The 114549-nt window shown below is 69.1% G+C and carries 103 protein-coding genes, 1 tRNA gene and 1 pseudogene (2 of these 105 only partly in view); 46 read left to right on the top strand and 59 right to left on the bottom strand.

The window, feature by feature from the left end:
• From gnd to QU603_RS05505, 3 genes are all read left to right on the top strand, one after another.
• Positions 1-1315: the 3' portion of an NADP-dependent phosphogluconate dehydrogenase gene (gene gnd, locus QU603_RS05515; RefSeq protein WP_370655333.1), read on the top strand. It extends 167 nt beyond the left edge of the window; 1315 of the gene's 1482 nt are visible here — the last part of the coding sequence; its start codon lies off the left edge, out of view; the stop codon is at positions 1313-1315.
• 155 nt (positions 1316-1470) lie between these two features.
• Positions 1471-2199, top strand: a complete 729-nt coding sequence (locus QU603_RS05510; protein WP_308493952.1) for a response regulator transcription factor — start codon at positions 1471-1473, stop codon at positions 2197-2199.
• 56 nt (positions 2200-2255) lie between these two features.
• Positions 2256-3686, top strand: a complete 1431-nt coding sequence (locus QU603_RS05505; protein WP_308493489.1) for a sensor histidine kinase — start codon at positions 2256-2258, stop codon at positions 3684-3686.
• A gap of 27 nt (positions 3687-3713) precedes the next feature.
• On the opposite strand, the gene QU603_RS05500 is transcribed toward QU603_RS05505, so the two are convergent.
• The 4 genes from QU603_RS05500 to QU603_RS05485 all read right to left on the bottom strand — a co-directional run bounded on the left by QU603_RS05500 (position 3714) and on the right by QU603_RS05485 (position 7852).
• The gene (locus QU603_RS05500) at positions 3714-5279 is read right to left on the bottom strand and encodes an FAD-dependent oxidoreductase (RefSeq protein WP_370655332.1); all 1566 of its coding nucleotides are present in this window, start codon (positions 5277-5279) and stop codon (positions 3714-3716) included.
• Between the two features lie 21 nt (positions 5280-5300).
• Positions 5301-6335, bottom strand: a complete 1035-nt coding sequence (locus QU603_RS05495) for a ribose-phosphate diphosphokinase (RefSeq protein ID WP_308493488.1) — start codon at positions 6333-6335, stop codon at positions 5301-5303.
• Positions 6310-7779: a bifunctional UDP-N-acetylglucosamine diphosphorylase/glucosamine-1-phosphate N-acetyltransferase GlmU gene (glmU, locus tag QU603_RS05490; protein WP_308493487.1), complete on the bottom strand. Its 1470-nt coding sequence runs from the start codon at positions 7777-7779 to the stop codon at positions 6310-6312. Before glmU ends, QU603_RS05495 begins: the two co-directional genes overlap by 26 nt.
• Before the next feature lies 1 nt (position 7780).
• Positions 7781-7852 (bottom strand) — tRNA-Gln (locus tag QU603_RS05485).
• A gap of 71 nt (positions 7853-7923) precedes the next feature.
• On the opposite strand from QU603_RS05485, the gene QU603_RS05480 reads away from it, so the two are divergent.
• Entirely contained in the window at positions 7924-8424 is a 501-nt protein-coding gene (locus QU603_RS05480) for a MarR family winged helix-turn-helix transcriptional regulator (RefSeq protein ID WP_308493486.1), read from the top strand.
• A 63-nt stretch (positions 8425-8487) separates the two neighbouring features.
• Here the strand turns inward: QU603_RS05480 and QU603_RS05475 are convergent, their stop codons facing one another.
• Positions 8488-9123, bottom strand: coding sequence for a flavin reductase family protein (locus QU603_RS05475; RefSeq protein WP_308493485.1), 636 nt, complete (start codon positions 9121-9123; stop codon positions 8488-8490).
• A 61-nt stretch (positions 9124-9184) separates the two neighbouring features.
• Here QU603_RS05475 and QU603_RS05470 point away from each other — a divergent pair, with 61 nt between their 5' ends.
• The 4 genes from QU603_RS05470 to QU603_RS05455 all read left to right on the top strand — a co-directional run bounded on the left by QU603_RS05470 (position 9185) and on the right by QU603_RS05455 (position 12479).
• Positions 9185-9403 carry a hypothetical protein gene (locus QU603_RS05470; protein WP_308493484.1) on the top strand — a complete coding sequence of 73 codons (219 nt, stop codon included), beginning with the start codon at positions 9185-9187 and terminating at the stop codon, positions 9401-9403.
• Between the two features lie 197 nt (positions 9404-9600).
• Entirely contained in the window at positions 9601-9900 is a 300-nt protein-coding gene (locus QU603_RS05465; RefSeq protein ID WP_308493483.1) for a DUF1905 domain-containing protein, read from the top strand.
• Positions 9901-9973: 73 nt separating this feature from the next.
• A complete protein-coding gene (locus QU603_RS05460) occupies positions 9974-11791 on the top strand; it encodes an ABC-F family ATP-binding cassette domain-containing protein (protein ID WP_308493482.1) in 1818 nt (605 codons plus the stop codon).
• 106 nt (positions 11792-11897) lie between these two features.
• A complete protein-coding gene (locus tag QU603_RS05455; protein WP_308493481.1) occupies positions 11898-12479 on the top strand; it encodes a hypothetical protein in 582 nt (193 codons plus the stop codon).
• 73 nt (positions 12480-12552) lie between these two features.
• Here QU603_RS05455 and QU603_RS05450 read toward each other — a convergent pair whose 3' ends face one another.
• From QU603_RS05450 to rsmA, 9 genes are all read right to left on the bottom strand, one after another.
• Positions 12553-13461 carry an ABC transporter substrate-binding protein gene (locus QU603_RS05450; RefSeq protein ID WP_308493480.1) on the bottom strand — a complete coding sequence of 303 codons (909 nt, stop codon included), beginning with the start codon at positions 13459-13461 and terminating at the stop codon, positions 12553-12555.
• Between the two features lie 42 nt (positions 13462-13503).
• Positions 13504-14232, bottom strand: a complete 729-nt coding sequence (locus QU603_RS05445; RefSeq protein WP_308493479.1) for an ABC transporter permease — start codon at positions 14230-14232, stop codon at positions 13504-13506.
• Positions 14229-14906, bottom strand: coding sequence for an ABC transporter permease (locus QU603_RS05440; protein ID WP_308493478.1), 678 nt, complete (start codon positions 14904-14906; stop codon positions 14229-14231). Before QU603_RS05440 ends, QU603_RS05445 begins: the two co-directional genes overlap by 4 nt.
• Entirely contained in the window at positions 14903-15760 is an 858-nt protein-coding gene (locus tag QU603_RS05435; protein ID WP_308493950.1) for an ABC transporter ATP-binding protein, read from the bottom strand. The genes QU603_RS05440 and QU603_RS05435 overlap by 4 nt, the downstream gene beginning before the upstream one ends.
• Complete coding sequence (locus QU603_RS05430) at positions 15757-16059, bottom strand: DUF427 domain-containing protein (RefSeq protein ID WP_308493477.1); 303 nt, start codon at positions 16057-16059, stop codon at positions 15757-15759. The genes QU603_RS05435 and QU603_RS05430 overlap by 4 nt, the downstream gene beginning before the upstream one ends.
• Before the next feature lie 125 nt (positions 16060-16184).
• Complete coding sequence (locus QU603_RS05425; protein ID WP_308493476.1) at positions 16185-17504, bottom strand: GNAT family N-acetyltransferase; 1320 nt, start codon at positions 17502-17504, stop codon at positions 16185-16187.
• Between the two features lie 26 nt (positions 17505-17530).
• On the bottom strand, positions 17531-18460 hold the full coding sequence (locus QU603_RS05420) for a 4-(cytidine 5'-diphospho)-2-C-methyl-D-erythritol kinase (protein WP_308493475.1): 930 nt from the start codon (positions 18458-18460) through the stop codon (positions 17531-17533).
• Between the two features lie 2 nt (positions 18461-18462).
• Entirely contained in the window at positions 18463-19530 is a 1068-nt protein-coding gene (locus QU603_RS05415) for an aldo/keto reductase (protein ID WP_308493474.1), read from the bottom strand.
• Between the two features lie 47 nt (positions 19531-19577).
• Positions 19578-20426, bottom strand: a complete 849-nt coding sequence (rsmA, locus tag QU603_RS05410; RefSeq protein WP_308493473.1) for a 16S rRNA (adenine(1518)-N(6)/adenine(1519)-N(6))-dimethyltransferase RsmA — start codon at positions 20424-20426, stop codon at positions 19578-19580.
• Positions 20427-20529: 103 nt separating this feature from the next.
• Here rsmA and QU603_RS05405 point away from each other — a divergent pair, with 103 nt between their 5' ends.
• Complete coding sequence (locus tag QU603_RS05405) at positions 20530-21990, top strand: sugar porter family MFS transporter (RefSeq protein WP_308493472.1); 1461 nt, start codon at positions 20530-20532, stop codon at positions 21988-21990.
• 314 nt (positions 21991-22304) lie between these two features.
• Here the strand turns inward: QU603_RS05405 and QU603_RS05400 are convergent, their stop codons facing one another.
• Positions 22305-23192 (bottom strand): TatD family hydrolase, encoded by an 888-nt coding sequence (locus QU603_RS05400; RefSeq protein ID WP_308493471.1) that lies wholly within the window; start codon positions 23190-23192, stop codon positions 22305-22307.
• Entirely contained in the window at positions 23192-24766 is a 1575-nt protein-coding gene (gene metG, locus QU603_RS05395; RefSeq protein WP_308493470.1) for a methionine--tRNA ligase, read from the bottom strand. Before metG ends, QU603_RS05400 begins: the two co-directional genes overlap by 1 nt.
• A gap of 120 nt (positions 24767-24886) precedes the next feature.
• Between metG and QU603_RS05390 the strand changes: the two genes are divergently transcribed.
• Both QU603_RS05390 and QU603_RS05385 read left to right on the top strand, forming a co-directional pair.
• Entirely contained in the window at positions 24887-25582 is a 696-nt protein-coding gene (locus tag QU603_RS05390; RefSeq protein ID WP_308493469.1) for a FadR/GntR family transcriptional regulator, read from the top strand.
• On the top strand, positions 25579-25914 hold the full coding sequence (locus QU603_RS05385) for an L-rhamnose mutarotase (RefSeq protein WP_308493468.1): 336 nt from the start codon (positions 25579-25581) through the stop codon (positions 25912-25914). The genes QU603_RS05390 and QU603_RS05385 overlap by 4 nt, the downstream gene beginning before the upstream one ends.
• On the opposite strand, the gene QU603_RS05380 is transcribed toward QU603_RS05385, so the two are convergent.
• The 11 genes from QU603_RS05380 to QU603_RS05330 form a co-directional block, all read right to left on the bottom strand.
• Positions 25902-27002: a Gfo/Idh/MocA family protein gene (locus tag QU603_RS05380; protein WP_308493467.1), complete on the bottom strand. Its 1101-nt coding sequence runs from the start codon at positions 27000-27002 to the stop codon at positions 25902-25904. The two genes, QU603_RS05385 and QU603_RS05380, sit on opposite strands and share 13 nt — an antisense overlap.
• A gap of 5 nt (positions 27003-27007) precedes the next feature.
• Positions 27008-27952, bottom strand: a complete 945-nt coding sequence (locus tag QU603_RS05375; protein WP_308493466.1) for a carbohydrate ABC transporter permease — start codon at positions 27950-27952, stop codon at positions 27008-27010.
• Complete coding sequence (locus tag QU603_RS05370) at positions 27952-28938, bottom strand: carbohydrate ABC transporter permease (protein ID WP_308493465.1); 987 nt, start codon at positions 28936-28938, stop codon at positions 27952-27954. Before QU603_RS05370 ends, QU603_RS05375 begins: the two co-directional genes overlap by 1 nt.
• A 90-nt stretch (positions 28939-29028) precedes the next feature.
• Positions 29029-30381: an ABC transporter substrate-binding protein gene (locus QU603_RS05365; RefSeq protein ID WP_308493464.1), complete on the bottom strand. Its 1353-nt coding sequence runs from the start codon at positions 30379-30381 to the stop codon at positions 29029-29031.
• A gap of 191 nt (positions 30382-30572) precedes the next feature.
• Positions 30573-31445 (bottom strand): amidohydrolase family protein, encoded by an 873-nt coding sequence (locus tag QU603_RS05360; RefSeq protein ID WP_308493463.1) that lies wholly within the window; start codon positions 31443-31445, stop codon positions 30573-30575.
• Between the two features lie 27 nt (positions 31446-31472).
• A complete protein-coding gene (locus tag QU603_RS05355; RefSeq protein WP_308493462.1) occupies positions 31473-32774 on the bottom strand; it encodes an L-fuconate dehydratase in 1302 nt (433 codons plus the stop codon).
• Positions 32771-33763: an aldo/keto reductase gene (locus tag QU603_RS05350; protein WP_308493461.1), complete on the bottom strand. Its 993-nt coding sequence runs from the start codon at positions 33761-33763 to the stop codon at positions 32771-32773. Before QU603_RS05350 ends, QU603_RS05355 begins: the two co-directional genes overlap by 4 nt.
• A 126-nt stretch (positions 33764-33889) precedes the next feature.
• Entirely contained in the window at positions 33890-34894 is a 1005-nt protein-coding gene (locus tag QU603_RS05345) for a LacI family DNA-binding transcriptional regulator (protein WP_308493460.1), read from the bottom strand.
• Between the two features lie 10 nt (positions 34895-34904).
• Positions 34905-35369: a MaoC family dehydratase gene (locus tag QU603_RS05340; RefSeq protein WP_308493459.1), complete on the bottom strand. Its 465-nt coding sequence runs from the start codon at positions 35367-35369 to the stop codon at positions 34905-34907.
• Between the two features lie 35 nt (positions 35370-35404).
• Positions 35405-36535: a type 2 periplasmic-binding domain-containing protein gene (locus QU603_RS05335; RefSeq protein ID WP_308493458.1), complete on the bottom strand. Its 1131-nt coding sequence runs from the start codon at positions 36533-36535 to the stop codon at positions 35405-35407.
• The gene (locus tag QU603_RS05330; RefSeq protein ID WP_308493457.1) at positions 36532-37710 is read right to left on the bottom strand and encodes a CaiB/BaiF CoA transferase family protein; all 1179 of its coding nucleotides are present in this window, start codon (positions 37708-37710) and stop codon (positions 36532-36534) included. The genes QU603_RS05335 and QU603_RS05330 overlap by 4 nt, the downstream gene beginning before the upstream one ends.
• 209 nt (positions 37711-37919) lie before the next feature.
• Between QU603_RS05330 and QU603_RS05325 the strand changes: the two genes are divergently transcribed.
• Together QU603_RS05325 and QU603_RS05320 are read left to right on the top strand one after the other, a co-directional pair.
• Positions 37920-38783 carry a fumarylacetoacetate hydrolase family protein gene (locus QU603_RS05325; protein ID WP_308493456.1) on the top strand — a complete coding sequence of 288 codons (864 nt, stop codon included), beginning with the start codon at positions 37920-37922 and terminating at the stop codon, positions 38781-38783.
• A gap of 1 nt (position 38784) precedes the next feature.
• The gene (locus QU603_RS05320) at positions 38785-39543 is read left to right on the top strand and encodes an SDR family NAD(P)-dependent oxidoreductase (RefSeq protein ID WP_308493455.1); all 759 of its coding nucleotides are present in this window, start codon (positions 38785-38787) and stop codon (positions 39541-39543) included.
• On the opposite strand, the gene rsmI is transcribed toward QU603_RS05320, so the two are convergent.
• Positions 39540-40361 (bottom strand): 16S rRNA (cytidine(1402)-2'-O)-methyltransferase, encoded by an 822-nt coding sequence (rsmI, locus tag QU603_RS05315; RefSeq protein WP_308493454.1) that lies wholly within the window; start codon positions 40359-40361, stop codon positions 39540-39542. The two genes, QU603_RS05320 and rsmI, sit on opposite strands and share 4 nt — an antisense overlap.
• Positions 40362-40383: 22 nt before the next feature.
• Between rsmI and QU603_RS05310 the strand changes: the two genes are divergently transcribed.
• From QU603_RS05310 to QU603_RS05300, 3 genes are read left to right on the top strand one after another with little or no spacing between them, the layout of a single operon-like run.
• The gene (locus QU603_RS05310; protein WP_308493453.1) at positions 40384-41958 is read left to right on the top strand and encodes a dolichyl-phosphate-mannose--protein mannosyltransferase; all 1575 of its coding nucleotides are present in this window, start codon (positions 40384-40386) and stop codon (positions 41956-41958) included.
• An 18-nt stretch (positions 41959-41976) separates the two neighbouring features.
• The gene (locus QU603_RS05305) at positions 41977-42471 is read left to right on the top strand and encodes a cation:proton antiporter regulatory subunit (RefSeq protein WP_308493452.1); all 495 of its coding nucleotides are present in this window, start codon (positions 41977-41979) and stop codon (positions 42469-42471) included.
• A 16-nt stretch (positions 42472-42487) separates the two neighbouring features.
• A complete protein-coding gene (locus QU603_RS05300) occupies positions 42488-43687 on the top strand; it encodes a cation:proton antiporter (RefSeq protein WP_308493451.1) in 1200 nt (399 codons plus the stop codon).
• Here QU603_RS05300 and QU603_RS05295 read toward each other — a convergent pair.
• From QU603_RS05295 to QU603_RS05285, 3 genes are read right to left on the bottom strand one after another with little or no spacing between them, the layout of a single operon-like run.
• Complete coding sequence (locus QU603_RS05295; protein WP_308493450.1) at positions 43662-45512, bottom strand: thioredoxin domain-containing protein; 1851 nt, start codon at positions 45510-45512, stop codon at positions 43662-43664. The two genes, QU603_RS05300 and QU603_RS05295, sit on opposite strands and share 26 nt — an antisense overlap.
• Positions 45513-45515: 3 nt before the next feature.
• Entirely contained in the window at positions 45516-46352 is an 837-nt protein-coding gene (locus tag QU603_RS05290; protein WP_308493449.1) for an aldo/keto reductase, read from the bottom strand.
• A 9-nt stretch (positions 46353-46361) separates the two neighbouring features.
• Entirely contained in the window at positions 46362-46958 is a 597-nt protein-coding gene (locus QU603_RS05285) for an ArsR/SmtB family transcription factor (protein WP_308493448.1), read from the bottom strand.
• A 570-nt stretch (positions 46959-47528) separates the two neighbouring features.
• On the opposite strand from QU603_RS05285, the gene hrpA reads away from it, so the two are divergent.
• The 4 genes from hrpA to QU603_RS05265 all read left to right on the top strand — a co-directional run bounded on the left by hrpA (position 47529) and on the right by QU603_RS05265 (position 54647).
• A complete protein-coding gene (hrpA, locus tag QU603_RS05280) occupies positions 47529-51530 on the top strand; it encodes an ATP-dependent RNA helicase HrpA (protein ID WP_370655331.1) in 4002 nt (1333 codons plus the stop codon).
• Positions 51531-51681: 151 nt separating this feature from the next.
• Positions 51682-51951, top strand: coding sequence for a DUF3311 domain-containing protein (locus QU603_RS05275; protein ID WP_308493446.1), 270 nt, complete (start codon positions 51682-51684; stop codon positions 51949-51951).
• Positions 51951-53675, top strand: a complete 1725-nt coding sequence (gene mctP / locus QU603_RS05270; RefSeq protein WP_308493445.1) for a monocarboxylate uptake permease MctP — start codon at positions 51951-51953, stop codon at positions 53673-53675. The genes QU603_RS05275 and mctP overlap by 1 nt, the downstream gene beginning before the upstream one ends.
• Positions 53676-53702: 27 nt before the next feature.
• The gene (locus QU603_RS05265) at positions 53703-54647 is read left to right on the top strand and encodes a quinone oxidoreductase family protein (RefSeq protein ID WP_308493444.1); all 945 of its coding nucleotides are present in this window, start codon (positions 53703-53705) and stop codon (positions 54645-54647) included.
• 150 nt (positions 54648-54797) lie between these two features.
• Here the strand turns inward: QU603_RS05265 and QU603_RS05260 are convergent, their stop codons facing one another.
• Positions 54798-55640: a sulfurtransferase gene (locus QU603_RS05260; protein ID WP_308493443.1), complete on the bottom strand. Its 843-nt coding sequence runs from the start codon at positions 55638-55640 to the stop codon at positions 54798-54800.
• Positions 55641-55710: 70 nt separating this feature from the next.
• Between QU603_RS05260 and QU603_RS05255 the strand changes: the two genes are divergently transcribed.
• On the top strand, positions 55711-57030 hold the full coding sequence (locus QU603_RS05255; RefSeq protein WP_308493442.1) for an O-acetylhomoserine aminocarboxypropyltransferase/cysteine synthase family protein: 1320 nt from the start codon (positions 55711-55713) through the stop codon (positions 57028-57030).
• Between the two features lie 35 nt (positions 57031-57065).
• The gene (locus QU603_RS05250; protein ID WP_308493441.1) at positions 57066-58073 is read left to right on the top strand and encodes a Gfo/Idh/MocA family protein; all 1008 of its coding nucleotides are present in this window, start codon (positions 57066-57068) and stop codon (positions 58071-58073) included.
• Here QU603_RS05250 and QU603_RS05245 read toward each other — a convergent pair.
• Positions 58043-58444 carry a PLDc N-terminal domain-containing protein gene (locus QU603_RS05245; RefSeq protein ID WP_308493440.1) on the bottom strand — a complete coding sequence of 134 codons (402 nt, stop codon included), beginning with the start codon at positions 58442-58444 and terminating at the stop codon, positions 58043-58045. The genes QU603_RS05250 and QU603_RS05245 overlap by 31 nt on opposite strands.
• A gap of 37 nt (positions 58445-58481) precedes the next feature.
• Between QU603_RS05245 and QU603_RS05240 the strand changes: the two genes are divergently transcribed.
• From QU603_RS05240 to QU603_RS05230, 3 genes are all read left to right on the top strand, one after another.
• Entirely contained in the window at positions 58482-59357 is an 876-nt protein-coding gene (locus tag QU603_RS05240) for an NYN domain-containing protein (RefSeq protein ID WP_308493439.1), read from the top strand.
• 81 nt (positions 59358-59438) lie between these two features.
• Positions 59439-60716 (top strand): DUF4921 family protein, encoded by a 1278-nt coding sequence (locus tag QU603_RS05235; protein WP_308493438.1) that lies wholly within the window; start codon positions 59439-59441, stop codon positions 60714-60716.
• Between the two features lie 35 nt (positions 60717-60751).
• Positions 60752-62149, top strand: a complete 1398-nt coding sequence (locus QU603_RS05230) for an MDR family MFS transporter (RefSeq protein ID WP_308493437.1) — start codon at positions 60752-60754, stop codon at positions 62147-62149.
• 159 nt (positions 62150-62308) lie between these two features.
• On the opposite strand, the gene QU603_RS05225 is transcribed toward QU603_RS05230, so the two are convergent.
• On the bottom strand, positions 62309-63076 hold the full coding sequence (locus QU603_RS05225; RefSeq protein WP_308493436.1) for an LLM class flavin-dependent oxidoreductase: 768 nt from the start codon (positions 63074-63076) through the stop codon (positions 62309-62311).
• 195 nt (positions 63077-63271) lie between these two features.
• Between QU603_RS05225 and QU603_RS16420 the strand changes: the two are divergent.
• Positions 63272-63442, top strand: a pseudogene (locus QU603_RS16420) (SLC13 family permease); the annotation flags it as partial.
• 19 nt (positions 63443-63461) lie between these two features.
• Here QU603_RS16420 and QU603_RS05215 read toward each other — a convergent pair.
• Complete coding sequence (locus QU603_RS05215; RefSeq protein WP_308493434.1) at positions 63462-66056, bottom strand: ATP-dependent Clp protease ATP-binding subunit; 2595 nt, start codon at positions 66054-66056, stop codon at positions 63462-63464.
• A 157-nt stretch (positions 66057-66213) separates the two neighbouring features.
• On the opposite strand from QU603_RS05215, the gene QU603_RS05210 reads away from it, so the two are divergent.
• A complete protein-coding gene (locus QU603_RS05210) occupies positions 66214-66582 on the top strand; it encodes a VOC family protein (protein ID WP_308493433.1) in 369 nt (122 codons plus the stop codon).
• Here the strand turns inward: QU603_RS05210 and QU603_RS05205 are convergent, their stop codons facing one another.
• Positions 66583-67479 (bottom strand): hypothetical protein, encoded by an 897-nt coding sequence (locus QU603_RS05205; RefSeq protein ID WP_308493432.1) that lies wholly within the window; start codon positions 67477-67479, stop codon positions 66583-66585.
• Positions 67480-67531: 52 nt separating this feature from the next.
• Here QU603_RS05205 and QU603_RS05200 point away from each other — a divergent pair, with 52 nt between their 5' ends.
• Positions 67532-68626: a tellurite resistance/C4-dicarboxylate transporter family protein gene (locus QU603_RS05200; RefSeq protein WP_308493431.1), complete on the top strand. Its 1095-nt coding sequence runs from the start codon at positions 67532-67534 to the stop codon at positions 68624-68626.
• Between the two features lie 42 nt (positions 68627-68668).
• Here the strand turns inward: QU603_RS05200 and QU603_RS05195 are convergent, their stop codons facing one another.
• Positions 68669-69097 carry a MarR family winged helix-turn-helix transcriptional regulator gene (locus QU603_RS05195; protein WP_308493430.1) on the bottom strand — a complete coding sequence of 143 codons (429 nt, stop codon included), beginning with the start codon at positions 69095-69097 and terminating at the stop codon, positions 68669-68671.
• 77 nt (positions 69098-69174) lie between these two features.
• On the opposite strand from QU603_RS05195, the gene QU603_RS05190 reads away from it, so the two are divergent.
• From QU603_RS05190 to QU603_RS05180, 3 genes are all read left to right on the top strand, one after another.
• Positions 69175-70359 (top strand): acyl-CoA dehydrogenase family protein, encoded by a 1185-nt coding sequence (locus QU603_RS05190; protein ID WP_308493429.1) that lies wholly within the window; start codon positions 69175-69177, stop codon positions 70357-70359.
• 95 nt (positions 70360-70454) lie between these two features.
• Positions 70455-71396, top strand: coding sequence for a heme o synthase (gene cyoE / locus QU603_RS05185; RefSeq protein WP_308493428.1), 942 nt, complete (start codon positions 70455-70457; stop codon positions 71394-71396).
• A 115-nt stretch (positions 71397-71511) separates the two neighbouring features.
• On the top strand, positions 71512-71694 hold the full coding sequence (locus QU603_RS05180; protein WP_308493427.1) for a hypothetical protein: 183 nt from the start codon (positions 71512-71514) through the stop codon (positions 71692-71694).
• 14 nt (positions 71695-71708) lie between these two features.
• Here the strand turns inward: QU603_RS05180 and QU603_RS05175 are convergent, their stop codons facing one another.
• From QU603_RS05175 to nrdH, 6 genes are all read right to left on the bottom strand, one after another.
• Positions 71709-72944 (bottom strand): NAD(P)/FAD-dependent oxidoreductase, encoded by a 1236-nt coding sequence (locus tag QU603_RS05175; protein WP_308493426.1) that lies wholly within the window; start codon positions 72942-72944, stop codon positions 71709-71711.
• Complete coding sequence (locus QU603_RS05170) at positions 72937-74796, bottom strand: transketolase (protein WP_308493425.1); 1860 nt, start codon at positions 74794-74796, stop codon at positions 72937-72939. The genes QU603_RS05175 and QU603_RS05170 overlap by 8 nt, the downstream gene beginning before the upstream one ends.
• Positions 74797-75092: 296 nt before the next feature.
• Positions 75093-76070: a class 1b ribonucleoside-diphosphate reductase subunit beta gene (gene nrdF / locus QU603_RS05165; RefSeq protein WP_308493424.1), complete on the bottom strand. Its 978-nt coding sequence runs from the start codon at positions 76068-76070 to the stop codon at positions 75093-75095.
• Between the two features lie 70 nt (positions 76071-76140).
• On the bottom strand, positions 76141-78312 hold the full coding sequence (gene nrdE, locus QU603_RS05160) for a class 1b ribonucleoside-diphosphate reductase subunit alpha (RefSeq protein ID WP_370655330.1): 2172 nt from the start codon (positions 78310-78312) through the stop codon (positions 76141-76143).
• Complete coding sequence (gene nrdI / locus QU603_RS05155) at positions 78294-78737, bottom strand: class Ib ribonucleoside-diphosphate reductase assembly flavoprotein NrdI (protein ID WP_308493423.1); 444 nt, start codon at positions 78735-78737, stop codon at positions 78294-78296. Before nrdI ends, nrdE begins: the two co-directional genes overlap by 19 nt.
• Position 78738: 1 nt before the next feature.
• Positions 78739-78972: a glutaredoxin-like protein NrdH gene (nrdH, locus tag QU603_RS05150; protein WP_308493422.1), complete on the bottom strand. Its 234-nt coding sequence runs from the start codon at positions 78970-78972 to the stop codon at positions 78739-78741.
• A 362-nt stretch (positions 78973-79334) separates the two neighbouring features.
• On the opposite strand from nrdH, the gene QU603_RS05145 reads away from it, so the two are divergent.
• Positions 79335-80546 carry an MFS transporter gene (locus QU603_RS05145; protein ID WP_308493421.1) on the top strand — a complete coding sequence of 404 codons (1212 nt, stop codon included), beginning with the start codon at positions 79335-79337 and terminating at the stop codon, positions 80544-80546.
• A gap of 22 nt (positions 80547-80568) precedes the next feature.
• On the opposite strand, the gene QU603_RS05140 is transcribed toward QU603_RS05145, so the two are convergent.
• Both QU603_RS05140 and QU603_RS05135 read right to left on the bottom strand, forming a co-directional pair.
• On the bottom strand, positions 80569-80976 hold the full coding sequence (locus QU603_RS05140) for a pilus assembly protein CpaE (RefSeq protein ID WP_308493420.1): 408 nt from the start codon (positions 80974-80976) through the stop codon (positions 80569-80571).
• Between the two features lie 22 nt (positions 80977-80998).
• The gene (locus QU603_RS05135) at positions 80999-81910 is read right to left on the bottom strand and encodes a LysR family transcriptional regulator (protein WP_308493419.1); all 912 of its coding nucleotides are present in this window, start codon (positions 81908-81910) and stop codon (positions 80999-81001) included.
• 96 nt (positions 81911-82006) lie between these two features.
• On the opposite strand from QU603_RS05135, the gene QU603_RS05130 reads away from it, so the two are divergent.
• Positions 82007-83029, top strand: coding sequence for an MBL fold metallo-hydrolase (locus QU603_RS05130; protein WP_308493418.1), 1023 nt, complete (start codon positions 82007-82009; stop codon positions 83027-83029).
• Between the two features lie 69 nt (positions 83030-83098).
• Positions 83099-84442 (top strand): MFS transporter, encoded by a 1344-nt coding sequence (locus QU603_RS05125; protein WP_308493417.1) that lies wholly within the window; start codon positions 83099-83101, stop codon positions 84440-84442.
• Between the two features lie 57 nt (positions 84443-84499).
• Here QU603_RS05125 and QU603_RS05120 read toward each other — a convergent pair whose 3' ends face one another.
• Positions 84500-84772: a metal-sensitive transcriptional regulator gene (locus tag QU603_RS05120; RefSeq protein WP_308493416.1), complete on the bottom strand. Its 273-nt coding sequence runs from the start codon at positions 84770-84772 to the stop codon at positions 84500-84502.
• Between the two features lie 58 nt (positions 84773-84830).
• Here QU603_RS05120 and QU603_RS05115 point away from each other — a divergent pair, with 58 nt between their 5' ends.
• The 3 genes from QU603_RS05115 to QU603_RS05105 are packed head-to-tail and all read left to right on the top strand — an operon-like array spanning position 84831 to position 87298.
• A complete protein-coding gene (locus tag QU603_RS05115; protein ID WP_308493415.1) occupies positions 84831-86132 on the top strand; it encodes a DUF445 domain-containing protein in 1302 nt (433 codons plus the stop codon).
• Positions 86133-86165: 33 nt separating this feature from the next.
• On the top strand, positions 86166-86636 hold the full coding sequence (locus QU603_RS05110; RefSeq protein ID WP_308493414.1) for a SixA phosphatase family protein: 471 nt from the start codon (positions 86166-86168) through the stop codon (positions 86634-86636).
• Positions 86633-87298, top strand: coding sequence for a hypothetical protein (locus QU603_RS05105; RefSeq protein WP_308493413.1), 666 nt, complete (start codon positions 86633-86635; stop codon positions 87296-87298). Before QU603_RS05110 ends, QU603_RS05105 begins: the two co-directional genes overlap by 4 nt.
• 35 nt (positions 87299-87333) lie before the next feature.
• Here QU603_RS05105 and QU603_RS05100 read toward each other — a convergent pair whose 3' ends face one another.
• From QU603_RS05100 to QU603_RS05055, 10 genes are all read right to left on the bottom strand, one after another.
• Positions 87334-88863, bottom strand: a complete 1530-nt coding sequence (locus tag QU603_RS05100; protein WP_308493412.1) for a hypothetical protein — start codon at positions 88861-88863, stop codon at positions 87334-87336.
• A complete protein-coding gene (locus QU603_RS05095) occupies positions 88860-89546 on the bottom strand; it encodes an ABC transporter ATP-binding protein (protein ID WP_308493411.1) in 687 nt (228 codons plus the stop codon). Before QU603_RS05095 ends, QU603_RS05100 begins: the two co-directional genes overlap by 4 nt.
• Before the next feature lie 92 nt (positions 89547-89638).
• Entirely contained in the window at positions 89639-91123 is a 1485-nt protein-coding gene (locus tag QU603_RS05090) for an HNH endonuclease signature motif containing protein (RefSeq protein ID WP_308493410.1), read from the bottom strand.
• A 209-nt stretch (positions 91124-91332) separates the two neighbouring features.
• A complete protein-coding gene (gene hutI, locus QU603_RS05085; RefSeq protein ID WP_308493409.1) occupies positions 91333-92505 on the bottom strand; it encodes an imidazolonepropionase in 1173 nt (390 codons plus the stop codon).
• Positions 92502-93848, bottom strand: coding sequence for a formimidoylglutamate deiminase (locus QU603_RS05080; RefSeq protein WP_308493408.1), 1347 nt, complete (start codon positions 93846-93848; stop codon positions 92502-92504). Before QU603_RS05080 ends, hutI begins: the two co-directional genes overlap by 4 nt.
• Complete coding sequence (locus QU603_RS05075) at positions 93845-95077, bottom strand: allantoate amidohydrolase (protein WP_308493407.1); 1233 nt, start codon at positions 95075-95077, stop codon at positions 93845-93847. The genes QU603_RS05080 and QU603_RS05075 overlap by 4 nt, the downstream gene beginning before the upstream one ends.
• Before the next feature lies 1 nt (position 95078).
• The gene (hutU, locus tag QU603_RS05070; protein WP_308493406.1) at positions 95079-96737 is read right to left on the bottom strand and encodes a urocanate hydratase; all 1659 of its coding nucleotides are present in this window, start codon (positions 96735-96737) and stop codon (positions 95079-95081) included.
• A 44-nt stretch (positions 96738-96781) separates the two neighbouring features.
• On the bottom strand, positions 96782-98323 hold the full coding sequence (gene hutH, locus QU603_RS05065; RefSeq protein ID WP_308493405.1) for a histidine ammonia-lyase: 1542 nt from the start codon (positions 98321-98323) through the stop codon (positions 96782-96784).
• A 75-nt stretch (positions 98324-98398) separates the two neighbouring features.
• A complete protein-coding gene (locus tag QU603_RS05060; RefSeq protein ID WP_308493404.1) occupies positions 98399-98758 on the bottom strand; it encodes a hypothetical protein in 360 nt (119 codons plus the stop codon).
• A 37-nt stretch (positions 98759-98795) separates the two neighbouring features.
• Positions 98796-99272 (bottom strand): YbaK/EbsC family protein, encoded by a 477-nt coding sequence (locus tag QU603_RS05055; protein WP_308493403.1) that lies wholly within the window; start codon positions 99270-99272, stop codon positions 98796-98798.
• 72 nt (positions 99273-99344) lie between these two features.
• Between QU603_RS05055 and QU603_RS05050 the strand changes: the two genes are divergently transcribed.
• The 3 genes from QU603_RS05050 to QU603_RS05040 all read left to right on the top strand — a co-directional run bounded on the left by QU603_RS05050 (position 99345) and on the right by QU603_RS05040 (position 104138).
• Positions 99345-101249 (top strand): heavy metal translocating P-type ATPase, encoded by a 1905-nt coding sequence (locus QU603_RS05050; RefSeq protein ID WP_308493402.1) that lies wholly within the window; start codon positions 99345-99347, stop codon positions 101247-101249.
• Between the two features lie 94 nt (positions 101250-101343).
• The gene (locus QU603_RS05045; RefSeq protein WP_308493401.1) at positions 101344-102411 is read left to right on the top strand and encodes a Glu/Leu/Phe/Val dehydrogenase family protein; all 1068 of its coding nucleotides are present in this window, start codon (positions 101344-101346) and stop codon (positions 102409-102411) included.
• A gap of 131 nt (positions 102412-102542) precedes the next feature.
• Entirely contained in the window at positions 102543-104138 is a 1596-nt protein-coding gene (locus tag QU603_RS05040; protein ID WP_308493400.1) for an AMP-binding protein, read from the top strand.
• Positions 104139-104171: 33 nt separating this feature from the next.
• Here QU603_RS05040 and QU603_RS05035 read toward each other — a convergent pair whose 3' ends face one another.
• Complete coding sequence (locus QU603_RS05035; RefSeq protein ID WP_308493399.1) at positions 104172-105119, bottom strand: virulence RhuM family protein/type II toxin-antitoxin system death-on-curing family toxin; 948 nt, start codon at positions 105117-105119, stop codon at positions 104172-104174.
• Between the two features lie 262 nt (positions 105120-105381).
• Between QU603_RS05035 and QU603_RS05030 the strand changes: the two genes are divergently transcribed.
• The 4 genes from QU603_RS05030 to QU603_RS05015 all read left to right on the top strand — a co-directional run bounded on the left by QU603_RS05030 (position 105382) and on the right by QU603_RS05015 (position 108791).
• Positions 105382-105897: an FHA domain-containing protein gene (locus QU603_RS05030; protein WP_308493398.1), complete on the top strand. Its 516-nt coding sequence runs from the start codon at positions 105382-105384 to the stop codon at positions 105895-105897.
• Between the two features lie 153 nt (positions 105898-106050).
• Positions 106051-107094 (top strand): L-threonine 3-dehydrogenase, encoded by a 1044-nt coding sequence (gene tdh / locus QU603_RS05025; protein WP_308493397.1) that lies wholly within the window; start codon positions 106051-106053, stop codon positions 107092-107094.
• Positions 107091-108281, top strand: coding sequence for a glycine C-acetyltransferase (locus QU603_RS05020; protein WP_308493396.1), 1191 nt, complete (start codon positions 107091-107093; stop codon positions 108279-108281). The genes tdh and QU603_RS05020 overlap by 4 nt, the downstream gene beginning before the upstream one ends.
• 21 nt (positions 108282-108302) lie before the next feature.
• Positions 108303-108791 carry a carboxymuconolactone decarboxylase family protein gene (locus tag QU603_RS05015; protein WP_308493395.1) on the top strand — a complete coding sequence of 163 codons (489 nt, stop codon included), beginning with the start codon at positions 108303-108305 and terminating at the stop codon, positions 108789-108791.
• A gap of 19 nt (positions 108792-108810) precedes the next feature.
• On the opposite strand, the gene QU603_RS05010 is transcribed toward QU603_RS05015, so the two are convergent.
• A complete protein-coding gene (locus tag QU603_RS05010; protein WP_308493394.1) occupies positions 108811-111336 on the bottom strand; it encodes an excinuclease ABC subunit UvrA in 2526 nt (841 codons plus the stop codon).
• A 21-nt stretch (positions 111337-111357) separates the two neighbouring features.
• Complete coding sequence (locus QU603_RS05005) at positions 111358-112458, bottom strand: alkene reductase (RefSeq protein WP_308493393.1); 1101 nt, start codon at positions 112456-112458, stop codon at positions 111358-111360.
• A gap of 102 nt (positions 112459-112560) precedes the next feature.
• Between QU603_RS05005 and QU603_RS05000 the strand changes: the two genes are divergently transcribed.
• Together QU603_RS05000 and QU603_RS04995 are read left to right on the top strand one after the other, a co-directional pair.
• The gene (locus QU603_RS05000) at positions 112561-113619 is read left to right on the top strand and encodes a MarR family winged helix-turn-helix transcriptional regulator (protein WP_308493392.1); all 1059 of its coding nucleotides are present in this window, start codon (positions 112561-112563) and stop codon (positions 113617-113619) included.
• A gap of 135 nt (positions 113620-113754) precedes the next feature.
• Positions 113755-114549 carry the 5' portion of an NADP-dependent oxidoreductase gene (locus tag QU603_RS04995; protein WP_308493391.1) on the top strand. Its footprint extends 144 nt past the window's final position, so the window shows 795 of its 939 coding nt (coding positions 1-795); its start codon is at positions 113755-113757; its stop codon lies beyond the right edge, outside the window.

Below are 114549 nucleotides of genomic sequence, written 5' to 3'. Positions count from 1 at the left end.
GGTGGCCGCACACCCCGAGGCCGGATTCATCCCGGCGTTCTCATATGCCGAGTTCGCCGCATCGCTGTCCAAGCCGCGCACCGCCATCATCCTGGTGAAGGCCGGTGCCCCCACCGATGCCGTGATCGACGACCTCGTGGCGGTCTTCGAACCGGGCGACATCATCGTCGACGGCGGAAATGCGCTGTTCACCGACACCATCCGCCGCGAGAAGGCCGTGCGCTCCACCGGCATCAACTTCGTCGGCATGGGAGTGTCCGGCGGCGAAGAGGGAGCGCTCCTGGGCCCGTCTCTCATGCCCGGCGGATCAGACGAGTCGTGGGTGACCCTCGGCCCGATCCTGCGCTCCATCGCCGCGGTCGCCGAGGACGAGCCGTGCGTCACGCACGTCGGCCACGACGGCGCCGGACACTTCGTCAAGATGGTGCACAACGGCATCGAATACGCCGACATGCAGCTGATCGCCGAGGCGTACGACCTGATCCGCCGCGGCACCGGCAAGAGCCCGGCCGAGATCGCTGACGTGTTCGCGCAGTGGAACGAGGGCGAGCTGAACTCGTATCTCATCGAGATCACCGCCGAAGTGCTGCGCCAGCAGGATGCCGCGACCCAGGCCCCGCTGGTCGATGTGATCCTCGATCAGGCCGGCGCCAAGGGCACCGGCGGGTGGACGGTGCAAACGGCGATCGACCTGGGCGTGCCGGTCTCGGGCATCGCCGAGGCCGTGTTCGCCCGCTCGCTGTCGAGCCACCCCGAGCAGCGCGCCGTCGCGGCGGGTCTGCCCGGACCGACCGCGCCGCCGCAGGCCGATGACGCCGAGGCCTTCATCGAGGACGTACGTCTGGCGCTGTTCGCCTCGAAGATCGTCGCCTACTCTCAGGGGTTCGATGAGATCCGCGCCGGCGCCGCCCAGTTCGACTGGACCATCGACCTGGGCGCCGTGGCCAAGATCTGGCGAGGCGGCTGCATCATCCGCGCGCAGTTCCTCAACCGGATCTCGGACGCGTATGCGCAGACTCCGGATTTGACGGTGCTGCTGACGGCGCCGTACTTCGTGGACGCACTCGAACGCGCACAGGACGCGTGGCGGCGGATCGTGCAGACCGCGGCAGGCTCCGGCATCCCGGCACCGGCCTTCTCGTCCTCTTTGGCCTACTACGACGGACTGCGCGCCGACCGGCTGCCGGCCGCCCTGATCCAGGGGCAGCGCGACTTCTTCGGAGCCCACACGTACCGCCGCACGGATCGTGAAGGCACGTTCCACACCCTGTGGTCGGGCGACCGCAGCGAAGTCGACGCGCAGGACACGCACTGACGGCGACCCGCCTGTCTGCGACGATGCGCGTGCGCCGCACGGCCGCGTGCACCTGAGTCGGGCCCACAGGCGCCTCCGCTGTCGGGATTCACAGGATCGCCATAGCCTTTGCCATAGATGATTCACAGTCCGCTGAGGAGAATCGAGGCATGACCATGACTGCACCCGGCACCACACTGCACCGCGCCGACGGCGCTGCCCCTCGCATCCTCGTCGTCGACGACGAGCAGATGCTCACCGATCTGCTGTCGATGGCGCTGCGGATGGAAGGATGGGACGTCCACTCGGCCGCCTCCGGCTTCGAGGCGCTGCAGGCCGCGCGGGATTTCGCCCCCGACGCCATGGTGCTCGACATCATGATGCCCGATCTGGACGGCATGAGCGTGCTGCAGCGGCTGCGTCACAGCGGCAACAACGTGCCGGTGCTGTTCCTGACAGCGAAGGACTCGGTCAGCGACCGGGTCGCGGGTCTGACCGCCGGTGGCGACGACTATGTCACCAAGCCGTTCAGCCTCGAAGAGGTCGTCGCGCGCCTGCGCGGACTCATGCGCCGCGCAGGCACCGCACAAGCGGCCGAGTCCGAGCCCATCCTGCGCGTGGGCGACCTGTCGCTGAACGAAGACAGTCACGAGGTCGAGCGCGCCGGGCGCGAGATCGAGTTGACGGCGACCGAGTTCGAGCTGCTGCGCTATCTGATGCGCAATCAGCGCCGCGTGGTCTCGAAGGCGCAGATCCTCGACCGCGTGTGGAACTACGACTTCGGCGGGCGCTCGAGCGTCGTCGAGCTGTACATCTCGTACCTGCGCAAGAAGATCGACCAGGGTGCCGAGGCGCTCATCCACACGGTGCGCGGCGTCGGATACATGATCAAAGCCCCGCAGTGACCGCACCGGACCACCCCGGCCGCTCCCGGCGGCGCCTGACGTTGCAGACCCGTCTGATGGCCACGGTGATCGGCATCGTCGCGCTGATCCTGGCCGCGGTGGCTCTGGGCACCAGTGCGATCATCGGCGGCATCCTGCAGCAGAACCTCGACACGAAGGTGCGCGAGACCACGACACTGGTCCTGCAGAGCGCATCCATCGATCCCCCCTCACTGATCCAGTCGGGCAACCAGGCCTACGACATCCTGCAGGGACTGGGCCCGCGACGCCTGCCCGGCTATCTGCTGATCGTGAGTGCGCGCGGCAGTGCCGCCGACGGCGCGTACGTGACCGACGACGGCGACGTGCAGCAGATGTCGGCGCACCAGGTCGAGCAAGTGGTGCTGAGTCTGGCGCACACCAACAGCTCGACGGTCGCCATCGACTCGCTCGGGGCCTACCGCATGCGGCTGGGCAGCCTCGGCTCCACGGTGCAGGTCGCAGGCGGGCTGCCGCTGAGCGAGGTCAATGAGACGATCGCGCAGATCCTGACCACCGTGCTGCTGGTGACCCTGGGCGGCCTTCTCCTCTTGGCCGGCGCCATCGCCGTCGTGATCCGCCGCGGACTGCAGCCCCTGCGCGCCGTGGCAGAGACGGCGACCCGTGTGGCCAGCCTGCCGATGTCGGAGGGCGACGTCTCGATCTCGGCACGGGTGCCGGGCGATCAGGTCGATGACCACACCGAGATCGGCCGCGTCGGCACGGCACTGAACACACTTTTGGACCACGTCGGCTCGTCGCTGCAGGCGCGCCAGGCGAACGAGGAGCGCATGCGCAGCTTCGTGGCCGACGCCAGCCACGAGCTGCGCACCCCGCTGGCGTCCATCCGCGGATATTCGGAGCTGTCTCTGCGTGACCGCACCCTCAGCGACACCAGCGCCCAGGCGCTGGAGCGCATCCACGCCCAGTCCCTGCGCATGACCGCGCTCGTCGAGGACCTGCTGCTGCTGGCGCGCCTGGACGAGGGTCAGGAACTCGTATTCGGCACGGTCGATCTGTCGCAGCTCGCCGTCGAGGCCACCGGCGACGCGCAGGCGGCAGGGCGCGACCACAGCTGGCTGGTCGATGTGGACGAAGAACCCGTCATCGTCGCCGGCGACACCGCGCGTCTGCACCAGGTGCTGGCCAACCTCCTCGCCAATGCGCGCACGCACACACCGGCGGGCACCGAAGTGACCACGAGCGTGACCCGCCACGACGGCGACGCGGTGATCCGCGTGCACGACGACGGCCCGGGGATCGACCCCTCGGTGTCGGCCGAGCTGTTCGAGCGGTTCGCGCGCGCCGACCGCTCCCGTGCGCGAAACACCGGCGGGACGGGTCTGGGCCTGTCGATCGCGCGCGCTATCGTGCGAGCGCACCACGGCACCATCAGCGTGCGCTCCCGGCCCGGCGACACCACGTTCGAGGTGCGGCTGCCCGCCCGGCCGCACGACCCGGACACGTGAACAGGATCGGCCCGGAGACGAGGCGGCTCAGTACCCGCTGAACGCGTCGGTGGTGATCGAGCGGGCCTTCTCCAGCGCCGGCGCGAGGTCGGCGATCAGCCCCGCCGGGCCCGACACGTACGCATGCCGCCGCGCGATGTCGGGAACCGTGCGCGCCAGGCCTGCGGCATCCAATCGCACACCCTTGGCCCACTCCCAATGCGGTGCGAGATCCTTCGGCTCGTCGCGCGTGAAGACGACCACCCGCACGCCCGACGCTTCGAGGTCCTCACGGAAAGCGAGCTCGGCGGCCTCGCCGGCCACGTACACCACGACGATGTCACGACTGCGGCCTGTGAGCATGAGCTGGCGCAGCTGTGACACGAACGGCGTGACCCCGATGCCGGCGGCCACCATCAGCAGCGGGCTGTCCGACTGTCGCGGCAGCACGAAGTCGCCCCACACGCCGGTCACCGCCAGCGCCGTGCCCGGCTGCACCGCCGCAAGCGCCTTCTTGTAGGTGGACTGCGATCCGCGGCGGAACGCGATGCGGACGGTGGGAAGGTCCGCCGGAGCCGAGGCGATGCTGAACTCGCGCCGCGTGCCCCGTGCATCGGGCCGACGGTGCGGCACGTCAAGCTCGAGGAACTGTCCGGCGGTGAACGAGAAGCCCCGACCGGCGTGAAAGCTCAGCTCTTCGATCGACGGGGTCAGATCGGCATGCCGGTCATAGACCAGTCGCACCGCGGAGCGCACGGCGAATGCGAACGCGACGGCGTTGCCGATCAGCAGCGCCCGCTCCTGACCCAGCGAGACGGGGAAGGTGCCGATCAGTGGCGCCCAGCCCACCAGCACACCCACGACGGCCGCCACGATCAGCTGCTGCCAGCGCCGCGGCGGCAGGGTCAGCGGCTCAGACAGCATGAACGCGCCCAGGAACAGCAGGGGCGAGGACCACAGCTGCTGGCCGAGGATGGTCCACGTGTCCACTGGGGAGCCCAGCTGCCGGTATTCGGCGGCGACGGTGGCCACACTGACCACCAGCGCCACCACCCAGAACAGCGCGATCACCCGCAGCTTCTCGGTGCGCCACAGCACGATCACGCCCAGCAGCAGCACCACGGGGCCAAACGCCGGCGAGCCGATCCACCACGACGACGAGCCCAGGGCGTACGCGGCCGTCGATGCCGACAGGAGTGTCAGCACCGTCGCCCCCACCGCCGCCGGGTTGAAGATGTGCCGCCCGCGCCAGGCCAAGACGTATTTCGATGCGGATGCCACGGCCCCTGCGATCGCGATCCCCACGAGCCCGAGCACCTCGTCCGAGGGGCGCAGCACGAACAGCAGGATCGCCGCGGTGATCAGCGAGGATTCGAGCCGCCAGGGCAGCTTCAGAAGTCGCTGCGCCGCGGCATCCACCCCCGCGCACACCACGACCAATACGGCGGCGGTCGCGACCAGCTCGAGCGGAGTGGGGCCGGCGATGCCGGCCAGCGAGAGCAGCAGCGCGATGACGGCCAGCAGCGCCAGCGCCAGCAGCGTCAGCCGGTACATCGAGACCTTGCCCAGCAGCTGGAAGCCGCGGTTCCAGCTCGCGCGCAGCGATGGATTCACGCCGTCACCGCCGACCCGGGATCAGGCGGCGCCGTTGAACATGCTCGTCACCGAGCCGTCGACGAACACCTCGTGGATCGCGCGGGCCAGCAGCGGGGCGATCGGCAAGACCGTCAGGCCGGGGAACAGCTTGTCTTCGGGCAGCGGGATCGTGTCGGTGACGACGACTTCGTCGATCGCCTCGTCCTGCATCCGCTGCACCGCCGGGTCGCTGAACACGGCGTGGGTCGCGGCGACGATGACGCGCTCGGCCCCGTTGGCCTTCAGCGCCTGGGCAGCCTTGAGGATCGTGCCGCCGGTGTCGATCATGTCGTCCACCAGCAGGCAGACCCGACCGCGCACGCGACCGACGATCTCGTTGACGGTGATCTGGTTGGCCACGTTCGGGTCACGGCGCTTGTGGATGATGGCCAGCGGCGCATCCAGGCTGTCGGACCACTGGTCGGCCACGCGCACCCGGCCGGTGTCGGGCGAGACCACCGTGAGCTTCGCACGGTCTTCGCCGCTCAGGGTCCGCTGGAAGTACTCCAGCAGCACCGACTTGGCGAACAGGTGGTCGACCGGGCCGTCGAAGAAGCCCTGGATCTGCGCGGCGTGCAGATCGACGCTCATCACACGGTCGGCCCCGGCGGTCTTCATCAGGTCGGCGACCAGACGCGCGCTGATCGGCTCACGCCCACGGCCCTTCTTGTCCTGCCGTGAGTACGGGTAGTACGGGGCGACCACGGTGATGCGCTTGGCCGAGGCGCGCTTGGCCGCATCGAGCATGATCAGCAGCTCCATGAGCCACTCGTTCACCGGCGGGCCGAACGACTGGATGAGGAACACGTCACAGCCGCGCACCGAGACCTCGAAGCGGGTGAGGATCTCGCCCGACGCGAACGTGCGGTACTCGGTGGGCACGAGCTCGGTGCCCAGTGCCTGGGCGACTTCGGCTGCCAGGGCCCGATGCGAGCTGCCGGAGGCGACCACGAGACGCTTCTTGGTCTTGGCGACCAGGCTGGGAGCTATCCCACGGTCGCGATCCAGATCAACCTTCTTGTCTTTGTGGCCCATCGCCGGCTTTCTGTGTGGATCGGGCCCGGCTCGCGACATCCGCCGCCTTCGTGCCCGATCTGTTCTTCTGGACCCACCCCTCGACATTGCGCTGGGGGGCCACGCTCAATGCCAGGGCTCCGGCGGGCACATCCTTGCGGATGACGGCTCCCGCCCCGGTCTTCGCGCCATCTCCGATCCTAACGGGCGCCACGAAGACGTTGTGCGAGCCGGTGTGCACCTGGTCGCCGATCTCGGTGCGGTGCTTGGTCAGATCGTCGTAGTTGGCCGTGATGGCCCCCGCGCCGAGGTTGACCCCGGTGCCGATCGTGGTGTCGCCGATGTACGAGAGGTGCGGCACCTTGCTGCCCTCGCCGATCGTGCTGTTCTTGGTCTCCACGAACGTGCCGATCTTGCCGTGGTCGGCCAGGTAGGTGCCCGGCCGAAGATACGAGAACGGCCCGACCATGGCATCCGCCCCGATCACCGCCAGCGTCGCATCGGTGCGACGCACCGTGGCCCGCTCCCCCACTTCGCAGTCCACGAGACTCGTGTCGGGACCGACCACGGCACCGGTGGCGATGGTGGTCGCGCGCAGGATGTGCGTGTTCGGCAGCACCGTGACGTCGGCGGCGAGCGTGGCGGTCACGTCGATCCAGGTCGTGGCGGGGTCCAGGATCGTGGCCCCCTCCAGCTGCCAGCGCCGCACGGTGCGCGCGTTCAGCAGTCGCCCGACATCCGACAGCTGCGCCCGGTCGTTCACACCGTAGGTGAGGGTGACGTCTGAGACGACGGATGCCGCGACCAGGCCGCCGGTGCGACGCACGAGTCCCGCGACATCGGTCAGGTACTTCTCGGCCTGCGCGTTGTCCGTGCCGATGGTGGGCAGGTGCGTGCGCAGCGCCTCGGAGCGGAACACGTAGACGCCCGCGTTGATCTCGCTGACCGCCGCCTCCTCGGCCGTGGCGTCCTTCTGTTCGACGATGCGGTCCACGCCCCCGTCTGCGTCGCGGATCACGCGGCCGTACCCGTTCGGATCTGCCACGACCGCTGTCATGAGGGTGACCGCGGCACCGGAGGCGCGGTGCCCGGCGACGAAGGAGCTGAGGGTCGCGGCATCCAGCAACGGCACGTCGCCGGAGAGCACGAGCACGTCGCCGGTGAAATCGGGCAGCCGCTCGATGGCCACCTCGACCGCGCGACCGGTGCCGGGAATCTCGTCCTGGTCGACGACCACGGCCGTCGGGGCGTCGTCGGCGACCGCCTGCGCGACCAGGTCACGCTCGTGGCGCACCACCACGAGCGTGTGCGCGGGGAGCAGCTCTGCCGCCGAGGTCAGCACATGCCCGACCAGCGCCCGCCCGCCGATGCGGTGCAGCACTTTCGGCAATGTCGACTTCATGCGGGTGCCCTGACCTGCAGCCAGGATCACGACGGCGAGACGCTCATCGATGTTGTCAGCCATGCTCCGCCGCCAGGATTCGAACCTAGACCTCACAGCTCCAAAGGCTGTCGTGCTGCCATTACACCACGGCGGACCGCCGCATCCGCGGCCGCTCCAAGTCTGCCAGATCCTGAACCCTGCTCCCGCGTGCGCAACAATGAGGGCATGGCGCACGAGACCGACGAAGTGGACAGGATCGTCGCGGCGTGGGTCTCGCAGCGACCGGACCTGGACTTCTCACCGTTGGAGGTGCTCTCGCGGGTCGACCGGCTCTCCAAGCACCTGGACCGCGCACGGCGCGAAGCGTTCTTGCGCAGCGAGCTCGAACCGTGGGAGTGGGACGTGCTGTCGGCCTTACGCCGCGCGGGCGAACCGTTCCGGCTCACTCCCAAGCAGCTGCTGCTGCAGACCCTGGTCTCCAGCGGCACCATGACCAATCGCATCGACCGGCTGGTGGGGCGCCGGCTGGTGCGGCGCGAGGCCGATCCCGACGACGGTCGCAGCATTCTGGTGGTGATGACCCCCGACGGCAAAGTGCGGGTGGATGCCGCCATCACCCGGCTGGTCGATGCAGAGGCCGCGCTTCTCTCACGGCTCTCGCACAGCGACAGGGAGCGCTTGGCGAGCCTGCTGCGCAAGCTCAGTCTGGGATTCGACGTCGCCTGAGCCTGAGCCTGAGCCTGAGCGGGTCGGATGGGTTGGGGTGGGTTCGGCCGGGCACGCCCGGACTCAGTCGATGACCGGCGGGTGCGGCGCGATGCGACTCGAGGGCAGCCAGCCCACTTCGTCGCCCCGATCGAAGAAGTGCCGGAACGCATAGACCAGCGGATGCCACGCACGCGGATCGATCTCTCCGCTGCCGGGCTGCACGATCGACTCGTCGGCGTGCACACGCACGACTTCTGCCTCGACCATGAAATACGACCCGTCAAGCCCGGGCGTCATCCTGCGCACGGCCGCCTCGAATTGCAGCAGGCACTCTGCCACCCTCGGGGCTTCGACCAGCTCAGAGGCCTGCGGTGTCAGCCGGGCCGCGGTGAATTTGTCTGGCTCGAACGTGTAGCGGTCGGCTTTCGCCGCGGGCACCGGCGACCGGCCGGTCAGCCGCGACAGGCGCACGAGCGCGGGCCACAGCGGCGCCGACGGGTAGTTCACCGTGATCCCCGGACGCTCGGCGAGGTTCAGCGCGGTCTGTCCGTCCGCCTCGATGCCCAGGCAGAGCATGTCCCCCAACGCCCAGGACGAGGATGCCGCAGCCAGGTTCGCCGTGCCGTCGGGATTCGTCGATCCGACCAGGAATGCCGGCGTCCCCACGTACAGCACGTGCGGATGGGCGACGACGTGGGACGGGATTTCGGCGACCATGCTGCGAACGTATCAGCGGTCACGCACCCCCTCGCCGCGTGTGACGGAGCATGATGGGCATATGGGCGACGAGGATCGGATGCCGCACTCCGCACAGCACCTCAGTGGCAGCGATGCTGCCGCCGATGCGCGCGGCGGTGGCGCCCTCGCCGATGAGGCCCTCGGCGGCGACGCCGCGTGCTGGCTGCCGAGCCTGTGCGCCGACTGCGGCGCCATGATCGAGGGTCCGCCGGGCACCGCCTGCTGGCGCTGCGGCGGCACCCGCCGCGAGGGCGACTGACCCCCCGCATCCCGCTCCTCCCCCCATCTCTCGGTGAGGTGACAGAAGTGGCCGGAATGCTCGCGGGAATTCCGGCCATTTCTGTCAACTCACCGGCGGCGGGAGGGAAGGAGCGGGAGCGGGAGGGCGGGCGTGTGAGGGACGAGGGGAGGACGAGGCGCGCGGGAACGGGAGGCGTCGGCGCTTACGGTGAGGGAATGGACGGCATCCGGTACGAATTCGAGACGTCCCTGTTCCGCTGGGCGGCCAGGCGCGAGCTGTGGGTCTTCGCCCGCCTGCCCGACGAGATCGCGGACGAGATCCGCGACATGCCGCTGCGGCGCGGAGGCTTCGACTCGGTGAAGATCATCGCCACGCTGGGATCGTCGCGCTGGTCGACCTCGATCTTCCCCGAGCCTGACGGCGGCTATGTCCTGGCGGTGAAGAAGGTCATTCGCGTGCGCGAGGGCGTCGACCTGGGCGACCGCGTGCGCATGTCGATCGAAGCTGTCGTGTGACGGCGCCGGCACACGCGTCCACCCAGCCCTCCTGAGAGCCCCGCACAGCACGGTGGCCTAGCCTGAGAAGGCTATGGCACATCTTCTCGGGGCGGAGTCCCTGCACCTGGAGTACCCGACCCGGATCGTGTTCGACTCGGTCAGCCTCGGCGTGGACGAAGGCGACCGCATCGGCGTGGTCGGCCGCAACGGCGACGGAAAATCGAGCCTGATCGGCATGCTCACCGGTCGGGCGACGCCCGACGGCGGTCGGGTCACTGTGCGCGGGGGCGTGCGGATCGGCGTGCTCGCCCAGCAGGACGCGCTGGAGGACGACGAGACGATCGGCCACGCGATCGTCGGCGACATCCCCGAGCACGAATGGGCCGGTGACCCGCGCGTGCGCGATGTGATCGCGGGACTGGTCGCGGATCTGGACTGGCACGGTCGGATCAGCACCCTCTCGGGCGGCCAGCGCCGTCGCGTCGCCCTGGCGGCGCTCTTGTGCGGCGACTGGGACGTGATGGCCCTGGACGAGCCCACCAACCACCTCGACGTCGAGGCGATCGCGTGGCTCGCTGAGCACCTGAAGACGCGGTGGAGCACTCACAGCGGCGCGCTGATGGTCGTCACGCACGACCGATGGTTCCTCGACGAGGTGTGCAACATGACGTGGGAGGTCCACGACCGCATCGTCGAGCCGTTCGAAGGCGGCTATGCGGCCTACATCCTGCAGCGCGTCGAGCGCGACAGGCAGGCGGCGTCCGTCGAGGCACGACGTCAGAACCTGGCCCGTCGCGAACTGGCATGGCTGCGCCGAGGCGCTCCCGCCCGCACGTCCAAGCCGAAATTCCGCATCGATGCGGCCAACGCCCTCATCGCCGACGTGCCGCCGCTGCGTGACACCGTCGGGCTGCAGGCGCTGGCCACCTCTCGCCTGGGCAAGGACGTCGTCGACCTGCTCGCGGCATCCGTCTCATATCCCGACCCCGACACCGGCGCGAGGCGCGAAGTGCTGCAGGGAGTCGAATGGCGCATCGCGCCCGGGGAGCGCACCGGCATCCTCGGCGTCAACGGCGCCGGCAAGTCGACGCTGCTGGGACTGGTGGACGGCACCGTCGAGCCCACGGCAGGGCGGGTCAAGCGCGGCAAGACGGTGCAGGTGGCCGCGCTCTCGCAGCGGATGGACGAGCTGGCCGAGCACCTCGACAAGCCGGTTCGCGTCGTGCTCGAAAGGCTGCGCACGACCTACACATTCGGCGCCGGCTCCAAGGCGACCGAGCTGAGCCCCGGACAGCTGCTGGAGCGCATGGGGTTCTCCAGCGCACAGCTGTCGACACCGGTCAAGGACCTCTCGGGCGGCCAGCAGCGCCGGCTGCAGCTGCTGCTCGTCCTGCTCAGCCAGCCCAACGTCCTCATCCTTGATGAGCCCACGAACGACCTCGACACCGACATGCTCGCCGCGATGGAAGAGCTGCTGGACTCCTGGCCGGGAACGCTGCTGGTCGTCAGCCACGACAGGTACTTCCTGGAGCGGGTCACCGACCAGCAGTACGCGATCCTCGATGGCCGGTTCCGACACCTGCCCGGCGGCGTCGACGAGTACCTGCGTCTGCGCGCAGACCAGCGCCGACATCCGGCGGCGCAGGCGAAGCAGGATGCCGCAGCAGCGGCATCCTCCCCCGTTCTGGCAGGTGCAGACCGTCGTGCCGCCGAGAAGGAGATCGCGGCGCTGGAGCGGCGCATGCACAGGCTGAACGACGAGGTCGACCGCGGCAAGCGGGCACTGGTCGATCACGATCAGTCCGACTACGCGGGGCTTGCCGAGAGCATGAAGGCGATAACGGCGAAACAGGACGAGATCGCGGAACTTGAGCTGCAGTGGTTCGAGGTGACCGAGCAACTGGGGTGAGGCATCCGAACGGCGAGCTTATGAACCTCCGATGAATTCTCGATCTTCTCTGCAGACAAGGCCATGATGTGGCTGAGGGGAACCTGATAGAAATCGAAGAAGGTTCATGATGCAATTCGCAGTGTCGATGTTCCCGCCACTGGCGCTGGGGTTCTTCGGCCTCGGTACGGGCTATCTCATCTATGGTCCACAGGAGCTGTTCGGGTGGCCGTCCCGCGACGAACGGGTCGACCGCGCCACCGGCGTCTGGGGGATCTGGCTACCCGGATTCTGTCAGTTCGTGACCGGAGTCATCCTGTTCATCGGGCTGAGTTGGTTCCAGGTGTTCAAGGGCGCACCGCTGTACATGGCCGCGCTCGCGTTCTCGGCATACGGCATCCACTGGTTCGCACTGGGCTGGAACCGCTACCGCGGCAACGACGCACGTCCCAACGCCGGCATGTGCGTCGCGTTCTTCATCATCTCAGTCACCGGCTTCATCGTGTTCTTCGCTGCCGGCGACTGGGCTGTCGGCCTGCTGTTCGTGGGGCTGGCACTGATCTATCTGTCGGACTTCTTCGCCGCGATCGGCGTGAAGCTCGGCGAGCGCGCGCTCGGATTCTGGCACATCATCACGGGGCTGTGGCTGATGTACCTGATGGTGGCCGTCGCGCTCGATTTCTCACTGGGCTGGTCGCTGGTCAACTGACCCGCGTGCTCACCCGCAGCCGCCGTCTCACATTCCCCTCGGGACGGCGGCTGCGGTATGAGCACGGTCGAGGCTACTTCAGTCCGTTGTCGGCCAGGAACTTCTTTGCGATCGCGGACGGAGACTGCTGACCGGCCGTGTTCTCGACGTTCATCTCGACCAGCGCGTCCGGAGTGAGCTTGGCCTGGACTGCGTTGATGACGTCTGCCACCTTGCCCTCGATGTCCTTGCTGACCAGCGGCACGATGTTGGATGCCAGGATCATGCCCTTCGTGTCTTGCAGCACGACGAGGTTGTCGGTCTTGATGCGCGGGTCCGACGTGTAGACGTCGGCCACGTTGATCGTGCCGGCCACCAGGCTCTCCACCGTGGTGTCACCCGTCGCCTTGAAGCCGATGTCGATGCCGTAGACCGACTTCAGGCCCTTCGGGCCATACGGGCGGTCGGCGAGTTCGGGGTTGCCGCCCAGGGTGAGCGGTTCCTTCACGTTCGCCAGGTCGGCGATCGTGGCCAGATGGTACTTGTCGGCGAAGGCCTTGGTGACCGTGTACGAATCCTGGTCGGTGGCGGTGGCCATGTCGAGCACTGCCAGGTTGTCGGGCAGCGCCTTCTTCAGCGCGGCGTAGACGTCGTCGGGAGCCGTCTCGGTCGCGTCCTTGTTCAGGAACTGCAGCAGGTTTCCGGTGTACTCCGGGAACAGCTGGATCTGACCGCTCTCGATGGTGGGCATGTAGGCGTCGCGCTGCCCGATGTTGAACTTGCGCTGCACGGTCATGCCGTCGCCTTCCAGCGCCTGTGCGTAGATCTCGGCGATGATCTCGTTGGATGCATACGCCTGGGAGCCGACGACGATCGTCGCGCCCGAACTGCCCGGGGCGTCGGTCGTGGGACCGGTCAGCGGGTTGCTCGAGGCGCAGCCGGCGAGGGCGAGGGCCGCCCCGGCGAGGGCGGCGACGGCCGCGAGGGTCTTCTTCGCGTGCATGATGACTTCTCTTTCTTTGGGGGGTTATGGGGTCGCAGAAGATCAGGTCAGCGCCTGGCGGACGAGCTCGTCGTCCGCTGCGGTCCGGCTGCTGCGCGCTCGCTTCGCGGGACGAACGCCGTGCGGGACGCTCCACCGCTGCAGCAGCGCGAAGACGCCATCCAGCGCGAAGGCGAGGGCGGCGACGAGAATCGCGCCGCCGAGCACCATGTCCAGCCGCTGCAACGGAAATCCGGCGATGATGTACTGACCGAGCCCGCCGATCGGCACGTAAGCCGCGATCGTCACGGTGGCCACGACCTGCAGCATCGCCGAGCGGATGCCTGCGACCAGCAACGGCAGCCCGAGCGGGACTTCGATGCGCCACAGCACCTGCCACTGCGTCATGCCCACGGCGCGTCCGGCGCCGACCACGGAGCGGTCGATCGCCTCGAAACCGGCATAGGCACCGGCCAGGATCGACGGTATGGCCAGGATCACGAACGTGATGATCGCGGCCGCCGGTGTCAGCAGCACGCCCATCACGAGAACCAGCAGGATGAACAGCCCGAACGAGGGCACCGCACGTGTGGAGCCCGAGATCGCGACGGCGATGTCGCGCCCCTTGCCGGTGTGACCGATGAACCACCCGATCGGCACGGCGATCAGCATCGCGACGGCCACCGAGACGACCGAATACAGGATGTGCACGGCCAGAGCGACCGGAATCGGGTCGGTGCCGGCGAGGTCGCCGCCGAAGATCCATCTGATGGCGTCGATGAGGAAGCTCACGCGATCGCCTCCTGCGCGATGGCAGAGCCGGCGGCAGGACGAGAATGTCTCGCCCACGGCATCAGCAGACGCCCCGCGATCACCAGCAGCAGGTCGATGATCAGCGCGATGACCATCACGGCGACGATCCCCGCGAGCACTTCGAGCACGATCCGCCGCTGCAGCCCGTTCGTGAACAGGTAGCCGAGGTTGGTGACGCCGATGAGGATGCCCACCGTGGCCAGGGCGATGGTGCTGGCAGCCATCACGCGCAGCCCGGCGAGCACCACCGGTCCGGCCAGCGGGAATTCGACTGCCCAGAAGCGTCGCCACCCGCCGTAGCCCACGGAGATCGCGGCGAGGCGCACGTCCCCGTCGACGGAGTCGAGCCCGTCGGTCACCGCGCGCACCATCAACGCGACGCCGTAGACGGTCAGGGCGACGATGAGGTTGACATCGCTCAGGTAGCTCGTGCCCAGCAGGAGCGGGAGGAGCACCAGCAGCGCAAGCGATGGGATCGTGTAGAGCAGTCCGGTGATCACCAGGAGCGGACCGCGCAGCAAGCGGTAGCGCCACGCGACCCACCCGAGCGGGATGGACAGCGCGAACGCGAGCACGATCGGGATGAGGCTCTGTCGCAGATGCACGAGCGACAGCTGCAGGATCAGTCCGACGTTCTCGGAGAGCCAGATCACCCGGTGCCCTCCTCGGCCGGCGCAGGCTCGGACAGCGCTGCGGCGTCCACGATCGAGCCTTGCGTGCGGCCCACCGTGTCTACCACCACCAGGCCCCGCGGTGTGCGTTTGACGTGCAGTGCACGCGCGCCGCGCTCGGCGCCGATGAAGGTCGAGACGAAATCGTCCGCCGGCGCTTCGATGATCTCGCTGGGCGAGCCGCTCTGCGCGATCTGCGCCCCCTTCTGCAGGATCACGACCTGATCCCCCAGGAGGAAAGCCTCGTCGATGTCGTGCGTGACGAACACGACGGTCTTGTCGAGTTCTCGCTGCAGTCGGATGAGCTCCTGCTGAAGCTCCGCGCGCACGATCGGGTCGACCGCGCCGAAGGGCTCGTCCATCAGCAGGATGTTGGGGTCGGCGGCAAGACCCCGTGCCACCCCCACACGCTGCTGCTGGCCGCCGGAGAGCTGGCTCGGGTAGCGCGTGGCCATCTCGCGGTCAAGCCCGACCGTGTCCATCAGCTCGCGGGCACGGGCACGGGCGGCCTTCTTCTTGACGCCCTGCAGCACCGGAACGGTCGCGATGTTGTCTTCGACCGTCAGATGCGGCAGCAGCCCCGAATTCTGCATGACGTAGCCGATGCCGCGCCGCAGCGGTACGGGCGGTCGCGTCGCGATGTCGTCGCCGTCGATCTCGATCACGCCCGCGGTCGGATCGACCATGCGGTTGATCATGCGCAGCAGCGTGGTCTTGCCCGAGCCGCTGGAACCGACCAGGACTGTGATCTTGCGAGCCGGGATGACCAGATCGAAATCGCGGACGGCGGCCGTCCCGTCGGCATACAGCTTCGAGACGCCGCGGAACTCGATCAGGGTGCGACCTCTACTTCCTTCCAGAACGCGACGTAGCCCGAGAAGTCCTTGCCCACCTTCTCGATCCCGCTCGCATACGGCACCGGGTACGCCCAGGCGCGATCGGCGAGCACGCTGTCACCGTCCTTGACCGAGTAGTACTGGCACTGGCCCTTCCACGGGCACGTGTAAGGCGTGTCGCTGCTCACGAGCAGCGAGAAGTCCACCGCCTGCGGCGGGAAATACCAGTTGCCTTCGATCCTGATGAGGTCCGCCTCGTTCGCCTCCGCGATCGTGACATCTCCGAGTCGTGCTCTCATGGTTACCTCCATGTCGCCGATCCAACCGCGCATTTTCGAGACTAACCCAGCCTTCCGACACCGAGACAGTTCGTGTCAGACACCCAGCTGGTACCAGAAGCGCAGATCAGTACCAGAAGCGCAGATCAGTACCAGAAGCTCAGTCGCGGTGCCACGGGCCAGGCGAACACGGATGCCGCAGCCGCGGCATCCGTCGCCCTGACCCGACCCGCCGCCGCCAGCGTCGCCAGCGACACACCGCCCAGGACGATCGCCGACAGCTCGGTCGTTCCCAGACTCACCACGGGTGCATCAGCATCCTGTCCGCCGACGACCGGCTCGACCCGGGCCGGCCCGCCGGCCTCGGTCTGCACCAGCCAGGACCCGCCGCCGATGCCCAGCGGATCGGTCACCTCGAGCACGAGGCGGCCCGCGCCCGCGTAGCGTCGTGCGCGCAGCACCGTCGGCACGTCCAGCACCCGCACATAGTGGTGGTCTGTGACAGTGACCGTCGCCGCGCGCTGATCCGAGATCATCCACAGCAGGGGCTCGTCCGTCGACAGCTCGGTGGCCGTCACGGTGCCCACCAGCGGCAGCTGCAGGAAGTATCGCCAGAGCCCCGCGTACGCTTCGTCGCCGTCGGCGATCAGCGCCAGGACCCGCACCGACGATTTCGTGTAGTCGTCGTGGTTCTCGTGCACGGTGTATGTCGCCACCCCGCGCGCGTTGCCGGACTGGTCGGCGTAGCGCACCGCCCGCACCCCACCAGGCTTGTCGGCGTCGGCATCGGTGCCGGTGAACCGCCCCCAGTGGACCTCCGGAACGGCCAGCTCGCCCGGCCGGGACACGCGCACCCGTTCGTGCACCTCGGGCGCGAGCCTGCGCGCGTCTTCGCGGGTGACGAAGTCCACCCGGCCGGGTGCGACCGGCCCCGTCCAGCGCGCGCGCTTGGCGTCGATCACCCACGTGGCCGCCGCAGTGGCCGGGGCGAATCCGTAGCGTCCGTACAGCGTCGACTCGCTCACCGTCAGCGCTGCCATCGGCACCCCGAGCGAGGCCGCATACCGCAGCTCGCCCTCCATCATCGCCCGGGCGATGCCGCGCCCCTGATGCGTGGGTGCGACGGTGACGGCACTGATGGCCGCCGTGGGCAGCAGCGCACCGCCGGGCAGGGTGAGTTCACCGACCCACGAGGCGAATGTGCCCACCGGCACCTCGGTCATCGGTCCCGACGGGTCGTACACGCCCAGGAATCGCCGATAGCCGGCCCGTCCCAGCGAGGCCTCCAACTGCTCGGGTGTGCGTTCGGCATCGAGGAAGCCGCGCGCAGTCGCCTGCTGCCATCCGTCCAGCTCGGGGCGCTGCGGGGCAACGCGACGCAGGTCCAGTCCGATCGTGCGCAGCCGCTGTGCCGCAGCGTCGTCGACCGGACCGGCGAGATGCCGTGCGGCGAGGTCGTCGTCCATGGTTCTCCTGTTCCTCTGTCAGCGCGTCACGAGGCGACCACACGCGCGCCCGGCACCGGTCCGTGCACGTGCAGCGCCTTGTGTCCTTGTGTGCTGAGGCTGATCTGCAGTCCGATCGCGGCGCGCTCATCTTCGGCGAGCATCGCGATCGTGGGCCCCGAGCCCGACACGAACGCGGTCAGCGCGCCCTCGTCCAGGCCCAGGTTGATGATGTCGTCCAACGGCGGGCGCAGCCGCAGCGCCGCGGGGTCGAGATCGTTGTGGGATGCCGAGGCCAGTCGCCGCGCGTCTCCCTGCCGCAGCGCCTGCAGCACTGCGGGCCGTACGCCGGGGTGCGCCACGGCGGGCTCGGCCCGGGGGCCAGCCGCCAGACGGTACTCGTCGAGCTCGGCGTACACGGCAGGTGTCGACAGCCCCTCGTCGCTGATGGCCAGCACCCAGTCGAACCGACCCTGCGCCAGCGCCGGATTGAGCTGGTCGCCATGTCCGGTGCCCACCGCGGTGCCGCCCATCAGCGCGAACGGCACGTCGGCGCCCAGCTGCGCTGCCAGCGCCATCAGCTCGGCATGCGAGAGCCCCGCCGCCCACAGCGCGTCGCAGGCGACCAATGCGGCTGCCGCGTCCGCCGACCCGCCGCCCATGCCTCCGGCCACCGGCACCGTCTTGTGGATCTGCAGGTGCACGCCGTCCTCGATGCCGATCTCGCGGGCGAGCAGGCGCGCGGCGCGCAGCGCCAGGTTCGTGTCGTCGCGCGGGACGGCACCGAGCTCGACGCTGCCGGTCACGCTGAGCGTGAAACCGTCGGCGGGCGTGGCCCACACATCCTCATACAGCGACACCGCTTGATACACCGATGCGACCGGGTGGTATCCGTCGTCGGCGAGGCCGCCGACGCGGAAGTACACGTTGATCTTGCCGGGCGCGCGTGCGTGCACCCGGTCGACGGTCGATGCCATGCTCACAGCTTCGTCGACACCGCCCAGAGGTCGACGTCGATGGAGTCGCTGAGCCTGTCGATCTGCTCGATCTCGGCCTCATCGAACGCGGGGCCGGACAGCGCGCCGAGGTTCTCGTCGAGCTGGGCGGGCCGGGACGCACCGATGAGGGCGGATGCCACGACCCGGTCGCGCAGCACCCACTGCAGCGCCATCTGGGCCAGAGTCTGACCGCGCTCCTTTGCGACGGCATCCAGTCCGCGCAAAGACGCCAGACCCTTGTCCGAAAGCCGTCCGTCGGGCAACGAGGAACGGCGCTGCGCACGTTCGGCGGTGCCGTCGCCGAGATACTTCGAGGTGAGCAGGCCCTGCGCGAGCGGGGTGAAGGCGATCGCACCCATCCCCTCCTGCGCGAGCACCCCGGTCAGCCCGTCCTCGACCCAGCGGTTCAGGATCGAATACGCCGGCTGATGGATCACCAGAGGGGTGCCGAGGCTGCGTGCCACGGCCTTGGCCTCGGCCGTGCGCTCGGCGCTGTACGACGAGATGCCGACGTACAGAGTCTTGCCCTGCCGCACCAGCGTGTCAAGCGCCCCGATGGTCTCCTCGATCGGGGTGACCGGGTCGACGCGGTGCGAATAGAAGATGTCGACATAGTCCAGACCCATGCGCGCGAGCGACTGCTCGGCGCTGGCGAGGATGTACTTGCGACTGCCCAGGTCGCCGTACGGTCCCGGCCACATATCCCACCCGGCCTTCGACGAGATGATCAGCTCGTCGCGGTAGGGATGCAGATCTTCGCGCATCATCCGCCCGAAGTTCGTCTCGGCCGAGCCGTACGGCGGACCGTAGTTGTTCGCCAGGTCGAAGTGCGTGATGCCGCTGTCGAAGGCGTGCCGCAGCAGCGCACGCTGGTCGTCGAACGGAAAGTTGTCGCCGAAGTTCCACCACAGGCCGAGGGAGATCGGCGGCAGGTAGAGCCCCGAGTCGCCCACCTGCCGGTAGGACAGCGCGTCATAGCGGCCCTCGGCGGCGGTGTACGGGCGATGGATGTCGTTGATGTCGGTGCGAAAGCGCGGCTCGTCGGTCACGTGTCCAGGCTAGCGAGCGCTGTGCACGTGCGCGACGCGATGCGCGCCTAGTCGGCTGCGTGGTGCGCGATCGCCACGAAGTCGTCGATCGTGAGCTGCTCGCCGCGCGCGGTGGGGGCGACCCCCGCGCGCTCGAGCACGGACGACGCGGCGGCGGCCGAGCCTCCGAGCACGCCCGACAGCGCCTGGCGCAGCATCTTGCGGCGCTGGCCGAACGCAGCGTCCACGATCGCAAACGTGCGCCGACGCTCGTCCTCGTCGCCGCGCGGCTGCCGGTCACGCTGGAACGCCACCAGCACGCTGTCGACGTTGGGCACGGGCCAGAAGACCTGCCGCGACACCGTGCCGGCCAGTCGCCACGCACCGTACCAGGCCGCCTTCACGCTCGGCGAGCCATAGGTCTTCGACCCGGGCGGGGCCGCGAGGCGCTCCCCCACCTCGGCCTGCACCATCACGACGCCCCGCTGCAGGCGGGGGAACGTCTCGAGGAAGTGCAGCAGCACGGGCACCGAGACGTTGTAGGGCAGGTTGGCCACCAGGACGGTGGGATCGCCCGCCAGCTCCGTCACGCGCAGGGCATCGGCATCCACCACTGTCAGCGCGCCTTCGGGCACGCCGTGCGCGGCCACGGTCTCGGGCAGCCGCGCGGCGAGGCGGTGGTCGATCTCGACGGCGGTGACCGAGGCTCCGCTCTGAAGGAGCGCGAGGGTCAGCGACCCGAGCCCCGGCCCCACCTCGACGACGCACTCGCCGGGTTGCACGGCCGCGGTCTGGACGATCCTGCGGACGGTGTTCGCGTCGACGACGAAGTTCTGACCGAGCTTCTTGGTCGGAGTGACCTCGAGATCGGCGGCGAGCGCTCGGATCTCGGCAGCGCCGAGCAGTGTGACGGTCATCTGTCCATTCTGCCCGGCGGTACCGGCCGCCGCGGCGCCGCGGTCGAGTGTGGGTGCCGACCGCGCCGCGGCGGACACGATCGTGCGTGAGTAGGGTGACCCCATGAGCGCATCACAGGACCTGCCCACGGGAGCATTCAGTCTGCGCGGACCGTATGGGCGACGCGCCATCGGCCTGTCGGTGGCCGCCGCAGTGGGCGGTTTCCTGTTCGGATTCGACTCATCGGTCATCAACGGGGCGGTCGATTCGATTCAGCACGACTTCGCGCTGAACTCGGTCGTGACCGGCTTCGTCGTCGCGATCGCACTGCTCGGGTGTGCGGCCGGCGCCATCATCGCCGGCAACCTCGCAGACCGCTGGGGACGTCTGCGGGTCATGTTCCTGGGCGCGATCATGTTCTTCGTCAGCTCGTTGGGCTCCGGGCTCGCTTTCGCCGTGTGGGACCTCGCCCTGTGGCGCGTGATCGGTGGCCTCGGCATCGGCATCGCCTCGGTGGTCGCCCCGGCCTACATCGCCGAGATCGCACCGAAGCAGATCCGCGGCGGACTGGCCTCGCTGCAGCAGCTGGCGATCACCTTCGGCATCTTCGTGGCGCTGCTGTCGGACGCCGTGCTGGAGTGGTCGGCGGGCACCGCGAACAGTCCCCTGTGGCTGGGTATGGACGCCTGGCGCTGGATGTTCATCGTCGGGGTGATCCCGGCGGCCGTCTACGGCATCCTGTCGTTCACGGTCCCCGAATCTCCGCGCTACTTGATCGCGAAGGGACGCTCGCACGAGGCGCGCGAGATCTTCTCGCGCCTGGTGCCGCCGGTCGATCTCGACAAGACGATGACCGAGCTGACCAACGCGATCGAAGCCGACCGGGCGAATGCCGGCGTGTCGATCCGTGGCAAGGCCCTGGGCCTGCAGCCGATCGTGTGGGTGGGCATCATCCTGTCGGTGTTCCAGCAGTTCGTCGGGATCAACGTCATCTTCTACTACTCGACGACGCTGTGGCGGTCGGTCGGGTTCGCCGAGAGCGCGTCGTTCGGCATCAGTGTGGTCACCGGGATCGTCAACGTGCTCGTGACGCTGATCGCGATCTTCTTGGTCGACCGGGTCGGGCGCAAGCCGATTCTGCTGACCGGATCGGTCGTCATGACGATCTCGCTGGGTGCCATGGCCGTGTGCTTCGCGTTCGGCGTCACCGGTGCCGGCGGTGCCGTGACCCTGCCCGCCCCCTGGGGACCGATCGCCCTGGTGGCGGCGAACCTGTTCGTGGTCGGGTTCGGGGCGTCGTGGGGTCCGTTGGTGTGGGTGCTGCTGGGCGAGATCTTCCCCAGCCGCATCCGCGGCAAGGCCCTCGGTGTGGCCGCCGCCGCGCAGTGGACCGCGAACTTCTTGATCACCGTCAGCTTCCCGGCGATGTCGTCGTGGTCACTGCCGCTGACCTACGGCATGTACGCGCTGTTCGCGCTGCTGTCGTTCCTGTTCGTGCTGTGGCGCATCCCCGAGACCAAGGGCATGGAGCTCGAGCAGACCGAGACCCTGTTCATCCGGCCGGCGAAGGCCGCGGCCGGCTAGCCGCCCATGAGCGAAGCCGAACTTCAGTCGTCGCATATGACGGGTTCTGCAGCATCCAGACGGTCATCTGCGTGCCCCGTGCGGTTGTCAGCCCGGGTTCAGCAGTCACTCGTGACGAGGCATCCCGATTCGCAGCGGTAGAAAGTGACGGCCGAATCGTGCGCGCTCCGTTCAGCAGGCGCTTGCGACGGGTCGGGATGCCGCGGACCGGATGAAACTGACCGCTGAGACGCCGGCGCCCCGCCCGAACGCGTGCGGTCCGATCACGACGAGCGAATGCGACGCGCGAACACCGCGGGTCCGGCAGGATCGGGTCAGTCGAACGAGCCGTAGACGTCGATGGTGTTGGCGGCCAGCTGCGCGCACAGCTCGTCGAGGTCCGCGTCGAGCACGTCGGCCATGAACCGCACCGTCGTCGGCACGAGATACGGGGCGTTGGGACGGCCGCGGTACGGCGCCGGCGTCAGGAACGGCGCGTCGGTCTCGACCAGGATGTGATCGCGCGGCGCCACCGCCAGCGCGTCGCGCAGGTTCTGGGCGTTCTTGAACGTGATGTTGCCGGCGAACGAGAGGTAGTAGCCGTGCTCGGCTGCCACGCGCGCCATGGCGGCGTCGCCCGAGAAGCAGTGGAACACCGTGCGATCGGGGGCTCCGTGCTGCGCCAAGGCAGACAGCACCGCGTCGTGCGCATCGCGATCGTGGATCTGCATCGCGATGCCGTGCTTCTTGGCGAGCGCGATGTGCGCCTCGAACGAGGCGAACTGCGCACCTCGCCCCTCCTGGCCGGTGCGGAAGAAGTCGAGCCCGGTTTCGCCGATCGCCCGCACGCGCGGCTGCGCGGCCAGCTCGTCGATCACCGCGATGGCCTCATCGAGGCGGCCTGCCGCCGCGTACTCGGGCGCCTCGTTCGGGTGGATCGCGACCGCCGCAAGCACGCGCGGGTGACGGGATGCCGCATCCGCCGACCAACGGCTGGACGAGATGTCTCCCCCGGCCTGCACGACACCGGCGATCCCGACGGCCGCCGCACGGTCCAGCTGCTCGTCCAGCGACAGTCCGTCGCCCTCACCGTCGGCGATCTCCAGGTGACAGTGGTTGTCGTACACCGGCACCGCGAGAGCCGCAGGCGACGGCGGGTAGGACACGTCGCGCGCGCCCTTCTCGCGGTGACGCACGTAGTTCGACGGGTCGTCGGCGGGCATCAGGACTGCTCAACGCGCGGGAACAGCGGTGCCAGTGCGTTCACCGAGGTGCCGGGCTTGAGCACGCCCCAGCCGCCCGCTTCGCGCAGAGGCTGGTCCTGCAGCCGGCCGAGGGTCTCGGCGGCCCCGAGTCCCACCCACAGCTTCTCGGTCGCCTCGGGCATCACCGGCGACAGCAGCACCGCGAGAGCGCGCAGCCCCTCGGCAGCCGTGTACAGCACGGTGCCCAGCCGGGCGCGCTGCGCGTCGTCTTTCGCGAGCACCCACGGCTCGTTGTCGGTGATGTAGCCGTTGAGCTCATCCACGATCGTCCAGATGGCCGTGATCGCCTCGTCGATGCGGAACCGCTCGACGGCCGCATCCGCCGCGGCTGCGGCGTCGGCCACCGTCTTGTGCACGAGCAGGTCGCGCTCGGAGTACTCCGCGGCCTCGGGGACGATGCCCTCGAAGTAGCGCTCGATCATCGCGGTGGTGCGCGAGGCGAGGTTGCCGAACCCGTTGGCGAGCTCGGCCTGGTAGCGCGCCGCCAGATCCTCCCACGAGAACGATCCGTCGTGACCGAACGGGATCGCCGAGAGGAAGTAGTAGCGGTACGCGTCCGAGCCGAACACGTCGGTGATCTCGGTGGGCGCGATACCGGTGAGCTTGGACTTGGACATCTTCTCGCCGCCGACCAGCAGCCAGCCGTGGGCGAACACTCCACGCGGCACCTCGAGTCCGGCCGCCATCAGCAGCGCCGGCCAGATCACCGCGTGGAAGCGCAGGATGTCTTTTCCGACGACGTGGTAGGCCGGCCACCGCCGCTGGAAGTTCTCGTCGTCGGTGCCGTAGCCGATGGCCGTGACGTAGTTCAGCAGCGCATCCACCCACACATAGATGACGTGCGACTGGTCCCACGGCACCTTGATGCCCCAGTCGAACGTCGAGCGCGAGATCGACAGATCCTTCAGACCCTGCTTGACGAAGGAGACGACCTCGTTGCGCGCCGAGTCGGGGCGCACGAAGTCGGGCTCGTTCTTGTAGAGCTCGAGCAGCCGATCCTGGAATTCGCTGAGCTTGAAGAAGTAGTTCTTCTCCTGCAGCAGCTCGAGCGGCTTCGAGTGGATCGCGCAGACCTTCAGCCCCTCGAACGGACCGGTGCCGTCCACGATCTCGGACTCCGGCTTGAACTCCTCACAGCCCACGCAGTACAGCGCCTCGTACTCGCCTGCGTAGATGTAGCCGCGGTCGTACAGCGCCTGGAAGAACGCCTGCACTGCCTGCTCGTGGCGCGGCTGCGTGGTGCGGATGAAGTCGTCGTTGGCGACATCCAGCGTCTTCAAGAGCGGGAACCAGCTCTCGGTGACGAGCTTGTCGACCCACTGCTGCGGAGTCACGCCGTTGGCCGCGGCCGCCCGCAGCATCTTCTGGCCGTGCTCATCGGTGCCGGTCAGCATCCAGGTGTCGTCTCCGCCCTGCCGGTGCCAGCGCGCGAGAGTGTCCACGGCGACCGAGGTGTACCCGTGCCCGATGTGCGGCAGATCGCTCGGATAGTAGATCGGCGTCGTGATGTAGAAAGATCCGGCGGAAGTCACGGGTCAAGTCTAGATTGAGCGGATGCCGCGGCCCGGCGTGTGACCGTTCGGTTGTCCCAAGCTCACGTCGAACGCCGTTTCGTCATCCACAGACATCGGATGTCTGGCTACGATGTGTGTATGGCTGTGACCGACGACGCGATACTTCGCATCAAAGAGATGATCGTTTCCGGCGAACTCCATCCCGGAGACCGCCTGCCGCCGGAGAAGGAGCTCGGCGAGCGCCTCGGCGTCTCGCGCAGTTCGCTGCGCGAGGCCGTCAAGGCGCTGGAGGTCATCCGTGTGCTGGATGTGCGCCGGGGCGACGGCACGTATGTCACGAGCCTCGAGCCCGGGCTGCTGATGGAGGCGCTCACCTTCGTCGTGGATCTGCACAGCGACGACTCGGTGCTGGAGATCTTCGGCGTGCGCCGCATCCTGGAGCCCGCAGCCACGGGGATCGCCGCCACGCGGATGGACGCTGCAGCCCTGGCAGAGCTGGAGAGCCTCGTCGACAGGACCGCGGCGACCGAATCCATCGACGACATCGATGACATCGTCGCCCGCGACCTCGCGTTCCACCAGCGCATCGTCGAGGCCGCCGGCAACGAGTACCTCAGCCGGTTGGCTGAGACCATGCAGTCGGGCACGCAGCGCGCCCGCGTGTGGCGGGGCCTGACCCAGGAGCACGCCGCCGAACGCACCCTGGACGAGCATCGCGGCATCCTCGCAGCGCTTCGTCTGCACGATGCCCAGCTCGCTCAGGCGCTCGCCCTCGCCCATATCGCGGGCATCGAGGAGTGGCTGCGCAAGGCCTCGAAGGGAGACGACGCATGAGACTCGCACTGCATTCCGTTCTGGTCGCCGGCGCCGAGGCCGATTACCGGCGGGAGCATGCTCGCATCCCCGCAGAGCTGGCCGCCGTCTTCGGCCGTGCGGGGATCCACGACTGGACCATCTGGCGCAGCGGCACGGATCTGTTCCACCTCGTGGAGTGCGACGACTGGGATGCGGCGATGCAGATCGTGCAGGCCGACCCCGCCGACGCACGGTGGCAGGCCCACATCGGCCGGTTCGTGGCATCGTTCCGCGGCCCGGACGGCGAGGAGGGCGACGCCCCCGCCGAGCAGGTGTGGTCGCTGACCGAACAGCTGTCTCAGGACGGGTAATCGGGGGCGAGCCCCCCGGCCGCATGGGCCGCGTACCCGGCCTCGAGCACCGCGATGGTGCGGATGACGTCGTCCACGCCCGTGGGCAGAGTGGGCACCGATCCATCCAGATATCTCTGCAGCGCACCCATGGAGCCGATGAAGGCGTCCGGAAACCAGCTGCCTTCGAACGGCACCGGCCGCCAGCCCTCATCCAGCCGGGCGTCTTGGACGATCTCCAGCGCATCCGGACCGCCGCGCGGGTAGTCCAGCAGCAGACCCATCTGCGCACGGATGGCGCCGCCGGTGCCCTCCCACTTGATGAAGCTGTCTTCGTGGCGGGGCCCGAAGCGGTGGTCGTGATTGGTCGAGACGATCGCCCGCACCGGTCGACCACGGTAGTGCAGGATGATGTCGCTGCGCGTGTTCTTGCGGTCGGTGTCGGGGCGCGGCACGGTGACGCACGAGACGCCGTCCGGGTCCCCCAGGAACGACCGAACGAGATCGAGGTAGTGCACGCTGTGCATGTTCAGCTCGAGGCGGTCCAGCTTCAAGACCTCGGGGAACATCTCCCACGGCGTGTTCACCTCGACGCGCACTTCCATGTCGTACAGCTCGCCGATCGCGCCGGCGGCGATCAGCGCCCGTGCGGCGGCGACATACGGAGCGAAGCGCAGCTGCGTGTTCACCGCGGCCACCAGCCCGCGTCGCCGGCAGACCTCCCGGATCCCCAGACCTTCGGCCAGCGTGTTGCCCAGCGGCTTCTGCAGCAGCACCGGCGCACCCTCGGGGATCAGCTCGAGCACCTCCCGCTGGGCGGCGGGCATGAGCGGCAGGTCGAAGACGGCATCATCGGGAGCCTGGGCGACGGCCTCGCGCGGGTCGTCGTAGACCTCTGCGATGCCGTACCTGTCGGCCAGTGCCTGGGCGCGCCCACGGTCCAGGTCGCAGATCGAGGCGACCTTGTACCCCGCCTTCGCGTAGGCCGGCAGGTGCGCGTCGCGCACGATGCCGCCGGCTCCGATCAGCACGATCGGCCGCGGCGAGGCGGGGGCGGCGAGCGTGTAGACAGAATCCGGCCGAAGCTCGGGGCGAGGGTACCCTGCCATCACGATCATCCCTTCACAGCACCGACGGTCTGCCCGCTCATCAGGAACTTCTGGGCGCCGATGAAGACGATGAGCATCGGGATCATGCTGATGAAGGTGGCCAGCGCCAGCTCGGGCATGTACAGCTTGATGCTCAGACCCGCCGCGACGGTGGGGTTGAACAGCGGGCTTGCCCCGACCAGATCCTGCAGGCCGATCGAGACGGTCTTCGCATCCTGATTGGAGCTGAGCAGCGCCAGCGGCAGGAAGTAGTTGGTCCAGTTGGCCACGAACGAGAAGAAGGCCACCAGGGCGACCGCCTGGCGCGAGATGGGGGTGGCCACGCGGAAGAAGATGCCCAGCTCCTTCAGACCGTCCACACGCGCCGCCTCGACGAGCTCGTACGGCAGGGTCGTCATGAAGTGGATGTAGGCGAGGTAGACCCCGAACGGGTAGAAGCCCATGATCACCACCACCGGCCACAGCTGTCCGATGGCGTTGACGGCGCTGACCTGCAGGAACAGCGGGATGACCAGCACCGTGTTGGGCATCATCATGGCCAGCAGCGTCACGAACAGGATCGTGCGACGGTAGCGGAAGCGCAGCCGCGCCAGCGCGTAGCCGGCCGGGATCGCGCACACGACGGCCAGCAGCGCCCCGCCGATGGAGACGATGAGGGAGTTGCCCATCCATTGGACGAACGCTCCCCCGTCAGGACCGAACCCGTCGACCTGCCCCCAGTTGTGCACGAGGTTGGACCAGCTCATGCCTCCCAGACCCAGGAAGCCACCGGTGCCGGCGGCCACACCGTCGTCGCTGCGGAAGCCCATCGCGACGAAGCCCACGATCGGCAGCACGAACGCCGCCGCGATCAGGAGCATGGTGGCGATCCGGGCGATCCGGCCGGTGGTCCAGCGATCTGCGCCCACGGCCACTCCGGCCGCCAGAGCCCGTCGATTCTGACGTGCCATCAGTGCTCCTCATCTCCGAACAGCCCACTCCTGAAGACGATGACCATGCCGATCGCCAGCGTGATGACCAGCAGCACGAGTGAGAGTGCGGCAGCGGCCGGGAAGTTGAAATTGGAGAACGCGAACGCGTAGGCCAGCTGGTTGGGCGCCCATTGATCGGCCACGGCGTTCGACGAGACCTGGTCGAGCAATTGCGGCTCGAGGAACAGTTGGAATCCGTATGCGACGTTCATGAGAGCGGCGTAGCCCACCCATGGCCGGATGAGCGGGATCTTGACATGCCAGGCGAGCTTCCAGGCGCCCGCCCCGTCGAGTCGGGCGGCCTCGAGCACTTCGTCGGAGATGCCGTTCAGGCCGCCGTTGACGATGACGATCCACGTGCCGGTGCCCTGGAAGAAGAGCATGGCGGTCAGGATGAACGGAAGGTGGCCCGGGGATGCGACGACCGCCTTGATGCTGGTCAGTCCGAGCAGGTTCCAGAACCCCTGGATGGGTGACTGGCTGGGGTTGAGCAGATAGACCCACAGCATCAGGTTCGCGATGCCGGCCAGCGCCGCGGGAATGTAATACAGGAATCGCATCGTGCTGCCGAAGCGCCCGGGACTGGCATGCACGAGCAGAGACATGCCGACGATCCCGATCATCATGATCGGGATCCAGATGATCAGCACGGCGAAGATGTTCAGGAACGTCTGGATGAACCGGTAGTCCGTGAACACCGTGACGAAGCTGCTGAATCCGCCGAACCCGCTGGTGGGGTCGACCGGTGTGGGCGCCCTCATCATGCTCGTCACGACGGCATAGCCGATCGGGATGAGCCCGACGATCACCAGGACGATCATGTAGGGCGACAGCAGCAGCCAGGCTCCTCGGGATTCGCGTCGCAAGAGGTGCGAATGGCCGTGCGGTGGGCGTTTCGACCGGCGTGCGGTGCGTGCCGGCGCGTCGGCCAGCACGACGCTGCGGGTCGTCATCTCTGTGCTCATGGTCTCCTGCTGCTCTTCCGTTCGATTCCGCCTGCGCTCACGCTGTGTGGGCGCCGCACTCCGCGACGCCCACACAGCGAGGACCGTTCGCTACTGGGAATCCTTCACCGTGTACCCGAGCGAGGTGGCTTTCGCGGTCAGTTCCTTGCCGAACGCCGCCCAGGCCGCATCCACACCCTGTCCGGACACGAGTGCGGGGACCGCCTCCTGCGTCCAGATGCCGCCCGTGATGTACAGCATGTACGGGTGGTCGGGCAGGACGTTCTCGATCGCGCCCTTCATCGCCGAGAAGGTGGCGTCGGGATCGGCGAAGTAGTCGACCTGCTTCTGCTTGGCGATCCAGGCGTCCTGGACCGGACCGTAGGCCGGCAGACCCGTGGACAGCTCCACCTGCCACGCCGGGTCGCTCGCCACGAACGTGGCGAAGGTCAGAGTGTTCTCCAGTTCCTTCCCCTTGATGTGGCTCGACACGCCCCACAGCCCGCCGCCCTCATCGCCGGCGGAGGGCTTTGAGTCGCCCTTCCATGCCAGCGCGGGGGTGGCCGTCATGGTCGCCGCCGGGATCTTCCAGGTCTGCTTGAACAGGTAGTCGCCATACCAGGGCGCACCCGGGGTCATCGCGATGTTCTTGCCCACCGCCGCAGCGTCGGCGTCGAAGATGCCGAGGGTGGAGACGGCCTTCGCGTCGACCACCTTGGTCAGCAGCGTCTTCATCCGCAGGCAGTCGGGCTCGTTGATGTTGATGTGGACCGTCGTGTCGTTGATCTTGTCGTTGGTGGCGCAGTTGGCCGCCCACAGGTACCGATCCGGCGCGTACGCGTCACCGAGGAACCCGCTGGTCATCTCGGGGTGTTCCTTCTTGATCCGCACCGCGAGGTCGGCGTAGTCCTCCCACGTGGTGGGTACCGCGTAGTGGTTCTTCTCGAAGAAGGGCTTGTTGTACCAGAACACATCGGGGGCGATGTCGTTGCGCAGGCACTGGATCTTGCCGTCGATGTTGCACGGCTCGATCGAGTTCGTCGCGTAGCCCTTGACCACGTCCGGCAGCAGCTTGCCGAGGTCGGCCGTGTAGTGGATCTGCGGACCTGCAGCCCACGCGATGCTGTCGTTGGTGGGGAAGAAGATCGCGTCGGGCCAGCCCTTGCCTGCCTGGTTGAACTGCGCGAACTGCTGCTTGAGCTGGTCGTTGCCCACCGTGCCGTCGATCTGATTGATCGCGATCGGGATCTCCGGGTGCGCCTTCTTGAACGCTTCGGCCGCCGGCACACGCGGCGGATCGACCCAGACGGTGATCTTTCCCCCGGAGTCGGTCTGGGTCGAGGCATCCGTCGTCCCGGTGCCACCCCCCGAGCTGCACGCGGCCAGCGCGATCATCGAGGCACTCACCGCGACCACTCCTGCGGCACGGACCCACCGGGCCATGTGCTGAGTTGACGTCTTCATTGACACTCCTTCGTCGACGCGGTCCGCCTTGGACCTGCGTGCGACTGTGCTATTCGATCTGATGTTATACGGGTTTCATCGGTACGATCAAACGTTTGTTCAGCGTTCTGTCTCATCTCCTTCTGCGAGATTTCTCATGATACATCGGATGATTATGGTTCACCGGGTCGAAACCGAACGGTGACCTCCTGCTATCGCGGACCGATCGCACGTGCGAGCAGCCCTGCGTCGAGCCGGTAGAACCGTCGCGCGGTCTCGCCGAAGACCGCCGTCTGCGCCGAGGCATCCAATTCGCCGATCAGCTGCGACAACCCCGCCCATACGCGGTCGTATCCGCCCGACAGCACGCTGATCGGCCAGTCGCCGCCGTACATGAGCCGGTCCGCGCCGAAGGCCTCCACTGCGCGCTGGAAGAACGGACGCACGGTGTCCGGCGTCCAGGACCCGCTCTCATCGGTCGCCGAGTACAGCCCCGAGACCTTTGCGTACACGTGCGGCGGCTCGGCGGCGCGGGAGATCAGGTCCCACCACGGCTGACGGTCGGGCAGTCCGATGGGCGGCTTGGCGAGGTGGTCGATCACGATCCGAAGATCGGGATGGCGCTCGGCGATCACCGGCACGTGCTCGAGGTGTCTGGGGAGCACGGCCACGAAGTCGAACGGGACTCCGGCATCCTCGAGCACTCCCAGGCCGCGGTCCACGTCGGGCCGCAGGATCCAGTCGGGATCGGGCAGATCGTGGATGAGGCTTCGCACACCCACTACCACCGGGTCCCGGCGCAGCGCCGCCAGCCGCTGCGCCGCACGCTCGGGCCGGTCCAGGCCGACGTAGGCGACGACGCCGACGATCTCGGGATGCTCGTGCGCGGTGCGCAGCATGAGGTCGGTGTCTTCGTCGTTGTCGGCCGCCTGAACCAGGATCGTGGCGTCCACGCCCGCCCGCCGCAGCGCCGGGGCCAGTTCGTCGAACCCGATCGGGCGATCGATGGGCGCCAGCTGAGAGGTCAACCAGTCGTAGCGGGCGACCGACGGGTCCCACACATGCTGATGGGCATCGATGATCATCAGAGCAGCCTCTCTTCTCGTGCGCGCTCAGACACGCGCGCTCCAGTACCCGCCGTCGGGGTACGCGTACTCGGCGACCGACTCCGCGTGCATCTGCGCGCTGTATCCGGGCGCCTGCGGCAGGGCATACGCCCCGTCACGGACGATGCAGGCATCCACGAAGTGCTCGTGGAGGTGGTCGACGTATTCGGTGACCCGGTTCTCCAGCGAGCCGGAGACGGCGACGTAGTCGAACACCGAGAGGTGCTGGACCAGTTCGCACAGCCCGACTCCCCCGGCGTGCGGGCAGACCGGGACACCGTACTTCTTGGCCATCAGGAAGACGGGGATGATCTCGTTCAGGCTCGCCAGGCGCGCCGAATCCAACTGGCAGTAGTCCAGGGCTTCGGCTTGGAACATCTGCTTGAACAGCACCCGGTTCATGCCGTGCTCGCCGGAGGCGACGCCGATCGGGGCGACGGCCTTGCGCACGGCGGCATGGCCGAGCACGTCGTCGGGGCTCGTGGGCTCCTCGATCCACAGCGGACGGAACTCGGCGAGCGCCTGGACCCACTCGATCGCCTGGGGCACGTCCCAGACCTGGTTCGCGTCGATCATGAGATGCACGTCGTCGCCGATCACTTCCCGAGCGATGCGGCACCGGCGGACGTCGTCCTCGAGGTTGGCGCCGACCTTGAGTTTGATGTGCGAATAGCCGTCGTCGACGGCCTCCTGGCACAGTCGGCGCAGCTTCTCATCGGAGTAGCCGAGCCAGCCGGCGCTGGTGGTGTAGCACGGGTAGCCGGTCTGCGAGAGCTCAGCCACCCGGGCGGCGCGGGTCGGCGCCAGCTCGGAGAGCATCGAGACCACCTCGTCGCGGGTGAGCGCGTCGGACAGATACCGCAGGTCGCAGACGTCTGCCATCTGCTCCGGCGTCATGTCGGTCAACAGCTGCCAGAGCGGCTTGCCCGCACGCCGGGCCGCCAGATCCCACACGGCGTTCATGACGGCGGCCATCGCGAGGTGCTCGACGCCCTTCTCCGGGCCGAGCCAGCGCAGCTGACTGTCCGAGGCCAGTTCGCGATAGATCCCGCCGAGGTCGTCGGTGATCTCTGCGACATCGCGACCGACGAGCGGCTGCGCGCGATCGCGGGCGGCGAGGGCGCAGATGTCGTTGCCGCGGCCGATCGTGAAGGTGAAGCCGTACCCGGCCAGATCGGGATCGTCGGTGCGCAGATGCACGTAGGCCGCGGAGTAGTCCCCGTCCTTGTTCATCGCGTCGGAGCCGTCCGCCGACAGCGAGGTCGGAAAGCGCACGTCGGTGACGTCGACGGAGGTGATGACGGTCATTTGTCTCCTAGGGTGAGTGCCGCCTCGGGCACGAGGCCCGAGTCGGCCAGAGCAGCCCACAGCGCATCGGGCACGACGGCCTGGCTCCGGGCGATGTTGGTCTGGGATTGACGGGCGTTGCGAGCCCCGAGCACGGCCGAGACGACGGCGGGATGCCGCAGCGGGAACGCGATGGCCGCTTCGGGCAGCGTGCAGCCGTGCTGCTCGCAGAGCTCCGCGATGCGAGTGGCCCGATCGACCAGTTCGGCACCGGCCGTCTCGTACTCGTAGTGCGCGTCGGCCGACGGGCGGTCGCGGGCGAGGAGGCCGGAGTTGTAGACGCCCGCGGCGACCACGCCCACGCCGCGCTGCAGGGCCAGGGGCAGGAGATCGCTCTGGGCGCGCTGGTCCAGAAGCGTGTAGCGACCGGCGAGCATGACGACGTCCACGTCGCACCGGCGGACGAACTCCGCCAGCATCGCGGATTGGTTCATGCCGACCCCGACGGCGCCGATGACCCCCTGATCACGCAGTTCCACCAGCGCCGGCACGGCGAGTTCGGACGCGTCACGCCAATGCTCGTCGGGGTCGTGGATGTAGACGATGTCGATGCGGTCGACTCCCAGCCGCGTCAGACTCGACTCGAGGGAACGCTTGACGCCGTCGGCGCTGTAATCGAGGCGTCGACGCAGGGTCGCCGGCACGACGAATCCTTCGTCGTCCATGCGGCCCTGACCGTCGGGATTGGGCTCGAGCAGTCGTCCGACCTTCGTGGACAGCGCGTAGGAGTCCCGCCGACGATCGCGCAGAAGGCGGCCGAGCCGGCGTTCGGACAGCCCGAGCCCGTAGTGCGGTGCCGTGTCGAAGTAGCGCACGCCGCCGTCCCATGCGGCCTGGAACGCGCCCGCGGCCTCCTCGTCGGTGGTCTCGCGGTAGAGGTTGCCGAATTGCGCGACGCCCAAGCCGATGCGGGTCAACATCACCTCACGGCCCACGGCGCGTGCTCGCATGACGGCTCCTTCGTCGGTGTCTGGTGCAGAAACGGGTTGATCGCAGTATATACATCAGATGTCTGACCGCACCACAGGGGATTTCTTGCCATAGGGATGGCGAAAGAGCCCAGAGAGGTCGGTTCTCTAGGCGTTGCCGGTGAAAGCACGCGTGGACTCGCGAACGACGAGCCGCACCGGCGCGTCCACCAGCTCGTCGCGCGGCGGCGCGCCGTCCAGGCGATCCAGCAGCAGCTGCGTGGCCTGGCTGCCCAACTCGCGCAGCGGCATGGCCAGCGTCGTCAGCGGCGGCCAGGTGCTCTGCGCGGTCCAGGCATCGTGCACGGCGACGACCGACAGATCTTCGGGCACCCGGACACCCGCACGGTGGGCCTCGCCGAGCAGTCCGATCGCCGCGTTGACGTTGGCGACCAGCACCGCCGTCGGCCGAGGGGTCAGGCCGGCGAGCTCGCGCAGCGCACTGCGCCCGTCCTCGGCCGTGTACCCCGGATGCAGCGCCGGCGCATGCTCCACCCCCGCCTGCGCGAGCTGCGTGCGCCATCCGCGCTCACGCCGCGCCGACGAGTAGTCGCTCCTGCGCCCGCCGACGAAGGCGATGTGCCGATGTCCGAGGTCCAGCAGCGCGCGCGCACCGCAGCGACCGGCCTGTTCGTCGGGCAGCCGCACCGATCCGACGTGCCCCTCGGTGAGCGAGTTGATGAGGACGAGGGGCGCCCCATGCGCGCCGGCCAGCTCTTCGGCGGTGACCTCCCTTTGGGGCTGGAGCAGGATGCCGTCCACCCGCCCTTCGGCCACCAGCGCCCCCAGTCGCGCACTGCCCACGCCCATCGACTCCGCGCGCCCCAGCAGCACGACATGATCGTGCGCCGAGGCCGTCTCCTCGACGCCCGCCATCAGCTCGGCGAACACCGCGTTGGTCAGGTCCGGCACGACCAGCGCCAGGACCTGCGACCGCTGAGAACGCAGCGCCCGACCCGCGAAGTGCGGGCGGTAGTCGAGGTCGGCGGCGGCCTGGCGGATCCGTGCGCGGGTGTGCTCGCCCACGCGCGTTCCCGGCGCGTCGCGCAGCACGCGCGAAACCATCGAAACGGACACGCCGACACGGGCGGCGATGTCGCTGAGAGTGGCCATCGTGGTCAGTCTATGCAGTGGCCGGTCGCGACTTCTTGTTCACCAGATACAGGTGCACCAGCGCCAGCACGGTCTCACCGAGGTGATTGCGCACCGTGACCTGCTCGTGCACGTAGCCCAGTTCGTCCGGCCGCGAACGATGATCGCTCTTGTCGGTGATGCGGGCGGTGACGGTGATCGTGTCGCCGATGTGGACCGGACGGATGAACCGCACGCGATCGTAGCCGTAGCTCATCGACTGCGGATTGATCTCGCCCGCGGTCATGCCCACCGCCATCGACATGATCAGCGTGCCGTGGGCGATGCGAGAGCCGAACGGCTGCGTGGCGCACCAGTGCGCGTCCATGTGATGGGGGAAGAAGTCCCCGGTCTGGCCGGCGTGCGCCACGATGTCGGCCTCGGTGACGGTGCGCCCCGTCGTGGTGCGCTCCTCCCCCACGGCGTAGTCCTCGAACCAGCGGTCAAGCGTCTGCATGTGTGTTCCCTTCTCCTGTGATGGATGCCGCAGCCTCACCCGACGAGCAGCCGGCGGGCAGCCTCGTCCAGCCGCCGCACCAGTTCGGCATCATCGATCCGCCCGCGCAGAGCGTCCGCGACCCACGGGGCCGCGACATCCTGGAATGCGATGTACCCGGGCACCCGCGGGCGCACCCATGCCTGCTCGAGCGTGGCTCGGGTGCTGCGGAAGAAGCCGTGGGTCACAGCATCCAGCCGCGGGTCATCCCATGCGGCAGAGTTGGCGGGCTGCCCGCCGGCGTCGAAGTAGGGGCCCGTCTGCACGGGCGCCGAGCAGGCCCAGACCGCGAACTGCCGGGCCTGGTCGAGGTGCGCGCCGGCCGCCGAGACCGCCAGGCCCGCGCCGCCCAGGAGGGCACCGCCGAATCCTTCGGGGCCGGCGGGGGCATCGGCGTAGGCCAGGCGATGGGCACGGTACCCGTCGCGCGCGTAGTTGCTGTAGCCGAACGCGAGAGGACAGTAGGTGTAGCGACCCGAGACCGCCAGTTCCTCGGCGAGCTGGATCGGGTTCCAGTCCAGGCACGCTGCCGGAACGCGGGAGGCGAGCTCGTGCAGGACGCCCATTGCCGTGCGGATCGCATCGGCCGTCAGGAACCGGCCCGACACCGCGTCGACGGGTCCGGTGTGGGCATGGGCCACCGAGACGAGACTCGAGAACGCGTCGATGGGCTTGGCCGGCCAGAGCACCCGCCCGTCGGCCGCGAGCGCGAGCACGTCGTCCCAGTCCCGCGGCGGCTCGGGAAGAAGGTCGGGCCGGGAGACGGAGACCTGGGCGGCGGCATCCACCGCCACGCCGTATTGGTGCCCTTCGAACGCATAGCTGTCGTGCGAACAGCCCACCGACTGCGCGGCCAGCTCCGTCAGCTGGGCGTCCAGGCCGACACCGTCCAATGGAGCAAGCAGCCGGTCGCGGGCCGCCAGCGGCACATGCGGATGATCGATGACGAGCAGGTCGGCTTCGGCGGCCAGCCGGGCGAGCGGCGCGTCGGCGAATTCCTGCAGCGAGCGGGCGCGCCAGTGGATGCGCACGTCGGGGTGATCGCGCTCCCAGACGGCGGTGGCGGCAAGGATGCTGTCCCGGCCGCGCTCATGCTCCCAGGTGACCCCGCGCAACCAGATCGTCATGAGCCGAACTCCGCACGAATCGCGGCATCGTGCTCACCGAGCATCGGGGCGGGCATGGGGTCGGTCAGGACGTGCCCGTCCACGCGGATCGGGCTGCGGGTGGTCGACAGCCGCAGGGGCCTGCCGTCGCGGGTGAGAGCAGCGTCGCGCAGGACCTCCTGGGTCATCCCGATCGCGTCGAACCCGTCGTGGGCGACCAGCTCTTCGAGGGTGAGCACGGGTGCGCACCAGACATCGGCCGCGTCGAGGATGCCCAGCCAGTGCTCCCGTGGCCGCGTACGCAGACGGACGGCCAGCAGCTGCTCGATCTCCTCCTGCCGGTCCCACCAACTCTGCGGGTCGACCAGATCGCACAGTTCGGGGATCTCCAGCAGCTCACCCAGCCGTGGCACCGGGTTCATCGCGAGCGCGAGGTAGCCGTCCGCGGTCGGATAGGTGCCGTAGGGCGCAGGCAGGAACGCGTGTGCGGAGTGACGGCCGCCCCGCGAGACAGTGACGGTGGGGTCGTTCAGATGCGTGCTCAGCAGCTCGAATTCGAGATCGAGCATGGATTCGAGCAGGCTGGTCTGCACGAGGCCGCCTTCGCCGGTGCGCTCACGGCGGTACAGCAACGCGGTGATCCCTTCGGCCAGATGGCAGCTGGCGAGATGGTCGGCGATGGACAGACCCATCGGAACCGGCCCGTCTTCGGCCGCCCCGCTCAGCCAGGGCAGCCCCGCGATCGACTGGGCGAGCAGGTCCTGCCCCGGGCGGTCCTTCCACGGCCCCGTCTCGCCGAACCCGGTCACACTCGCGTAGATGATCCGCGGGTTCAGCGTGCGCACCGTCTCGTAGTCCAGGCCCAGGCGCGCCATGACCCCCGGCCGGAAGTTCTCGATCACCACATCGGCGCGGGCCACCAGACGCGCCACGCGCTCGCGGTCGGCGGCGTCCTTCAGATCGGCGGTGATGCCCTGTTTGTGCCGGTTCATCGCATGGAACGAGACCGTGTCGCCGTCCATGCGTCGTCCGGCGAACGCGAGAGTGCGACCGATGTCCCCGGAATCGGGGCGCTCGATCTTGATGACCCTCGCCCCCAGATCGGCCAGGCGCATCGCCGCGACCGGGCCGGCGAGGAATTGGCTGAAGTCGAGGACGAGTACGCCCTCCAGAGGTCGGACAAGATCTGATGTCACCAGAAGCTCCTTCAGTAATCACATGGATGCTGATCGCTGCTCAAACGTTTGTTCTCAGCATATTTCGTGCGGGATGAGACGGCAAGCACGAAGAAAGTGGGTCTTAGGTGAGCTATACATCCGATGTATGATTCTGCTGGCGGGAGGCGACCGATGCCCCCGGGCGGGTCGGACACGGCCCTCGTCACAACGACCTCCTGGAGCACATCATGCGTTTTGCCCGGCTCGGCCCTCTCGGTCACGAGGCGCCCGTACTGATCCACGACGGGCGCGTGCTCGACCTGTCGGCGTTGACCGCCGACATCGACGGCACATTCCTCGCGTCCGGCGGCATCGACCGCGCGCGCGCGGCCGCGGCATCCGGTTCGCTCCCCGAGCTTGCCGACGCTGCGACGCTGCGCGTCGGCGCGCCGGTCGCACGCCCGTCGGCCGTCTACTGCATCGGCATGAACTACGCCGCGCACGCTGCCGAGTCCGGCTCGGCGCCGCCCGAGCACATGGTGATGTTCATGAAGTCGCCGAACACCGTGGCCGGTCCCGATGATGACGTCGAGATCCCCGCCGGCAGCACGAAGACCGACTGGGAGGTCGAGCTGGCCGTCGTGATCGGCCAGCGCGCCAGCCGCCTCGCGAGCACGCAGGACGTTGCGACGCACATCGCCGGCTATGCGATCGGCAACGACCTGTCCGAGCGCGACTGGCAGCTGGCCATCTCGGGCGGGCAGTGGTCCAAGGGCAAGTCCGCACCCGGCTTTCTGCCGCTGGGGCCGTGGCTGGTCACACCCGACGAGCTCGACGCGACCGATGTGCGCCTGCAGTCGTGGGTAGGCGGCGAGCCGCGCCAGGACTCGCGCACCTCGGATCTGATCTTCTCGATCGACCACATCGTGTGGGAGCTGAGCCAGTACCTGACCCTCGAGCCCGGCGACGTGGTGCTCACCGGCACCCCCGAGGGAGTGGCACTGTCGGGCAGGTTCCCCTACCTGCGGGCAGGCGACGTCGTCGAACTGCAGATCGAGGGCCTGGGCCGGCAGCGCCAGCAGTACGTGGCCGTGCGGAATGAAGAGCACTGAGATGTCCGGGCAGCTGAACGGACTGGTGGCCATCGTCACCGGCGGCGCGTCGGGTCTGGGGGCGGCCATCGCCGCCCGGCTGCGCGCGGACGGCGCGCGGGTGGCCGTGTTCGACGTGCATCCGGATGCCGCAGCCGACGTCGAGCTGTCGATCGGCGTGGATGTGACCGATGACGAATCGGTGATCGCCGGGGTGCAGCGGGTGGTCGACCAGCTCGGCGGCATCGACATCCTGGTCAACAACGCCGGGGTCGGCGCGCAGGGCGACGTCACGGACAACTCCGACCAGGAATGGCACCGCGTGTGGGACATCAACGTGGTCGGCATGGCGCGCGTGATGCGCGCCGCACTCCCCCACCTGCGGGTCTCGCAGGCCGCGTCCGTGTGCAATACGTCATCGATCGCGGCGACCGCGGGCTTGCCGCAGCGCGTGCTGTACAGCGCGACCAAGGGTGCTGTGCTGTCGATGACCAAGGCGATGGCCGCCGATCATCTGCGCGAAGGGATCCGCGTCAACGCGGTCAATCCGGGCACCGCCGACACTCCATGGATCGGTCGGCTGCTCAGCGCCGCCGACGATCCGACCGCCGAGCGCGCAGCGCTGGAGGCCCGACAGCCCCACGGCAGGCTGGTCTCCGCCGATGAGGTGGCCGCCGCCGTCGCCTACCTGGTCAGCCCGCTGGCAGGTTCGACGACGGGCGTGGGCCTGGCCGTCGACGGCGGCATGCAGGAGCTGCGACTGCGGCCGGCGGCGAGCTAGCCGTTCTTGACGGCCAGCGCCGCCTGATACAGCTCGCGGGTCGAATGGCCGGTGAGATCCGAGACCTCGGCCGCGGCATCCTTCATCCGAACGCCGGTGCGCGTCAGCTCGAGCACGTGTGTGACGGCATCGCCGAAGGCGACCTTGCGCGGGGCGGCGCCGGCGACCACGACCACCAGCTCGCCGCGCACGCCGCCCGCGGCCCACTCCACGAGCTCGGCCAGCGTGCCGCGCGCCACCTCTTCGTGCAGCTTGGTCAGCTCACGGCACACCGTGGCGCGACGGGTCGCACCGAACACCGATGCCATGTCGGCCAGGGTCTCGGCGATCCTGCTCGGCGCCTCGAAGAAGACCATCGTGCGCGGCTCTGCAGCCACCGCCTCCAGCGCGGTGCGGCGCTCGCCCGCCTTGCGGGGCAGGAACCCCTCGAACGTGAACCGATCGGTGGCAAGCCCCGAGACCGCCAGGGCCGTCACGACCGCCGACGGGCCGGGCAGCACAGTGACGGTGACACCCTGTGAGGCCGCCTCTGCGACCAGCGAATAGCCGGGGTCGCTGACCGTGGGCATGCCGGCATCGCTGAGCACCAGCACATCGGTCTCGCGGGCAAGGGCGACGACGTCGCCGGCACGCTCCTTCTCGTTGTGGTCGTGCAGGGCCATCAGCCGCGGTCGGTTCTGCACCCCGAGCCCGGCCAGCAGACGCTGGGTGATGCGGGTGTCTTCGGCGGCGATCACCGTCGCGGCCTCGAGGGCTTCGACCAGGCGACGCGAGGCGTCACCGAGATTTCCGATCGGGGTCGCCGCGAGGATGATCACCGCCCCAGCTTAGGCTGGGGCAGTGATCTCGACGGTGGATGGGCTGATGCCCGATGCGAACACGTCGATGCTGGACCGCGTCACGGCCCGCGTACACCGCTCGCCCGAGCTGCGACGCCGCATCGACGTGCTGGCGCCGGTACTGGTGACGCTGTTGGCGGCGGTGCTGCGACTGTGGAGCCTCGGGCACCCGCACGCACTCGTGTTCGACGAGACGTACTACGTGAAGGATGCCTGGAGCCAGTGGAACCTCGGCTACTCCAGCGAGTGGCCCGCCGACGCCGACAAGGGGTTCGTCGCCGGCGACACCGATACGTTCCTGCGCGGCGGCAGCTTCGTGGTGCACCCGCCGCTGGCCAAGTGGCTGATCGGGCTGGGCATGTGGATCTTCGGCCCGGCCTCGTCGACAGGGTGGCGGATCGCCGCGGCCCTGGCCGGCACCGCGACCGTGCTGCTGGTGTATCTGCTGGCCAAGCGGCTGTCGAACTCGACGGTGCTGGCCACTGTCGCCTCGGGGCTGCTGGCCATCGACGGGCTCGGGATCGTGCTGAGCAGGGTCGCGCTGCTGGACATCTTCTTGACGATGTTCAGCGTGCTCGCGTTCCTGTTCGCCGTGCTCGACCGGCAATCCCATCTTCGACGTCTGGCCACACGCTGGCGACCGCCCGGCGACGACGCCACCGTGCGGGGGCTCGGCGATCTTGGCCCCGTCAGCTGGGCACGGCCGTGGCTGATCGCGGCGGGCGCGACGGCGGGTGCGGCGACGGCGGTCAAGTGGTCCGGGTTGTACGTGCTGGCGGCGATCGGCCTCTACGCCGTCATCAGCGACGCCCTCGAACGCCGCCGCATGGGGGTCGAGGCCTGGACGTGGGGGGCGGCACGACAGGGCGTGGCATCCTTCGTCCTTCTCGTGCCGGTGGCCTTCGCCGTCTATCTCGCCTCGTGGATCGGATGGCTCGTGACCGCCGGCGGCTACGACCGGCAGGCCTCGACCAACCCGCTGCAGGCGCTGTGGATCTATCACCAGGCGATCTACGCGTTCCACGTCGGGCTGACCGCCCCGCACGGCTATGCGAGCCCCGCCTGGCAGTGGCCGCTGCTGATCCGCCCGACATCGATGTACTGGCATCAGGACAAGCTGGGCGAAGCGGGCTGCACGTGGGCGAGCGGCTGCGTGCAGTCGATCTCGTCGATTCCGAACCCGCTGATCTGGTGGGGCGGGATCGCCGCCACCGTCTACCTCATCATCGCGTTCGTGTTGCGCCGGGACTGGCGCTTGGCCGTCGTGCTGCTGGGCGTGGGCTCGGCGTACGTGCCATGGCTGCTGTTCCCCGAGCGCACGATCTTCCAGTTCTACACGATCGCGATGGCGCCCTTCCTGGTGATCGCGGTCGCTTTCGCGCTGCGCGACATCGCGGGCCGTGACCGTCACGGGCAGGTGATCACGGGTGGGCGCCGTCTGACCGGCCAGCGCCTGGTGTGGGTGTACCTGGCCGTGGTCGTGCTGCTGTCGGCATTCTGGTACCCGGTCTGGGTCGGGATGCCGGTGCCCTACGACTTCTGGCTGATCCACAACTGGCTGCCCACCTGGATCTGACGCCGGTACCCTCGAAGGGTGACTGTTCGCATTGAAAAAGTCGATCTGCCCGGGATCGGCGTGCGCACCGACCTCGTCACCGAGAGCGGAAGGCGCCTGGCGGTCGTTCGCTACCGAGACGGCGAGCGCGAGCTCGCCCTGTATGACGGCGACGACCCCGACCTGTGTCGCGAGTCGCTGCGCATCACCGAAGACGAGGCCGAGGCGATAGCCGACCTGTTCAGCACGTCGCTCTCGGTGAGCCGGCTGACCAAGCTCACCGAGCAGACCGACGGTCTGTACACGGAGAAGATCGCACTGCCGTCCACGTCGCCGTATGTGGATCGACCGCTGGGCGACACACAGGCGCGCTCCCGCACGCATGTGTCGGTGGTGGGCATCATCCGCGCGGGGCACATCATCCCCTCACCGACTCCGAACGAGGTGCTGCGGGCGGGGGACGTCATCGTGACGGTGGGAACGCGCCAAGGGCTGGATGCCGCGTCTCGGCTGATCGCCGACGGTCCCGAATGATCGGCTGGCGCCGATCGTGACCGACACCACCCTCGTCCTCATCGAAGTCGGCGCCCTCCTGTTCGCCATGAGCCTGCTCGGCAGGCTCGCCGCACGGTTCGGGATCTCACCGATCCCGCTGTACCTGATCGCCGGGCTCATGTTCGGCTCCGGCGGCATCCTGCCGATGAACGCCAGCGAGGACTTCTTCCGCACCGGCAGCGAGATCGGCGTGATCCTGCTGCTGGCACTGCTGGGCCTGGAGTACTCTGCCGACGAGCTGCTGCACGGCATGCGCCGCTCGAAGGCGGCGGGGCTGCTGGATGCCGTCCTGAACGCGGTGCCCGGCGCCGCGTTCGCGCTGATCCTCGGTTGGGGGCCGGCCGCAGCCGTCGCCATGGCGGGCATCTGCTGGGTCACCTCCTCCGGAGTGGCCGCGAAGCTGCTGCGGGATCTGGGTCGCATCGGAAACCGCGAGACCCCCGTCATCCTCTCGATCCTCGTGATCGAAGACCTCGCGATGGCGTTCTATCTGCCCACGGTGTCGGCGCTGGTGATCGGTGTGAGTCTGCTGCAGGGCGCTGTGCGGGTCGCGATCGCGGTGGCCGTGGTGCTGGTGATCCTGTTCGTGGCGCTGCGTTTCGGCCCGCTGATCTCGCGCATGTTCACACCCGATCTGGCAGAACCGCTGCTGCTGGGCGTGCTGGGCCTGACGATGCTGATCGCCGGGCTCGCCGAAGAGGTGAACGTGTCGGCGGCGGTGGGCGCGTTCCTTGTCGGCATCGCCCTGTCGGGCAAGGTGGCACAGTCGGCTCGAGAAGTTCTCACTCCGCTGCGCGACCTGTTCGCGGCGGTGTTCTTCATCTTCTTCGGACTGGCCACGGACGCCTCGAAGCTGCCGGCGGCGATCCTGCCGGGGATCCTGCTGGCCGTGGTCACCGCCGCCACCAAGATGCTCACCGGCTACATCGCCGCCAAGCGCGCCGGCATCGGCGTTCCCGGCCGCTGGCGTGCGGGCATCGGCTTGGTCCCGCGCGGTGAGTTCTCGATCGTCATCGCCGGGATCGCCGCCGGCACCGCGCCCCTGCTGGCCCCGCTGGCCGCCGTCTACGTGTTCACGACGGTGATCGGGGCGACCCTGCTGGCGCGCGCGAGCGAGACCGCCTGGTTCCGCCGGGTCACCACACGCAAGAAGCCGAACCCCGCGCCGGTCACGCCCGGGCAGGAAGCTCGGTGACCGGCAGCCGGCATGCGAAGTCGCGGCAGTCGTAGAGGGTCGGGCGACCGCCCATCGTGGTCTTGTCCTCGAACAGCGAGAACCCGGCATCGGCCAGCGCCTGCGCCTGCGGCGGCGTGGCCACGGCGAGCAGGTCGGCCGGTTCTGCGCGCACGGCGTCGGTGAGCGCCTCGCCGATGCCTCCGTCGATCACGACGATCTGGCGGGGCGGAGCGGCCAGCTGCGCCGCCACCCGCAGGAACGCCCCGTGTGAGAGGGGCTCGGCCAGCGCGCGCTGCGCATGCTCGCGAACGAGGGATGCCGCAGCCTCCCGGTAGCGCTCCCCCGCCCCCAACAGCCAGAGGGCGACGGCGGCCTCCGCCACAGCCGACACTCCGGAGGGGTGGTCGGAGTCCGCCCATGAGGCGGTGCCGGGCACTCCGAGCGCAGAGAGCACCTCGTCGCCGCCGCCGGGAACAGACACGGCGCCGGCGTCCAGACAGGCGTCGACCAGGTCCCGTGCGCAACGCGCATACTGCGCCTCGCCCGTTGCGGCCGTCAACGCCGCGAGCCCGGTGGCCAGCAGGCCGTAGTCCTCGAGGGTCGCCGACGCCGGCGACACGATCTCATCCAGTGAGGCTCGGCGCAGCCGTCCATCCGGGGTCATGTTGGCTTCGAGCACGGCGTCGGCAGCCCACTGCGCGGCGGCGACGAAGCGCGGCTCGCCCAGCCGCAGCCCCGCCCGCGCGAGTGCCGCGATCGCCAGCCCGTTCCAGCCCGTGACGATCTTGCCGTCGATCGCCGGGGCCGACAGCTCGGCGCGTTCGCCGGCATCGCGCAGGTAGTAGCCGCCCTCGCTGCGCTCTCCCTCGATCCAAGACTCGGAGTCCTGCGCCGCCGCGAACCCGCCGGAGGGCTGCTGCAGCACCGTGACGAGGAACTCGGCGGTACCTCGCGCCGTCGCGTCATCGCCGGCATCCAGCGCCACCTCGATGAGGCCGGCGTTGTCGGTGAGCATGCGCTCGTAGTGCGGCACCGTCCAGTCGCGACGTGTCGCATAGCGGAAGAACCCGCCGTCCACGGTGTCACGCAGGGGCGATGTCGCCATCGCCGCGAGCGCCCGCTTCGCGACCCGCCGCGCCTCGGGCTCGATGAGCGCCAACGACTGCGCCTGCAAGAAGCGCAGCGAGGGAACCGAGGGGAATTTCGGCGTCGTGATGGCGGCATCCTCTGGGGCGAAGCCGCCGAATTCGCGGTCTTCTCGGGTCAGCGCCAGCCGAGCCGACGCGGCCAGAGCGTCCACAGAGGGCAGGTCGGATGCCGCAGCCCGCGCCTCGTTCGCACTGGTCAGCGCCTGCACCACAGCGGCAGCAGTGGCATCGACTTGGTCGCGGCGGGCGGTCCAGGCCTCCCGCACTGCCGTCAGCACCTCGCGGAACGATGCGGAACCGCCGCGCGGTGTCGATGGAAAGTACGTGCCGGCGAAGAAGGCCCGCCCGTCGGGGGTGGCGAACACGCTCAGCGGCCAGCCGAGGTTCGGCGTGAAGGCTGACGCGGCCGCCAGATACGCCTCATCGACCTCCGGGTGCTCTTCGCGGTCGACCTTGATCGCCACGAAGCCGTCGTTGAGGTCGGCTGCGGTGTCGGCGTCTTCGAACGATTCGCGGGCCATCACGTGGCACCAGTGGCACGTCGAGTAGCCGATCGAGATGAACACCGGCACATCGCGCCGGGCGGCTTCGGCGAAGGCCTGCTCGCCCCAGGGGAACCAGGCGACGGGGTTGTCGGCGTGGGCGCGCAGGTACGGGCTCGCCGAGGCGGCCAGGCGGGATGTGGAGGAGGTCACGGCTCAGTTCACCTCGTCGGGATGCGAGCTCACGCGGCCCGAGCCGTCGCCGGGATCGATCGCGTCGATCGCGGCGACTTCGGCATCGGTGAGGGCGAAGTCGAACACGTCGATGTTCTGCGCGAGCCGTTCGCGGTGCACGGACTTGGGGAACAGGACGTGCTCGTGCTGCAGGTGCCAGCGGATGACGACCTGGGCCGGGCTCTTGCCGTGCGCGGAGGCGGGACCGGCGACCGCGGGGTCGTCGAAGAGGGGGTACTTGCCCTGGCCGAGCGGACCCCATGCCTCGATGCGCACGTCGTGGGCGGCCGCCCACGAGGTCACTTCGCGCTGCTGGTACGCGGGGTGCAGCTCGATCTGGTCGACGGCGGGAACGACGCCGGTGGCCGAGACGATCTTCTCGAGGTGCGGAACGAGGAAGTTCGACACGCCGATCGAGCGCGTCAGGCCCGCTTCGCGCAGCTGAATGAGCTTCTGCCATGCGTGCAGGTAGTTGTCCTTGGCGGGGGTCGGCCAGTGGATGAGATACAGGTCGAGCTTTTCGATGCCGAGCTTGTCGAGGCTCTCGGCGATCGCGGCGTTCGGCTCGTCGCCGTCGTGACGGTCGTTCCACAGCTTGGTCGTGACGAACAGCTCATCACGCGCGACGCCGCTGGCGGCGATCGCGGCGCCCACCTCGGCCTCGTTGCCATAGATCGCGGCGGTGTCGATGTGGCGGTAGCCGAGCTCGAGGGCCTCGGACACCGCGCGCTGCGCGTCGGCCGCCGGCACCTTGAACGTGCCATAGCCGAGCTGCGGGATGCGGTTGCCGTCGTTGAGCGTGATTGTGGGAACGGTCATGCCCCCAGCCTAGGAGCCGGCGCCCAGGTGTGCGCCGAGCGCACCCTCGCCGAACCCATCCTCGCCGAACACGTCTCTGTCGTCGGTGCCGGCGTCATCGATGTCGGCGTCATCTTCCGGTACCGGGTACACGAACGCGGCGGGGTCGGAGAACGGCAGCGTCGGCATCCATTCGTCGGGTCCGTCTTCGAAGATCCGCGTGCGCTGCGCTCCGCGCATCGCCGGGCGCGGGACGCGGCCAGGACCCTTGCGCCGCGGAGGCGCCCAGCCCCGCAGGGGATCGTGGAGTTCACCGCTGTCGGCGTCCCAGCCGATGGCACGGCAGGTCTTCTCACGCAGGTCGGCGATCTCGCGCTCGAGCGCGTCGATCCCGTCGGCGAGCAGCCGATACCAGCGCCATTGCTCTTCGGCGCGCACGTCGATCAGGCCCGCGTCACGCAGAACGCGCAAATGCTTGGAGCTCGACGTGCGGCTCACGCGGAACTCGGCATTGATGACATCGGCGATCTGACCCGCCGTGTGCTCGCCGCTGGCGAGGACGTCGAGGATGCGCCGCCGAATGGGATCGCCGAGCGCCCAGAACGGGTGGATGTGCGTGTGGTCCATGGTGTCATGGTGCGCCGTCGCGCCGCTGCTCCGGTCGCTTTCCACAACGTCGGCCTCGCGGCCTTGCCGTGAACCCATCTGGGGAGGAGGCCTCGCGGTGCCGGCGGCCGCCGTCCCGCCGCCGCCGTTCCGGCGACCCCGCTCCGGCAACCCCGCTCCGGCGACCCCGCTCCGGCGAAAAGGCATATACCCGAAAACCGCATTCACCCTCCGGTTCACACAGCGCCCCCCGCCTCGCAATGAGCTGTGTGAGCGAGAGGGTGAATACGAGTGAAAGGCATACCTGTGGCCGTGGCTGTGGCTGTGGCCTGGCTGTGGCCGTGGCCGTGGCCGTGACCGTGGCTGTGGCCGTGGCCGTGGCTGTGGCCGTGCCCGTGTCCGTATCGCCGCAACGGCCTGCTCCATCGCGCTGTGTGAACGGGAAGGTGAATACGCGTGAGAGGGCATGTGTGTTTTCGTGGCGGCGCTGGGCTCCGCAGCCGGCACCTCAGCCGGCACCGCAGCCGGCACCGCAGCCGACGGCGACGGCGCAGCCGTGGGCATGCGGCCAGCGCGATACGATTGAAGGCTGTGTCTGCGCCTGAACCTGTCATCGCCTATCCACCCGAGCTGCCCGTCAGTGCGGCGCGGGACGAGATCGCGCGCGCCATCGCAGACAACCAGGTCGTGATCATCGCCGGCGCCACCGGGTCGGGCAAGACCACGCAGCTCCCCAAGATCCTGCTCGAGCTCGGTCGCACGCGCATCGCGCACACGCAGCCGCGCCGCATCGCTGCGCGCAGCATCGCGGAGCGAGTGGCCGAGGAGCTGCAGGTGCCGCTGGGCACGACGGTCGGATACAAGGTCCGCTTCACCGACAAGGTCTCGGCCGACACGAAGATCGCGCTGATGACCGACGGCATCCTGCTCAACGAGATCCACCGCGACCGCCGGCTCAGCCGCTACGACGCGATCATCGTCGACGAGGCGCACGAGCGGTCGCTGAACGTCGACTTCCTCATCGGATATCTGCGCCGCATCCTGCGCACGCGCCCGGATCTGAAGATCGTGATCACCTCGGCCACGATCGACCCCGAGAGCTTCGCGGCCCACTTCGCCGCCGCGGACGGCACGCCCGCCCCCATCGTGGAGGTGTCCGGACGCACCTACCCGGTGGAGATCCGCTACCGGCCCCGCACCCCGGTCGCTGAGCGAGCGCAGCCGGACGAAGCGCCCGACGATGTCGACGGGCTCTTGGCCGCGCTGCGCGAGCTCGACCGCGAGCCGGCCGGCGACGTGCTGGTCTTCCTTCCCGGCGAGGCCGAGATCCGCGACGCGATGGATGCCGTTCGCGGCATGTACGCGCATGACGCCGCCCCCACCGAGGTGCTGCCCCTGTATGGCCGGCTGTCGTCGGCCGATCAGCACCGGGTGTTCGAACGCTCGGCGATCCCGGGCGTGCGGCGCCGCGTCATCCTCTCCACCAACGTTGCCGAGACGAGCCTGACCGTCCCCGGCATCCGTTACGTGGTGGATGCCGGAACCGCCCGCATCTCCCGCTACAGCAATCGCAGCAAGGTGCAGCGCCTGCCGATCGAGCCCATCTCGCAGGCCTCCGCCCAGCAGCGCTCGGGCCGCGCGGGGCGCACCGCACCCGGAGTCGCGATCCGCCTGTACGCCGAAGACGACTTCACCACGCGCCCGGAGTTCACCGAGCCCGAAGTGCTGCGCACGAGCCTCGCCGCCGTGGTACTGCAGATGCTCAGCCTGGGATTCGGCGACATCTCCGACTTCCCGTTCCTCACTCCCCCCGACTCTCGCGGCGTGAAGGCCGCATTCGAGCTGCTCGTCGAACTCGGCGCGGTGACGCTGCGCGCCCGGCCCGCCCCCCAGCCGAAGCTCACCGACGTCGGCCGCGAGCTGGCGCGACTTCCGATCGATCCGCGGTTCGCTCGCATGATGATCGAGGCGCGCGCCACCGGCGTGCTGGCCGAGGTGCGGGCGATCGTGGCAGGGCTGTCGATCCCCGACGTGCGCGAGCGACCCGACGACCAGCAGGAGCAGGCCGACCGTCTGCACGCGCGGTTCACCGATCCCACCAGCGATTTCTTATCGCTGCTGAACCTGTGGAACCACCTGCAGCAGCTGCAGCACGACCTCGGCTCGAGCGCCTTCCGGCGCACCTGCCGCGCCGAGCACCTGAACTACGTGCGCGTGCGGGAATGGTTCGACGTGCACCGCCAGCTCGGTTCGCTGATGAAGTCATCGGCACCGGCCGTTGAGCGAGCGAAGCGACACGAAACAACTCCCGACCCCGATGCGATCCACAAGGCGATCCTGGCGGGCCTGCTCTCGCAGATCGGCGTGCTCGACGAGCGATCGCTGGCACCGGCGGGCGATCGCAAGAAGGCCGGGGCCAGGCCCCGCAAGCCCCGCGCGGAATACGTCGGCGCCCGCGGCGCGAAGTTCACGATCTTCCCCGGTTCGGCGCTGCGCAAGAAGAGCCCGCAGGCGGTCATGTCCGCCGAACTGGTCGAGACAAGCCGCCTGTACGCCCGCACGGTGGCGGCCATCGATCCGGCGTGGGCCGAGCCGCTGGCCGGCGACCTCGCCAAACGCCAGCTGTCCGACCCGCACTGGTCGAAGGATGCCGGAGCCGCCGTCGCAAGCGAGAAAGTCACGCTGTTCGGGGTGCCCATCATCCCCCGCCGTCGCGTGCAGCTCGCCCGCATCGACCGGCCGATGGCCCGCGAGCTGTTCCTGCAGCACGCGCTGGTGGACGGCGAGTGGGACACGACCGCGCTCGAGAAGCGCCTGACCGCATTCGAGAGACGCAATCTCGAGCTGCGGCGACGGTTGGAGAAGCTCGAAGAGCGCGAGCGGCGACGCGACATCCTCGCCGGCGACGAAGCCGTCTTCGCGTTCTACGACTCCCGCGTGCCCCGAGACGTGTTCGACGTGCGCTCGTTCACGACCTGGTGGCGCGAGACGAGCTCGCGCACACCGCACCTGCTCGACATCTCCGAGGCCGACCTCGTCGACGACGCGTCGCGCGCCGACGAGCGCGACTTCCCGACCCGCTGGCGCCAGGGCGACCAGGTGCTTTCGCTCACCTATCGGTTCGAGCCGGGCGCCGTCGATGACGGCGTCACCGCCGTCGTGCCCCTCGCGCTGCTCGCGCAGCTGCGCCCGGACGGGTTCGACTGGCAGGTGCCGGGGATGCGCGACGAGCTGATCACAGCGCTGATCCGCGCTCTGCCCAAGGCGATCCGCAAGCACGTCGTCCCCGCCGCCGACTGGGCCGCGACGTTCGCCGGCGAGATCGCCGACCAGGGTCCGGAGGCACACGACGGGATGCCGCGGACCGGACTGCGCGGCGCCCTGGCCGACCGCATCCGCCGCGTCGCGAGCACCCCCGTGACGGCGGCGGATTTCGACATGGAGCGCGTGCCCGGCCACCTGCAGATCTCGTTCCGTGCCGTGGACGACCGCGGCCGCGCCGTCGGCAGCGACCGCGACCTGGCCGCCCTGCAGTCGCGTCTGGCCGACCGCGCCCGCTCCGCCGTCTCGCGATCGCTGAGCGATCCTCGCAGATCGAGCGAACCCCGCGCGTCGAGCGCGTCCCGGTCGTCGAGCGAGCCCAGCGAGTCGAAACGCGTCCCCGCGCCGACGCGCGTGGGCCCGGGGGCACTTCGGGCCGGCTCGCCCAACGCCGGGTCTTTCGCCGAGCGCAGCGCCATCACGACCTGGGACTTCGGCGACCTGCCCGACGTCGTCGACACGAAGGTGGCCGGTGGGGTGGTCCGCGGCTACCCCGCCCTCATCGATGAGGGCAAGACGGCCGCGCTGCGCATCGAGGCGACACCCGCCATGGCCGCCGCGCGCACCCGCACCGGCGTGCGACGCCTGCTGCTGCTGTCGGCGCCCAGTCCCGCCGACTACGTGCTCGACCACCTCACCTCGGCCGAGAAGCTCGCGCTGACCGCCTCGCCGTACCCGTCGGCACGCGCCGCGATCGAGGATTGCCGCGTCGCCGTGGCCGATGCCGCGCTGACCGCAGTGGCACCCGACGGCGTCATCCGCACGCGCGCCGCGTTCGACCGCGCGCAGGAGGCGCTGTCGGCCGGCATCGTCGACGACCTGTTCCAGACGGTGTCGCAGGTCTGCGGCATCCTGACCCTCGCGCGCGACGTCGAGCGCACAGTGAAGGCTACGAACGCACTGACCCTGCTGGCCGCCTTGAACGATGTGAAGACGCAGTCGGCCGGGCTGGTCTACCCCGGCTTCATCGCGCAGACCGGAACCGCGCGTCTGGCCCACCTGCCGCGGTATCTGCGCGGCGCGCTGATGAGGCTGCAGGCGCTGGGGGACAATCCCGGCCGTGACCGCACGCGCCTGACCGAGTACGAACGGGCAGCAGCGGTGTACGCCGATGCCGGAGGTGTCATCCCGCCCGCCGCAGACGCGGCCGCGCACCTCGCGCACGCACGCTGGATGCTCGAGGAATACCGCGTGAGTCTGTTCGCGCAGTCGCTGGGCACGGCCGAGTCGGTGTCGCTGCAGCGCATTGCGAAGGCCGTCGCCGGCAGCTGAGGCGGCTCTCGTGCAGTCCGGAACATGCCGGCACCACCGCCGCATTGTGGTACCGGTCTTGACGCGCCCCTGCCTGCGGGTGAAAAGTTTTCTCCCGGGTCGCTCCTCCCCAGCGATCTTTCAGAACAACTGAATCCCCGGAAGGAAGACGATGACGTCTCACGACAGTCCCACCCGCGGCCCTGCAAAACCAGGGCCGTACGTCATCTCCGGCATCCTGATTGCGATCGCGATCATCATGCCTCTCTTGGTGCCTATGTATGCGCGGCACGATCCCGTGCTATGGGGCATCCCGTTCTTCTACTGGTACCAGCTGCTCTGGGTGTTCATCGCCTCGGGGCTGCTGGCCATCTCTTACGTGATCATGCGCAAAGAAGACCGGCGCCGCCGCGCCGAGGTACGCGAAGGGAAGGGCGCCTGATGCTCGCCGTGACCGCAGCCGCTCCCGTCCCACCCAACCGTGAGGTCGACTGGCTTCCGCTGATCATCGTCGTCGTCCTGTTCGTTGTGGTGGCGATCATCGGCTTCTGGGCGTCGCGCTGGCGCACCGCTCCCGCTGACCGCGGCATGAAGACCCTGGACGAATGGGGCCTGGGCGGCCGCGGCTTCGGCACGTGGGTCACCTGGTTCCTCCTCGGCGGCGACCTGTACACCGCGTACACGTTCGTCGCGGTCCCCGCCGCCATGTGGGCCACCGGTGCGGTCAGCGGATTCTTCGCCGTGCCGTACACGATCGTGCTCTACCCGATCGTGTTCCTGCTGATGTCGCGCCTGTGGTCGGTCTCGCACCGGCACGGCTACGTCACCCCAGCCGACTTCATCGGCGGACGGTACCAGAGCCGCACGCTCGCGACCGTGGTGGCCGTGACCGGGATCGTGGCCACGATGCCCTACATCGCGCTGCAGCTGGTAGGCATCAAGTCGGTGCTGACCGTGCTGGGCCTGGGCTCGAACACGAACTGGTTCATGGCCGACCTGCCGCTGATCATCGCGTTCGTCGTGCTGGCCGCCTACACCTACACGGCGGGCCTGCGGGCTCCGGCGCTGATCGCGGTGGTCAAGGACATCCTGATCTACGCGGCGATCATCGTGGCGATCATCTACCTGCCCACCAAGTTCGGCGGATGGGATGCGATCTTCTCAGCCGCAGACACGAAGCTCAGCGCCACCAACCCCGCCACCGGAAACCCGTTCGGCGCGGTGATCCCGGGTGCGGGCAGCTTCAACGCGTACTGGACTCTCGCGCTGGGCTCGGCCATGGCGCTGTTCATGTACCCGCACTCGATCACGGGCGTGCTGGCGACCAAGAGCCGCAACACGATCCGCCGCAATGCGATGATCCTGCCGCTGTACTCGCTGATGCTCGGCGGGCTCGCGCTGCTGGGGTATGTGGCCATCAAGGCGGGCACGCAGCCCATCGACGTGAACGGCTCGATCAACGCACAGCTGGTCGTGCCGCAGCTGTTCATCGACGCGTTCCCGAAGTGGTTCGCCGGCGTCGCCCTCGCAGCGATCGCGATCGGCGCCCTGGTGCCGGCGGCGATCATGTCGATCGCGGCGTCGAACCTGTTCACCCGCAACATCTACAAGGACTACTTCAAGAAGAATGCGACGCCCGAGCAGGAGGCGAAGGCCTCCAAGCTCGTGTCGCTGGTCGTGAAGCTGGGTGCTCTGGTGTTCGTGCTGGGCATGGATCAGACCTCGGCGATCAATATGCAGCTGCTGGGCGGCGTCTGGATCCTGCAGACGTTCCCGGCGATCGTCGCGGGTCTGTACACGCGCTGGTTCAATAAGTGGGCGCTGTTCGCCGGATGGGCCGCGGGCATCATCTACGGCACGGTGGCGGCGTACAACGTCGTCAACCCCGTCACGCACAACCATTTCGGCGGTTCGGTCGCGAACTTCCCGTTCACCGAGGTGCCGGTGTACATCGGTGTGTCGGCGTTCGTGGTCAACGCGGTCATCGCGGTCGGTCTGACGCTGATCCTGCGGGCCTTCAAGGTCAAGGACACCGGCGACACGACTCGGCCGAGCGACTACGGTGCAGACGAGCACGACCCGAAGGTCGTCGAGATCGAGCGCGCTGCCGCAGCCGAAGAGGCCAACCCGCTCGCGCAGGACGCCCGACCCGACATGACGTTGTGATCGCCATACCGTGACAGGCTGGAGGGTATGACGCAGGCGATCCAATACACCGCTTTCGGTGGACCCGACGTTCTGACCCTCGTGCACACGACCTCCCCGGCACCCGCTGCCGGGGAGGTCGCGGTGCGTGTGGCGGCGGCGGGCGTCAACCCGGTCGATGCGAAGATCCGATCGGGGCTGCGGCCCACGGGCGAGATCACGACCCCGCGCGGGGTGGGCGACGATGGTGCGGGAACGATCACCGCGGTCGGCGCCGACGTCGTGGGGTTCCGACCGGGCGACGAGGTGATCGTGTTCGGCGTCAAGGGCACCTACGCGACCGACATCGTCGTGCCCTGTCAGAACGTGCAGCCGCGTCCGCCCGCGGTCTCGGCGGCCGAGGGCGCGGCCCTGGGCGTGCCCGCGGGCACGGCCTACCAGACGCTGCGCAGCATCGACGTGCGGGCGGGCGACACGCTGCTCGTGCACGGCGGTTCGGGCGCCGTGGGGCAGGCCGTGGTGCAGCTCGCAGTGCTGTGGGGTGCGGCAGTGGTCGCCACGGCATCCCCTCGCCGGCATGATCGCCTGCGCGCGCTCGGCGCCATCCCCGTCGCGTACGGCGACGGGCTCGAACAGCGCGTGCGCGAGGCAGCCGGGGCGAAAGGCGTGACGTGCGTCATCGACATCGCCGGAACCGACGAGGCGATCGACGTGTCGCTGAGGCTGTGCGCGGACCGCACCCGTATCGCGACCCTGGTGCGGGGGAAGGATGCCGCATCCCTCGGCATTCTCGCCTTTCTGGGCGGCGCGCCCGACCCGCTGACAGCGCGCGAGCTGCAGCTGCGCGCCGAGGCGATGCCCGTGGTGCTCGCCCTGATGGCGGCAGGTCGCTTCAGCGTCGAGCTGGGCCCGTCGTTCCCCCTGGCGGATGCGGTGCAGGCGCACCTCGCGCTGGAGTCCGGGGTCGACGGCAAGATCACGCTGATCCCGTGACTGCTCTGCACGACGCGCCGCAGCACGATGAGCCGCATACTGATCCGCCTCCGCCGACTCGAACAGGCACGACACTCACTCTGGCCTGCAGGTCGCACAGGTATTTGAATCCGCAGGTCGACGCCGTCCCGACCCCTCGATTCGCTGCGCTCACTCAGGCCCGGTGGCCACAGGCCGACCGGGCGTGTTCGACCATTGGCTCCATGATCCGGGGTAGACGGTGACGTCGATCCCGGCGAGGGCTCCGGCCAGCGCGGTGTGCGCGGCGGTGATCCCCGATCCGCAATAGGCGGCGACGTCCACGCCGGGCCGCGCACCCACGCTCTCGAACGCCGCGCGCAGGGCCGCAGCATCCCTGAACCGTCCGTCGGCAAGATGCACGAGGCTCGGCAGGTTCACAGCCCCCGGAATGTGGCCCGCGAGCGGGTCCAGCGGCTCGTTCTCGCCACGGAAGCGCTCGGGCGAGCGCACGTCCAGCAGCACCCCGTGGTCGGGCCACGCGGCCGCGTCGTCGATGGATGCCGCCCCCGCGGTGCGCTCGTGCAGCGTGACCGACCCCGGCCCGGGCCGTTGGTCACCGGTCGCCACGGGCAGACCCGCGCCCGTCCAGGCGCGGTAGCCGCCGTCGAGCACCCGGACATCCGAGACCCCCGCACCGGTGAGCAGCCACCAGGCGCGGGCGGCACCCATGCTGTTCCAGTCGTCGTACACGACGATGGTGTCTGCGTCATCCACGCCCCAGCCTCTGGCCGCCCCCTGCAGGTCCTCGAGGCTCGGAACAGGATGACGACCGTCTTCGGGCCGACCCACGTGCGCGAGTTCTCCATCGAGGTCGACGTAGACGGCGCCGGGCACATGCCCGTCGAGATATTCGGGATGGCCGTCGGGCCGATCGAGGCGATAGCGCACGTCCAGCACGCGGACGGGGGCGTCGTCCGGAGAATCGGAGGCCAGCAGAAGAGACAGCTCTTCGGCGGTGATGAGCGGATGCATGACTCCATCGTGCCGCAACACTTCGACACACGCCGCCGAGCCCGCGCAGACCCGAGACCACAATGGAGGCATGTCCGAGAACTCCGACTGTCCCACTCCGGCCTTCGCCACCGCGCAGGTGCGCTCGGGCTTCTCGGCGCAGACAGCGCCGGCGGCCGCCGTGCCGCCGATCTACCAGTCGAACGCGTTCGAGTTCGAGTCGCTCACCCACGCCGCCGACCTGTTCGCACACCGCCGCGACGGCGACGTCTATTCGCGCACCGCGAACCCCACCGTCACCGTGTTCGAGCAGCGTCTGGCTGCCCTCGAGGGCGGTTCGGCCTCGGCGGGTCTGGCCTCGGGTCAGGCGGCGGTGGCCGTGGCGCTGCTGGCACTGGCCGGTCGCGGCGGCCACATCGTCGCGGCGACCCAGCTGTACGGCGGCACCGTCGACCTGCTCGAAGACACGCTGCCGGACTGGGGCATCACGACCACATTCGTCGATCAGGACGACATCGACGCGTGGCGCGCGGCCGTGCGCCCCGAGACCCGCGCGCTGTTCGCCGAGACCGTGGCCAACCCCGTCGCCCAGGTGCTCGACGTGCGTGCCGTGGCAGAGATCGCCCACGAGGCGGGGGTTCCCCTGGTCGTCGACAACACGGTGGCCACGCCCTATCTGCAGCGGCCGAAAGAGTTCGGTGCCGACATCAGCGTGCACTCGGCGACGAAGTTCATCGGCGGGCACGGATCGGTCATGGGCGGCGCGATCGTCGACCTCGGCACTTTCGACTTCACCGCCCAGCCTGCGAAGTGGCCGGCTCTCACCGAGCCGTCGCGCCGGGTGCCCGGCGAGAGCCTGGTCGAGCACTTCGCGAGCGGTTCGCCGTTCATCGCGCTCATCAAAGCAAAGTACATGCACGATCTGGGCCCGACGCTGTCGGCGTCCAGCGCCTTCCAGCTGCTGCAGGGACTGGAGACCCTGGACCTGCGCATGCAGCGCCACTCGTCCTCCGCGCAGCGCGTGGCCGAGCACCTGGCCGCACACCCCGCAGTCGCACGGGTGCACCACCCGGGGCTGGCAGGCAACGCCGGTCACGCGGCGGCCGCCGAATACCTGCCGCGCGGGGTGCCGTCGGTGTTCTCGATCGACCTGCACGCCACGGGCGACGAGGCCGCAGACTTCGCCCGTGTGGAGGCCTTCATCGCCGGGCTGCGCGTGGTGCGCCTGCTGGCCAACATCGGCGATGCGCGCAGCATCGTCACCCACCCGGCCTCGATGACCCACAGCCACCTCTCGCGCTCGCAGCTGGCCGAGGCCGGAATCTCCACCACCACGGTGCGGCTGTCGATCGGCCTCGAAGACCCGGACGACCTGATCGCCGACCTCGACCGGGGGCTGGCCGCCATCTGACGTTGCGACCCCCGCGTTCTCAGTAACCTGAGGGTATGACTTCTTCTCGCGCGCATCTTCGCTGGGGCATCCTCGCCACCGGCGGCATCGCCCACGCCTTCACCTCGGATCTGCGCACGGCGGGCCTCAGCGTCCAGGCGGTGGGTTCGCGCCGGAAGGAGGCCGCCGATGCGTTCGCCGCATCCTTCGAGATCCCGAGCGCGTACGGCTCCTATGAGCAGCTGGTCAGCGACCCCGATGTCGACATCGTCTATGTCGCGACCCCGCACACGCTGCACGCAGAGGACGCGATGCTGGCGCTCGAACACGGCAAGCACGTGCTCATCGAAAAGCCCCTGACGGCCAACGCACGCGAGGCGGCGGCCGTTCGCGAGGCGGCCGCCTCACGCGGGCTGCTGGCGATGGAGGCGATGTGGACGCGGTATCTGCCCCACATGCGTCGCATCCATGAGCTGCTGGATGCCGGTGCCCTCGGCGAGGTGCGCACAGTGTTCGCCGACCACACCCAGAGCCTGCCGACCGACCCTGCGCACCGCATAAACGCGCTGAAGCTCGGCGGCGGGGCTCTGCTGGACCTGGGCATCTACCCGGTCTCGTTCGTGTGCGACATCCTCGGCGCGCCCACCTCGGTTCTCGCTCAGGCACGGCTGGGCGAGACCGGCGCCGACACCGAGGTCGCCACGATCTTCACGCACGCAGGCGGTGCCGTCTCGACCACACTCAGCTCGTCGCGGGCCGCCGGCCCCAACACCGCGCACATCGTCGGGACCGACGCGCGCATCGACATCGATCGGGTCTGGTACTGCCCGACGACGTTCCGCCTCAGCGCACCGGACGGCACGGTGATCGAAGAGTTCAGCAGCCGGGTCGACGGACGAGGCATGCAGTATCAGGCGCTGGCTGCAGAAGAGATCATCGCCGCGGGCGACCGCGACAGCGCCATCCTGCCCATCGACGAGTCGGTGGCGATCATGGCCACGCTCGACAAGATCCGGCGGCAGATCGGCGTGCGCTACGGCGCGGACGGGCCCGACGGGTCCTGAGGCGGCTCCTGCGCCCCGCCCTGCTGGCGACGGCGCAGCTCGGCGCGCAGCCTGTCTTCTTCGATCTCGCGCTCAAGATCGGCCAGCTGCTGCTCGGTGGTGCGCGGATCGTAGGGCCCGGAAGGCACAGACGGCGGCGCCGGCGGCACGCGCCGTGACGGGCGCGGTGCCCGCGGAGCGCGGGACACGTGCTCGGGGTACTCCCGCCCGATCGTGAACCAGAGGATGACGCCCAGCAGCGGCAGCAGGATCACCAGAATCAGCCAGACGAATTTGGGCATGTGCTTGATCTGGCTGTCGTCGCGCGTCACGATGTCGACGATGGCCACGACCATGGCCGCCAGGACCAGCAGGGGGAACACGAACGACATGACACCGAGCATAAGGGCGACCTGACACACTGGAGTCATGCCCACCTCACAGGATGCCCGCGTCGCCGTCTATCTCGACTTCGACAACATCGTGATGTCCTGGTACGACCGCGTACACGGCCGCAACTCGTATTCGCGCGACAGGCAACGCATCTCCGCGGACGTGTCCGAGCCCGAGATCGCCCAGCGCCTGGCCGAGGCGACCATCGACGTCGGCGCGATCATCGACTACGCAGCCTCGTTCGGAACGCTCGTTCTCACCCGCGCCTACGCCGACTGGTCGAGCCCTGTCAACGCCGAGTACCGGCAGCAGCTCGTGGCGCGTGCCGTCGACCTCGTGCAGCTGTTCCCGGCCGCCGCTTATGCGAAGAACGGCGCTGACATCCGTTTGGCCGTCGACGCCGTTGAAGACATGTTCCGCCTGCCCGACCTCACGCACGTGGTCATCGTCGGCGGTGACAGCGACTACGTCCCCCTCGCGCAGCGCTGCAAGCGACTCGGCAGGTTCGTGGTCGGCGTGGGCGTTGCCGGCTCCACGGCCAAGTCGCTGGCCGCCGCCTGCGACCAGTTCGACGACTACGACTCGCTGCCGGGCATCACCGCACCCAAACCGGTCACGAAGAGCGAGACGAAGGATGCCGCACCCACTCGCAAGCGCAAGAAGAAGGAAGAGCCCGACCCGGCCGGGGAACTGCTCGAACGGGCGCTGGTGCTCGAGCACGTGCGCACCGACGACGAATGGATGCACCTGTCGGCGGTGAAGAACCTGCTGCGGCGGATGGACCCCTCCTTCAGCGAGAAGGCGCTGGGCCACAAGTCGTTCTCGGACTTCGTGAAAGCTCATGGCGACGTCGCCGAACTCGACGAGTCGACCAACATCGTCCGCGTACGGCTGCAGCCCGCTCGCGCCTGACGCATTTCTGGCGCGCGCCTGCAGAGCGCGATAACGTGAGCGAGTGCGTGACGAACTGGACATCACTGCCGACGACAGACCATGAGCCTGCCTCCGCTGCGGCGCCTTCCCGACGGCACCGTCAAGCAGGTCGGACCCCTCACCGGCACCCGGGTGTGGACGATCCCGGGACGCGCGAACAGGCCGCTGGCGACTGCGCGCCCTGACGCGCGCGCCCTCGAATCGGGCGAGCACACCCGGCTGTGCGCGTTCTGCCAGGACCGTTACCTGGAGACCACGCCCGAGAAGGAGCGGCTGGTCGGCGATTCGTACGAGCGGATCGGCCGCGTCGCGGCATCCGCCCTGCAGGATTCGGTCGCCGAGTTCCGCCGCTTCGGCAACCTGTATGAGATCGTCTCGGCCGAGTACTGGCGCACGAACCATGACTTCCAGCCTGCCGCCGACGTGGTCGCGTGGGTCGACGACTACCTCGCCGACCCCGCCGGGCGCGCGCACATCCAGGCCCTCGTCGCCACCCGATCGGCCGCCAACGGCGCGTCCGCAGATCTGCGCGCCACCGCACTCGACCTCATCGGCGGCTCGCACGACGTGATCGTGGCCCGCCGGCATGTGCGCGACGGCGCGACGCGCGACGACGAGCTCGCCTCCAGCGGCGAACTGACGCCCGACGAGCACGCCGTCTACATGACATTCACCGCGCGGGCCGCGCGCGAGATCGCCGACTCGCAGCCGTACGCGGCGTATGTGTCGGTGTTCCAGAACTGGTTGCGCCCGGCCGGCGCCTCGTTCGAGCACCTGCACAAGCAGATCGTGGCAATCGACGAGTACGGGCCGCAGACCGAGCGCGAGCTGGCGCTGCTGCAGGAGGATCCGCGCCTGTACCAGCACGCCGTCGCCGACCTCTCGGTGCGCGAGCACCTGATCGTGGCCGCCACCGACGGTGCGGTCGCCTTCGCGGGAATCGGTCACCGGTATCCGGCGTTCGAGGTGTACTCGACGTGTGCCGCACAGCATCCTGCCGACCATTCGGCAAGCGAGCTTCGCGCGGTCTCGGACCTCGTGCATGCGCTGCACGCGGTCACCGGTGTGCTCGTTCCGACCAACGAGGAGTGGCACTACCAGCCGCGACGGGCCGGCGTGCCGATGCCGTGGCGCGTCGTGATCAAGGCACGGCTGTCGATCGCCGCGGGCTTCGAGGGCGGCACCAAGGTGTACGTCAACACGATCGACCCGTGGACGCTGCGTCAGCGCGCCGTCGACGACCTGCAGCACCTTCGCGACGCAGGTCGGATCTCCGCAGACGTGCGCATCGGCGACGAGTGCACCCCGGCGGACGCGCGCCTGCATTATGCCGACTGACCTGCCTCCCGACACGCCGACTGAGATGCCGACCGATGGCTGAGGTATCGTTGCGCGGCACCCGCGGGCAGATCCTGCTCTCGCTCATGCTGGGCACGTTCCTGATCGCGATCGACTCGACGATCCTGGCCACGGCCGTACCGACCATCGTCGGCGAACTCGGCGGGTTCAGCCAGTTCCCGTGGCTGTTCTCCATCTACCTGCTCGGCCAGGCGGCCTCGGTGCCCGTCTATGCGAAGCTGTGCGACACGTTCGGGCGCAAACCGGTCATGCTCTTCGGCATCGGCCTGTTCCTTGCGGGCTCGATCCTGTCGGCCACGGCCTGGAGCATGACCGTGCTCATCATCTTCCGCGCGATCCAGGGCCTGGGCGCCGGGGCCATCATGCCGTCCAGCATGACCATCGCCGGCGACATCTACACCGTGCGCGAGCGAGCCACTGCGCAGGCATACCTGGCCAGCGTCTGGGCGATCTCGGCGGTGGCCGGTCCGACGCTCGGCGGCGTGTTCGCCCAGTTCTTCAGCTGGCGGTGGATCTTCTGGGTCAACGTGCCGATGGGGCTACTGGCGGCATTCATGCTGATCCGCAGCTATCACGAGTCCTTCGAGCGGACCAAGCAGCGCATCGACATCACCGGGGCGACGCTTCTGACGACGGCGCTCGTGCTGCTGGTGCTCGGCGTACTCGAGGGCGGTCAGGGCTGGGCATGGGGCAGCTGGCAGAGTGTGGGATGCTTCGCCGTGGGCGCCGCGCTTCTGGTGGCATTCGCAGTCGTCGAGCGGCGGGCCGCCGATCCCGTGCTCGCCCCGTGGGTGACGCGCGACCGGGTCGTGGTCACCACCTCGCTCGCCTCGCTCGGCGTCGGCGCCGTCACGATCGGCCTCACCTCGTTCGTGCCGACCTTCCTGGAGCAGACGGCGGGGGCCGTGCCGCTGCTTGCGGGCCTGGCCGTGGCCGCGCAGAGCATCGGCTGGCCGATCTCGGGGAGTCTGGCCGGACGGTTCTATCTGCGCATCGGATTCCGCGCGACGATGGTCATCGGCAGCACGATGACCCTGATCGGCGCGGTCGCGCTCACGCTGTTCTCGTTCACGCCGTCGGTGTGGCTGACTGCCGCCGGATGCATCGCGGTGGGGCTGGGCCTCGGGCTCGTGGCCAACCCGGCGCTGATCGCTGCGCAGTCCTCGGTCGGCCTGCGCGAGCGCGGCGTCGTGTCGGGCACCAACACACTGGCCCGCGCGGTCGGCAGCGCCGTCGGCGTTGCCGTCTACGGCGCGATCGCGAACGCGGTCATCGCCGCGCGCGGCGGTCAGGGCGACCCTGCGGCGATCCAGGCCGGGTCGACCGCCGTGTTCGTCTCGGTCGCCGTCTCGGCCGCCCTGCTGATCGCGTGCACGGTGTTCGTCCCGCGCGTGCCCATCAGCGACGAGTAGCGCTCCGTGCCACCGCCCGAGCTTCACCCGAGATGAGGGCGGCCGGCCCAGACGAGGATCCTCGAGCCTCGAGAGCCCTCCCCTGGCACTGATCCCCTCCGCTCGGCACGCAGGCAACGCGCCGCCGGCGAGCGGGCAACGCGCCGCCGGCGCGCGGGATCAGCGCGCGAGCTCGCCCGCTGACGCCACGAACCGCAGGTACGCCTCGAGGCCATCTGAGGCGACCATTGCGCGAAGCACGACCTCGTCCACCGCACTGCGATACGCGGCGAGCATGTCGGGGGCCGTGGTCGGCGTGATCACGGTGTCGATCGCCTCGACGCCCAGCCGGGCGAAGTTCGCCGCGTACTTCGGCGCACGCCCATAGCGCTCCGCCTCGGTGCGCAGCCGCGGCATCCCGTCTTCGCCCAGTGCGGTGCGCACATACAGCGCGACGTGCGCACCGGGCGCGCTCGCGTGGGCCTCGGCCGACTGCGCGGCAGCGGCCTGCACAGGCAGCCAATTCAGCAGCATCCCGTCTGCCGCCTCGGCCGCAAGCGCGCGCATCTTCGGCCCGAGCGCGCCCACGACGATGCCGGCACCGGTGCGGCCGCGCAGCGTGTCGACGGCATTGCGGACGGCCGCCAGTACGGGACCGGATGCCTGGCCCGACCCGATTCCGAGCATCAGCCGGTCTTCGGGCAGGCCGTCGGCCCTGGCCAGGATCTCATCGGGCGTGACGCGGTCCAGCGGAATCACGCCGGTGCCCAGCACGAGGTGCTCGGTCGCCCGGGCCGCTTCGTGCAGCGCGGACAGCGCATCGCCGCCGGGAGTGTCGTTGACCCACAGCGCGTAGAGGCCGGCCTCTTCGGTCGCCGCGGCGATCTGTGCGATCACCGCCGGGCCGAGAGCACCGGCTACTCCGATCGAAACGGGGGTGTCAGTCATGCCACTGAGTGTGCCACCATCGCTAGTGGCCGAGGGGCGGACCACGCCGCCCGGATGAGAGGCAGCCTGTGACGTTCGACCTCGTGATCGTCGCCCTGCCGCTGTCGGGCGTCCTCACGGTGCCAGAGACGCTCACCGGCTTCGCTGACCGCGGTGATCGGCCTGTTCGTCTCGAACACGGCGACCGCCGTGCTCATGGCGCCCATCGCGATCTCGACGGCCGTGCACCTGGGCGTCTCGCCGTATCCGTTTGCCATGATGGTCGCGCTGGCCGCCTCGTCGGCGTTCATGACGCCGGTCTCATCTCCCGTCAACACGCTGGTCGTCGAGCCCGGCCGCTACCGGTTCGCGGACTTCGTCAAGATCGGTGCACCGTTCACCGTGATCACACTCGTGGTGAGCGTGCTGATGGTGCCGCTGCTGATGCCACTGCAGGCGCCTGGACCGTCACCAGCAGGGCGTCGGCTGCGGCATCCACTCGCACGACTCCCCCGTCGCCGAGAGCGCCCGAGACGAACAGGTCGGCGATGCGGTCATCGACCTCGCGCTGGATGAGCCGACGCAGCGGCCGAGCACCGTACTCGGGCTCGTAGCCGTGGTCGGCCAGCCACTGCACGGCGGCGTCGGTGACCTCGACGTGCACTCCGCGACCGGCGACGCGCTTCTGCGTCGCAGCCAGCAGCAGGTGCACGATCTGACGCAGCTCGTCACGGCCGAGCTTGCGGAACAGCACGATCTCGTCGATGCGGTTGAGGAACTCGGGCCGCATCGCCTCGCGCAGCTTCGCGAAGATGCGGTCGCGCAGCTGCTGCTGTGAGCCGAATCCGGTCTCTCCCCCGCCGTCGGCGAGGAAGCCGATGGCACCGCCGCGAGATGCGAGGAACTCGCTGCCGAGGTTCGATGTCATGACCACCACCGTGTTCCGGAAGTCGACCGTGCGCCCCTGACCGTCGGTCAGCCGCCCGTCGTCGAGCACCTGCAGCAGCAGGTTGAACACGTCGGGGTGCGCCTTCTCGATCTCGTCGAACAGCACGACCGCGTAGGGGTTGCGCCGCACGCGCTCGGTCAGCTGACCGGCTTCGTCGTAGCCGACGTATCCGGGAGGGGCTCCCACCAGCCGCGCGGCGGTGTGCCGCTCGCCGAACTCGCTCATGTCGAACCGGATCACGGCCGAGTCGTCGTCGAACAGCGACTGGGCCAGAGCCTTGGCCAGCTCGGTCTTGCCGACGCCGGTCGGTCCCAAGAACAGGAACGACCCGATCGGCCGGTGCGCGTCGCCCATGCCGGTGCGGTTGCGCCGCACGGCCTTGGCGACCGCGGTCACCGCGTCATCCTGCCCGATCACGCGCGCGTGCAGCTCGTCTTCGAGCGAGGCCAGGCGGTCGCGCTCGGTCTCGGTCAGGCGCGAGACCGGGATGCCGGTGGACCGGCTGATGACCGCAGCGATCTCGGGCTCGTCCACGACGGCTTCTGCGTGAGGTCCGCCCGCGCCGGCGGCGACCTCATCGAGCTTGCTCTGCACGTCGCCGATCTCGTCGCGGATGCGCGAGGCGTCTTCGTAGTGCTCGGCCGCGACGGCCGCATTCTTGTCGGCCTCGAGGTCGGCCAGGCGCTGCATGAGCTGCGCGGCATCGGTCTGCAGGCCGAGCCGCAGGCGCAGCCGAGCACCCGCCTGGTCGATCAGGTCGATCGCCTTGTCGGGCAGCACCCGTTCGGTGAGGTAACGGTCCGACAGTTCTGCAGCCGACTGCAGCGCAGCATCGGTGTAGGTCACACCGTGGTGCAGCTCGTATGCGGGCTTCAGTCCGTGCAGGATCTTCACCGCGTCTTCGACGCTCGGCTCGCCCACCTTGACGGGCTGGAAGCGGCGCTCCAGGGCGGCATCCTTCTCGATGCGGCGGTATTCGTCCAGCGTCGTCGCGCCGATCAGGTGCAGGTCGCCGCGGGCCAGGCGCGGCTTGAGGATGTTGCCCGCGTCCATTCCGCCGTCGCCGTTGCCGCCGGCGCCGACCACGGTGTGCAGCTCGTCGATGAACACGATCAGCTCGTCCTTGCGTGCGGTGATCTCATCCATCGTCTTGGTCAGCCGCTCTTCGAAGTCGCCGCGGTAGCGGGTGCCGGCGACCATGCCCGGCAGGTCGAGCGCGATCACGCGCTTGCCGCGCAGCTGCTCGGGCACCTGACCTGCCACGATCGCGCGGGCCAGGCCCTCCACGATCGCGGTCTTGCCGACGCCGGCGGCGCCCACGAGCACCGGGTTGTTCTTCGTTCGGCGGCTGAGGATCTCGATGGTCTGCTCGATCTCGACCGCGCGGCCGATCACCGGGTCGAGCGAACCCTCGGTGGCCAGTGCGGTCAGGTCGGTGCCGAATCGGTCGAGCATCGGGGTCTCGGATCCCTCCTCCCGGTCGGCGCCGGCCGACGCGCCGCTGGGCGTCACGGTCTCGCGCATGCCCTGGCTGAGGGCCTCGGCGCTCACCCCTGCCCGGGCCAGCACCTGGCCCGCGGGCGTGTCCTGACTGAGCACGATCGCAAAGAACAGGTGCTCGGGGTCGACATATGTGGCCCCCGACGAGCGGGCGACCTGGAAGGCGTGGAACAGCGCGCGCTGCAGCGGGGGCGTGATGATCGCCCCGTCGGCGGCGTTCTGGCCGGTGACCGCCGACGGCAGCCGTTCTTCGACCGCCTGCGCGATCGCGGCCGGATCGGCGCCGATGCGGCGCACGGCCTCGGTGGCAGGACCTTCCTGCATCAGCACGTGCAGCAGGTGCAGCGTGTCGACCTCGCGCTGTCCGCGGTCCAGCGCGTACTGCGCGGAGCGCTGCAGCACGTCTTGCGTGCGCGAGGTCAAGAACCGGCTCAGATCGATCGAGCGCTGCTCGCGAGCGCGCTCACCGGCAAGGTAGCGCGCCAGGAAATCGTCGAACGCGCCCGCGCCGTCTGCGGCGCCCTCGACCGGGGTGGTGCCATCGTCGTTCATTCGTGTTCTCCAAAAGATGAGTCTTGGGGTGTCAAGTTTAGAAACTTGAGCACTGTTATATCAAGTTCAACGTCTGTTCGGCGATCGTATTCCTGGAGCATTCGGGATGTCGGAACCCCTGCATAGGGTGAAACCACATCACCCCAGGAGGATTCCCATGGACTGGCGCATCGAGCTGATCTTCGTCCCCGTGACCGACGTCGACCGAGCGAAGGAGTTCTACACTCGCATCGGCTTCCACCCCGACCACGACCAGACGCCGTTCGAGGGGCTGCGCTTCGTGCAGATGACCCCGCCCGGCTCGGCCTGCTCGATCGCGTTCGGCACGAACCTCGGCATCGAGCTCGAGCCGGGGCGGCAGAACACGATCCAGGTCGTCATCCCCGACGCCGAAGAGGCGCTGGCGCATCTGCGCGGCTTGGGCGTCGACGCGGAGGGCGTCGATGAGCAGGCGTGGGGCCGGTTCGTGACGTTCCGCGACCCCGACGGCAACCGCTGGACCCTGCAGCAGATGCCGGTGCGGTAGTCAGCCCTCGGGCAGGATCGACGGGTCCGTCTCGTCCCATTTCTGTGCGGTCTGGGCGATCCAGAACACCGCGAAGAACGCGACGAGGCCCAGTTCGCCTCCGAGCACCCACGGATGCCCGGTCAGATCGATGCCCGCCACGCGCACGATCGCCACACCCAGCAGATACGCGACGCACACGAGCATCCCGACCGCCACCACGGTGTACACGAGGCGCCACGGCTCCGGGCGCGTGCCCGCCGACGCGCGCAGTACGGCACGGCGTGTCGCGTGCGGCGCGGTCACCGCACTGATGACGGCCACGGCGACCATCAGCCCGAAGAATCCGCTGGTGGCCACCATGTGGCCCTGGGCCGCGAGCACGTCCGGGGCGACGAGCAGCCAGACGACCAGGCCGACGCCCAGCAGGCCCGTGATCGCCGCGCCGGCGATCACACCCGCGGTGACCCTGCGCTGCACGCGGGCCAGCACGACGGCCACGAGGGCGACCAGCACCGCAGCGATGCCGAGCACCAGCACACCGGTGCGCACGGTGGCCCATTCCGCCTGCGGCACGCACCCGCCTCCGCCCGCACACCCCGGCATCAGCCCCGACACGTCGCCCGGGGCGATCGGCGTCGGCACGAACGCGATCATCGCGGCGAACACAGCCGCGACATCCAGCAGCAGCTGCTCGACGCTGTGCCCCGACAGCGCAGCCAGCGCGAGCGCGATCGCGCACATCGCGCCCACGAACACTGTGCGCCCCGAGGTGTAGAACATCGCACTGATCGAGGTGACCGGTCCGTCGGTTGCGAACACGACGATCAATCCGAGGACGAGCGCCAGGGCGGCCCCGACGATGGTGATTCGAAGGTACCGATAGGTGCGCTGGGACGACGTGCTCGACAATCGCATATTCACGATCCTGCACCCCGCGCGCGGCGCACCGTGGCACTAGCCTGGGGGCGTGTCCACGCCCCCTTCGTTGTCCGACAGACTCGACAAGGCCGTCGAGGGACTCACACCGGGCTATTTCGCCCTGGTCATGGCGACGGGGATCGTCTCGGTGGGCATGCGCACCGACGACTGGGCGGCGGTGTCCCTGCTTCTGCTGGTGATCGCCGGCGCGGCATACGTCCTGCTGCTGGTGCTCAACGCGATCCGCATCGTGCGCCACTGGTCGGCGATGGCCGAGGACTTCGCCGACCCCGCGCGCGCCTTCGGATTCTTCACGTTCGTGGCCGCCACCTGCGTGCTCGGCAGCCGCATCAGCGAAGAAGACGGGTTCCACGGCGTGGCCGTGGCGCTGCTGGCTGTGGCCTCGGTCGCCTGGATCGTGCTCGGTTACACGGTGCCGTGGACCGCCGTGCTCGGCGACCGCAAGAACGCACCCATCACGACCGCCAACGGCACCTGGTTCATCTGGGCCGTCGCCAGTCAGTCGATCGCGGTGCTCGCGGCCACCCTCGAGGTCGAGCTCACGCAGTGGCGCGGCCTGCTCGCGCTGCTGGCGGTGTTCTCTTGGTCGGTGGGCACTTTCCTGTACTGCGCGGTCGGCGTGTTCGTCGGCGTGCGCATGCTGACGGTGCCGTTCCGGCCCGCCGACCTCACTCCCCCGTACTGGGTGGCGATGGGTGCGACCGCGATCACGGTCGTGGCCGGTGCCCGCATCGTCGAGATGGCCAATGCTCCGATGGTGGATGCCACCCGGGGCCTCATCGCAGGCGCTGCCGTCTTCTTCTGGGCGTTCGGCACGTGGCTCATCCCTCCGCTGATCATGGCGGGCTGGTGGCGACACGTTCGCCACCGCATCCCGTTCCGCTACGAGGCGACGCTGTGGAGCATCATCTTCCCGCTCGGGATGTACGGCGTGGGGTCGCAGTTCCTCGGCGACGTCGACCACCTGCCGATCGTGCACGCCATCGGGTACGGCGAGAGCTGGGTGGCGCTGGCCGCGTGGACGGGCACGTTCATCTGGATGCTGGTGAACCTGTGGCGCACGGTCCTGCGCCCTGCGCGCGTTCCGACTCCGGACCCGGATGCCGCGGCTCCCGCGCGCTGATCCCGCGGGCTGAGCCTACGGCATCGGGCGGCGGCCGCCGCGTCAGCGACCCTGCAGGCTCTCGCCGAACGGCTTCTCGTGCAGGCCCTCCAGCGCGCTGGCCAGCACCGGCGCATCCGCACCGAAGGCGACGTCGAGCTTCTCCAGACGCGCGTCGGCTTCGGCGAGCGCCGCCGAGCCCTGTTCGGTCACGCGCAGGTCCGATGCCGCACCGGCGTGGGACGTGGCATCCATCGCCAGCCCGTCGTCGACGAGCGCACGAACCGCCGTGTGGGCCGTCTGCACGGTGATCTGCGAGCGGCGAGCGAGCTCGGAGAACGAGATGCCGGGCATCGCCTGGATGTGTGCCAGCAGCCCGTACTTGCGGGTGGTCAGCCCGAGGCCCTTCAACTGCTTGTTGAACTGCACGTCCCAGATGCTCGACAGCGTCAGCAGCGAGATGACAGGGCTGAACCGGCGCGGCTGAGGCATGGCATCCATCGTAGTCTTCGGCCCTGTGGCGCTCGCGAGCCGTGCCCGCGACGGCGGGGATCTGCGATGATCGCATCGTGACCGATGACCCGCTGACGGGCGAACAGGCCCTTGCACGCGTCTTCTGCCTCGACGATCTGCTGCCGGACGCGGCCCGCCGATGGCAGCAGGTCGCCCGCACGGTGGCCCGCGACGTGCTCGCGCCCACGATCGAGGACGACTTCGAGACGCAGCGCTTGCGCGCCGAGCACATCCCGGCGCTCGGCGAGGCGGGCCTGCTCGGGATGCACCTGCACGGGTACGGCTGCGCGGGAGCGAGCGCCGTCAGCTACGGCGCCGCGTGCCTCGAGGTCGAAGCGGTCGACAGCGGCTGGCGCACGTTCGTCTCTGTGCAGGGGTCGCTGGCGATGACGGCGATCTCGACCTTCGGGTCCGACGATCAGAAGCGGCGCTGGCTGCCCGAGATGGCGGCCGGACGCGCGGTGGGATGCTTCGCCCTCACCGAGCCCGCCGGCGGCAGCGATCCGGCCGCGATGACCACCTTCGCCCGACGCGACGGGGCTGACTGGCTGCTCAGCGGCACGAAGCGCTGGATCGGCCTGGCCTCGATCGCCGATGTCGCGGTGGTGTGGGCGCAGACCGATGAGGGAGTGCGCGGATTCGTCGTGCCCACCGACTCCGCCGGCTTCACGGCGCGCCCGATCACCGGCAAGCGCGCCATGCGCACGTCGATCCAGTGCGACATCGACCTGGACGATGTGCGCCTGCCCGACGATGCCCGGCTGCCGGACGCACGCGGGCTGCGCGGGCCGTTCACGTGTCTGAACGAGGCGCGGTTCGGCATCGCCTGGGGCGCGATGGGCGCTGCGCGCACGTGCCTCGAGGTCGCCGTCGACCGTGCGCGCACGCGGCACGTGTTCGGTGCGCCGATCGGGGCGCGCCAGCTCATCCAGGCGCAGCTGGCCGACATGCTGCTCGAGTATGAGAAGGGCGCCCTGCTGGCGTTGCATCTGGGACAGCTGAGGGATGCCGGCACCCTCACGCCCGCGCAGCTGAGTGTGGCGAAGCTGAACAATGTACGCGAGGCGATCCGCATCGCGGGCCAGGCCCGCAGCATCCTCGCCGGCGACGGCATCACCGACGAGTTCCCCGTCATGCGCCACATGGCCAACCTCGAGGCGGTGCGCACCTACGAGGGCACCGACGAGATCCACGCCCTGATCCTCGGGCGAGAGCTCACCGGAAGCGACGCATTCAGCTGAGCGCCGGCACCATCCCGGCATGCGCGCCGTGGGACGTGGGCGCCTCGCGAGCGGGTAAACTGGCTGGCTGAAGCCCTTCCAGCCGATCGGGATGTATGAGCCACTCTGCCACCTCATCTCGCTTGGGAACGGACGCCGCCCTTGCCGCGCGTGCGACGCGCCCAGGTGTTCTCAGTGCCGTCACGCGGTATTACTCGTTGACCAAGCCGGGCGTGCTGTACGGCAATGTCCTGACGACGGTCGCCGGCTACCTGCTGGCCGCGGCACTGTTCGAGTTCTCGTGGATCGTGTTCGTCGGCGTCGTCGTGGGCAGCACACTGGTCATCGCCTCGGCGTGCGTCTTGAACAACGTGCTCGACCGCGATATCGACACTCTGATGCGCCGCACCAGCACCCGCGCGACGGTGACCGGAGCCATCAAGGGCGTGCCCGCAACGATCTTCTCGATCGTGCTCGGCGTGCTGGGTGTCGCACTGCTGATCCTGACGACGAACTGGCTCGTGGTGGCCACCGGTGTCGGCGGCTTCGTCGTCTACGTCTGGCTCTACGGCGCGCTCTCGAAGCGCAAGTCGGTGCACGGCACGCTCGTGGGCAGCGTCTCGGGGGCGGCTCCCGTGCTGGGCGGCTACATCGCCGCGTCGGGGCAGTTCGACGTGGCCGCGATCGCCGTCTTCCTCATGATGTTCTTCTGGCAGATGCCCGAGTTCTATTCGATCGCGATCTACCGGCGCGACGAATACGCGCGCGCCGGCGTGCCCGTGATCACCGTGGTGCGCAGCATCCGCCGGGCCGTGTGGGAGATCTTCATCTACACGGTGCTGTTCGTGGCGGCCTCGCTGCTGCTGCCGGCATTCGGCTACGTCGGCATCGCCTACGCCGTCGTGATGGGCGGGCTCGGCCTGGTCTGGATCATCCTGGCCGTCGTCGGCCTGCGCACGCGTGATGTCGAGCAGTGGTCGCACCGCATGTTCCACGGTTCGATGTGGATGATCCTCGCGCTGTGCCTGATGCTGTCGGTCGGCGCGCTGCTGCCCTGACGCTCTTCAGACGGCTCCGGCAGCGGACTTGCGCCCAGCGGGCCCTCCCCGGCTGCGGGCGGCGTACGGTGAAGACACGGCGAGAAGACACCCGTCGCACACGGGAAGAGGCATGATGGCGTCCAGCACGCAACACGGCAAAGCGACGCGCTGGGCCGTCGGCACGGTGGGAACGGCACGGTTCACCGGAGCGTACGAGAGATACCGCGCCTGGCAGGCGCTGCTGATCCTGGTGGTGCCGGCCGTCGTGCTCGGCGGTGCGGGCATCGCCGCCGCCATCCTCATGCAGAATCCGTAGCCGTCATGGCGGGCTTACCCCGCCACGTACGCGAGATCGGTCTTCGGATCGACGAGCGCTGCCCGGTCGACCGGAATACCCTCGGCGATCAACGGAGTGACGATGTCGGGCACGCCGCGGATGTTGATGTTCATCGCGGCGACGAGCTGACTGCCGCGCAGCCAGAACACGACGAATCGACCGTCCGCGACATCGCCGCGGATCACCGTGTCGGTATCGCCGGTGTTGTGCCCGGTGTATTCCATCCACACGTCGTACTGGTCGGAGAAGAAGAACGGGACCGCGCCGTAAGGGACGTTGCCACCCAGCATGTTCCGGCCGGCGACGGGCCCTTGAGACAGCGCGGTGGCGAAGTGCTCGACCCGCAACCGCCGGCCCAGTGCGCGATACGGCACGGCCGCCACATCGCCGGCCGCGTACACGTCAGCCACGCCGGTGGCGAGCGTGTCATCGGTGAGGATGCCGTCGTCCACGGGAATACCCGCCGCCTCGGCCAGCTGCACGTCCGGCAGCGCGCCGACGCCGACCACGACGACGTCTGCCGGCAGCTCGGTGCCGTCCGAGAGCACCACCCAGCGCACCCGACCATCGGTGCCGCGGAACTCGGATGCCGTCGCGGGCATGCACAGGTGAACGCCGTGGGCCTGGTGCACGTCGCGGTAGTAGGCGGCACCGACCGGGCCCAGGACGTGCAGCATCGGCAGCTCCCGGCTGCCGACCAGAGTCACATCCACCCCGAGCTGCCGCGCCGACGCGGCGACCTCGCAGCCGACGAAGCCGGCGCCGACGACGACCAGACGCCGAGCGCGTGCCAGTGCTGCCTTGAGGCGGTCGGCCTCCCCCAGTGTCCGCAGGGAGAAGATTCCGTCCAGGTCGCTGCCCGGAAGCTCAAGCGGGCGGTTGTGCGAACCGGTGGCCAGCAGCAGCTTGTCATAGGCGACGCCTCCGCCCCCGTCTGTCCGGATGCGATGGGCTGCGGCATCGATCGCGGTCACCGTCGTGTCGAGCCTCAGGTCGATGCGCTGCTCGCGGTAGAACGCCGGGTCGTGCAGGAACAGTCGGTGGTACCCCGGCTCGTCTCGCAGGTGGTTCTTCGACAGAGGAACGTGGTCATAGGGCTGTGCGGCATCGCTGCTGATCAGCACGACCCGGCCCGTGTAGCCCTCTTTGCGCAGCGTTGCCGCCGCACCCGTGCCGGCCAGCCCCGCGCCGACGATGACCATCTGCTGTGCGTCGGTTGCGTCAGTCATGGTCGCCGACCAGCCGGCGAGCGGCGTCAGCGATGTGGCGTGCGGAGATGCCGGCGGCATTGAGCAGCTCGGCCGGTGTCCCCGACGTCGGGAGGTCTTTGACCGCCAGATGGGCCAGACGAACGGGCACGTCGGCGTCGGCGAGGGCTTCGAGCACGGCACTGCCGATGCCGCCCTCGGGATAGTGGTCCTCGGCCACGACCAAGCGGCCGCCGGTGTCGCGGCAGGCGCGAATGAGGGTGTCTCGGTCCAACGGCTTGATCGAGTACAGGTCGATGACCCGCGCGCTGACACCGACACCGGCAAGTTCTTCGGCCGCCGCGATGCATTCGTGCACGGTCACACCGGCACCGATCAGGGTCACGTCATCCTCCGGCGTGGCGCGAAGCGTCTTCGATCCCCCGATGGGGAAGTCCTCCTCAGGCCCGTAGAGCACCGAGTACGCTCCGCGCGTGGTGCGCAGGTAGACGATCCCAGCGGTGTCGGCCATCGCGGCGGTCAGTTTCACCGCGCAGGAGGCATCGGCCGGACAGAGAACGATCGACCCGTGCACCGCCCGCAGCGAGGCGATGTCCTCCAAAGCCATCTGCGACGGGCCGTCTTGGCCGATCTCCACTCCCGCGTGGGAGCCGACCAGGCGAATGTCCACCTGGGAGATCCCGGCCATCCTGACGAAATCGAACGCGCGGGAGAAGAACACGGCGAACGTCGAAGCGAAGGCGACATACCCGCGCACCGCCACGCCGACCGCCGTGGCCACCAGCTGCTGTTCCGCGATGAACACCTCGAAGTAGCGCTCCGGTGCGACCTTCTCGAATTCCTCCGCATGCGTGGAGTTGCCCACCTCCCCGTCGATGACCACGATCTCAGGCCGCGCGGCCAGGGCCGCAATGGCGGCGCCGAACGCCGCCCGTGTGGCAACCTTCTGCCCTGGTTCGTACGTGGGAAGCAGGACCTGAGCCTCCGGGTTCGCCGCGATCGCCGGCTCCCCCGCTTCCGGACCGGCCGTGGTCACGTGCAGCTCAGATCGGCCGCCCAGGGCAGCGATGGCGCGCTCGGCCATCTCCGGTGGAAGCGCCTTGCCGTGCCAGCCGTTCTCATCCTCGATCTCGGGCACACCCTTGGCCTTGATCGTGCGGGCCAGCACCACGGTCGGAACGTCTTGCGAGGTCCGCGCCTCGGTCAATGCCTGGTCGATTGCGGCCAGGTCGTGTCCGTCGATGATCACCGGCGCGCAGCCGAACGCCCTCACCCGGGCTGCGTACCGCTCGAGGTCCCATTCCAACTCGGTGGGACCGCGCTGGCCGAGGCGGTTGACATCGATGATCGCCGTCAGATTTCCCAGCTTGTAGTAGCTGGCCTTGTCCAGCGCTTCCCACATGGAACCTTCCGCCGTTTCGCTGTCCCCGCACAGGATCCAGGTATGAAACGGCAACCGGTCCAGGTATTTGCCCGCCAGAGCGACACCGACCGCATCCGGCAGCCCCTGCCCCAGAGACCCCGTGGCCACGTCCACCCATGGCAGCACCGGCGTCGGATGGCCTTGCAGGCGGGACCCGAACTGCCGGTAAGTGTTGATCAGCTCGTCCTCGTCCACCACACCCACGGCACGGAACATCGAATACAGCAACGGCGAGGCGTGGCCCTTGGAGAAGATCAGGTGATCGTTGGCAGCCAGCGCGGGCCGCTCCCAGTCGTAGCGCAGGTGACCGACCAGAAGCACCGCCATCAGATCGGCCGCCGACAGGGACGAGGTGGGATGCCCCGAACCCGCCTGCGTGCTGCACCGAATCGAATCCACCCGCAACTGCGCCGCCAACTCCCGCGCGAACGACAACTGCTCGTCATCCATGTCCATGCTCCCTCACTGCCGTTCGGCCAGAGATCGCATGGTGTCGTGCTTCGGGCGCTCACGCTGCGCCTGGGCGATCCACCGCCGACATCCGGCCGTGTCACCAGGCTACGCGTCGGTCACGGCCGGCGAACAGAAGACACAGTTGCCGCTCAGCGCGTCGGCGGCGGCCCCGCCTGACCCGGATCGGGCAGCGGTGGCAGAGGCGGATACGGACCCTGCCTGCCGCCCGAGCCGCGTCTGCGCTCCGCGTCAGCGAGCAGGATGCCGTTCTTCACCGCCGTGCGCCCACAGTCTCAGAAGTCCCAGTCGTCGTCCTCGGTGGCCTCGGCCTTTCCCATCACGTACGACGAGCCCGACCCGCTGAAGAAGTCATGGTTCTCGTCGGCGTTCGGCGACAGCGCCGACAGGATCGCCGGGTTCACATCGGTGACGGTGGAGGGGAACATGGCCTCGTAGCCGAGGTTCATGAGCGCCTTGTTCGCGTTGTAGTGCAGGAACTTCTTGACGTCTTCGGTCAGCCCGAGGCCGTCGTAGAGGTCCTGCGTGTACTGCACCTCGTTGTCGTACAGCTCATACAGCAGCGAGAACGTGTAGTCCTTCAGCTCGTCGCGCGCCGCCTGGTCCAGGTGCTCCTGACCCTTCTGGTATTTGTAGCCGATGTAGTAGCCGTGCACGGCCTCGTCACGGATGATGAGGCGGATGATGTCGGCCGTGTTCGTGAGCTTCGCCTTCGAGGAGAAGTGCATCGGCAGGTAGAAGCCCGAGTAGAACAGGAACGACTCGAGCAGCGTCGAGGCGACCTTGCGCTTGAGCGGCTCGTCACCGCGGTAGTAGTCCAGCACGATGTTGGCCTTGCGCTGCAGGTTCGCGTTCTCGGTCGACCAGCGGAACGCCTCGTCGATGTCCTTCGTCGAGGCCAGGGTCGAGAAGATCGACGAGTAGCTCTTCGCGTGCACCGACTCCATGAACGCGATGTTCGTGTACACGGCCTCTTCGTGCGGCGTGATCGCGTCGGGGATCAGCGAAACGGCTCCCACCGTGCCCTGGATCGTGTCCAGCAGCGTGAGCCCGGTGAACACACGCATCGTCGCCAGCTGCTCACCCGGCGTCAGCGTGTTCCACGACTGCACGTCGTTGGACAGCGGCACCTTCTCGGGCAGCCAGAAGTTGCCGGTCAGGCGGTGCCACACCTCGAGGTCCTTCTCGTCCTCGATGCGGTTCCAGTTGATCGCCTGGACCTTGTCCAGGAGCTTGAGCGGTTCGGGTGTCATGTCATTTCTCTTTCTCACGTACACGGTGCGGCGCTTCTTCTCGCTGCGCTCGCTCAGCGACCGGCGGCTGTCACAGCATGCAGCTGACGCAGCCCTCCACCTCGGTCCCCTCGAGTGCCATCTGGCGCACGCGGATGTAGTACAGCGTCTTGATGCCCTTGCGCCAGGCGTAGATCTGCGCCCGGTTGACGTCACGCGTGGTCGCAGTGTCCTTGAAGAACAGCGTCAGGCTCAGGCCCTGGTCGACGTGCTGAGTGGCCACGGCGTACGTGTCGATGATCTTGTCAGGGCCGATCTCGTACGCGTCCTGGTAATACTCCAGGTTCTCGTTCGTCATGAACGGCGCCGGGTAGTAGACGCGACCGAGCTTGCCTTCCTTGCGGATCTCGATCTTCGACACGATCGGGTGGATCGAGCTGGTCGAGTTGTTGATGTAGGAGATCGATCCGGTCGGCGGCACCGCCTGCAGGTTCTGGTTGTAGATGCCGTGCTCCTGAATGGATGCCTTCAGCTCGCGCCAGTCCTCCTGTGTGGGGATGGCGTGCCCGACGAACATCTCCTTGACCTTCGAGGTGCTCGGCACCCACTCGCGCTCGACGTACTTGTCGAAGAACTCCCCCGACGCGTACGTCGAATCGGCGAAGCCGTCGAAGGTCTCACCGCGCTCGATGGCGAGCCGGTTCGACGCGCGCAGCGCGTGGTAGAGCACCGTGTAGAAGTAGATGTTCGTGAAGTCCAGGCCCTCTTCGGACCCGTAGTGCACGTGCTCGCGGGCGAGGTAGCCGTGCAGGTTCATCTGCCCGAGGCCGATCGCGTGCGAACGGTCGTTGCCGTCCTCGATCGAGCGCACCGACGAGATGTGGCTCTGATTGCTGACGGCGGTCAGCCCACGGATGGCCGTCTCGACGCTCTTGCCCAGGTCGCCGCCGTCCATCGCCAGAGCGATGTTCATCGAGCCGAGGTTGCACGAGATGTCCTTGCCGATCTGGTCGTACGACAGGTCGTCGTGATACGTGGTCGGCGTGTTCACCTGCAGAATCTCGCTGCACAGGTTCGACATGTTGATGCGGCCCTTGATCGGGTTGGCCTTGTTCACCGTGTCTTCGAACATGATGTACGGGTAGCCCGACTCGAACTGGATCTCGGCGAGGGTCTGGAAGAACTCGCGCGCGTTGATCTTCGTCTTCTTGATGCGCGGATCGTCGACCATCTCGTGGTACTTCTCCGTGACCGAGATGTCGCCGAACGGCACGCCGTACACGCGCTCGACGTCGTACGGGCTGAACAGGTACATGTCGTCGCCGGTCTTGGCCAGCTCGAACGTGATGTCGGGCACGACCACGCCCAGCGACAGCGTCTTGATGCGGATCTTCTCGTCGGCGTTCTCGCGCTTGGTGTCGAGGAACCGCATGATGTCGGGGTGGTGGGCGTTCAGATACACCGCGCCGGCGCCCTGACGGGCACCCAGCTGGTTCGCGTAGCTGAAGCTGTCTTCGAGCAGCTTCATGACCGGGATGATGCCGGAAGACTGGTTCTCGATCTGCTTGATCGGAGCCCCCGATTCGCGGATGTTCGAGAGCAGCAGCGCCACGCCGCCGCCGCGCTTGGACAGCTGCAGCGCAGAGTTGATGCCGCGGGCGATCGACTCCATGTTGTCTTCGATGCGCAGCAGGAAGCAGCTCACGAGTTCGCCGCGCTGCGCCTTGCCGGTGTTCAGGAACGTCGGCGTCGCCGGCTGGAACCGACCCGAGATGATCTCGTCGACGAGGTCGACGGCGAGGTCCTGGTCACCGTCGGCGAGCCCCAGCGCGGTCATCACCACGCGGTCCTCGAAGCGCTCGAGGTAGCGCTTGCCGTCGAATGTCTTCAGCGTGTAGCTCGTGTAGTACTTGAACGCGCCCAGGAACGTCTCGAAGCGGAACTTCTTCGCGTAGGCGTGGTCGTTGAGCTTCTGGATGAACTCGAACGGGTACTTCGCGAGCACGCCCGGCTCGTAGTACTCCTTCTCGACGAGGTAGTCGAGGCGCTCCTTGAGGGAATGGAAGAACACGGTGTTCTGATTCACGTGCTGCAGGAAGTACTCCCGCGCGGCGCGCTTGTCGGCGTCGAACTGGATCTCTCCGTTCGCGCCGTACAGATTCAGCATCGCGTTCAGCTCGTGGTAGTCCATCCCGTCGAACCGCGCATCGGTCTTGAACCCGGTCTCGAACGGAACCTGTTCCGTCACTGCAGCTTCCACCATTTTTCCAATCCATCGCTCACACGCGCGACGTCCTCGGGCGTGCCGAACACTTCGAGCCGGTACAAGTGCGGCACACGGCACTTGCGGCTGATGATCTCTCCGGCCAGACAGAACGACTGACCGAAGTTCGTGTTCCCGGCGGAGATGACTCCGCGGATCCACTTGCGGTTGTCCTCATCGTTGAGGAACCTGATGACCTGCTTGGGGACGGCCCCTTGCTCTTGCCCGCGCCCCTGTCCGCCGCCGTATGTCGGTGTGACGAGCACGAAGGGCTCATCCACGTGCAACGGCGGCTCGGTGCTGTGCGGGCCCATGTGCAGTGGAATGCGCTGGGCCGGCAGACCGAGCTTCTCGACGAATCGCGCCGTGTTTCCCGAGATGCTGGAGAAGTAGACGAGGAGCGGCGCTGCCACCGCGGTGGGCATGTCAGGCCAGACGGGCGGCGAGCTCGTCGATCTTGTCGGGACGGAAGCCCGACCAGTGGTCCTCATCGGTGATGACGACGGGCGCCTGGAGGTAGCCGAGCGACTTCACCTGCTCGAGCGCTGCCGGGTCCTCGGTGAGGTCGTGCACTTCATATTCGATGCCCTTCGAGTCCAAAGCGCGGTACGTCGCGTTGCACTGGACACAGGACGGCTTCGTGTAGACCGTGATCGCCATGTCGGCTGTCTCTCCCCTCGTTCGGTCCCTCATTCCGGCAGTTCCCCCCGCCGGTCCCCCAATACTACATATGGGGACAGACACTGAGAAGCACCACAAGGGATAGTAGTTACATCCCTGTAGTTTTCCACCGCTCTCCCCATGTACAACACAGCTTGTCCACCGTTTCATCCACAGCCCACGGCGTGTCGCCGAGGCGCGGAAAAGCCTGATTCATGCGGTTCTTCCGGCCGAACCGCGACATCCATCCACAGGCCGCACGCTACGCGGGGCCTCCGACATCGATTTGCCTGTGGACAGCACTCCCGGCGTGTCGTGGACGTGGCGCGAACGTGTCCGCCACCGCCGGTAACGTGTGATGCGTGGCGGGATACCGAGACCTACTGCGCACGCCGGGTGTCGGGCGCATCATCGCCGCGCAGCTGACCGCGCGCTTCCCTTCGGGAATGACGAGTCTCGCGCTGCTGATGCACATCGAGCACGTCACCGGAACGTACGGCGCGGCGGGGCTGGTGCTGGCCGCCGCCTCGGTCGGTCAGGCCGTGTCGGGGCCGATCACGAGCCGCTGGATGGGCAGATGGGGCATGCGCCGTGTGCTGACCCTGACGATGGTCGTCTGCGCGATCGCCCTGGCCGGCATCGGTCTGTTCACGCTCTCCATCAGCGCCTACATGGCGCTGGGCCTCGTGTCAGGGCTGTCCACGCCTCCGGTGCAGTCCGCCGTGCGCACGATCTACCCGAAGATGGTCAACTCACGTCAGCTCACCCCGCTTTTCTCGTTGGATGCCTCGCTGCAGGAGATCATCTGGATCCTCGCGCCGGTGGTGATCACGCTCGTTGCGACGCAGATCAGCACGGTCGTGGGCATCATGTTGATCGTCGTGATCCTGCTGGCGGGCGGCAGCTGGTTCATCCTCTCGCCCGAGCTCGGGCGCGTGCGCATCCCCCGCAGCCGGCACCGGTTCGGCCTGGTGCTGGCCCGGCCCGCCGTGCTGCTGGCCACCGTCATGGGGTTCCTGCTGATCGGCGCGTGCGCGGCCGTCGAGGCCGGCGTCATCGCCACGTTCGGCGAAGGGGGCCTTGAAGCAGGCCTGGTGCTGGCGATCTTCTCGATCGGAAGCCTCGCGGGCGGTCTGGTCTCGGGCGGCATCGCGATCGGACGATGGGCGATGGCCCGGCGCATGGCCGTCGTGGCCGGGGGGCTGGTCGTGACGACACTCTCGCTGTCGGTGTGGTGGCTCAGCGGCTCGCTGCTGGTGGCCGGCATCGGAGTGGCCCCGGCGCTGGCGGTCATGTTCGCCATGACGACGGCCAGCGTCAAGTTCAGCGACACCGCCGAGGCGTTCGGATGGGTCGGCACGGGCCAGCTGATCGGTGCGGCGGCGGGGTCGGCGATCGCCGGATTCCTCATCGACGGCTCGGGCCCGCGCGGTGCCTACCTGACGGCGGCGGCTTTCGCCGTGGTGGGCTTGATCGTTGCCGTGCTGTGCGTGCGCGGATTTCCCGACCTGCGCTTCCGGGACGCAGCGCCCATGCCCGACACCGAGCCGGTGCGCACGATCACCTCGACCTGACGCTCAGCCACACGCCGTGACCTCAGTCGTTCACCCGCCCGAGGAGCTGCAGCAGCGCCATCGCATACGCGTCGGAGGGCTCGGGGTGCTCGAATGTCAGCGCGGTGCCGGCGATCTCGACGTCGACGGCGAAAGTGTCGGCCAGACGCCGCAGCGCCCGGAACGTGCCGCGCAGCAGTTCACGCAGCTGCGCCTCGGACGGCAGCCAGAGCGCGTCATCGAGCGCGACGGAATCCAGCGCCCACTCGGTCGTGCCGTTGAACGCCAGAATCGCCCCGGTCGAATAGACACGCGCCTCGATCGTCATGTCGCTGACGGTGAACACGTCGGCCTCGAACTCGGGCTCGTCGAGCTGGAACCGGTCGCCGGAAGCCGGATGCCAGATCAGCCCGGCATCACGCAGCGCCCGGGCGAGGTCCGTGGAGATCATCCCCTCAGAGTATGCCGCCGGTTCAGCCGAACGCGGCCTGCAACTCGGGTTCGCCGAGCAGTTTCCACAGCGCATCCAGTCGGGCGTTCGGCCGCTGGCCGCGCGGCACGGCCAGCACGACCTCGTTCGGCGCCACCCTGTCGCGCACGCGCACATATGCCACCCGCCGACCATCGAACGCCTCGGTGCCGCTGGGTCTGCCGCTGAACACCGAGTAGCCGAGGCCGTGCGCGACCATCGCGCGGACCGTCTCGGGGTTCGAGAACGCCCAGCCCGCGTGGGGCACGACGCCGGCATCTTCCATCAGCGCTTCGATGACGCGGCTGGACTCGGCGGCGCGCACGATGATCAACTGTTCGCCCGACAGCTCCTCGAGTGCGAGGTCGTCGCGATCGGCCAGCGGGTGATCTGCGGCCAGCACTGCATAGGGCTCGACCACGCACACAGTGCGCGCGTCCAGCCCCTCACCCAACTGGCGACGGTAGAGCAGACAGGCATCGGCGACCCCGGCGCGCGCCCACTCCTGCACGTCGGTGGCCAGGCCATCGGTCACGTCCAATTCGACGCGCGGGTACCGAACGGTCAACAGCGCGGCCAGTAGGGGCAGAACGCGCGGGGACAGGGCGATCGTGCAGGCGATGCGCAGACGGCCGGCCACCTCTCCGTGTTCGGCGGCGGCGAGATCGGCCAGTTCCGCGGCATCGGCCAGCATCCGCCGTGCGATCGGCAGCACGCTCTGACCGCCGCCGGTCACCGTGACACCCTTCGCTGGGCGCCGCACCAGAAGCTGCATGCCCAGGGCGCGCTCGAGGTCGTTCAATGCCGCCGAGACCGCCGCCTGCGACGCTTGGCAGCGCACCGCGGCCGCGCTTACCGTGCCGGTCTCGACGGCGGCCACGAAGTACTCGAGCTGCCGCAGCGTACCCCCATTCATCGCTTCTCCTTATGTATTAGTTCTATATTTCTCGTTTTTCAAATGATTTCACAGCGCGCACGATGAATCCATCACCCGAACGAACTGGGAGAGAACATGACCGGCACCTCTGTCGTCACGCTCGGCACTGCCGGCGGCCCGCGCTGGTGGACCCCGATCGATGCGCACGCACGCTTCGGAATCTCCACCGCGATCGTCGTCGGCGACCGCGTCTACCTCGTCGACGCCGGCCTCGGCGCCGGTCGCCAGTTCACGCGCGCCGGATTCGCGATGGATCAGCTGGGCGGCATCTTCTTCACCCACCTGCATTCCGACCACACCACCGACCTCGCCAACATCGCGCTGTTCGGCATGTTCGATCTGCCGGGCACCGGGCCGCGTATTCCGATCCTGGGCCCCGGCGACCGCGGCATGACTCCCCCGGTCTCCCTCCGGGCGCTCGTGAAACCCGAGCCGGTCGCCCCGCATCTGCCCACCCCCGGCACCGCCGACATGTTCCGGCTGCTGATGGAGGCGCACGCCACCGATCTCAACGACCGTGTGCTCGATGCGCTGCGTCCCTCGCCGTTCGACCTCTTCGACGCCCGTGACATCCCAGTGCCCGCCGACATCGGGTACCACCCGAACGATGCGATGACCCCCGACATGCAGCCGTACACGATCTTCGAAGACGACCGTGTACGCGTGGAGGCTGTCCTCGTCGAGCACCCGCCGATCGCTCCCGCCTTCGGCTTCCGCTTCACCACCGACGACACCACGATCGCCATCTCGGGCGACACTCGCAAGACGCCGAACATGGCACGGCTGGCCACCGGGGCAGACCTGCTGCTGCACGAGGCCATCAGCTTCGACTGGGTGAACCGCACCTACAACGGGGCACCGGATGCCACATCCCAGGCATCCATCGATCACCACCGCAAGTCGCACACCAGCGCCGCCGAGGCGATCGACCTCGCACATGAGGCCGGAGTCGCGCGCCTCGCCCTGCACCATCTCGTGCCCGGTCACCTGCCGACACGGCAGTGGCTGGCCGAGACCGGATACGACCGCGATGTGATCGTGCCCGATGACCTGCAGACCCTCGTCCCTCAGGGCGCCCGCGCGCGGGTCGCCGTCTGATTCCACCCACCGCAGAAAACCCACCCCAGACAAGAGAGGTCGATGATGACCCGCAATACGGTTGCAGAGATGTCTTCCGGATCCCCCGCACACGACGCGCACGTGAGCGCGGACGGCACCCAGCCGTCGCTGACCACGCGCGAGATGCGGCGCGTGATCGTGTCCAGCTTCATGGGCAGCATGATCGAGTTCTATGATTTCGTGCTCTATGCCACGGCCGCCAGCATCGTGTTCAGCCATGTGTTCTTCGCAGGACTGGGAGCACAGTTCGGGCTGTTCGCCTCGATCGCGACCTTCACGGTGGGCTACATCGCCCGTCCCCTCGGAGGGATCCTGTTCGGCCACTTCGGCGATACTCGCGGACGCAAGGTCGTGCTAGTGCTGACGCTCGTGCTCATGGGCGTGGCATCCACCCTGATGGGAGTACTGCCCACCACGGCCCAGATCGGCATCCTCGCCCCGATCGCCCTGGTCGTCCTGCGCGTCGTGCAGGGGATCTCGGTCGGCGGCGAGTGGGGCGGTGCGACCCTGGTCGCACTCGAGCACGCCCCGGCACGCAGCCGCGGTCTGGCCGCCGCGTTCTCCAGCGCCGGAGGTCCGGTCGGAGCGGTGCTCGCCACGCTCATGCTCGGCCTGTTCTCGGTGCTGCCCGACGACCAGTTCCTGACCTGGGGCTGGCGCGTGCCGTTCCTGTTCAGCATCGTGCTGGTGGGTGTGGGCCTGGTCATCCGGCTGAAGGTCTCCGAGACCCCGAACTTCCAGCGTCTCGCGCAGCACGCCGAAGCCACGCGCACCCGCATTCCGATCGTACAGGTCCTGCGCAACCACTGGCGCGCGGTCGTGCTGTCGCTGCTGGCCGTGCTCGCCTTCACCTCGACGCAGGGACTCATGACCGTCTGGGGCGTCGCCGAGGCCGTCGACCACGGCGCCGACCGCACCGGCGTGCTGAACTGGAAGGCCATCGCCGCTGTGCTGACCGTCGTGATCGGCATCCTGGCTGCCAAGGTGAGCGACCGCATCGGCCGGCGCACCGTCGTCATCACCGGCTGCGTGCTGGGGGCACTGCTGGCCTTCCCGATCATCCTGCTGCTGGGCACGGGCACCGTGTGGGGCTTCGCAATCGCGATCGTCTTGGGCAACGGGCTCGTTCAGGGCCTGGTCTACGGGCCGGTCGGCGCATTCGTCGCCGAGCAGTTCCCGACCGCGCTGCGCTTCTCGGGCGCCTCTGCCGCCTACCAGTCGGCATCGACGATCGGTGCAGGGTTCTCGCCGCTGATCGCAACCGGTTTCGTGGTCGCGACCGGCGCTGTGTGGCCGGTGGCGATGCTCTGGATCGCGGTGCTCCTGGCGGCCGCTGTCGCGATGTTCATCGCCCCCGAAGGCAAGGACGTCGACATCCACGCCACTGCCTGACCACCGATTCCATGGCTGACAGCGCGCACCGGTCCCGACCGGTGCGCGCTGTGATCATCAGCGGTTGCCGACGTCGTAGACCTTCAGCACCTCGGCGACGGCCTGCTCGCGCTCGGCCCCGCCGTTCTCGAACATGTGCGCCACGTGCGTGCGCAGGTGGTTCTCCAGCAGCAGCTTGTCGAGCGAGGCGAGCGCCTTCTGAATGGCGCGCGACTGCCCGATGATGTCCATGCAGTAGTCCTCGCTCTCGATCATCTTCGCGAGGCCTCGCACCTGTCCCTCCAGGATCGCCGTGCGGTGAAGGGCCCGCTTCTTGATGTCTTCGATCACGCGGCAAGGGTACCCGTCCGCGCCCGCGTGTGGTGCCCTCGGGTGCGAGGATGGGCCTATGGCGCGCACCCCGACCGCACCCACGCGCACGGTGCGCACCCCTTTCGCCCTGCTTTCTCCCGCCGATCAGGCGCGCAAGCGCGGACTCCGGCGCATGAAGGCCATTGCGCTGAGCGCGCTGGTGTTCCTCGCGATCGTGTTCACCGTCTCGTTCGTGTTCGAAGAGCGCCTGCCGGCCCTGGCGTACGTGCGCGCAGCCGCCGAAGGCGGCATGGTCGGCGCGCTTGCGGACTGGTTCGCCGTCACGGCGCTGTTCCGGCATCCGTTCGGTCTGCCCATTCCGCACACGGCGATCATCCCGACCCGCAAGGACGAGATCGGCCGCACGCTCGGAGAATTTGTCGAGACGAACTTCTTGTCGGGTCCGGTGGTGCGCACCAAGCTCGAGGCCGCCGCGATAGCCGCACGGCTGGGCGCGTGGCTCGCGCAGCCCGAGCACGCGCAGCGGGTTGCCGCCGAGGGATCGACGATGGCCGCCGGAGTGCTGCGGGCCCTCGACGACGCCGACGTGCAGGACCTGATCACCGACCTGGCGCGCGACCATCTGATCGCACCGGAATGGGGGCCGCCGGCGGGTGCCTGGCTGACCAGAGTGGTGGATGCCGATGCCCACCGCGGTGCGGTCGACCTCGCCGTGGACAGCATCGCGTCATGGCTGGCAGCGAACCGGCCCGCGTTCGAGGGCCTCGTCTCGCGGCGTCTGCCCGGCTGGGTCCCCAAGATCGCCCACAGGTTCGTCGACGACACGGTCTACAGCGAGGCCGTGAAATTCGTGGATGCCGTGCAGGCCGACCCGCAGCATCCCGCCCGCCTGGCCCTGGACGCGTATCTCGGACGCCTCGCCGACCGGCTGCAGCACGATCCGGCGATGATCGCGCAGCTCGAGAACGCGAAGAGCGCCGTGTTCGACAGCCCCCGCGTGCGCGAGCTCGCGACCCGGGCGTGGCAGGCGGTGAAGGCAGGACTGCTCGGCGCGCTCGCCGATCCCGACAGCGGACTGCGCCGCCGCATGACCGACGCGCTCGTGGACGCCGGCGAGCGCCTGCGCACCGACGACGCCCTGCAGCGACGCGTGGACGGCTGGATCACCGACGCCGCCGTGTTCGGAGTCGAGCGCTATCGCCACGACATCGCCTCGATCATCACCGACACGATCGAGCGGTGGGACGCCGCCGAGACCACCGAGAAGATCGAGCTGATGGTGGGGCGCGACCTGCAGTACATCCGACTGAACGGCACGGTGATCGGAGCGCTGGCAGGGCTCGCGATCTACACGGTGGCACAGCTGCTTCTGGGGTGAGATCGCACCCGCGCGAGACGGCATGATGGAGGCATGGTCTCTCTCGCGCTCGTGCGTCATGCCAAATCTGACTGGGGCGACCCCGAGATCGCCGATCACGACCGGCCGCTGAACGCGCGCGGGCTGCGCGATGCGCCTGCGATGGCCGCCCGGGTCACGGCGACCGGCTGGCGTCCTGACGTGATCGTGGCCAGCACCGCACTGCGCGCGCGCACCACCGCTGAGGCGTTCGGCGCGGCGCTGGGTGTCGCCGTCGACCTGGACGACGACCTGTACGGCGCTCCGGCCGACGCGCTCCTGGAGCGGGCCGCCCGCACCGGGGCCGCCGCCGTCATGGTCGTCGCGCACGACCCGGGCATGACCGTGCTGGCGTCGCGGTTGTCGGGCCAGGCGATCGCGCACATGCCGACGTGCGCCGTCGCGACGTTCACGTGGGACGCCGACTGGGATGTCGCGACCGCGGTGGATCCGGCATCCTTCACCTTCCAGGCGCCGCGCGCATGAGCGGGCAGGGCGACCAGACGGGCGGACTGCCCGCGAACGCGGTCGGCGTGCTCGATGCCGACGGCGCGGTCACCGACGGGATGCCATGGGCAGAGCTCGACGGCCGCCTCGGCCAGGTGGCGATCACGGCCATGACGGCCACCCGCGGCGACTGGCAGCTGCGGATGCTGCGTATCGACGGTGCCGCGAACGACACGGTGCACGACACCGTGCATAACATCGTGCACGCGGTGCGACTGACCGGGCACGCGGTGAGTGTGCCCGACGGTGCGCAGCCGGTGGTCACCGAAGTGCACCAGGGAGTGGACGTGCGCGTCGACGCCGATGGCGCCCCGGTGCACACCGAGGTGCGCATGCTCGTGCCGTGGGACGGCGAACTCGCCGTCGTCGGTGGCATGTCGCCGATGCCGTCGGCGACGGTGCTGGACCCGCCGACGGGTTTTCCGATGATCATCGCGGTGCGGCTGGGTGCGAACGACCCCGCTGTGCCGCAGATCGAGGAGAAGATCGTCGGCAGCAGCAAGAAGCCGATGCGCATCCTGCGCACGGGGCTGTCGATTCCCGAGGTGGAGCTCGCGCCCACCCCCGACGGAGGCCACGCGATCACCGTGCTGTGGCCCGACCGCACCCGCGAGGTCGTGCTTCTGCCCGCTCGGGTCTGACCCCACACCGGGCAGAACGTGGCAGAGACGATGACTCACCCGCGCGTGCGGTGGCGCAGGCGGGCGCCCGCCCAGAAGGCGGCGATCACGACACCGCCGATGAGGGCCAGGGCAGCCGCAGCCGGAATCGAGGCGACCAGGTAGGTGCCGATGCCACCGAAGACGGCGGTCAGCAGCACGGCGTCGGCCATCCACACGAGCACGTTCACGATCGCCAGGTCGCCCACCGGCGACGGGATCGGGGTGAGCAGATAGCTCGGAAGCGCACCGCGCAGACTCGCAAAACCCTGCAGCAGCACGACGAACAGCGCAAGGGCCGCGGCCCAAATCGCCCCGCCGACTCCCCCGGTGAGGGCGGCACCAGCCGCACAGAAGGCGAGGGATGCCACGCCCGGCACGATTGTGTGCAGCAGCAGCCGTTCACGGTCGGCGAGGCCGTAGAACGTGGCGGCACCCACCGATGAGGCGGCGGTGCGCAGTCCCGTGGCCCACCCGCCGACAGCGAAGTAGAGCAGGACGGCGGCGAGTACGGCGAACACGCCGCCGGCCGCCCACCCCACCAGTGCTCCCAAGCCCACGCAGGCCACCGCCGCGGTCGCGGTGCGCGCCGGCGCCCGCAGCAGCCCTGCCACGTCGCGGCGCACGATCGTCGAAGCCGCGGTGCGACCGATCGTCCAGTTCCAGTGCCGGCCGCCGTGCGCGGGGGTTGCGAGCACCCGCGTCGCCGATGACACATCGGCGCTCAACGACAGTGCCGCCACGACGCTCCACCGACGCGCCTGCCGGGCCAGCTCGTCTCGGCGCAGCCGCCGGCGCCATGAGCCCGCGACCAGCCACCCGACTGCGGCGGTCACGATCAGCAGGCCCAGCGCGAGCAGCGTCGATACGGACAGTGCGGACTGCGGCATCCCGGCCCCGACCGTCCCGGCCCCGACCTGGGCTGCCCATCCCCCGGGCGCCACCCACGTGGCGAGGTCCGAGACGGCGGGGACGAACCCGGCACCAGCGGCCGCCACCAGCCAGACCGAGATGATCAGCGTCACCCACCACGGCGGGCGCAGCTGTCCGGCAAGCCACAACGATCCGGCGATCGAACCCAGGGCGGCAGCTGCCACGGGCGCCGCCACCGCTCCCACGACCGTCACCGACGACGCGGCCATCACGGCCAGCGCTGCAACCGCCGCGACGGAGACCATGACGATGATCTGTCCACGCAGCTGGGCGCGGCGCAGCGTCAGCCGCCGGTCGATCGAAGAGTCCACGACCGCGTTCAGATACGGCATCGAGACGAACGCGGGCCCGCACACGGCCCCCGCGAGGAACAGTCCCAGGCAGAGCAGACTCCCGCCGGCTGCCACCGCCGCTGGCGGCACACCGTCCGTCGCCAGCGAGGCAGCCATGGTGAGCACCACGGCGCGCCCGAACGGGATGAGGACGATCACTCCCACGAGCACCGTCACGTAGGCACGATAGGCGACGTCGGAGGCGCGCGGACGGTCGGCGCGCTCGCGCAGGACGCGTCGGCTTGCTCTCAGCGCGTGCGCGTCGGCGTGGATGACGCTCACAACCCCGGTTCCAGCCGCAGCGATCGGTCGGCGACGCTCTGAGCCAGGCGAGGGTCGTGCGTGGCGAACACGATGGCCGCGCCCTGCTGGCGCACGCCCCGCAGGACGCCGGCGAGCACCGCGCGACGGTCGGGATCGAGCCGCTGCTCGGGTTCGTCGAGGATCAGCACATCGAACGGACGAGTGAACGCACACGCCAGGTGGTACAGCTGCGTCTGGCCCGACGACAGTTCGTGCGCGAACCGCGCGGACAGGTGCGCGAGTTCCAGCGCTGCCAGCACGGCGTCCACTTTCGCGTCGGCCTCGGGGTGAGGCATCCGCCACGACGTCGCGATCAGCCGCAGCTGCTCACGCACGGTGAGGTCGGGGTAGACGTCGGGCGGGCCGATCACGGTGCTGATGTGGGCGCGCACCTCGGCACGGCGCTCGTCGACCGTGCCACCGCGGAACAGCACCGTGCCCGAGGTGGGGCGCGCGTGGCCGGCGAGCAGCCGCAGCAGCGTCGTCTTGCCCGCGCCGTTCTCGCCGCGCACGGCGATGCACTCCCCCGGCACGATCGACAGATCGACGGGATCCAGCAGGATCTGATCATCGATCGTATATCCGGCCCGGCGGGCGACGAGCACCGGCTCGGCGGTGCTTCCGGGCGAACGGCGACGACGAGGACGGAAGAGCGCAGACATCGTGGCCAGCCTATCGGCGCGGTGATCAGCGTAACGGCGCACTCGGCGCCACCCCTCCTCGAGTGTCGCTCTCGAGTGTCGTCGAGTGTCGCTCAGAAGGGTGCGGGTTCGCCTTCGGGCACGGGAGAGTCGGCGTATCCGGGTGGTCGTATGGCGCGTCGCACATCGTCGGGGACGAATCTGACGGCGCCGGGTGGTCGGGTGATGTAGGTGCGGCGGGTGGGTGCGGTGAAGCGGAGCACCCCGCCGGGCAGTTGCTGCACGTGCCAGTCCGTGTGGTGCTTCACTGTGTGGTGGCGTTTGCAGAAATCGCCGAGGTTCCACAGCGCGGTGGGCCCACCATCCTGGTATGCGATCGTGTGATCCAGGTCGCATTTCTCGGCCGGGCGTCGGCAGCCCGGGAACCGACAATGCTCGTCCCGTGCCCGCAGAAGCCGTTTCTGCGCGGTGCAAGGGTGGCGCTTGTCGACGCTGACCGGCACTCCGATGGCCGGGTCGATGAAGAACCGGTACCAGGTGTCCGACGTGCCGGCCAGGCGCCGTGCCGTCTCGTCATCAATGGCGCCCACACCCACCAGCTGCGCGCCGCCGACCCCGACCGTGGTGAGGGTCGCGGCAGGGATGGTGATGGTCACCGTCGCCCGGATCGCGCCCAGCCCGGCCCTGCGTTCCTCGGTGGTCCCATGCCCGTCCGGGGCGGACGTCAACAACAGATCCAACGCCACATCGGCCATGATCTGGCCCCGAGTACGCTCGTCGGCCACAAAACCCGACCCGTCCGGCGCGCCCGCACCCTCGGCGGCTTCGCCCGCACCCTCGATCGCGTCCGTTTGCGCCACGTCGGCCGCGGGGACCTCGGTGGCGTCACGTGCGGCCTGGGCGGCGGCGTGCTCGGCGACGTCGGCCTCGTTGTCGGCGTGGACCTCGGCGGCGATGTCACGCAACCGGTTGTACGCGCCCTCGATCTCCGCGGCGGGACCGGTCACGATCAACTGCCCCACCCCGGGCCCGGCCGCGCGCTTGCGGACACCGCGGCGGGCCACGGCCTGCCGGATACGTTCCTGCGTGCCCTCCGGATCCAACCGGTCGACCACCGCTTCGAGCGCATCCCGCAACTGGGACGGGGTCAGCTCGCGGGCCATGTCCAACGCGAGACGCTCATACTCGCCGCGGAGAGCGTCATCGCCCAGGTCGCCACCGACCTCCGCGATGGTCTGCGCATGCTGCGGCGAGAGGCTGCCCTCGCTGGCGTGCCGCAACGTGTCATAGAACTTGTGCGCCAGAGTATGAGCTTGATTGACCCGGGCCGTCACCTGGAACTCGGACAGCCGCAGCGCGGCGCCGATCTCCGCGTAGATCTCCCGCATCGCCAACTGCGACGCGGACACCTTCGCGCCCGTGTCCTGCCGGGCCGCGCGTTCTTCCTCCCGCTGCTGGACCATGTCGGCGACGTTCGCGAAGAAGTACATCTCCGTCGCGAACGCGTTCGCGGCCAAGGCACGCGCACCGCCCAGACTGTCGATCAGCCCATCCAGCGCCGACACGACCGGGGACTCCCCGTGCGATGCTGCGTCCACGATGCCCTCCGATCGATCACTGTTTCGAATCTGAACATCCTCATAGTATCGTACCTATCTACGGTACACAAGAGGCTTATCCCCTGATCTCCTCAGCTTCTGTTCCTTCAGCAGACTCCTAGTCCCGCGGCATCCACTATCGAACATCCATATCATCGCACCGGCCCCCGACATCCACCACCGACGACCAGACGCGTCACGTATGCAGATCAGCCGACCTGCACGCCGTCCTTGTAGACGCTGTCGACCTGCGGCACTCCTGCGCGGTAGGCGAGATACGTGCGGCTGGGAGCATCCAGCACCACGAGGTCGGCGCGCTTGCCCACCGCCAAGACGCCGATGTCGTCACGGCGGAGGGCCCGGGCACCGCCGGCGGTGGCGGCCCAGATCGCCTCGGGCACCGTCATCCTCATCTCGCGCACGGCCAGGGCGATCATCAGCGGCATCGAGCTGGAGAAGTTCGACCCGGGGTTGCAGTCGCACGCGATGGCGACGGTCACGCCCGCGTCGATGAGGCGCCGCGCGTCGGGGTACGGGTGGCGGGTCGCGAACTCCACGCCGGGCAGCAGCGTCGCGACGGTGTCGGACGCGGCGAGTGCTGCGACATCGTCATCCGAAAGAAACGTGCAGTGATCGACGGATGCCGCGCCCAGCGCGACGGCCAGCTGCACACCGGGTCCGTCACCGAGCTGGTTGCCGTGCACGCGCGGCACCAGACCGCGGGCGATGCCGGCCTCGAGGATGCGTCGCGACTCATCGGCGGTGAACGCGCCGGTCTCGCAGAACACGTCCACCCACTTCGCGTGCGGTGCGCAGGCGGCCAGCATCGGACCGCACACGAGATCGACGTATTCGTCCCGTGCGTCGGCGTACTCGGCGGGCACCACGTGCGCGCCCAGGTAGGTGACCTCGGCGGTGACTTCGGCTGCCAGGCGCGCCAGGCGCGCCTCATCGTGCACGGTCAGGCCGTAGCCGGTCTTGATCTCGACCGTGGTGGTGCCCTGCGCGTGCAACTCGGTCATCAGCCCGGCCAGGCGCCGGCGCAGCTCGTCGTCGGTCGCCGCCCGGGTCGCGGCCACCGTCGTGCGTATGCCACCGGCGGAATACGGTTGGCCGGCCATTCGTGCGGCGAACTCGGCCGAACGCTCCCCGCCGAAGACGAGGTGGCTGTGGCTGTCGACGAAGCCGGGGATGACCGCGTGCCCGCGCGCATCGATCACGTTCTGCACCGAGGGGGCCGATGCCACCGACCCCACCCATGCGATGCGCGTGCCCTCCATCAGGACGGCGGCATCGGTGAGAGTGCCGCACAGATCGTCTCCGTGGGCCACGTTCGTGGTGAGCTCGCCGATGTTCGTGAGGAGTGTGGCGGGGGTTGTCATGCGACGCCCTTCCGGGTGAGGCCCGAGGGGGCTGCGCCCTTGCGGGTGAGACTACCCGCCACGATCGTCGCGGTCACGTCCGACGCGCGGGCCACCAGCGGCAGCTGCAGCAGGTCGGCGCCCCGGGTGCGCGTCGTCTCGGCATCGATCTCGACGACGTCGAACGGGTCGCCCACGCGCAGGCCCGCCTCATCCTGCCGCGCACCCGACAGACCCAGCGCCCGCGCACCCGACAGACCCAGCGCCCGCGCCCCGCCGGAACTGCCCGCGTGCCACAGCTGCGCGGGCGTGAAGATGCCGCGCTTCTGTGCGCGCAGGCGCTGGTCGAGCTCGAGGCGGGCGACCTCTTCGAAGGGGTCGATGACGGCGTGCTGGTCCGATCCGATCGACAGGGTGGCCCCTGCCGCGCGCAGTTCGGGGGCCGGCCCGATGCCGTCGCCGAGGTCGGCTTCGGTCGTCGGACACATCACGATGGAGGCGCCTGCTTCGCCCAGCAGGGCGATGTCGGCGTCGGTCAGGTGCGTCGCATGCACGGCGGCAAGGTCCGGCCGCAGCAGGCCGTGCTCGGCCAGCAGACCCGTCGGGGTCACACCGTAGGCCCGAAGGCACGCGTCGTTCTCGGCGGTCTGCTCCGACAGATGCACATGCAGCGGCACGGCTGCGGGCAGCTCCCGGGCGACCACGGCGAGGTCGTCGGGCGTGACCGCCCGCACCGAATGCACCGCTGCCCCGACCGTCACCAGCCCACGCCGGTGCGGATCGCCCGCGATCGCGTCGTGCAGCGAGTGCCAGCGCTCGAGCCAGGCGTGCACGTCGGCGTCGCCGAAGCGCCGCTGACGCTCGGACAGGTCCAGGCCCACGCCGCCGCGCAGGTAGCACGTGTCCAGCAGCACGAGACGGATGCCTGCGGCCACCGCTGCGTCGGCGAGCGCGAGCTCCATCGCGTGGCCGGCATACGGCGTGCCGTCGGGCCGGTGGTGCACGTAATGGAACTCCCCCACCGCCGTGCAGCCGGCATCCCGCATCTCGGCGAACACCTGCTCGGCCAGCGCGCGATAGATCTCGGGCGTGAGGGACTGCGCCGCGCGGTACATCTGCTCGCGCCACACCCAGAAATCGCCGCCCCCGCCATGCGTGCGCCCGCGCAGCAGACGGTGGAACGCGTGCGAATGCGCGTTGACGAACCCCGGTGCGACCACTCCGAGCCGCGTGTCGCCCGGCTGCGCTTCGGCGCCGACGGCGAGCGCGGTGATCATCCCGTCCTGCGCGGTGATCCGCACGTCGGCCGTGAACGCGCCGCCCATCAACGCGGCGGTGGCGTGCGCCGACGTGAGCGCGCTCATGCCGACCCCGCCAGCATCCGCAGCGTCGCCGCCAGCGCGCGGGCGCCTGCTTCGCAGTCCCCGTCGCGCGCGTCTTCGCCCGGTGCATGCGAGACGCCGGTGGGGTTGCGCACGAAGATCATCGCCGTGGGCAGCACTGCCGACAGGATGCCGGCGTCATGGCCGGCTCCGGTCGGGATGGCAGGAACCTGTCCGAACTCGGGCTGCAGCGCTGCGGTGACGCGGGCGGTGAGCTCGTCGTCGAAGTCGACGCGGGCGCTGAACGACTCTTCGTGCACGTCGAGCGTGCACCCTTCGGCCTGCACTGCTGCGCGCATCCGCTGAAGAGTCAGCGCGTACTGCTCGCGCACGTCGTCGTCGGTGAAGGCGCGCAGATCCATCCACGCGATCACGCGCGAGGCGATCACGTTGGTGCCGCCCGGGATGATCTGCGCTTTGCCGATCGTGCCGCGCGCGCCCGGCATCCGGGATGCGGCGACCTCGCGCACCGCCTGCACGGCACCGGCGAAGGCAACGACCGGGTCTGCACGCAGGTCCATCGTCGTGGTGCCGGCGTGGTTGCCCTCGCCGGTGATCGTCAGACGCCAGCGGCCGTGCGGGATGATCGCCGACGCCGTCGAGACAGGAAGTCCCCGGTCCTCGAGGTCGCGGCCCTGCTCGACGTGCAGCTCGACGAACGCGGCGAGGCGCCCGAGACGCTCGGGGTCGGGCCCGACCCGTTCGGGGTCGCGCCCCGAGTCGCGCCACGCCTGCTCAAGGGTCACACCCGCAGCGTCGGCACGCGCCAGAGCGGATGCCGCGTCGGCGGCGCCGGTGAGCAGCCGGGTGCCCAGGCACGGCAGGCCGAACCGGGAGCCCTCCTCTTCGGCGAACGCGCACACGACGATGGGCCGAACCGGGACGAAGCCGTCTGCTCGCAGCTGCGCAACGGCCTCGAACGCGCTGGCGACGCCCAACGGGCCGTCGAATGCGCCGCCGCCGGGGACGGAGTCCAGATGGCTGCCGGTCGCGATCGCGTCGTGGCGCACGGCCCCGGGCTGCGGCATCCACCACGCCCAGAGATTCGCGTCGTCGTCCTCTTCGACCAGCAGTCCGAGTGCCTCGGCACTGCTGCCGAACCACGCTCGCAGCGGCGGGTCGGACGCGTCGAAGAGGTGGCGGGAGTACCCGCTGCGCTCGGCGTCGCGTCCGAGATCGGCGATCTCGGCGAGGCGACCGGCAACCGTCATCTCAGTCCTCCGAGAGCATCGGAATCTTCAGGCCCCGCTCGCGGGCCACCTGCTTCGCGCGCTCGTAGCCCGCGTCGACGTGCCGCATGACACCGGTGCCGGGGTCATTGGTCAGCACCCGCTCGAGCTTCTGGGCGGCCAGCTCCGACCCGTCTGCGACGGTGACCTGACCGGCGTGGATCGACCGCCCGATGCCGACGCCGCCGCCGTGGTGCAGCGAGACCCAGCTCGCGCCCGACGCGGTGTTCAGCAGGGCGTTCAGCAACGGCCAGTCGGCGATCGCATCCGAGCCGTCCTTCATGGCCTCGGTCTCGCGGTACGGCGAGGCCACCGAGCCGGAGTCGAGGTGGTCGCGGCCGATCACGATCGGCGCGCTCAGTTCGCCCGAGGCGACCATCTCGTTGAACGTGAGTCCCGCCAGGTGCCGCTCCTTGTAGCCGAGCCAGCAGATGCGGGCGGGCAGTCCCTCGAAGTGGACCTTCTCGCGGGCCTTGTCGAGCCAGCGATGCAGCGCCTTGTCTTCGGGGAAGAGCTCGGCGATCGCCCGATCGGTCTTGTAGATGTCTTCGGGGTCGCCCGACAGCGCCGCCCAGCGGAAGGGGCCACGGCCCTCTTCGAACTGCGGGCGGATGTAGGCCGGCACGAAGCCGGGGAACTCGAACGCCCTCTCGCATCCGCCCAGCTTCGCCTCGGCGCGGACCGAGTTGCCGTAGTCGAACACGGCGGCCCCGGCATCCTTGAATGCCACCATGGCCGACACGTGTGCGGCCATCGACTCGCGCGACCGGATCGTGAAGCCTTCGGGATCGCGCTCGGCCTCGGCCTTCCAGTCGTCCACCGAGACGCCGATCGGCAGGTACGCGAGCGGGTCGTGCGCGCTGGTCTGGTCGGTGACGATGTCGATCGGCGTGCCGCGGCGCAGCAGCTCGGGGAAGATCTCGGCGGCATTGCCGACAACACCCACCGAGAGCACCTCACCGGCGTTCTTCGCCGCGACCACGCGCTCCACGGCCGCGTCGAGATCGGTCGTGTACTCGTCGAGGTAGCCGTGCTCGACGCGGCGTGCCAGGCGCGACTCATCGACGTCGACGATGAGCACGACGCCGTCGTTGAGCGTGACCGCCAGCGGCTGCGCCCCGCCCATGCCGCCGGCGCCGGCGGTCAGGGTCAGGGTGCCGGCCAGCGATTCCTTGCCCAGTGACCGGGCCACCGCGGCGAACGTCTCGTAGGTGCCCTGCAGAATGCCCTGCGTGCCGATGTAGATCCACGAGCCCGCGGTCATCTGGCCGTACATGATCAGTCCGAGCTGCTCGAGGCGGCGGAACTCGGGCCACGTCGCCCAGTCGCCCACGAGGTTCGAGTTGGCGATCAGCACGCGCGGAGACCATTCGTGCGTGCGAAACACTCCGACCGGCTTGCCCGACTGCACGAGCAGCGTCTCGTCGGGCTCGAGCTCGTCGAGCGTGCGCACGATCGCGTCATACGCCTCCCAGGTGCGGGCGGCCTTGCCCGTGCCGCCGTAGACGACGAGGTCTTCGGGATGCTCGGCGACCTCGGGGTCGAGGTTGTTCATCAGCATGCGCTTGGCGGCTTCGGCGCCCCAGCTCTTGGCGGTGCGCACGTTGCCGCGCTCGGCGCGGACGACTCGCGGTTCACTCATTGTGCTTCTCCTTCGTGAGTTCGGTGTGGATCGGCCGGGGCCGATCAGCGCTGTGCGTATGCGGCGTCGCGGACGGCGCCCGAGAGCACGAGTGCGGTCACGGCCTCGATGTCGGGGCTGACGAACCGGTCGTGGCCGGGGCCGGCGACGCCGCTGCTGCGCAGCAGGTCGCGGACGGCGCCTGTGCCGGGGCCCGCCTGCAGCGGAGCGCGCAGATCGAGCGCGCGCGACCCGGTGATGACCTCGACGGCCAGCACACGGGCCAGCCCGTCGATCGCGCGGCGCAGCTTGCGCGCGGCCGACCAGCCCATCGACACGTGGTCCTCCTGCATCGCCGACGACGGGATCGAATCGACGGATGCCGGCACCGCCAGGCGCTTGAGCTCCGAGACGATGCCCGCCGAGGCGTACTGCGCGATCATCAGGCCCGAGTCCACGCCCACCTCGTCGGCCAGGAACGGCGGCAGCCCGTGGCTGCGTGCGGGGTCCAGAGCCCGGTCGGTGCGCCGCTCCGAGATGCTGGCGACGTCGGCGACGGCGATGGCGAGGAAGTCGAGCACGTACGCCACGGGCGCGCCGTGGAAGTTGCCGTTGGATTCGACGCGGCCGTCCGAGGTGATCACGGGGTTGTCGACGGCTGCCTGCAGCTCGCGGCCGGCGATCATGCGCGCGTGGTCGACGGTGTCGCGGGCGGCGCCGTGCACCTGCGGCGAACAGCGCAGCGAGTAGGCGTCCTGCACCCGGCCGTCGCCGGGGCCCTTGTGGCTGGCGACCATCGGCGACGCGTTCAGCAGTGTCCGCAGGTTCTGGGCGCTCGTGGCCTGCCCGACCTGCGGGCGCAGCGCCATCAGGTCGGCGGCGAACACGGCGTCGGTGCCCAGCTGGCTCTCGATCGAGATGGCGGCGGCGGCGTCGGCCGTGTCCAGCAGCATGTCCAGATCGGCGATCGCCATCAGCAGCATGCCGAGCATGCCGTCGGTGCCGTTGATCAGGGCGAGTCCTTCTTTCTCGGCCAGGACCAACGGCGTGAGGGATGCCGCTGCCAGCGCGGCTGCGGCATCCATGAGGTCACCGTCCACCCGCACCTGGCCCTCGCCCATCGTGGCCAGCGCGATGTGCGCGAGCGGGGCGAGATCGCCCGAGCAGCCGAGCGACCCGTATTCGCGGACCACCGGCACGATGCCGGCGTTCAGCAGCGCCGCATAGGTGTCGACGACCTCGGGGCGCACGCCGGTGTGGCCGGTGGCCAGGGTCTGCAGGCGCAGCACCTGCAGTGCGCGCACGACCTCGGCCTCGACCTCGGCGCCGGTGCCGGCGGCGTGCGAGCGGATCAGGCTCTCTTGCAGCTGGCGGCGCCGGTCGGCGGCGATGAAGGTCGTGGCCAGCGCTCCGAACCCGGTGGAGATGCCGTAATGCGGCACCGGGTCATCGGCGAGTCGCTCGACCAGGGCGCGAGCCTCGACCACCCGTGCCTGGGCCCCGGGATCGATCTGCACGTGCGCGCCGTGGCGGGCGACCGCGACGACCTGGGCGGGAGACAGCGGCGAGGCGCCGACGATGACGGTGTCGAGTACGGGGGTGACCATGCCTCGATTCCACACCTTTCGACGCCCGAACGGCGCCGGCTCTGGGATCGAGTGTCTGGGATATCAGACAGTGAGCTACAGCTCGACGCAGTCCTGCACACACCCGTCGGCGGCGCCCGGGACGCTGGGCTCGGTGGCCGGCCGGTGCAGGATCGCCCGCGAAGGAGTGATCGTCACGATGCCGTCCTTCTCATCGCCCACGCCGTCGGCGATGAGCGAATATCCGGTGGCATCGGCCGGCGGCCACACCAGACTCACCTGCGGGTTCTCGCCGACGTTTCTGCGCACGCGGTCGCTGGCCGGGACCGTGACTGCACCGTCGCCGATGCCGGGGTGCACGACCGAAGTGTGCACGCGACCCGAAGGGGTGATCGAGATCAGGTATGCGAACCCGTAGTCGGCCGCTCGCTGCGCGAGGGCATCCACATCCACCATGTGCCCAGCGTAGGCCGCGCACGAAGGGTGCGGGGCCTCAATCGACCCGCTGAACGCTGCCGGCCGTCAGGCGGACCAGCTCGTCGAAGGTCAACGGGAACACGGCATGCGGCGTGCCCGCCGACGCCCACAGGATCGGCTGGTCGGCAAGAGACTGGTCGACGACCGTCTCCACCGGCTGCGGATGGCCGGTGGGGGCGACCCCGCCGATGGCCTGCCCGGTCGCTTCACGCACCTGATCGGGCGTGGCTCGTGCGATCTTGGTGCGCCCCAGGCGCTCGGCGAGCGCCTTCACGTCGACGCGGTGCGCTCCGCTGGTCATCACCAGCAAGGGTGCGCCGTCCGACCAGAACAGAAGGCTGTTGGCGATGGCTGCCACCTCGACGTTCAGTGCTGCCGCCGCCAGCGGTGCGGTGGCGGCGGAGTCGGGCAGGATGACGATCTCGCCGGGGATGCCGGCAGCACGCAGCGCGTCGTGCACCAGACGGCTGCGGGCAGAGAGCTGGTCGGTCATGCACTCAGCATATGACCGCCAGTACCGGCGTAGACGCTGGCGCCGATCGGCGCAGCAGGGCAGGGTGGGGGCATGGGAGTCGTACGCATCGTCCGCCGCTATCCGGTGATCATCGCGACCATCGTCGTCGCGATCGTGGTGGTCGTGCTGTCGGCGACCGGTGCGGCGGCAGCGGCGAAGTGGCTGTCCATCGCGTTCGTCTCGGTCGTCATCGCGTGGACCGTGCTCGGAATGATCCGCGACGTGATGCGCGGGCACGTCGGCCTCGACATCCTCGCCGTCATCGCCATGGTCGCAACCCTCGCCGTCGGCGAACACCTCGCCTCGCTGGTGATCGTGCTGATGCTCTCCGGCGGCGAGGCGCTCGAGGACTACGCGTCGCGCCGCGCCAAGCGCGAGCTGACCGCGCTGTTGGATCGGTCGCCGCAGCGCGCGCACGTGCTCGTGCATCCGAACGATCCGTCCTCGGCGGAGAGCCAGGATGCCGATGTCGATGACGTGCGCGTCGATGACGTGCTGCTGGTGCGCCCGTCCGAGATCGTGCCGGTGGACGGGGTGCTGGTCGCCGGCGGCGGCTCGTTCGACGAGTCGTCGCTGACCGGCGAGAGCATGCCGGTGTCACGCACGGTGGGAGACGAGGTGCTGTCGGGCTCGGTCAACGGGTCGCAGGCCGTGCGCGTGCGCGTGATCCGCCGCGCCGCCGACAGCCAGTACCAGCAGGTCGTCGCGCTGGTGCGCAGCGCGCAGGAATCTCGCGCTCCGATGGTGCGCCTGGCCGATCGGTTCGCCATTCCGTTCACACTCGTCTCGCTCGTGATCGCCGGGGCAGCCTGGGCGATCTCGGGCACGCCGGTCCGCTTCGCCGAGGTGCTCGTCCTGGCAACGCCGTGTCCCCTGCTGATCGCCGCGCCCGTCGCGTTCCTGGGCGGCCTCTCGCGCACGGCGCGGGCGGGCGTGATCGTCAAGGGCGGGCAGGTGCTCGAGCAGCTCGCGCGCGTGAGATCGGCCGCTTTCGACAAGACCGGCACGCTGACCCTCGGCGCCCCGCGACTGGTCGGTGTGCACCCCGAGTCCGGCTTCGACGCTGACGAGCTGCTCACCCTTGCCGCCTCCGCCGAGGAGTATTCGACGCACGTCCTGGCCGCCGGCATCCACTCTGCGGCCGTCGAGCGCGGTCTCGTGCTGCGCCCTGCCACCGCGGCCAGCGAGCAGGCCACGAACGGGGTGACCGCCATCATCGACTCTCACACCGTCGTGGTCGGCAAGTCGGCGTTCGTCGCGCAGATCGCGCCCGAGACCGAGCGCGCCGAGATCGGTCCGGGACAGGCCGCGGCGTATGTCGCGATCGACGGGGCGTTCGCCGGAGTGCTGGTGCTGGCAGACGCGGTGCGCCCCGAGTCGGCCGCCGTCGTCGGCTGGCTGCGGCGCACCGGCGTCGAGCGGCTGGCGATGCTCACCGGCGATGCACGATCGACGGCGCACTCGATCGCCGAGCGGGTCGGCATCGACGAAGTGCACGCCGAGCTGCTGCCCGCCGAGAAGGTCGCGCTGGCCGGCGGCATGCAGCCACGGCCGGTGATGATGGTCGGCGACGGCGTCAACGACGCGCCGGTCCTCGCCGCCGCAGATGTCGGGGTCGCGATGGGCGCCCGGGGCAGCACCGCGGCCGGCGAGGCCGCCGACGCCGTCGTGCTGAAGGACTCGCTGACCAACCTCGCCGACGCCATCGCGATCAGCCGCCACACGCTGCAGGTCGCCTACGTCGCCATCGGCATCGGCATCGCGCTGAGCATCGGTCTCATGCTCGTGGCCACCACCGGCGTGATCCCGGCCATCGTCGGGGCCTTCGTGCAAGAGGGCGTGGACCTGGCCACGATCCTGTACGCGCTGCGCGCACTGCGCGCCCCGGTCGCCGACCTTCAGACGCCTGCCGTCGACGGGGCCGCCATCGAGGCATCCTCCCACTCGGCCGGGTGACGCGCCACAGCCCGACAGGGCAGAATGGACACTGACGCCACGAAGCAGCGGCGTCACCACGCACAGCCCACAAGGCCCGCCGAAAGAGGTCGCGATGACGCACACCCTGCCCCTGCCCGATTTCGTCCACGAGCGCGTGGAGGTGATCACCGGAGCACGCAGCGGCCTGTTCCTCACCGTCGCGCTGCACTCCTCCGCCCTCGGATCGGCCCTCGGCGGCGCGCGCCTGTGGACCTACCCGCACTGGAGCGACGCCCTCGGCGACGCCCTGCGCCTGTCCGCCGCCATGACGCTGAAGAACGCGGCGGCGGGCCTGGATGCCGGCGGCGGCAAATCCGTCATCCGGCTCGAACCGGGCCAGAGCCTCGACGCCGACCGGCGTCGCGCCGCCTTCCTCGACCTCGGCGACGCCGTCGAGAGCCTGGGCGGCCGGTACCGGACGGCGGAGGATGTCGGGTCCACAGCAGAAGACATGCTCACCGTCAGCGAGCGCACCGCCCACGTCGTGGGGCTGCCCGACACCGCCGGCGGCTCGGGTGAGCCCGCCGGTCCCACGAGCCTGGGCGTCTACGAATCGCTGCGGGCGACCCTGGAGCGCGTGACCGGCTCGCCCGAGGTCGCCGAGCGCCGCATCACGATCTCGGGCCTCGGCCAGGTCGGCGGCCGGCTCACGCAGCGGCTCGCGGCCGAAGGCGCGGTGCTGACCGTCACCGACGTGAACCCGGAAAAGAAGGACCTCGCCCGGCGGCTGGGCGCGACGTGGGTCACCCCCGGCACCGAGCACCACGTCCCCGGCGACGTGTTCGTGCCGGCCGGCATCGGCGGGGTGCTCGATGACGAGGTCATCGACGCCCTGCAGGTGAAGGCGGTCTGCGGCCCGGCCAACAACCCGTTGGCGGGCCGCTCCGGTGCTGCGCGACTGGCCGGCCGCGGCATCCTGTACGCGCCCGACTTCGTCGTGAACGCGGGCGGGGTGATCTACCTCGACCTCGAGGCGAAAAAGCACGGCACGCACGACGAGATCATGCAGCGCGTCGGTGCCATCGGCGACACCGTGCGCCGCGTGTTCGACCACGCCGAGGCAGACGGCATCACCCCGCTGGACGCTGCCGAGCAGCTGGCCGCGGCGCGGCTGGATGCGGCCCGCACAGCCCGGGTCTGACCGGTGCGCACGCGGATCGGGTCTCCCCTGCTGATACCCGGTCCGCGTGGCATGATGGTCGCACGTGGGCGATGTCGCCGACGGCCGCCACCAGCAGCGGCGCCCGCACGATGAATCAAGGGAGAAGCCTCGTGTTCCACAGCCCGTTCCCCGATGTCGAGATTCCGGCTCTCAGCGTCTACGACTATCTGTTCGGCGATCTGAGCGGCGAAGACCTCGCCCGCGTGGCCCTGATCGACGCCGCCACCGGCGCGGAGACGACGTATGGGGCCCTGAAGGCGCAGATCGACGCGTTCGCCGGCGCCATGGCCGCCCGCGGCGTCGACGAGAACACGGTCATCGGCATCCTGTGCCCCAACATTCCGGCGTTCGCCACGGTGTTCCACGGTGCGCTGCGCCTGGGGGCGACCGTCACGACCTTCAATTCGCTGTACACGGCGCGCGAGATCCAGAAGCAGATAGAGGATGCCGGGGCCACCTGGATCGTCACCGTCGGCCCGCTGCTGGCCCACGCGGCCGAAGCCGCCGCCGCCGCCTGCGGCATCGCCGACGACCACGTGATCGTCCTGGATGGCGCTGAGGGCCATCCTGACCTGCGTGAGCTGCTGGGCGAGCAGCGCACCCCGCCCGAGGTGAGCTTCGACCCCGCCACGCACATCGCCGCCCTCCCCTATTCGTCGGGGACCACCGGGGTGCCCAAGGGCGTCATGCTCAGCCACCGCAACCTGGTCGCCAACGTCGAGCAGTCCCGCGTGAACATCAACCTTCAGGCCTCCGACCGGGTGCTGGCGGTGCTGCCGTTCTTCCACATCTACGGCATGACCGTGCTGCTGAACCTGGCGCTTCGCCAGCGGGCGAGCCTGGTGACCATGGCCCGCTTCGACCTCGAGGAGTTCCTGAAGAACATCCAGGACTACGGCTGCACGTACCTCTACATCGCGCCGCCGATCGCGGTCGCCCTGGCCAAGCACCCGATCGTCGACAAGTACGACATCTCGACGGTGCACTCGGTGTTCTCCGGCGCCGCCCCGCTCGACGGCGAGACCGCGGATCACGCCGGCAGCCGCATCCACGCCCGCATGTTCCAGGGCTATGGCCTGACCGAGACGAGTCCGGTCACCCATGCGATGCCGTACACGCGCGACGACGTGCCGGTCAGCTCGGTGGGCGTCGCGCTGCCGAACACGACCTGCAAGCTCGTCGACCCCGACACCGGCGCCGAGATCACCGAGTTCGACGACAACGGTGAGACCCGCCCCGGCGAGCTCTGGATCAAGGGCCCGCAGGTGATGGTGGGCTATCTGAACAAGCCGGATGCCACGGCCGACGCGATCGACGACGACGGCTTCTTCCACACCGGCGATGTCGCCACCCTCAACCAGGGCGGCTGGTACACCGTGGTGGATCGCGTCAAGGAGCTCATCAAGTACCACGGCTACCAAGTGCCCCCGGCCGAGCTCGAAGCACTGCTGCTGGGTCACCCCAAGGTCGCCGACGTCGCCGTGATCGGCGTTCGCGACGACGACGGCCAAGAGATCCCGAAGGCGTTCGTCGTGCCGGCCGCCGGTGCCGATCTCACCGCCGAAGAGGTCATGGAGTTCGTCGCCGGCCAGGTCGCGCCCTACAAGAAGGTGCGTCGGGTCGAATTCATCGACGCGATCCCCAAGTCCAGCTCGGGCAAGATCCTGCGCAAGGATCTGCGCACGCGCGAGGCCGTCGGGTACTGACCGCGGGTCGACGGAGGGGGCTTCAGCGGCCGCTCACGCAGCATCCTCCAGCAGCATCCGCTGCACGAGGGCGATCATCGTCTCCTTCTCCTTCGGATCGCTCATCGCGACCATGAGCGTGATGGCCGCCAGTGCGTTGTTGGTGATGCGCGACCTGCCCACGGCATCCCGCAACTGTCCGTTGTGAGCGAGGAAGTGCACGAACAGCGCCGCAGCGCTGCGCTTGTTGCCATCGCTGAGCGGATGGTCCTTGACGATCAGGTAGAGCAGGTTCGCCGCCTTGGCCTGCACCGTCGGATACAGCTCGTGACCGGCAAAGCCCTGGTAGATCGTGGCGACGACTGCGCGCAAGCCGTCCCCGCGCTCGGCGCCGAACAGTGTGTCATGGGGGAACTCGTCGCGGATGGCGTCGATCACCCCGCGCGCGTCATCGTAGGTGAGCGTCCACGTCGGTTCGTCGCCGTTCGGCTGGTCGTCGAGCAGCCCTTCGTCGTAGTCGCGCAGCACACGCAGGCTCGGGAGGTATCCGGTCAGCACCTCGGCGACGCCGGTGATCTCCTCATCGCCCGAGCGCCCCGGCACCTGCACGATCTGAGCCAGCTGCTCGAGGCGGCGCTCGTCGAGCGCAGCGCCCTCAACCACATAGCGTCGCAGCACGGAGGCCGCCCATTGACGGAAACGGACACCCTCGCTCGATTTGACGCGATAGCCGACCGAGATGATCACGTCGAGGTTGTAGTGCCGCACCCGAGAGGTTCTGCCGTCCTCGGCAGTCGTTGCAAAGTCTGCAACGACTGACTCGCGCGACAGCTCACCGTCGGCGAAGACGCTTCTCACGTGACGCAAGATCGTGGACGTGTCACGACCGAACAGTGCTGCGAGCTGGTCGGTGGACAGCCACACCGTCTCGGGATCGCCACGCACGTCGAGCACGATGCCATCGCTGGACTGATAAAGCTCGACGCTGGGTTCGGTCGTCACGCTCTGCTCCTTTTCGCGGTCGGTCCAGTCGTGTCGTCTCGCCGCGCTCGCTCGAGGACATGAGAACAGTCAACCAGTGAGGTCGGACGCTCGTGCGGTCGGCCTCGATCGAACCGGGCCACGCGGGCGCGAGCGCGCCCGAATCCTCAGCAGCGCAGGCCCGTGCCGGGCGCCCGGGAAGGACGGTCGGATTCCGGTCCCGGGGCCGTCAAACGGGCCTATCCTGAGGGGAATCCGACTCGCCGACGAGTGAGGAGCGATCATGGCCGAGCGATACATTCCGACCACTACGCACAGTGCCTGGGGTGCCGGGCATCCGCACCTGATCGTGAGCAGCGAAGAGGGCCACCGCGAGGTTCCTCTGGACCGCGATCTGGTGCGCATCGGGTCATCGGGCGAGGTCGAGGTGACCCTCGCGGGCCTCGATCCCCTGCACGCCCAGGTGCTCCACGATGAGCGCGACGAGTACGTGCTCGTGCTGCACGGCGCAGGAACCACCAGTGCTCGACACGAGCCGATCCCCACGATCGGCGGCCGGCGCGGTGAGATCCTGCGCACCGGCGCGCGCTTCGTGCTCGGCGACTGGGCGTTCGTGTTCATGCGCGACGAATTCGCCGACCACGGCCTGCCGTACGGCGGCCGCCAGGGCGGCGAGGGTGCGCACGACACGCATCAACCCGGACGGCCCGACTACACCGGCTCGCATCCGGTGATCACGCCCGAGATGCAGGCCGAGGCCCGGGAGCGGACCGAAGCCCACAGCGACGCCGCACACTGACGCCGCACACTGATCGCGCATCGATGCCGGGCGCGCGATCGAGCGCTGCGCGGCATCCTGGTTCTGCCCCGCGACCGACTAGATTTGTCTGCGCAGGGCACCGGCGCCACAAGCCCGACACTGTGCCCGTCGAATCCTCGACCAGGAGGCACCGTGAAGGCGTTGTTCAAACCCGAGCCGGGACCCGGCTTCGAACTCATCGACCGCCCCGATCCCACCGCCGGCCCGGATGATGTGATCATCCGCGTGCTGCGGACCGGCATCTGCGGCACCGATCTGCACATCCTGCGCTGGGACGACTGGGCCGCCTCCACCATCACGACACCGCTGACCCCCGGTCACGAGTTCTTCGGCGAGGTCGCCTGGATCGGCGAGCGCGTGCGCGACGTCGCGGTCGGCGACCAGGTCTCGGGCGAAGGTCACATCGTGTGCGGCACGTGCCGCAACTGCCGGGCGGGACGGCGTCAGATGTGCATCCGCACGCAGGGACTGGGCGTGCAGCGCGACGGTGCGTTCGCCGAGTACCTGTCGCTGCCGGCGAGCAACGTGTGGGTGCACCACGAGTCGATCGAGCCCGATGTGGGCGCGATCTTCGACCCGCTGGGCAACGCGGTGCACACCGCCCTCACCTACCCCGTGGTCGGCGAGGACGTGCTGGTCACCGGCTGCGGCCCGATCGGCCTCATGGCGATCGCGGTGGCCCGCCACGTCGGCGCCCGCTTCATCGTCGGCACCGACGTCAGCGCGCCGCGACTCGAGATGGCCGTGCACATGGGCGCCGACCAGGTCGTCGACGTCTCGCGCGCCGACATCGCCGACGCGCAGCGGGCCCTCGGCATGCGCGAGGGCTTCGACGTGGGATTCGAGATGAGCGGCGCGCCCGCCGCCCTGCCGCAGATGATCGAGAACATGAACCACGGCGGCCGCATCGCGATGCTGGGCCTGCCCTCGGGCCCGTTCGCCGTGGACTGGGGAAAGATCGTCACGCACATGCTGACGGTCAAGGGAATCTACGGCCGCGAGATGTTCGAGACGTGGAACGCCATGGGTGCGATGCTGCAGACCAGCGCCACGCTGCGTGCGGCGATCGCATCCATCATCTCCGCGCGCTTCCCGGCCCGCGACTGGCAGCAGGCATTCGACGCGGCAGCGGCCGGCGCCACCGGCAAGATCATCCTGGATTGGACGCAGCTATGACTTCCACCCGCTACGCCGCACACGCGGCATCCGTCCTCGAAGAGATCGAGCGGGCGGGCCTCACCAAGCGCGAACGCGGCATCACCGGCCCCCAGCAGGCGGAGATCACCGCCGACGGCGTCGAGGTCCTGAACTTCTGTGCCAACAACTACCTGGGATTGGCCGATGACCCGCGCCTGATCGAGGCGGCCAAGGGGGCGTTGGATGCCTGGGGCTACGGTCTTGCGTCGGTACGGTTCATCTGCGGCACGCAAGAGCAGCACCTCGAGCTCGAGCGACGGGTCTCCTCGTTCCTGGGAACCGAGGCCACGATCCTGTTCTCGTCGTGCTTCGATGCCAACGGCGGAGTGTTCGAAGCGCTGTTCACCGACGAGGACGCGATCATCTCGGACGAGTTGAACCACGCGTCGCTGATCGACGGCATCCGACTGTGCAAGGCTCGCAGACTGCGCTACCGCAATCGCGACATGGCAGACCTCGAGGCGCAGCTGCAAGCTGCCGCCGACGCCCGGTTCCGGGTCATCGTCACCGACGGCGTGTTCTCGATGGACGGCTACATCGCCCCGCTCGCCGAGATCTGCGACCTGGCCGACCGGTACGACGCGCTCGTGTTCGTCGACGATTCGCACGCGGTCGGATTCATCGGCGCACACGGTCGCGGCACTCCCGAGCTGTGCGGTGTGGAGGGCAGGGTCGACATCTACACCGGCACGTTCGGCAAGGCGCTGGGCGGTGCCAGCGGCGGATACGTCTCGTCGCGTCGTGAGATCGTCGACGTGCTGCGTCAGCGTGCGCGGCCGTATCTGTTCTCGAACACGCTGGCACCGGCGATCGTTGCGGGCACGCTGCGGGCGATCGACCTGCTCGAAGGCTCGGACGATCTGCGCGCACGGCTCACCGCGAACGCGGCCCTGTTCCGCACGCTGATGACCGAGGCGGGCTTCGACCTGCAGCCCGGAGAGCACCCGATCGTGCCGGTGATGTTCGGCGACGCGGCGCTGACCGCGCGCATCGCCGATGAGATGGGCGCGCGCGGCATCTACGTGACCGCGTTCAGCTTTCCCGTCGTGCCGCGCGAGAAGGCCCGCATCCGCGTGCAGCTGTCGGCTGCGCACACCGAAGAGCAGATCCGACGGTGCGTGCAGGCGTTCACCGAGGCCCGGCAGGCCGGCACCGTGCAAGGCTGACGACGACCGATGAGGAGAATCATGCCCCCGTATCCGGACCGCCCCTATCTGGACAAAGTCGCCCCTGAAGCGTGGAAGGCGGCCTCGGCGCTCTCGGCGTCGGTCACCGACAACGCGTCGCGGATGGGCCTGTCCGTCGCCGAGACCGAGCTGGTCAAGGTCCGCGCGTCCCAGATCAATGCGTGCATGTTCTGCCTCGACCTGCATGCGCGCGAAGCGCGCAATGCCGGCATCCCCCAGCAGAAGCTCGACCTGCTGCCCGCATGGCGCGAGTCGACGCTGTTCACCGACCGCGAGGCTGCGGTGCTGGCCGTCGCCGAGGCTGCCACCCGACTGCCGCTGTCAGAGGACTCCCACGCAGACCTCGACATGGCACGAGGCGTGCTCGGCGATGAGGCGTTCGCGGCCACGGAGTGGCTGGCGACCACGATCAACCTGTTCAACCGCATCTCGATCCTCAGCGAGCATCCCGTCCGCCCGCGGGACGCGAACGGAGAGCTCATCCGCTGAGGCCGTCGGGCGGCTGCGGCTACTCCGGCCGGAGATGCCGCAACAGGTGACGCCCGGTGGCGGTCGCCGAGGCGGCCACCTGCTCGGGCGAGCCGACCGCGATCACGCGCCCGCCGTCGGCACCGCCGCCGGGTCCCAGATCGATCACGTGGTCGGCGTTGGCGATGAGGTCCAGATCGTGCTCGATCACGATCACCGTGGCGCCTCGCTCGCACAGCCGCTGCAGCACCCTCAGCAGTGTGCGCACGTCGAGCGGGTGCAGGCCCACGCTCGGTTCGTCGAGCACGAACACCGCGCCGGACTGGTTGCGATGCATCTGCGTGACCAGCTTCAGGCGCTGCGCCTCACCGCCCGAGAGCGCCGGCGTGGACTCGCCGAGGGTCAGGTATCCGAGGCCGAGCTCGTCGAAAGCGGTCAGTCTGCGGTGCACCCGCGGCAGGTCCGCGGTCAGCTCCAGGGCTTCGCGCACCGTGCGCTGCAACAGCTCGGGCAGCGGCATCCCGTCCCGCACGAACTCGAACGCGCGCGGCGCGAACCGCGTGCCGGCGCAGACGGGGCAGACGATGTCGATGTCGGGAAGGAACTGCACGTCCAGCGAGATCTCCCCCGTGCCCTCACAGCGCGGACAGGCCAGCGACCCGGTGTTGTAGGAGAAATCCGACGCCGTCAGACCCGCGGCCCGCGCGGCGGGCACCTCGGCGTACGCGGCGCGAAGATCATCCATCACGCCGGAGTACGTGGCCACGGTGGAGCGCACGTTGATGCCGATCGGGGTGGCGTCCACGACGTGGACCTTCATGAGATCGGGCGCATCGATGACGCGCACGTGGGCGGGCGCTGCATGGTGGTCGGATGCCGCATCCAGCGCCGGCACGAGCGACTCGAGCACCAGCGTGGTCTTGCCCGAGCCCGAGACGCCGGTCACCGCGGTCAGTCGGCCGACGGGGATGTCGACCGCCAGCGGATGCACGGTATGGATCGCCGCGGTCTCGAGGTGGATGCGTCCGAGGTCGAATGCGGCGGACGGCGCCACACGATCACGCACGACAACCTGCTGATCGCCGCTGAGAAAGCCTCCGATGAGCGACTCGGGTGCGTGCGCGAGGTCGACCGGGCTCCCGGCCACCACGACCGTGCCGCCTTCTGCTCCCGAGCCGGGTCCGATCTCGATGAGCCACTGGGCGCGGCGCAGGATCTGCACGTCGTGGTCGACGAACACGACGGAGTTGCCGTCGGCCATCAGGTCGCCCATCACGCCGAGCAGGCCCTCGACGTTCGCCGGGTGCAGGCCGATCGACGGCTCGTCCAGCACGTACAGCACACCGGTCGTCCGATTGCGCACGGCACGTGCCAGCTGGGCGCGCTGCCGCTCCCCCGTCGACAGTGTCGAACCGGCACGGTCCAGGGCGAGATACCCGAGACCGAGCTGCACGAGGCGTCGTGCCATCCCCTGCAGGGTGTCGATCAAGGTCCGCGCCATCGCCTGCATATCGGGCCCGACGGTGGACGAGACCTGCGGCGCCCACGCCAGCACCTCATCCAGCGGCATCGCCGTGACCTCGGCCAGGTTCTGCTGTCCGATGCGAGGCGCCCGCGCGGCGGGGCTGAGGCGCGTGCCGAGGCAGTCGGGGCACGTGCCCTCCGTCAGGAACCGACTGACCCGCGCCAGCCGCTTCGGACCGTCGGCGCGCTTGAGCTCTTCGGTGACCGTCAGCCGGGCGTTGCGGAACGTGAAGTCCAGCTCGTGGATGCCCTTGCGGCTGGTGACCGTGATGTGCTTCTTCTCGGCGGGTCCGTCCAACACAATCTGCCGCTCGGCATCGGTCAGCTCGGACCACGGCACGTCGGTGCGCACCCCGAACTCGCGGGCGATGTCAGGCTGGACGTTGAAGCCGAACATCTGCCACGGGGCCACCGCTCCCGCGTCGAGAGACTTCGACGGGTCGGGCACGAGGGTCGCGTCATCCACCGTTCTGACCACGCCCGTGCCCTGACACGTCGGGCACGCGCCCGTCGAGTTGAACGAGAGCGCTTCGGCGCCCGGCGGCTGCACGCGCGCGCCGCAGACCGCGCAGAAGATCGGGACCTCGGCGGCCACATCGATCGTCGGCGGCACGCGGTGGCCGTTCGGGCACACGTGCGACGCGAGACGCGAGAACATCAGCCGCAGGACGTTCAGCAGTTCGGTCGACGTGCCGAACGTCGACCGAACACCGGGAACACCCGGACGCTGACGCAGCGCGAGAGCGGCGGGAACGTGCTCGACCGCGTCGACGTCGGCACGCGACGCCTGCGCCATACGGCGACGCGTGTAGGTGGACAGAGCCTCGAGATAGCGACGAGAGCCCTCGGCGTACAGCACGCCGAGGGCCAGCGACGATTTACCCGATCCTGAGACGCCGGCGATGCCGACCATCGTCTGCAGGGGGATGTCGACATCGACGTTCTTGAGGTTGTGCACGCGCGCCCCGCGCACCGCGATGCGGTCGGGTCGGCCGGCCGACGTCGGCGAAGGATCCGAGCCGCGACCCGTGAAAGCGCTCATGCCGCCACGTTAGCCGTCATGTCAGACGCGGACGGCACCCCCCTGCTCGACCAGCGTCGGGTAGTCGGTGTAGCCGGTGCGGTCGCCGCCGTAGGACTTGCTGAAATCGGGTTCGGCGAACTCGGCGCCGATGCTCAGGCGTGTGACCAGGTCGGGGTTCGACAGGAACAGCCGAGCGAACGACACGGCATCCACCGCCCCCGTCGCGACCAGATCCAGTCGCGCCGTCTGCACGGCGAGGTCGCGTCCCCCGGCGGGGTTGAGCAGGAATGCACCCGGCCAGATGTCGCGCAGCACCGGCGTCAGCGCGGGGTCGCCCGCCTCGACCAGGTGAAGGTACGCGAGTCCCATCGTGCCGAGCTCGCGCACGAGCACGGGATACAGCTCGGCGTAGTCGGCCTCCACGGTGTCGCCGAGCCCGTTGTTCGGCGACAGCCGGATGCCGGTGCGGTCGGCGCCGATGGCGGCAGCGACGGCGCTGGTGACCTCCAGTGCGAAACGGATGCGGTTCTGGATCGACCCGCCCCAGTCATCGGTGCGCTGATTGGCATTGGTGGCGAAGAACTGGTGCAGCAGATAGCCGTTGGCGCCGTGGACCTCCACACCGTCGAATCCCGCCTGGATCGCGTTGCGCGCAGCGGTGACGAAGTCGCCGATGGTCTCGGCGATGCCCTGGCCGGTCAACGCCTCGGGCGTGGGGATGTCTTGCAGTCCCTCCGGAGTGAAGATCTGCCCGGCGGGGCGCACCGCAGACGGCCCCACCGACCTGAGCGCGCCGTTGCCGGCCGCCTCAGCGTTGCGGGGGTGGCCGATCCGACCGACGTGCATGAGCTGAGCGACGATCAGTCCGCCGGCCTCGTGCACGGCGTCGGTGACCGGACGCCAGGAGTCGACCTGCGCCGGCGAGTGCAGGCCCGGTGTGGCCGGATACCCCTGCCCGACGGCAGAGGGCTGGGTGCCTTCGGTGATGATCAACCCCGCCTCGGCGCGCTGCGAGTAGTACGTGGCCATATCGGCGGAGGCGAGGGTGCCGTAGGCGCGACTGCGGGTCATCGGCGCCATGACGATGCGGTTGCGCAGTTTCAGGGCACCGGCGGTCAGCGGCTCGAATGCGGTGGGCATGAGATCTCCTTGATCTTCCATTCGGATGCAATGGTTAGCCGAACAACTGCTTTTGGGACGGTATTCCTTGTTCGAGCAACTTCTCTGACCTACGCTTGGCTTGTGAGCGATCAAGGACTGGACACCATGGCGCCGGTGAGCCACGCGATCTTCCGCGTCGCCCGCGCCCACAAGGCGATCGCCGGCCGCCTCCTGCGTGAGGGCGGCCTGTATCCGGGACAGGAACTGGTGCTGATGACGCTGTGGACGAACGGGCCGCAGCGGATGGTCGACCTCGCCGCCGCGACGGAGTCCGATGCGCCGAGCCTGACGCGCAGCGTCGCCCGCCTGCAGAAGGCGGGTCTGGTCACCCGGGCACCCTCGCCGGCCGATCGTCGCGCGATCATCGTCTCGCCGACCCCGAAGAGTCGACTGCTGCGCCCCAAGGTCGAAGCCGCCTGGCGCGAGCTGGAGCGACTCACCACCGGCCCGCTGACCGTGGCTGAACGCCGCCGGGCGCTGGCGGTGCTCGCAGTGTTGGAAGCCGCCTTGCTGGGCGACGGCGAACCCGCCCAGGATCCAGCCGCACCGGACCCCGCACGCACCTCCGCCCCTGCCGGTCCTCAGCGGCGACTGCGCAAGGATGCCGCGCAGAACGCGGAACGCGTGATCGCCGCCGCGGTGCGTGCAGGCTTCGGCCACGATGCATCTGTCACCGTGGCGCAGGTCGCCGCCGCAGCGGGCGTCGGCGTGGGGACGCTCTACCGTCGGTACCCGACTCGTGAGGCCCTGCTGGAGGCCATGCAGGCCCGCGCCTACCGCATCCTCGCCGCCGAGGCCGAGGATGCGCTGGCCTCCGCAGAATCGGGCCGGGAGGCGGTGGACCGCTATCTGAGCCGCACCTTCTCCCGCCGAGATGAGTTCGTACTTCCTCTGCACGGGGCACCCATGGCGTACGACGTCGAATCAACGACACAGCGCAGACGGCTGCAGATGCTCCTCGACCAGATCGTCGAGCGCGGCCACACCGACGGCACCGTCCGCGACGATGTCACGCGTGAGGCGATCGTGCGCTTCGGTGCCATGCTCGCCCGGCCGCTGACGAACACGCCGGGCTGGGACGAGGCGGCCGCCGAGCAGCGCACGCTCTTTCTGCGCGGCATCTCCGCATCCGGGGCTTGACGTCATCTTCCGTCTCATAAACGGATTTCTTGTTCCGTTTGGATGTATGCTGACCGGATGCCGCTCACCTCTCACACGGGCTGACGGCACGATCGTGCGCCACGCGCATTCCCCTCGACAAGAAGGAACGACATCATGAAGACAGTTCGGTTCTACGAGACCGGCGGCCCGGAGGTTCTGCGCTACGAAGACGCCGAACGACCCGATCCCGGCGAAGGAGAGGTCCGCATCGTGGTCGCCGGATCGGCGTTCAGCCCGGCTGATGCCGCCATCCGCGCCGGCTTCCTGCCGCTGCCGATCGCCCTGCCCCACACTCCCGGCTACGACGTCTCCGGCACGATCGATGCGATCGGTCAGGGAGTGCACGACCTCACCGTGGGTGAGCGCGTCATCGGGTTCCTTCCCATGGCCGCAGACGGCTCGGCATCGCAGTATGTCATCGCCCCCGCGGACGTCCTCGTCACGGCTCCCACAGCCATTCCGCTGGCCGATTCGGCCGGCGTGCCCTCGGTCGCCCTCACCGCCTGGCAGGCGCTGTACGAGGCTGGTGAGCTGCAGTCCGGCCAACGGGTGCTGATCAACGGCGCCGGCGGTGCGGTGGGCGGCTACGCCGTGCAACTGGCCAAACGCGCCGGCGCCTACGTCATCGCCACCGCCAGCCCACAGAGCCGGCAGGTCGTGAGCGCAGCCGGTGCCGACGAGATCATCGACCACACGACGAGCACGGTTCCCGACGCGGTGGGCGAACCCGTCGACCTGCTGCTGAACCTGGCACTGGTCAGCCCCGACGAATTCACCGCTCTGGTCACCCGCGTCCGCGACGGCGGGAAGGTCGTGTCCACGACAGCGGCCCTCCCCACCCCGGGCGACGAGCAGCGTGATGTCAGTGCGACCACGCTCTTCGTTCGCCCCGACACCGGCCTGCTCTCG

The organism is Microbacterium terrisoli (genome assembly GCF_030866805.1).
Lineage (GTDB): Bacteria > Actinomycetota > Actinomycetes > Actinomycetales > Microbacteriaceae > Microbacterium > Microbacterium terrisoli.
Note: the sequence above shows the minus strand (reverse complement) of the source record. Positions and strands in the feature narration are given on the sequence as shown.

Excerpts from the sequence above, each read along its gene's own strand:
- QU603_RS05510 (WP_308493952.1), top strand. The coding sequence starts at position 1,471 with ATGACTGCACCCGGCACCACACTGCACCGCGCCGACGGCGCTGCCCCT.
- QU603_RS05505 (WP_308493489.1), top strand. The coding sequence starts at position 2,256 with ATGGCCACGGTGATCGGCATCGTCGCGCTGATCCTGGCCGCGGTGGCT.
- QU603_RS05495 (WP_308493488.1), bottom strand. The coding sequence starts at position 6,335 with ATGGGCCACAAAGACAAGAAGGTTGATCTGGATCGCGACCGTGGGATA.
- glmU (WP_308493487.1), bottom strand. The coding sequence starts at position 7,779 with ATGGCTGACAACATCGATGAGCGTCTCGCCGTCGTGATCCTGGCTGCA.
- QU603_RS05480 (WP_308493486.1), top strand. The coding sequence starts at position 7,924 with ATGGCGCACGAGACCGACGAAGTGGACAGGATCGTCGCGGCGTGGGTC.
- QU603_RS05475 (WP_308493485.1), bottom strand. The coding sequence starts at position 9,123 with ATGGTCGCCGAAATCCCGTCCCACGTCGTCGCCCATCCGCACGTGCTG.
- QU603_RS05470 (WP_308493484.1), top strand. The coding sequence starts at position 9,185 with ATGGGCGACGAGGATCGGATGCCGCACTCCGCACAGCACCTCAGTGGC.
- QU603_RS05465 (WP_308493483.1), top strand. The coding sequence starts at position 9,601 with ATGGACGGCATCCGGTACGAATTCGAGACGTCCCTGTTCCGCTGGGCG.
- QU603_RS05460 (WP_308493482.1), top strand. The coding sequence starts at position 9,974 with ATGGCACATCTTCTCGGGGCGGAGTCCCTGCACCTGGAGTACCCGACC.
- QU603_RS05455 (WP_308493481.1), top strand. The coding sequence starts at position 11,898 with ATGATGCAATTCGCAGTGTCGATGTTCCCGCCACTGGCGCTGGGGTTC.
- QU603_RS05450 (WP_308493480.1), bottom strand. The coding sequence starts at position 13,461 with ATGCACGCGAAGAAGACCCTCGCGGCCGTCGCCGCCCTCGCCGGGGCG.
- QU603_RS05430 (WP_308493477.1), bottom strand. The coding sequence starts at position 16,059 with ATGAGAGCACGACTCGGAGATGTCACGATCGCGGAGGCGAACGAGGCG.
- QU603_RS05425 (WP_308493476.1), bottom strand. The coding sequence starts at position 17,504 with ATGGACGACGACCTCGCCGCACGGCATCTCGCCGGTCCGGTCGACGAC.
- QU603_RS05420 (WP_308493475.1), bottom strand. The coding sequence starts at position 18,460 with ATGGCATCGACCGTCGACCGGGTGCACGCACGCGCGCCCGGCAAGATC.
- rsmA (WP_308493473.1), bottom strand. The coding sequence starts at position 20,426 with ATGACCGTCACACTGCTCGGCGCTGCCGAGATCCGAGCGCTCGCCGCC.
- QU603_RS05405 (WP_308493472.1), top strand. The coding sequence starts at position 20,530 with ATGAGCGCATCACAGGACCTGCCCACGGGAGCATTCAGTCTGCGCGGA.
- QU603_RS05400 (WP_308493471.1), bottom strand. The coding sequence starts at position 23,192 with ATGCCCGCCGACGACCCGTCGAACTACGTGCGTCACCGCGAGAAGGGC.
- QU603_RS05390 (WP_308493469.1), top strand. The coding sequence starts at position 24,887 with ATGGCTGTGACCGACGACGCGATACTTCGCATCAAAGAGATGATCGTT.
- QU603_RS05385 (WP_308493468.1), top strand. The coding sequence starts at position 25,579 with ATGAGACTCGCACTGCATTCCGTTCTGGTCGCCGGCGCCGAGGCCGAT.
- QU603_RS05380 (WP_308493467.1), bottom strand. The coding sequence starts at position 27,002 with ATGGCAGGGTACCCTCGCCCCGAGCTTCGGCCGGATTCTGTCTACACG.
- QU603_RS05375 (WP_308493466.1), bottom strand. The coding sequence starts at position 27,952 with ATGGCACGTCAGAATCGACGGGCTCTGGCGGCCGGAGTGGCCGTGGGC.
- QU603_RS05370 (WP_308493465.1), bottom strand. The coding sequence starts at position 28,938 with ATGAGCACAGAGATGACGACCCGCAGCGTCGTGCTGGCCGACGCGCCG.
- QU603_RS05365 (WP_308493464.1), bottom strand. The coding sequence starts at position 30,381 with ATGAAGACGTCAACTCAGCACATGGCCCGGTGGGTCCGTGCCGCAGGA.
- QU603_RS05360 (WP_308493463.1), bottom strand. The coding sequence starts at position 31,445 with ATGATCATCGATGCCCATCAGCATGTGTGGGACCCGTCGGTCGCCCGC.
- QU603_RS05355 (WP_308493462.1), bottom strand. The coding sequence starts at position 32,774 with ATGACCGTCATCACCTCCGTCGACGTCACCGACGTGCGCTTTCCGACC.
- QU603_RS05350 (WP_308493461.1), bottom strand. The coding sequence starts at position 33,763 with ATGCGAGCACGCGCCGTGGGCCGTGAGGTGATGTTGACCCGCATCGGC.
- QU603_RS05345 (WP_308493460.1), bottom strand. The coding sequence starts at position 34,894 with ATGGCCACTCTCAGCGACATCGCCGCCCGTGTCGGCGTGTCCGTTTCG.
- QU603_RS05340 (WP_308493459.1), bottom strand. The coding sequence starts at position 35,369 with ATGCAGACGCTTGACCGCTGGTTCGAGGACTACGCCGTGGGGGAGGAG.
- QU603_RS05335 (WP_308493458.1), bottom strand. The coding sequence starts at position 36,535 with ATGACGATCTGGTTGCGCGGGGTCACCTGGGAGCATGAGCGCGGCCGG.
- QU603_RS05325 (WP_308493456.1), top strand. The coding sequence starts at position 37,920 with ATGCGTTTTGCCCGGCTCGGCCCTCTCGGTCACGAGGCGCCCGTACTG.
- QU603_RS05320 (WP_308493455.1), top strand. The coding sequence starts at position 38,785 with ATGTCCGGGCAGCTGAACGGACTGGTGGCCATCGTCACCGGCGGCGCG.
- QU603_RS05290 (WP_308493449.1), bottom strand. The coding sequence starts at position 46,352 with ATGACCGTTCCCACAATCACGCTCAACGACGGCAACCGCATCCCGCAG.
- QU603_RS05285 (WP_308493448.1), bottom strand. The coding sequence starts at position 46,958 with ATGGACCACACGCACATCCACCCGTTCTGGGCGCTCGGCGATCCCATT.
- QU603_RS05275 (WP_308493446.1), top strand. The coding sequence starts at position 51,682 with ATGACGTCTCACGACAGTCCCACCCGCGGCCCTGCAAAACCAGGGCCG.
- mctP (WP_308493445.1), top strand. The coding sequence starts at position 51,951 with ATGCTCGCCGTGACCGCAGCCGCTCCCGTCCCACCCAACCGTGAGGTC.
- QU603_RS05265 (WP_308493444.1), top strand. The coding sequence starts at position 53,703 with ATGACGCAGGCGATCCAATACACCGCTTTCGGTGGACCCGACGTTCTG.
- QU603_RS05260 (WP_308493443.1), bottom strand. The coding sequence starts at position 55,640 with ATGCATCCGCTCATCACCGCCGAAGAGCTGTCTCTTCTGCTGGCCTCC.
- QU603_RS05255 (WP_308493442.1), top strand. The coding sequence starts at position 55,711 with ATGTCCGAGAACTCCGACTGTCCCACTCCGGCCTTCGCCACCGCGCAG.
- QU603_RS05250 (WP_308493441.1), top strand. The coding sequence starts at position 57,066 with ATGACTTCTTCTCGCGCGCATCTTCGCTGGGGCATCCTCGCCACCGGC.
- QU603_RS05245 (WP_308493440.1), bottom strand. The coding sequence starts at position 58,444 with ATGTCGTTCGTGTTCCCCCTGCTGGTCCTGGCGGCCATGGTCGTGGCC.
- QU603_RS05240 (WP_308493439.1), top strand. The coding sequence starts at position 58,482 with ATGCCCACCTCACAGGATGCCCGCGTCGCCGTCTATCTCGACTTCGAC.
- QU603_RS05235 (WP_308493438.1), top strand. The coding sequence starts at position 59,439 with ATGAGCCTGCCTCCGCTGCGGCGCCTTCCCGACGGCACCGTCAAGCAG.
- QU603_RS05230 (WP_308493437.1), top strand. The coding sequence starts at position 60,752 with ATGGCTGAGGTATCGTTGCGCGGCACCCGCGGGCAGATCCTGCTCTCG.
- QU603_RS05225 (WP_308493436.1), bottom strand. The coding sequence starts at position 63,076 with ATGACTGACACCCCCGTTTCGATCGGAGTAGCCGGTGCTCTCGGCCCG.
- QU603_RS05215 (WP_308493434.1), bottom strand. The coding sequence starts at position 66,056 with ATGAACGACGATGGCACCACCCCGGTCGAGGGCGCCGCAGACGGCGCG.
- QU603_RS05210 (WP_308493433.1), top strand. The coding sequence starts at position 66,214 with ATGGACTGGCGCATCGAGCTGATCTTCGTCCCCGTGACCGACGTCGAC.
- QU603_RS05205 (WP_308493432.1), bottom strand. The coding sequence starts at position 67,479 with ATGCGATTGTCGAGCACGTCGTCCCAGCGCACCTATCGGTACCTTCGA.
- QU603_RS05195 (WP_308493430.1), bottom strand. The coding sequence starts at position 69,097 with ATGCCTCAGCCGCGCCGGTTCAGCCCTGTCATCTCGCTGCTGACGCTG.
- cyoE (WP_308493428.1), top strand. The coding sequence starts at position 70,455 with ATGAGCCACTCTGCCACCTCATCTCGCTTGGGAACGGACGCCGCCCTT.
- QU603_RS05180 (WP_308493427.1), top strand. The coding sequence starts at position 71,512 with ATGGCGTCCAGCACGCAACACGGCAAAGCGACGCGCTGGGCCGTCGGC.
- QU603_RS05175 (WP_308493426.1), bottom strand. The coding sequence starts at position 72,944 with ATGACTGACGCAACCGACGCACAGCAGATGGTCATCGTCGGCGCGGGG.
- QU603_RS05170 (WP_308493425.1), bottom strand. The coding sequence starts at position 74,796 with ATGGATGACGAGCAGTTGTCGTTCGCGCGGGAGTTGGCGGCGCAGTTG.
- nrdF (WP_308493424.1), bottom strand. The coding sequence starts at position 76,070 with ATGACACCCGAACCGCTCAAGCTCCTGGACAAGGTCCAGGCGATCAAC.
- nrdE (WP_370655330.1), bottom strand. The coding sequence starts at position 78,312 with ATGGTGGAAGCTGCAGTGACGGAACAGGTTCCGTTCGAGACCGGGTTC.
- nrdI (WP_308493423.1), bottom strand. The coding sequence starts at position 78,737 with ATGCCCACCGCGGTGGCAGCGCCGCTCCTCGTCTACTTCTCCAGCATC.
- nrdH (WP_308493422.1), bottom strand. The coding sequence starts at position 78,972 with ATGGCGATCACGGTCTACACGAAGCCGTCCTGTGTCCAGTGCAACGCG.
- QU603_RS05140 (WP_308493420.1), bottom strand. The coding sequence starts at position 80,976 with ATGATCTCCACGGACCTCGCCCGGGCGCTGCGTGATGCCGGGCTGATC.
- QU603_RS05135 (WP_308493419.1), bottom strand. The coding sequence starts at position 81,910 with ATGAATGGGGGTACGCTGCGGCAGCTCGAGTACTTCGTGGCCGCCGTC.
- QU603_RS05130 (WP_308493418.1), top strand. The coding sequence starts at position 82,007 with ATGACCGGCACCTCTGTCGTCACGCTCGGCACTGCCGGCGGCCCGCGC.
- QU603_RS05125 (WP_308493417.1), top strand. The coding sequence starts at position 83,099 with ATGTCTTCCGGATCCCCCGCACACGACGCGCACGTGAGCGCGGACGGC.
- QU603_RS05115 (WP_308493415.1), top strand. The coding sequence starts at position 84,831 with ATGGCGCGCACCCCGACCGCACCCACGCGCACGGTGCGCACCCCTTTC.
- QU603_RS05110 (WP_308493414.1), top strand. The coding sequence starts at position 86,166 with ATGGTCTCTCTCGCGCTCGTGCGTCATGCCAAATCTGACTGGGGCGAC.
- QU603_RS05105 (WP_308493413.1), top strand. The coding sequence starts at position 86,633 with ATGAGCGGGCAGGGCGACCAGACGGGCGGACTGCCCGCGAACGCGGTC.
- QU603_RS05095 (WP_308493411.1), bottom strand. The coding sequence starts at position 89,546 with ATGTCTGCGCTCTTCCGTCCTCGTCGTCGCCGTTCGCCCGGAAGCACC.
- hutI (WP_308493409.1), bottom strand. The coding sequence starts at position 92,505 with ATGACAACCCCCGCCACACTCCTCACGAACATCGGCGAGCTCACCACG.
- QU603_RS05080 (WP_308493408.1), bottom strand. The coding sequence starts at position 93,848 with ATGAGCGCGCTCACGTCGGCGCACGCCACCGCCGCGTTGATGGGCGGC.
- QU603_RS05075 (WP_308493407.1), bottom strand. The coding sequence starts at position 95,077 with ATGACGGTTGCCGGTCGCCTCGCCGAGATCGCCGATCTCGGACGCGAC.
- hutU (WP_308493406.1), bottom strand. The coding sequence starts at position 96,737 with ATGAGTGAACCGCGAGTCGTCCGCGCCGAGCGCGGCAACGTGCGCACC.
- hutH (WP_308493405.1), bottom strand. The coding sequence starts at position 98,323 with ATGGTCACCCCCGTACTCGACACCGTCATCGTCGGCGCCTCGCCGCTG.
- QU603_RS05060 (WP_308493404.1), bottom strand. The coding sequence starts at position 98,758 with ATGGTGGATGTGGATGCCCTCGCGCAGCGAGCGGCCGACTACGGGTTC.
- QU603_RS05055 (WP_308493403.1), bottom strand. The coding sequence starts at position 99,272 with ATGACCGACCAGCTCTCTGCCCGCAGCCGTCTGGTGCACGACGCGCTG.
- QU603_RS05050 (WP_308493402.1), top strand. The coding sequence starts at position 99,345 with ATGGGAGTCGTACGCATCGTCCGCCGCTATCCGGTGATCATCGCGACC.
- QU603_RS05045 (WP_308493401.1), top strand. The coding sequence starts at position 101,344 with ATGACGCACACCCTGCCCCTGCCCGATTTCGTCCACGAGCGCGTGGAG.
- QU603_RS05030 (WP_308493398.1), top strand. The coding sequence starts at position 105,382 with ATGGCCGAGCGATACATTCCGACCACTACGCACAGTGCCTGGGGTGCC.
- QU603_RS05020 (WP_308493396.1), top strand. The coding sequence starts at position 107,091 with ATGACTTCCACCCGCTACGCCGCACACGCGGCATCCGTCCTCGAAGAG.
- QU603_RS05015 (WP_308493395.1), top strand. The coding sequence starts at position 108,303 with ATGCCCCCGTATCCGGACCGCCCCTATCTGGACAAAGTCGCCCCTGAA.
- QU603_RS05010 (WP_308493394.1), bottom strand. The coding sequence starts at position 111,336 with ATGAGCGCTTTCACGGGTCGCGGCTCGGATCCTTCGCCGACGTCGGCC.
- QU603_RS05005 (WP_308493393.1), bottom strand. The coding sequence starts at position 112,458 with ATGCCCACCGCATTCGAGCCGCTGACCGCCGGTGCCCTGAAACTGCGC.